This window comes from Myroides sp. LJL115, from assembly GCF_054871665.1.
The window spans coordinates 1-94,051 of record NZ_JBTXLS010000005.1 but is presented as its reverse complement, the minus strand read 5'-3'; the positions used below and the strand labels follow the sequence as shown (position 1 = coordinate 94,051).

General features: G+C 32.9%; 77 protein-coding genes, 8 tRNA genes and 1 pseudogene. 53 read left to right on the top strand and 33 right to left on the bottom strand.

Annotated elements, in window-relative coordinates; translation table 11 throughout:
* The first annotated feature begins 644 nt into the window (after positions 1-644).
* Together ACYSNX_RS02560 and ACYSNX_RS02555 are read left to right on the top strand one after the other, a co-directional pair.
* Positions 645-1,277 (top strand): SatD family protein, encoded by a 633-nt coding sequence (locus ACYSNX_RS02560; protein ID WP_461753119.1) that lies wholly within the window; start codon positions 645-647, stop codon positions 1,275-1,277.
* On the top strand, positions 1,274-1,654 hold the full coding sequence (locus ACYSNX_RS02555) for a hypothetical protein (RefSeq protein WP_461753118.1): 381 nt from the start codon (positions 1,274-1,276) through the stop codon (positions 1,652-1,654). Before ACYSNX_RS02560 ends, ACYSNX_RS02555 begins: the two co-directional genes overlap by 4 nt.
* Positions 1,655-1,730: 76 nt before the next feature.
* Here ACYSNX_RS02555 and ACYSNX_RS02550 read toward each other — a convergent pair whose 3' ends face one another.
* The gene (locus ACYSNX_RS02550; protein WP_461753117.1) at positions 1,731-2,249 is read right to left on the bottom strand and encodes a DUF4252 domain-containing protein; all 519 of its coding nucleotides are present in this window, start codon (positions 2,247-2,249) and stop codon (positions 1,731-1,733) included.
* Between the two features lie 282 nt (positions 2,250-2,531).
* Here ACYSNX_RS02550 and ACYSNX_RS02545 point away from each other — a divergent pair, with 282 nt between their 5' ends.
* The 7 genes from ACYSNX_RS02545 (at position 2,532) to dnaB (ending at position 10,591) form a co-directional block, all read left to right on the top strand.
* Entirely contained in the window at positions 2,532-3,689 is a 1,158-nt protein-coding gene (locus tag ACYSNX_RS02545; protein WP_461753116.1) for an ABC transporter substrate-binding protein, read from the top strand.
* Positions 3,682-4,707: an iron chelate uptake ABC transporter family permease subunit gene (locus tag ACYSNX_RS02540; protein ID WP_461753115.1), complete on the top strand. Its 1,026-nt coding sequence runs from the start codon at positions 3,682-3,684 to the stop codon at positions 4,705-4,707. Before ACYSNX_RS02545 ends, ACYSNX_RS02540 begins: the two co-directional genes overlap by 8 nt.
* 85 nt (positions 4,708-4,792) lie before the next feature.
* A complete protein-coding gene (tgt, locus tag ACYSNX_RS02535; protein WP_461753114.1) occupies positions 4,793-5,923 on the top strand; it encodes a tRNA guanosine(34) transglycosylase Tgt in 1,131 nt (376 codons plus the stop codon).
* Positions 5,924-5,952: 29 nt separating this feature from the next.
* Positions 5,953-7,032, top strand: a complete 1,080-nt coding sequence (locus ACYSNX_RS02530; protein WP_461753113.1) for an LptF/LptG family permease — start codon at positions 5,953-5,955, stop codon at positions 7,030-7,032.
* Entirely contained in the window at positions 7,019-7,912 is an 894-nt protein-coding gene (locus ACYSNX_RS02525; RefSeq protein ID WP_461753112.1) for a DMT family transporter, read from the top strand. The genes ACYSNX_RS02530 and ACYSNX_RS02525 overlap by 14 nt, the downstream gene beginning before the upstream one ends.
* A gap of 63 nt (positions 7,913-7,975) precedes the next feature.
* Positions 7,976-8,929 (top strand): acetyl-CoA carboxylase carboxyltransferase subunit alpha, encoded by a 954-nt coding sequence (locus ACYSNX_RS02520; RefSeq protein ID WP_461753111.1) that lies wholly within the window; start codon positions 7,976-7,978, stop codon positions 8,927-8,929.
* A 114-nt stretch (positions 8,930-9,043) separates the two neighbouring features.
* The gene (dnaB, locus tag ACYSNX_RS02515) at positions 9,044-10,591 is read left to right on the top strand and encodes a replicative DNA helicase (RefSeq protein ID WP_461753110.1); all 1,548 of its coding nucleotides are present in this window, start codon (positions 9,044-9,046) and stop codon (positions 10,589-10,591) included.
* Positions 10,592-10,634: 43 nt separating this feature from the next.
* Here the strand turns inward: dnaB and ACYSNX_RS02510 are convergent, their stop codons facing one another.
* The 7 genes from ACYSNX_RS02510 to rsfS all read right to left on the bottom strand — a co-directional run bounded on the left by ACYSNX_RS02510 (position 10,635) and on the right by rsfS (position 16,273).
* Entirely contained in the window at positions 10,635-11,390 is a 756-nt protein-coding gene (locus tag ACYSNX_RS02510) for a superoxide dismutase (protein WP_461753109.1), read from the bottom strand.
* Positions 11,383-11,661, bottom strand: a complete 279-nt coding sequence (locus ACYSNX_RS02505; protein WP_461753108.1) for an acyl-CoA-binding protein — start codon at positions 11,659-11,661, stop codon at positions 11,383-11,385. The genes ACYSNX_RS02510 and ACYSNX_RS02505 overlap by 8 nt, the downstream gene beginning before the upstream one ends.
* Before the next feature lie 3 nt (positions 11,662-11,664).
* Positions 11,665-12,315, bottom strand: a complete 651-nt coding sequence (locus tag ACYSNX_RS02500) for a phosphatidylserine decarboxylase family protein (RefSeq protein ID WP_461753107.1) — start codon at positions 12,313-12,315, stop codon at positions 11,665-11,667.
* A 2-nt stretch (positions 12,316-12,317) separates the two neighbouring features.
* A complete protein-coding gene (locus ACYSNX_RS02495; protein WP_461753106.1) occupies positions 12,318-13,106 on the bottom strand; it encodes a phosphatidate cytidylyltransferase in 789 nt (262 codons plus the stop codon).
* A 1-nt stretch (position 13,107) separates the two neighbouring features.
* Positions 13,108-13,719 (bottom strand): LUD domain-containing protein, encoded by a 612-nt coding sequence (locus tag ACYSNX_RS02490; RefSeq protein WP_461753105.1) that lies wholly within the window; start codon positions 13,717-13,719, stop codon positions 13,108-13,110.
* Between the two features lie 118 nt (positions 13,720-13,837).
* Positions 13,838-15,886 carry an ATP-dependent zinc metalloprotease FtsH gene (ftsH, locus tag ACYSNX_RS02485; RefSeq protein WP_461753104.1) on the bottom strand — a complete coding sequence of 683 codons (2,049 nt, stop codon included), beginning with the start codon at positions 15,884-15,886 and terminating at the stop codon, positions 13,838-13,840.
* Between the two features lie 15 nt (positions 15,887-15,901).
* Positions 15,902-16,273, bottom strand: coding sequence for a ribosome silencing factor (gene rsfS, locus ACYSNX_RS02480; RefSeq protein ID WP_461753103.1), 372 nt, complete (start codon positions 16,271-16,273; stop codon positions 15,902-15,904).
* Between the two features lie 100 nt (positions 16,274-16,373).
* On the opposite strand from rsfS, the gene ACYSNX_RS02475 reads away from it, so the two are divergent.
* Positions 16,374-17,105, top strand: coding sequence for a biotin--[acetyl-CoA-carboxylase] ligase (locus ACYSNX_RS02475; protein ID WP_461753102.1), 732 nt, complete (start codon positions 16,374-16,376; stop codon positions 17,103-17,105).
* A gap of 42 nt (positions 17,106-17,147) precedes the next feature.
* Here ACYSNX_RS02475 and msrB read toward each other — a convergent pair whose 3' ends face one another.
* Together msrB and ACYSNX_RS02465 are read right to left on the bottom strand one after the other, a co-directional pair.
* Positions 17,148-17,648, bottom strand: coding sequence for a peptide-methionine (R)-S-oxide reductase MsrB (gene msrB, locus ACYSNX_RS02470; protein ID WP_461753101.1), 501 nt, complete (start codon positions 17,646-17,648; stop codon positions 17,148-17,150).
* A complete protein-coding gene (locus ACYSNX_RS02465) occupies positions 17,641-18,510 on the bottom strand; it encodes an alpha/beta hydrolase (protein WP_461753100.1) in 870 nt (289 codons plus the stop codon). Before ACYSNX_RS02465 ends, msrB begins: the two co-directional genes overlap by 8 nt.
* 330 nt (positions 18,511-18,840) lie before the next feature.
* Here ACYSNX_RS02465 and ACYSNX_RS02460 point away from each other — a divergent pair, with 330 nt between their 5' ends.
* From ACYSNX_RS02460 to ACYSNX_RS02435, 6 genes are all read left to right on the top strand, one after another.
* Positions 18,841-19,656, top strand: a complete 816-nt coding sequence (locus ACYSNX_RS02460; protein ID WP_461753099.1) for a M48 family metallopeptidase — start codon at positions 18,841-18,843, stop codon at positions 19,654-19,656.
* A 30-nt stretch (positions 19,657-19,686) separates the two neighbouring features.
* Entirely contained in the window at positions 19,687-20,997 is a 1,311-nt protein-coding gene (locus ACYSNX_RS02455; RefSeq protein WP_461753098.1) for an MFS transporter, read from the top strand.
* A 65-nt stretch (positions 20,998-21,062) separates the two neighbouring features.
* Entirely contained in the window at positions 21,063-22,028 is a 966-nt protein-coding gene (locus ACYSNX_RS02450) for a hypothetical protein (RefSeq protein WP_461753097.1), read from the top strand.
* Positions 22,029-22,226: 198 nt separating this feature from the next.
* Complete coding sequence (gene lon / locus ACYSNX_RS02445) at positions 22,227-24,716, top strand: endopeptidase La (protein ID WP_461753096.1); 2,490 nt, start codon at positions 22,227-22,229, stop codon at positions 24,714-24,716.
* 507 nt (positions 24,717-25,223) lie between these two features.
* The gene (gene cmk, locus ACYSNX_RS02440; RefSeq protein ID WP_461753095.1) at positions 25,224-25,913 is read left to right on the top strand and encodes a (d)CMP kinase; all 690 of its coding nucleotides are present in this window, start codon (positions 25,224-25,226) and stop codon (positions 25,911-25,913) included.
* 44 nt (positions 25,914-25,957) lie between these two features.
* Positions 25,958-27,337, top strand: coding sequence for a nucleoside permease (locus ACYSNX_RS02435; protein ID WP_461753094.1), 1,380 nt, complete (start codon positions 25,958-25,960; stop codon positions 27,335-27,337).
* 124 nt (positions 27,338-27,461) lie between these two features.
* Here the strand turns inward: ACYSNX_RS02435 and ACYSNX_RS02430 are convergent, their stop codons facing one another.
* The 3 genes from ACYSNX_RS02430 to ACYSNX_RS02420 form a co-directional block, all read right to left on the bottom strand.
* Entirely contained in the window at positions 27,462-28,814 is a 1,353-nt protein-coding gene (locus tag ACYSNX_RS02430; RefSeq protein WP_461753093.1) for a DEAD/DEAH box helicase, read from the bottom strand.
* A 123-nt stretch (positions 28,815-28,937) separates the two neighbouring features.
* Complete coding sequence (locus ACYSNX_RS02425; RefSeq protein ID WP_461753092.1) at positions 28,938-29,699, bottom strand: C40 family peptidase; 762 nt, start codon at positions 29,697-29,699, stop codon at positions 28,938-28,940.
* 87 nt (positions 29,700-29,786) lie between these two features.
* On the bottom strand, positions 29,787-30,965 hold the full coding sequence (locus ACYSNX_RS02420; protein ID WP_461753091.1) for an acetyl-CoA C-acyltransferase: 1,179 nt from the start codon (positions 30,963-30,965) through the stop codon (positions 29,787-29,789).
* A gap of 278 nt (positions 30,966-31,243) precedes the next feature.
* Here ACYSNX_RS02420 and ACYSNX_RS02415 point away from each other — a divergent pair.
* The 4 genes from ACYSNX_RS02415 to ACYSNX_RS02400 all read left to right on the top strand — a co-directional run bounded on the left by ACYSNX_RS02415 (position 31,244) and on the right by ACYSNX_RS02400 (position 32,886).
* Positions 31,244-31,327, top strand: a tRNA-Ser gene (locus ACYSNX_RS02415).
* Between the two features lie 5 nt (positions 31,328-31,332).
* A tRNA-Pro gene (locus tag ACYSNX_RS02410) sits at positions 31,333-31,407 on the top strand.
* 29 nt (positions 31,408-31,436) lie between these two features.
* Positions 31,437-31,510 (top strand) — tRNA-Arg (locus ACYSNX_RS02405).
* Positions 31,511-32,094: 584 nt separating this feature from the next.
* A complete protein-coding gene (locus tag ACYSNX_RS02400) occupies positions 32,095-32,886 on the top strand; it encodes an alpha/beta fold hydrolase (protein ID WP_461753090.1) in 792 nt (263 codons plus the stop codon).
* 8 nt (positions 32,887-32,894) lie between these two features.
* On the opposite strand, the gene ACYSNX_RS02395 is transcribed toward ACYSNX_RS02400, so the two are convergent.
* The 3 genes from ACYSNX_RS02395 to ACYSNX_RS02385 form a co-directional block, all read right to left on the bottom strand.
* A complete protein-coding gene (locus ACYSNX_RS02395) occupies positions 32,895-33,098 on the bottom strand; it encodes a hypothetical protein (protein WP_461753089.1) in 204 nt (67 codons plus the stop codon).
* An 85-nt stretch (positions 33,099-33,183) separates the two neighbouring features.
* Entirely contained in the window at positions 33,184-34,098 is a 915-nt protein-coding gene (locus tag ACYSNX_RS02390; RefSeq protein WP_461753088.1) for a lytic transglycosylase domain-containing protein, read from the bottom strand.
* A complete protein-coding gene (locus tag ACYSNX_RS02385) occupies positions 34,082-34,759 on the bottom strand; it encodes an alpha/beta hydrolase family protein (RefSeq protein WP_461753087.1) in 678 nt (225 codons plus the stop codon). Before ACYSNX_RS02385 ends, ACYSNX_RS02390 begins: the two co-directional genes overlap by 17 nt.
* 184 nt (positions 34,760-34,943) lie before the next feature.
* Here ACYSNX_RS02385 and ACYSNX_RS02380 point away from each other — a divergent pair, with 184 nt between their 5' ends.
* Complete coding sequence (locus ACYSNX_RS02380) at positions 34,944-35,225, top strand: GNAT family N-acetyltransferase (protein ID WP_461753086.1); 282 nt, start codon at positions 34,944-34,946, stop codon at positions 35,223-35,225.
* Positions 35,226-35,396: 171 nt separating this feature from the next.
* On the opposite strand, the gene mtaB is transcribed toward ACYSNX_RS02380, so the two are convergent.
* Positions 35,397-36,713: a tRNA (N(6)-L-threonylcarbamoyladenosine(37)-C(2))-methylthiotransferase MtaB gene (gene mtaB, locus ACYSNX_RS02375; protein ID WP_461753085.1), complete on the bottom strand. Its 1,317-nt coding sequence runs from the start codon at positions 36,711-36,713 to the stop codon at positions 35,397-35,399.
* A gap of 87 nt (positions 36,714-36,800) precedes the next feature.
* Here mtaB and ACYSNX_RS02370 point away from each other — a divergent pair, with 87 nt between their 5' ends.
* The 7 genes from ACYSNX_RS02370 (at position 36,801) to trpB (ending at position 48,106) form a co-directional block, all read left to right on the top strand.
* On the top strand, positions 36,801-38,420 hold the full coding sequence (locus ACYSNX_RS02370; protein ID WP_461753084.1) for an ABC transporter substrate-binding protein: 1,620 nt from the start codon (positions 36,801-36,803) through the stop codon (positions 38,418-38,420).
* Between the two features lie 140 nt (positions 38,421-38,560).
* Complete coding sequence (locus ACYSNX_RS02365) at positions 38,561-39,283, top strand: LytR/AlgR family response regulator transcription factor (protein ID WP_461753083.1); 723 nt, start codon at positions 38,561-38,563, stop codon at positions 39,281-39,283.
* 11 nt (positions 39,284-39,294) lie between these two features.
* Positions 39,295-42,252: a sensor histidine kinase gene (locus tag ACYSNX_RS02360; RefSeq protein ID WP_461753082.1), complete on the top strand. Its 2,958-nt coding sequence runs from the start codon at positions 39,295-39,297 to the stop codon at positions 42,250-42,252.
* Positions 42,252-43,391, top strand: a complete 1,140-nt coding sequence (locus tag ACYSNX_RS02355) for a metallophosphoesterase (protein WP_461753081.1) — start codon at positions 42,252-42,254, stop codon at positions 43,389-43,391. The genes ACYSNX_RS02360 and ACYSNX_RS02355 overlap by 1 nt, the downstream gene beginning before the upstream one ends.
* A gap of 50 nt (positions 43,392-43,441) precedes the next feature.
* Positions 43,442-45,298, top strand: a complete 1,857-nt coding sequence (locus ACYSNX_RS02350; RefSeq protein ID WP_461753080.1) for an ABC-F family ATP-binding cassette domain-containing protein — start codon at positions 43,442-43,444, stop codon at positions 45,296-45,298.
* A 468-nt stretch (positions 45,299-45,766) separates the two neighbouring features.
* The gene (locus ACYSNX_RS02345; RefSeq protein ID WP_461753079.1) at positions 45,767-46,411 is read left to right on the top strand and encodes a peptidoglycan-binding protein LysM; all 645 of its coding nucleotides are present in this window, start codon (positions 45,767-45,769) and stop codon (positions 46,409-46,411) included.
* 513 nt (positions 46,412-46,924) lie between these two features.
* Positions 46,925-48,106, top strand: a complete 1,182-nt coding sequence (gene trpB / locus ACYSNX_RS02340; RefSeq protein ID WP_461753078.1) for a tryptophan synthase subunit beta — start codon at positions 46,925-46,927, stop codon at positions 48,104-48,106.
* A gap of 188 nt (positions 48,107-48,294) precedes the next feature.
* Here the strand turns inward: trpB and fumC are convergent, their stop codons facing one another.
* Positions 48,295-49,698 carry a class II fumarate hydratase gene (fumC, locus tag ACYSNX_RS02335; protein ID WP_461753077.1) on the bottom strand — a complete coding sequence of 468 codons (1,404 nt, stop codon included), beginning with the start codon at positions 49,696-49,698 and terminating at the stop codon, positions 48,295-48,297.
* A gap of 145 nt (positions 49,699-49,843) precedes the next feature.
* Here fumC and ACYSNX_RS02330 point away from each other — a divergent pair, with 145 nt between their 5' ends.
* Positions 49,844-50,020 carry a hypothetical protein gene (locus tag ACYSNX_RS02330; RefSeq protein WP_461753076.1) on the top strand — a complete coding sequence of 59 codons (177 nt, stop codon included), beginning with the start codon at positions 49,844-49,846 and terminating at the stop codon, positions 50,018-50,020.
* 237 nt (positions 50,021-50,257) lie between these two features.
* Here the strand turns inward: ACYSNX_RS02330 and ACYSNX_RS02325 are convergent, their stop codons facing one another.
* Both ACYSNX_RS02325 and arsC read right to left on the bottom strand, forming a co-directional pair.
* On the bottom strand, positions 50,258-52,735 hold the full coding sequence (locus ACYSNX_RS02325; protein WP_461753075.1) for a TonB-dependent receptor: 2,478 nt from the start codon (positions 52,733-52,735) through the stop codon (positions 50,258-50,260).
* 90 nt (positions 52,736-52,825) lie between these two features.
* Positions 52,826-53,167 (bottom strand): arsenate reductase (glutaredoxin), encoded by a 342-nt coding sequence (gene arsC, locus ACYSNX_RS02320; RefSeq protein ID WP_461753074.1) that lies wholly within the window; start codon positions 53,165-53,167, stop codon positions 52,826-52,828.
* Positions 53,168-53,209: 42 nt separating this feature from the next.
* On the opposite strand from arsC, the gene ACYSNX_RS02315 reads away from it, so the two are divergent.
* Genes ACYSNX_RS02315 through glsA form a run of 3 tightly spaced genes read left to right on the top strand, consistent with a single transcriptional unit; the run spans position 53,210 to position 56,214 of the window.
* Positions 53,210-54,115 carry a lysostaphin resistance A-like protein gene (locus tag ACYSNX_RS02315; RefSeq protein WP_461753073.1) on the top strand — a complete coding sequence of 302 codons (906 nt, stop codon included), beginning with the start codon at positions 53,210-53,212 and terminating at the stop codon, positions 54,113-54,115.
* 10 nt (positions 54,116-54,125) lie between these two features.
* Positions 54,126-55,169, top strand: coding sequence for an AMP-binding protein (locus tag ACYSNX_RS02310; protein ID WP_461753072.1), 1,044 nt, complete (start codon positions 54,126-54,128; stop codon positions 55,167-55,169).
* Positions 55,170-55,179: 10 nt separating this feature from the next.
* On the top strand, positions 55,180-56,214 hold the full coding sequence (gene glsA / locus ACYSNX_RS02305) for a glutaminase A (protein WP_461753071.1): 1,035 nt from the start codon (positions 55,180-55,182) through the stop codon (positions 56,212-56,214).
* A gap of 81 nt (positions 56,215-56,295) precedes the next feature.
* Here glsA and ACYSNX_RS02300 read toward each other — a convergent pair whose 3' ends face one another.
* The 8 genes from ACYSNX_RS02300 to ACYSNX_RS02265 form a co-directional block, all read right to left on the bottom strand.
* Entirely contained in the window at positions 56,296-57,468 is a 1,173-nt protein-coding gene (locus tag ACYSNX_RS02300; protein WP_461753070.1) for a calcium:cation antiporter, read from the bottom strand.
* Positions 57,469-57,649: 181 nt separating this feature from the next.
* On the bottom strand, positions 57,650-58,069 hold the full coding sequence (locus tag ACYSNX_RS02295; RefSeq protein WP_461753069.1) for a nucleoside-diphosphate kinase: 420 nt from the start codon (positions 58,067-58,069) through the stop codon (positions 57,650-57,652).
* A gap of 82 nt (positions 58,070-58,151) precedes the next feature.
* Complete coding sequence (pncB, locus tag ACYSNX_RS02290) at positions 58,152-59,348, bottom strand: nicotinate phosphoribosyltransferase (RefSeq protein ID WP_461753068.1); 1,197 nt, start codon at positions 59,346-59,348, stop codon at positions 58,152-58,154.
* 158 nt (positions 59,349-59,506) lie between these two features.
* Positions 59,507-61,336: an ABC transporter ATP-binding protein gene (locus tag ACYSNX_RS02285; RefSeq protein ID WP_461753067.1), complete on the bottom strand. Its 1,830-nt coding sequence runs from the start codon at positions 61,334-61,336 to the stop codon at positions 59,507-59,509.
* Between the two features lie 64 nt (positions 61,337-61,400).
* Positions 61,401-63,128: a phospho-sugar mutase gene (locus ACYSNX_RS02280; protein WP_461753066.1), complete on the bottom strand. Its 1,728-nt coding sequence runs from the start codon at positions 63,126-63,128 to the stop codon at positions 61,401-61,403.
* 2 nt (positions 63,129-63,130) lie between these two features.
* On the bottom strand, positions 63,131-64,096 hold the full coding sequence (locus tag ACYSNX_RS02275) for a glycosyltransferase family 2 protein (protein WP_461753065.1): 966 nt from the start codon (positions 64,094-64,096) through the stop codon (positions 63,131-63,133).
* 27 nt (positions 64,097-64,123) lie between these two features.
* Positions 64,124-64,786, bottom strand: a complete 663-nt coding sequence (locus ACYSNX_RS02270; RefSeq protein ID WP_461753064.1) for a DUF4199 domain-containing protein — start codon at positions 64,784-64,786, stop codon at positions 64,124-64,126.
* A gap of 240 nt (positions 64,787-65,026) precedes the next feature.
* Positions 65,027-66,316, bottom strand: a complete 1,290-nt coding sequence (locus tag ACYSNX_RS02265) for a S28 family serine protease (protein ID WP_461753063.1) — start codon at positions 66,314-66,316, stop codon at positions 65,027-65,029.
* Between the two features lie 409 nt (positions 66,317-66,725).
* Between ACYSNX_RS02265 and ACYSNX_RS02260 the strand changes: the two genes are divergently transcribed.
* Both ACYSNX_RS02260 and ACYSNX_RS02255 read left to right on the top strand, forming a co-directional pair.
* A complete protein-coding gene (locus tag ACYSNX_RS02260) occupies positions 66,726-66,977 on the top strand; it encodes a type B 50S ribosomal protein L31 (RefSeq protein WP_155035842.1) in 252 nt (83 codons plus the stop codon).
* Positions 66,978-67,103: 126 nt separating this feature from the next.
* Entirely contained in the window at positions 67,104-68,306 is a 1,203-nt protein-coding gene (locus tag ACYSNX_RS02255) for a GlmU family protein (protein WP_461753062.1), read from the top strand.
* 49 nt (positions 68,307-68,355) lie between these two features.
* Here the strand turns inward: ACYSNX_RS02255 and ACYSNX_RS02250 are convergent, their stop codons facing one another.
* Positions 68,356-70,221: a hypothetical protein gene (locus ACYSNX_RS02250; RefSeq protein ID WP_461753061.1), complete on the bottom strand. Its 1,866-nt coding sequence runs from the start codon at positions 70,219-70,221 to the stop codon at positions 68,356-68,358.
* Between the two features lie 40 nt (positions 70,222-70,261).
* On the bottom strand, positions 70,262-70,705 hold the full coding sequence (locus ACYSNX_RS02245; RefSeq protein WP_461753060.1) for a DUF4268 domain-containing protein: 444 nt from the start codon (positions 70,703-70,705) through the stop codon (positions 70,262-70,264).
* Positions 70,706-70,754: 49 nt separating this feature from the next.
* On the opposite strand from ACYSNX_RS02245, the gene ACYSNX_RS02240 reads away from it, so the two are divergent.
* The 9 genes from ACYSNX_RS02240 (at position 70,755) to fabV (ending at position 84,688) form a co-directional block, all read left to right on the top strand.
* On the top strand, positions 70,755-71,402 hold the full coding sequence (locus tag ACYSNX_RS02240) for an NUDIX hydrolase (protein ID WP_461753059.1): 648 nt from the start codon (positions 70,755-70,757) through the stop codon (positions 71,400-71,402).
* 149 nt (positions 71,403-71,551) lie between these two features.
* Positions 71,552-72,382 carry a lysophospholipid acyltransferase family protein gene (locus ACYSNX_RS02235; protein WP_461753058.1) on the top strand — a complete coding sequence of 277 codons (831 nt, stop codon included), beginning with the start codon at positions 71,552-71,554 and terminating at the stop codon, positions 72,380-72,382.
* Between the two features lie 313 nt (positions 72,383-72,695).
* Positions 72,696-75,065 (top strand): tetratricopeptide repeat protein, encoded by a 2,370-nt coding sequence (locus tag ACYSNX_RS02230; RefSeq protein WP_461753057.1) that lies wholly within the window; start codon positions 72,696-72,698, stop codon positions 75,063-75,065.
* Positions 75,066-75,741: 676 nt separating this feature from the next.
* Complete coding sequence (locus ACYSNX_RS02225) at positions 75,742-76,701, top strand: helix-turn-helix domain-containing protein (protein ID WP_461753056.1); 960 nt, start codon at positions 75,742-75,744, stop codon at positions 76,699-76,701.
* Positions 76,702-76,875: 174 nt separating this feature from the next.
* Positions 76,876-77,871: a helix-turn-helix domain-containing protein gene (locus ACYSNX_RS02220; protein WP_461753055.1), complete on the top strand. Its 996-nt coding sequence runs from the start codon at positions 76,876-76,878 to the stop codon at positions 77,869-77,871.
* A gap of 1,134 nt (positions 77,872-79,005) precedes the next feature.
* A complete protein-coding gene (locus ACYSNX_RS02215; RefSeq protein WP_461753054.1) occupies positions 79,006-80,304 on the top strand; it encodes a gliding motility-associated C-terminal domain-containing protein in 1,299 nt (432 codons plus the stop codon).
* 7 nt (positions 80,305-80,311) lie between these two features.
* Complete coding sequence (locus tag ACYSNX_RS02210) at positions 80,312-81,259, top strand: PorP/SprF family type IX secretion system membrane protein (RefSeq protein ID WP_461753053.1); 948 nt, start codon at positions 80,312-80,314, stop codon at positions 81,257-81,259.
* Positions 81,260-81,272: 13 nt separating this feature from the next.
* Positions 81,273-83,234: an OmpA family protein gene (locus ACYSNX_RS02205; protein WP_461753052.1), complete on the top strand. Its 1,962-nt coding sequence runs from the start codon at positions 81,273-81,275 to the stop codon at positions 83,232-83,234.
* Between the two features lie 260 nt (positions 83,235-83,494).
* Positions 83,495-84,688 carry an enoyl-ACP reductase FabV gene (gene fabV / locus ACYSNX_RS02200; RefSeq protein ID WP_461753051.1) on the top strand — a complete coding sequence of 398 codons (1,194 nt, stop codon included), beginning with the start codon at positions 83,495-83,497 and terminating at the stop codon, positions 84,686-84,688.
* Between the two features lie 100 nt (positions 84,689-84,788).
* Here fabV and ACYSNX_RS02195 read toward each other — a convergent pair whose 3' ends face one another.
* Together ACYSNX_RS02195 and ACYSNX_RS02190 are read right to left on the bottom strand one after the other, a co-directional pair.
* Positions 84,789-87,227, bottom strand: coding sequence for an ATP-binding protein (locus ACYSNX_RS02195; RefSeq protein WP_461753050.1), 2,439 nt, complete (start codon positions 87,225-87,227; stop codon positions 84,789-84,791).
* Between the two features lie 174 nt (positions 87,228-87,401).
* Positions 87,402-88,541, bottom strand: a complete 1,140-nt coding sequence (locus ACYSNX_RS02190; protein ID WP_461753049.1) for an acyl-CoA dehydrogenase family protein — start codon at positions 88,539-88,541, stop codon at positions 87,402-87,404.
* Positions 88,542-88,638: 97 nt separating this feature from the next.
* Between ACYSNX_RS02190 and ACYSNX_RS02185 the strand changes: the two genes are divergently transcribed.
* The 10 genes from ACYSNX_RS02185 (at position 88,639) to ACYSNX_RS02140 (ending at position 93,844) form a co-directional block, all read left to right on the top strand.
* Positions 88,639-89,736 (top strand): anhydro-N-acetylmuramic acid kinase, encoded by a 1,098-nt coding sequence (locus ACYSNX_RS02185; RefSeq protein WP_461753048.1) that lies wholly within the window; start codon positions 88,639-88,641, stop codon positions 89,734-89,736.
* Between the two features lie 296 nt (positions 89,737-90,032).
* Positions 90,033-90,752, top strand: coding sequence for a MotA/TolQ/ExbB proton channel family protein (locus tag ACYSNX_RS02180; RefSeq protein ID WP_461753047.1), 720 nt, complete (start codon positions 90,033-90,035; stop codon positions 90,750-90,752).
* Positions 90,752-91,147 (top strand): ExbD/TolR family protein, encoded by a 396-nt coding sequence (locus tag ACYSNX_RS02175; protein ID WP_461753046.1) that lies wholly within the window; start codon positions 90,752-90,754, stop codon positions 91,145-91,147. Before ACYSNX_RS02180 ends, ACYSNX_RS02175 begins: the two co-directional genes overlap by 1 nt.
* Position 91,148: 1 nt before the next feature.
* Positions 91,149-91,967, top strand: a complete 819-nt coding sequence (locus tag ACYSNX_RS02170; RefSeq protein ID WP_461753045.1) for an energy transducer TonB — start codon at positions 91,149-91,151, stop codon at positions 91,965-91,967.
* A gap of 18 nt (positions 91,968-91,985) precedes the next feature.
* Positions 91,986-93,203 (top strand): bifunctional folylpolyglutamate synthase/dihydrofolate synthase, encoded by a 1,218-nt coding sequence (locus ACYSNX_RS02165; protein ID WP_461753120.1) that lies wholly within the window; start codon positions 91,986-91,988, stop codon positions 93,201-93,203.
* A 92-nt stretch (positions 93,204-93,295) separates the two neighbouring features.
* A tRNA-Val gene (locus ACYSNX_RS02160) sits at positions 93,296-93,373 on the top strand.
* Positions 93,374-93,418: 45 nt separating this feature from the next.
* Positions 93,419-93,493: transfer RNA gene (locus ACYSNX_RS02155), tRNA-Val, on the top strand.
* 42 nt (positions 93,494-93,535) lie between these two features.
* Positions 93,536-93,610 (top strand) — tRNA-Val (locus ACYSNX_RS02150).
* A 42-nt stretch (positions 93,611-93,652) separates the two neighbouring features.
* A tRNA-Val gene (locus tag ACYSNX_RS02145) sits at positions 93,653-93,727 on the top strand.
* Positions 93,728-93,769: 42 nt separating this feature from the next.
* Positions 93,770-93,844 (top strand) — tRNA-Val (locus ACYSNX_RS02140).
* Positions 93,845-93,947: 103 nt separating this feature from the next.
* Here ACYSNX_RS02140 and ACYSNX_RS02135 read toward each other — a convergent pair.
* Positions 93,948-94,051: pseudogene (locus tag ACYSNX_RS02135) on the bottom strand (ISAon1 family transposase); the annotation flags it as partial.

Here is a 94,051-nt window from a genome sequence, read left to right as displayed (position 1 = left end):
AGTTTTGTCCTCCATACTACATTAAATAAGCAAGTACTAAGACGAGCAGGTTATCCATCTCTAAATGACATCTACTTAAAAGTATCGTAAAGTTAAGAACCGCCTTGGTACGGAACCGTATGCCGGGTGGTGTGAAAGGTCGGCTGAAGAAATAATCTTCAGCCTCCTATTCTATTTTACTACCTTCTGTTTGCTTTGTATTGTCTTTTTACCAAAATGCATCTAGAAAATATACCCTTCTTTAATTTAAAATTCTATTGTTTAGATCCTAGTTTTGTAGTGTTGGAGTCGGAATAACATACTAATTAGCTTATAGTGCAATAAATGTATTTTTGTACATATAGTGCAAAAGTTGTATTTTTGTACATATAGCGCAATAAATATGTTTTTGCATATATAGCGCAATAAATGTGTTTTTGCATATATAGCGCAATAAATGTGTTTTTGCACATATAGTGCAATAAATGTGTTTTTGCAGATATAGTGCAATAAATGTGTTTTTGCAGATATAGTGCAATAAATGCGTTTTTGTACATATAGCGCAATAAATGTGTTTTTGCATTTATAGTGCAAAAGCTGTATTGTTGAAAATAGAATACATTTTATATAATGATTATAAATTAAGCATGCCTAATAAAAGCATTATGAAGTATACTATATTGATGGCTGATATTATTGATAGCCGTAGGGTAGATCAAGCTTTACTAATTACTGAATTTACAGACCTAGTTGAGTATATCAATGAAAAATACAAAATGGAGATATTATCGCCATTAACGATCACTTTAGGAGATGAGTTTCAAGGTGTGATTGGGGATATGGTATCTTGTTTCAAGATAATTTTCTCTTTAGAAGAGTTTATACTGGAGCATTCTTTAAGTCTTAAATTGAGATATGTAGTGAATTTTGGAGATATTGATACTGAAATTAATCCCCAGGTGGCGTATGGAATGTTAGGTAAAGGTTTAAGTGATACAAGAGAACTCCTCAATAGTTTAAAAACAAGTTCAAATCGCTTTAAGCTTTTGTCTTATAAAGATATAATTTCTACTAAAATTATAAACGATTTATTTTTCTTGTATGAAAGTTATATCGATTCTTGGAAGCCTAAAGATTATAAAATGGTCTCTGAATTCTTAAGAGGACAAAATTATAAAGAAGTAGCCCATTCGCTACAAATAGACAATTCAAGCGCCTGGAGACGATATAAAAGTCTAAATATCGAAGAATATAAAACAGCAAAAGAACTTATCTTAAGTTATACTTTAAAACTATGATATTAAAATATATACTATTTATAGTAATTTGTGTATTAGGGGAGTGTTTTGTTGCACTGCATTGGTTTAAATATTTGAAAAGAAAGTTTGCTCCCAAAGAGGGCTCAAATAAGCAGGATGTAAATTCTCCTGATACTCTCTTATGTTTAAATATTTCAACATTTAAGGGTGTAATGGAGCGACTTATAATTGCAATATGTTTAGCTATTGGAGTCACTCCAATTTTGATTGTATTTGGAGCGTTGAAAATTGGGACAAGGTTAAAGTCCCCTGATGATAAAATTCAAAATGACTATTTTTTAGTTGGTAATTTAAGCTCTATATTTATTGCAGTAGTTTACGTGTACATTTTTAATAAAAGTATACTTTTGCTATAAGTTTTAAATAACAGCTTAATGGCTTTTTTTGGTCATTTATCCATCGATTTTTCTAGATGTCGATATGTAGTTTCTTTTATTGGATTAAATCTTTGATTGGTAAATCCATTTTTTGAATTAAGGTAGAAATATCACTATTGTTTAATTTTCCCTGTATAACAAAAATAATATGTTCTTTGTTAGGCAGGGTTGACTCACTAAATAATAGGTAGTCAGAAAATTGTTTATCATTTCCATCTTGGTTTAGGTAAATCGTGATGATTGCCTGTTCACTTTTTTTACTGCTGTGTAGTTTTAGATTTTGTTTTGAAACATATTGCTTTACAGCATCTTTCATTTGAGATTTTACATCATTGTCTTTGGTGGAATATACTCTTAGATTATTGAGGTTTTTAACAACATCATAATAGGCCTTTTCTTTAGTATTAGAGGGGTCAATTTGAACATTCGACATCATATCGAACATTTTTTTGTTTACCAGGTAGCTATTGACTTGCTTACTATTATCGAATTTAGTGAAACTATCTTGAGCCCAACTATCTTGGATAAACAATAAAATAACCAGTAGTTTTATATATGCTATAATTTTCTTCATATTTTTTATATAAATGGTTTAAAATGCTTCCTCTGTTTTTTCTTTGTGTAATTAGAATCTAGCTTATGCGATATGCTATTTGACCTTGCACAAGGAATTATTTATATAATGATTTAATACTACTATATAAGGTACAAAAGCTTATTTAATAAAGTAAAAGTAATAAGTTTTTTTTAGATAAGCTATTAATTAACATAGTGGTAGGGTAGAGCCAAGTAGTAAGGATTTTAGTAGAGTATTTGTAAATAAAGGTTATTTTTGTTTTTTAATTAATTCGACCTTATGAAATTTTTACACTATACGCTTGTTGTAAGTGCTCTTGCGTTATTTTTTGTTTCTTGTGAAAACAAAATTACTGTGCCAACACAGGATAACCATAGCCATGAACAGTTTGAAAACCAAGTACTTTATGCAAAGGGTTTTTCATTGCGTAATTATCCAGAGTTTTCTATTTTAAATGTATCTCAACCATGGCAAGGAGCGGACCAAGATTTTACCTATGTCCTATATAAAGATATTACCAAGATACCAGACTCACTAAAGTCATATGCAGGTATTCAAATTCCTATTAAAAATATTGTAGCTACCTCGACTACTCATTTACCAGGTATTGAACTTTTAGGTCAAAGTTCTTCTTTAGTGGGATTTCCAGGATTAGATTATATCTCTTCTGAGAATTTCAGGACCTTAATAGATAACAATAAAATAAAGGAGTTAGGTGCTAATGAAAGTTTAAATACAGAATTGGTTTTAGATTTAAGCCCAGATGTTTTAGTAGCCTTTACTATGGATTCAAGTAATAAAGTTTTACAAACGATAGAACAAAGTGGTATTCCTGTATTATATAATGGGGATTGGGTAGAACAACAAGCTTTAGGGAAAGCAGAATGGATAAAAGTATTTGGTGCCTTATATGATCAACAAGATAAGGCTAGTAGATTATTTAATCAAATAGAAGCTGATTACAAAGAGGTGTTAGCCACTTTAAAGGAGGTATCTTCTTATCCAAGTGTATTAAGTGGTGCCATGTATCAAGATGTATGGTATTTGCCACAAGGACAAAGTTGGGCTGCTGAGTTTTTTAAGGATGCTAAGGCAGATTATTTATGGAAAGACTCTGTAGGTAGTGGTAGCTTAGCTTTGGGCTTTGAAGCAGTATTAGATAAAGGTAAGGATGCTGAATTTTGGATTAATCCAGGTGCCTTTGAGACATTAAAGCAAATGCAAGAGGCAAATGGGCATTATGCTAATTTTGCAGCATTTAAAAACGAGAAAGTATATTCTTTTGCTTTAACTAAAGGTAAAAATGGTGGAACCGTTTTTTATGAATTAGGACCAGCTCGTCCAGATTTAGTTTTAAAAGATCTAGCGGCAATTTTCCACCCTGAGTTATTCCCTGACTATACTCCTATTTTTTATAAACAACTTCCTTATGAGTAGAAAGAGCGCAAGCATATTATTGGCTTTATTGGTGGTGCTGATATTATGCTTTATTATAAATATTTCTATTGGTGGAGTGAATATTCCCTTTAAAAGTATCTTTCAAGTTTTTGTTGGAGATCTTAATGTGAAGTCTACCTGGAAATATATTATTTTAAATTACCGTTTGCCAAAGGCATTTGCAGCAATACTAGTTGGAGTAGCTCTATCTATTAGTGGACTTTTAATGCAAACTTTGTTTCGAAATCCCGTTGCAGAACCCTATATATTGGGGGTAAGTTCTGGAGCAAGCTTAGGAGTGGCTTTTTTATTTTTAGGAGCATCCTTTTTGCCAAGTGGTTTACTTGCAATTTTCACCTCTAGTTATGGGGTAGCTTTTATAAGTATACTGGGAAGCTTTCTACTTTTATTATTGGTTTTAATGGTGAGTGCTAAAGTAAAAAATACAGTTACTATTTTAATTGTAGGTTTGATGTTTGGTAGCTTCACCAATGCAATAATAAGTATACTTAGTTATTTCAGTAATGCAGAGGATTTAAAGCGCTTTAGCTTTTGGTCTATGGGAAGCTTAGGAAATCTATCCTATAGTGTGTTGGGTATTTTTTTTGCTATTGTCTGCATAGGCTTTTTTAGTGCTTTTGGACTTATTCGAAGTTTAGATGCAATTTTACTTGGCGATAATTATGCAAGCTCCATGGGAATACCCGTTAAAAAACTAAGAAATAGCATTATAATAATCACTGCGCTTTTAGCTGGGGCATCTACTGCTTTTGTAGGACCGATTGCCTTTATTGGGTTAGCAGTACCTCATATGGGAAGATTAATTTTTAAGACAAGTAGCCATAAGGTTTTACTATTATCTTGTCTTTTATTAGGACCTGTTATCCTATTGATTTGTGATAGCCTTACCCAAATTAATAGTGATCGTTTTTCCTTACCTATAAATGCTATTACTTCTTTATTTGGGGCTCCAATTGTAGTTTGGCTTTTATTAGGTAAATCATCTAGAAGATTTTAATAAAGTAGTTTAAAACAATAAAATAAAATAAAAAACTTATGCATCGATAGTTTTGCTTTATCTTTGCTGGTTGTAAATAGTTAATATGAAGTTCGATTTATTACATACCGATGCACAATCTAATGCACGTGCCGGTAAAATTACCTTAGATCATGGTGTAATTGAAACACCTATTTTTATGCCCGTAGGTACAGTAGCTACTGTAAAAGGGGTTCATCAAAAAGAATTAAAAGAAGAAGTAAATCCTGATATTATTTTAGGTAATACCTACCACTTGTATTTACGTCCAAAAATGGAAATTTTAAAACAAGCTGGAGGATTACATAAATTCATGAACTGGGATAGAAATATTCTAACAGATAGTGGAGGGTTCCAAGTGTATTCTCTATCGGCTAATCGTAAGATTAAAGAAGAAGGGGTGAAGTTCAAATCTCATATTGATGGTTCTTACCATTTCTTTTCTCCAGAAAGTGTAATGGAAGTACAAAGAACCATTGGTGCAGATATTATTATGGCATTCGATGAGTGTACACCATATCCATGTGACTATCATTACGCAAGAAGATCAATGCATCGTACTCACCGTTGGTTAGATAGATGTATTAATCATTTAGAGAAAGTACCAGAGCACTACGGTTATTCTCAGACTTTTTTCCCAATTGTTCAGGGAAGTACATATAAAGATTTAAGAAAGCAGTCTGCTGAATACATAGCAAATGCAGGAGCATTAGGAAATGCTATTGGAGGTTTATCTGTAGGAGAACCTGCAGAGGAAATGTACGCAATGACAGAAATTGTTTGTGATATATTACCAAAAGAAAAACCTAGATACTTAATGGGAGTAGGTACTCCTATAAATATCTTAGAAAACATTGCCTTAGGTGTAGATATGTTTGACTGTGTAATGCCAACTCGTAACGCAAGAAACGGAATGCTTTTCACTGCTGAAGGAACAATCAATATTAAAAACAAGAAATGGGCAGATGATTTTTCTCCTATTGATGCTAATGGTTATACTTGGGTAGATACAGAATACTCTAAAGCATATTTACGTCACTTATTTGCTGCGGATGAATCTTTAGGTAAACAAATCGCAACTATCCATAATTTAGGATTCTACATGTGGTTAGTTAGAGAAGCACGTCGCCAGATCATCGCTGGAACTTTCACTATGTGGAAAAATGCAATGGTCCAAAAAATGGGTAGACGTTTATAATATAAAAAAGAAGATCAAAAGAGTAAGTTATGAAGATTATCGATTGGTATATTCTTAAACGATACTTGGTAAACTTTACAGTAATGCTAATGCTATTTGTACCCATCGGAATTGTGGTGGATGTCTCAGATAGGATTAATAAAATAATCAACAATAACGTACCTCTTGAGGCGGTATTGTTGTATTATTTAAACTTTACTATCTATTTTGCCAATATGTTATTTCCAATTTTCTTATTTATTTCCATTATTTGGTTTACATCCAAGTTGGCGAATAATTATGAGATTATTGCTATTTTGAGTTCGGGGATATCGTTTAATCGTTTTTTACGCCCTTACTTTATTGGCGCAACCATTGTATCTGTATTTGCTTTAATCATGTCGATTTTTATCGTACCCAAGGCAAGTGCAGGTTATAACGATTTTCGCTATAAATATCTTACTCGTAGTGAAGTAAGGGAATCTCAAAATGTCTACAGACAAATTAGTGAGAATGAGATTATCTATGTGAGTAGTTTTTCTTTCGCAAGTAAAACAGGCTATGATTTTCTTTTAGAAGAAATGGATGGCAATACTTTAAAGAGTAAAGTTACCGCTAGTAGAATTGTATGGGACCCTGAAACGGGTAGCTATATTCTACATGATTACTTCAAAAGAACTGTAGGTAGTGGTAGCCAAGACGATATTTTAGAAAAAGCTCATAAAAAGGAAATAGCTTTAGATTTTGACTTAGATGACTTAACTCCTGTTGTATATGCAGCAGAGACAATGTCTTTAAAGAATTTAAAGGCCTTTATAAAAAAGGAACAATTAAGAGGATCTTCTAACATCAATACTTATTTGATTGTTTTATATAAAAAATACAGTATTCCTGTATCGGCTTTTATTTTAACCATTATTGCTGTTTCTGTTTCCTCTATGCAAAGAAGAGGAGGTATGGGAGCGAATTTAGCAATCGGTATAGCCTTAGCCTTTATCTATGTCTTTTTTGACAAAGTATTTAGTGTACTAGGAGAGGCTTCTAGTATTCCGCCATTATTGGCTGTTTGGATTCCAAATATAGTATTTGGACTTTTGGGTATTTATCTATTAAATAATGCGCGCAGATAAGATAAAAAGTTATATGTATCTCCATATGATCGTTTTTATATGGGGATTTACAGCTATTTTAGGCCACTTAATCAGTTTAAGTGCTTTGCCTTTGGTTTGGTATAGAATTGCTATTGCTATCATTACCCTAGTATTGGTTTTTGTTTTAGGTAAGCGTAGTTTTCTATTACCTAAAAAACGCCTATTACAAATTTTAGCCGCTGGTGGGGTTATTGCGCTACATTGGCTGACTTTCTTCTGGGCCATTAAAGTATCTAATATTTCCGTAACTTTAGCCTGTTTATCTACAGGAGCTTTTTTTGCCTCTATCCTTGAACCTATATTTTATAAACGAAAGATAGTTTATTATGAGGTTTTTTTAGGACTTGTAGTTATGGCAGCTCTAGGGCTTATATTTAGCGTTAGTGGACATTTCGTAGGGGGAATTGTATTAGCATTATGTGCTGCTTTTCTTTCTGCATTATTTTCAATTATTAATGCGAAACTAGTAGAACATAGTCCTGCCTATTTAATAACCTTTTATGAAATGGTAGGTGGATTTATTATTTTATCCTTAGTTTTACTTTTTAGCGGAGGTTTTACTTTAGAGTTTTTTGATGTGAATTACCAAGATTGGTTTTGGTTATTTATATTAGGAGTCTTTTGTACAGCTTTTGCATTTTTGGGATCTGTTTATATACTGAAGGACTTAAGTCCATATACAGTAATGTTAACTATAAACTTAGAACCAATTTATGGTATTTTATTAGCACTGATATTATTTAAGGATTCTGAGTCGATGAACTCCACTTTTTATTTTGGAGCAGCTTTAATTCTTAGTACTGTTATAGCTAATGGAATTTTAAAAAATAGAAAAAAGAGAAAACTTGCTGTTAAATAGCTTATCTATTAGCGGAAACTTTTATCTTTGTAAATTGTAATTGAAACTAAAACCTATTCGTAAATGGAATATTTAGATTTTGAACTTCCTATTAAAGAACTTGAGGAGCAGTTAAAAAAATGTACTTTGATTGGTGAAGAGTCTGATGTTGATGTAACAACGACTTGTAAACAAATCGAAACAAAACTTGAAGAAACAAAAAAGAGCATATACAAAAACTTAAGCGCTTGGCAGCGTGTTCAATTGTCTAGACATCCTAATAGACCTTATACAATTGATTATATTAAAGCTTTATGCGGAAATACTTTTTTAGAGTTATTCGGGGATAGAAACGTAAAAGACGATAAAGCAATGATTGGTGGTCTTGGTAAGATCGGAGATCAAAGTTTTATGTTTATTGGACAACAAAAAGGATATAATACCAAAACAAGACAATATCGTAATTTTGGTATGGCTAATCCAGAAGGCTATAGAAAAGCATTGCGTTTAATGCAAATGGCTGAAAAATATAATGTGCCAATTGTTACTTTAATAGATACTCCTGGAGCTTACCCTGGTTTAGAAGCAGAAGAAAGAGGACAAGGAGAAGCTATTGCTCGTAATATCTATGAGATGTTCCGTATTAAAGTGCCTATCATCTGTATTATTATAGGAGAAGGTGCCTCAGGTGGAGCATTGGGAATTGGTGTAGGAGATAGAGTTACTATGTTAGAAAACACTTGGTATTCTGTAATTTCTCCCGAGTCATGTTCTTCTATTTTATGGAGAAGCTGGGAATACAAAGAAACAGCTGCAGACGCTTTAAAACTAACTTCTTATGATATGAAGAAAAATAAGTTAGTAGATGCTATTATTGCTGAGCCTCTTGGTGGAGCACATTCAGACAGAGAAGCAACATTCTTAGCTGTTAAAAATTATATAGTAGACACATATGCTGACCTTAAGAAATTACCTACAGAAAAGCTTTTAGATAAGCGTATGGAGAAATACTTCGATATGGGAGAATATAAAGAATAAGTACTTATTCTTACTAATGAATAAGAATCCGAGATCTAATCTCGGATTTTTTTTGCTCTAAGTATTTTTATTTTTTACAGTGAATAAAATTAAAAAAAGGCTTATTTTCGCATTATGGAACACGCAAATGAAATACGCCCAATGAAGTCTTTTTCAAAAGAAGTTATTTCTTTTGAAAAAGGAAAACTACCACCTCAAGTTATTGATTTAGAGGAGGCAGTGCTGGGTGCAATGATGATTGACAAAAAAGGAATTGATGAGGTAATAGATATCTTACAACCTGAGGCTTTCTATAAAGAATCCCATAAATATATTTTTGAAGCTATTGATCAGTTATTTGTTGGTAACCAACCAATTGATCTTTTAACAGTATCTTCTCAACTACGTACTAACGGTAAATTAGAGGCTGTAGGAGGTGAGTATTATTTAGTGGGATTAACACAAAAGATAACCTCTTCTGCTCATATTGAATTCCACTCCCGTATTATTTTACAGAAATTTATTCAACGTAGTTTAATTAGAATTTCTAATGAAATAATTGAAGAAGCATACGATGAAACTAGTGATGTTTTTAATCTTTTAGATAAAGCCGAAGCTAAGTTATATGAAGTTACTCAAGGAAATATTAAGAAGAGTTCGGAAACAGCTCAATCCTTAGTAGCTCAAGCAAAGAAGCGTATTGAAGAAATTAGTACCAAAGAAGGGTTGAGTGGTTTACCTACAGGCTTTCATAAGTTAGATGAATTAACCTCGGGATGGCAGCCAAGTGATTTAATTATTATCGCCGCACGTCCAGGTATGGGTAAGACAGCTTTTGTTTTATCAATGGCTAGAAATATTGCCATTGATGCTGGGCAAGGTGTAGCAGTGTTTTCTTTAGAGATGTCCTCTGTACAGTTAATTACCCGATTAATATCTTCTGAAACAGGGCTTAGCTCTGAAAAACTACGTACTGGTAAATTAGAGAAACACGAATGGGAACAACTTAACGTTAAAGTAAAAGACTTAGAACGCGCTCCTTTGTATATTGACGATACGCCATCTTTGTCCATTTTTGATTTACGTGCTAAAGCAAGACGTTTAGCTTCTCAACACGGCATTAAGCTAATTGTTATTGACTACTTGCAATTAATGACAGCTGGGGGTAATCAAAAAGGAGGGGGAAATCGTGAGCAAGAAATATCTACTATTTCACGTAACCTTAAAGCATTAGCTAAGGAATTAAATATCCCTGTTATTGCCTTATCTCAGTTATCTCGTGCAGTGGAGACTCGTGGTACTTCTAAAAGGCCGTTATTATCGGATTTAAGGGAGTCTGGAGCAATTGAGCAAGATGCGGATATCGTTTCCTTTATCTATCGTCCAGAGTATTATAAAATTGATGAATGGGATGATGAGGAACGTACTCCAACTCAAGGTCAAGCAGAATTTATTATTGCTAAGCACAGAAACGGTGGATTGGATAATATTCGTTTAAAATTCTTAGGTCAATTTGGTAAGTTCGACAACTTGGAAGATGATATGTTATCCGATGGAGGAATGTATTTTTCTGCAATGAATGAAGAGTCAAGAACTCAAGGAGGATACAATAATCTTACAAATAATTTACCTCCAGCCAATCAGGTGTTTAATAATGCAAATGACGACGATGTTCCTTTTTAAAAGAAAATAAAATAAAAAAATAAGCTAATGAGAAATCATTAGCTTATTTTTTTATGTATTGTAAGTTGGCATATTGCCAATTTAAATGCTTTAAGCATTTTTCTATGTATGCTTTACTATCATTAGGGTAGGTCGCGATATAGGCATGTTCCCATAGATCTATTCCTAAGAGTATTTTTGCTCCACTTATAGTACTTAGTGGATTTTCATTATTAGGGGTCCAAAGGATCTCTAAAGTGTTATTAGGTCTTTTAATCAACCAAACCCAACCAGAACCTACTTGAGAAAGAGCTGTTTGTTTAAATAGAATATTAAACTGATCAATAGAACCAAAATTGTCATTTATGGCCATTAGAATCTCTTCTTTAGGAGTAGTTTGGTGTATAGGATCAATACTTAACCAGTAAATATTATGATTGTAATAGGCCCCGCTTAGATTTTTAACTTCTGGGTTATCCTGTTTTACTTTTTTTAGAATATCCACAATACTATCTTTTTCATAAATAGTATTGTGAATAGCTGTATTTAACGCATTTGCATATGCTAAATGATAGTTCTGATAATGTGTAAAGGCAGTCTTTGAATCTACAATCCTAAACTCCTCGAAATCATAGCTTAGTCCAGGCATATCAAATGGACCTTGATTGGTTTTGATATTTGCAGGGTCTGTGAATTCAGATTTCTTAATAACAAAGGATTCTCTTTCAGGGATTTCAATCTCTGTTGAGGTTTCTTTGGTATCACAGTTTATTGCAAGCCCACTTAATAATAATAAAACAAAAAAATGTTTTCTATTCATTACCTTGGTTTGGATCTAAGATTTGTTTTGCTAGTTTAATATATTCCTCTTTAGCCTGAGCTGTTGTTAAATGACTTACTTGAGTCCAAGCGTTGAATTTAAAAGCTTTTTTCAGATTACCTGACATGTCTTCAAAATCTCTATGACTTAAACCGTTTGTAGCTTGTTTATAAAAAGCATAAATTCTTAACATTACATCTGGAGCAAGATTTACTGCTTCGTTAGAAATGCGAATATATGCTTCATGGAATTCTTTATCTAAAGTGTTCATCACTTATTTATGTACTATTTGTGTTATATTACCAATTGCTTTTTGATTCAATACGACTTCTACATTAGTACCTAAAGGTAAATATAGGTCGACTCTTGATCCAAATTTAATAAAACCTGCATCTTGGCCTTGTTCAACTTGTTGTCCTACTTTTGCATAGTTTACAATCCTCCTTGCTAATGCTCCTGCTATTTGACGATACATTACTTCTCCAAATACAGGGTTATCTATTACAACGGTAGTTCTTTCATTTTCTTCACTTGCTTTTGGATGCCAAGCTACTAAGTATTTACCTGGATGGTACTTACTATATTTTACCTCTCCGCTTAAAGCGTATCTAGTAACGTGAACGTTAACAGGAGACATAAAAATAGAAACCATTAATCGCTTATCCTTAAAGTACTCTGGTTCGAAAACTTCCTCAATAACTACTACCTTTCCATCTACAGGAGCTAATATAGTATTGTTATTAGGTTGTATGGATCTGTTTGGATTTCTAAAAAACTGTAAGACTAAGCATAAGAATACTAATACTATGGATTGAATAGTCATTCTTAGCCAAGGCATATTTATTAAAAAATCTGCTGCAATTATCAATACAACTGCTACTACTAAAGAGTAAAAAATAATTTTAGTTCCTTCTTTGTGAAACATGATTATAATATTTGAAAAATTATATACAAAAATGGGGCTACAAATATAACACTATCTAGACGATCTAAAATACCTCCGTGACCTGGCATAATATTACCACTGTCTTTTACTTTAGCCATTCTTTTAAAGTGTGATTCCACTAAGTCTCCAATTGTGCCAAAAATTCCCACAAAAATAGCACTACTTATCCATATTGTAATAGAAAAAAAGCTAAAAAATTGACTAAGTATAATTGCGGCTATAATACTGAAGAAAATACCACCTAAAAAGCCCTCAATTGTCTTTTTAGGAGAAATTCTTTCTAGTAGTTTTCTTTTTCCAAAATTCTTACCTACGATATATGCAAAAGTATCATTTGTCCAAATTAGGATAAAGATCCCTATAATGACCTGTGGAGTATATCCCTCTTGGGTAAAAGGTAGGAAAAGTAAACATAGAAAAGGAGCTATAATATAGCCCAGAAGAATAATAAGTTTAATAGGAAAAGATCTATTAGGAGTAGCCTTTGAAAATAACTCAGCTACTAAAGCTAGAAGTATTAAGATAGAAACACTTGCTATGGTAAATATGGGTAAAATGGTTTTATCAAAAAAGTAAAGCCCAAGGCTTGCTAGAGTTAATCCTAGGGAAATAACTTTAGAGAAATTTATTAGCTTTGAAAATTCATATGCTGCTACTAGCATAAAAAAACTAAAAAGTATTTCAAAAGAAATACTTGAAAATAAAGTGGCCCCAATAAGTAATGCTATATATATAACACCTGAAATGGCCCGTGTAAGAGTTTCTGACATTTTATAAATCTTCTAATAGTAATAAGTATAGATTTTTTGGAGTTCTACCGTAACTCAAAAAATCACTCTCTACAGCTGAAGGTTTAAAGCAATTAAAAGCGGTTATATTGCTAGGTAAGCAACTTCCATACTTCTTTTTAATTTCTCTTAAACCATCGCTTTTTGATCTAGTGATTTGACTTGTTTTTGCAATGACCACAATATTGCTAGGTAAGTGATTTGCTTTATTATCTTTTAACTGTCTATCGGAAAATAGAATTGCTCCATCATCTGCAATTAAGCTTTCACAGGAAGCAATAAAAAAGCTAGGTTGATTAACATCTTGGAAATTAATGTTGTTATCCTTTAGTAAGGAAAAAATATTATTCTCATAGGTTAATGCCTCTTTTTCAAACCAGTCGTTTTCTACAAGAATGTTAATAAAAGTTTCTTCCAATTCATCGTTGGAGTCACAATACAAGAATTTTCCACCATTACTTTTGAAGTTAATAGTGAAGAGTTCATCTACAGGTGTTTCTTTCGGAGGGAGGTATTGTCCTCTTTTCTCTTTTTCTGTTTCTGTATCAGATGGTGTATTTTGAAAAACTTTTAATAGCTTCTTAAAAAAACTCATACGAATATGATAGAGATATTTAAATAAAATTCATTTGGTAGTCAAAGATAAAAAAAAACTTAACTTAAAGCATTGTTTTAAGTTAAGTTTTTTCGTTTATCGATTAGCGCGTGAATGTTTATTCCTGCACTGGAGTATCGCCTTGAGGTGTAATAGGTTTATCTGTTGGATTTTGTATTACTTCCTGTTCTTGATTCTGAGTTTGTTCAACCTGTTCTTGGTGAACAATGTCTTGAACATTACTAATTTCTTGTTCTACTTCTTTATCAAAAGGTCTTTTTCCAAATATACTTTCTAAATCTTTTTGGAAGATTACTTCTTTTTCACAAAGTAAATCGGCAAGCTCAATTAACTTATCGCGATGAGTAGTTAAGATTTCCTGTGCTCTTTGGTATTGACCTTCAATTAATTTAGAAATCTCTTGATCAATTAATAAAGCCGTGTTTTCAGAATATGGTTTTGCAAAATTATATTCACTCTGCCCAGAAGAATCGTAATAAGTAATATTTCCTAACTTTTCATTCAAACCATAAATGGTAACCATTGCTTTGGCTTGTTTAGTTACTTTTTCTAAATCGCTTAAGGCGCCAGTTGAAATTTTATCAAAGACAATTTTTTCTGCTGCACGACCTCCCATAGTTGCACACATTTCGTCCAACATTTGTTCTGTACGAACAATTTGTCGTTCTGCAGGTAAATACCAAGCAGCTCCTAAACTTTGTCCTCTAGGTACAATGGTAACCTTTACTAAAGGTGCAGCATGTTCACACATCCAACTCACCGTAGCATGTCCAGCTTCATGAATAGCAATTGCATACTTTTCCTCTGGAGTAATGATTTTGTTTTTCTTCTCTAAACCTCCGATAATTCTATCTACAGCGTCTAAGAAGTCTTGCATATCTACTTGAGTCTTGTTCTTTCTAGCTGCTGTTAAAGCTGCTTCGTTACAAACATTAGCAATATCTGCTCCAGAGAATCCTGGAGTTTGTTTGGCTAAAAAGTCAATATCAAGGTTATCTACTTTTTTAATTTTTCTTAAGTGAACATTAAAAATAGCTTCTCTTTCTTTAACATCTGGTAAGTCCACATAAATTTGACGGTCGAATCTTCCAGCACGTAAAAGGGCTTTATCTAAAATTTCAGCTCTATTGGTTGCAGCAAGTACGATAACGTTAGTGTGAGAACCAAAACCATCCATTTCTGTTAATAGTTGATTTAATGTATTTTCTCTTTCGTCATTCGAACCAGAGAAGTTACTCTTTCCTCTTGCTCTACCAACAGCATCAATTTCATCAATGAAAATAATAGCAGGTGATTTTTCCTTAGCTTGTTTGAATAAGTCTCTTACTCTTGAAGCTCCAACTCCTACAAACATTTCTACAAAGTCTGAACCTGATAATGAAAAGAAAGGAACTTTAGCTTCTCCAGCAACTGCTTTAGCTAATAAAGTTTTACCTGTTCCAGGAGGACCAACTAAAAGTGCTCCTTTAGGAATCTTTCCTCCAATGTTAGTATATTTTTCCGGGTTTTTTAAGAATTCAACGATTTCGACGATTTCTTCTTTTGCACCTTCTAATCCAGCTACATCTTTAAAAGTAACTTTTACATCGTTTTTTTCATCGAAAAGTTTAGCTTTGGATTTTCCAATGGAGAAAATCTGGCCACCTCCGCCACCGGCACCTCCTCCAGACATACGTCTCATCATAAATAGCCAAAAACCTATTAAGATTACAATTGGTAGGAAGCTAAATAGGATGTCACCCCAATTACTTTCAGGTTCAGAGTTGAATTCTGCCAGTTTGTCATCATTAACTGCTTGATCTAGCTTTTCTTGTAGGATTTTTGGATCTCCAATGTCAGTAATGAATTGAGGACCATTATTATCTCTACCTAGCATAGATTTCTTTTGAAGATTTTCAAATTCAGGTAATTGTAAAGCTTCTTTGTTTACATATACCTTAGCTACACTTCTATTAAAGTCTACTTTCTCTATATATCCTTTTTCAAGGTATTCATATAATTTAGACAAGCTTAATTGACGTGAATCGCCTAAGCCACTGCCGTTCGTTAAAAGTTGTATAACCAAAATAATCACAATTACACTTCCGTATAATACCCAAGGATTAAATTTTGACTTATTTGGTTTTGGTTTCATATTTCCTGCCATGAAAAATAGTTTTAATTAGTATTGGCTATCAATTCTGGTGATTTTAGCATCTCCCCATAAGTTTTCTATTTGATAATAATCACGAATATGCTTTTGAAAAATATGAACAACTACATTCACATAATCCATCAGTACCCATTCAGAAATTACCTCTCCTTCAACATGCCATGGTTTGTCATGTAATTCCTTCGAAACTACTCTTTGGATAGAATTAGAAATAGAATTTACTTGTGTACTAGAGTTACCTTCACAGATAATAAAATAATCGCAAGGGGTATTATCAATATCTTTTAAATCAATAATTGTAATATTCTCTCCTTTCACTGCTTCAATACCTTTTATAATATTAGCAATTAATTCGTCGTTGTTGATTTGTTTGTCTGCCATCTATTTTTTTTCTGCGATTTTACGCGATTAATTATATTAGTTGTCTAATTTTGGCCTCAAATATAGTGAATCGCTTTAGATTTGTCTATAATAATTTTATATGAATATAATCAAACTCGATGCCATAGGTTCAACAAATACTTATTTGAAAGAACTTTCGATGGCCAGTAATTTATCGAATCTCACCGTAGTGACAGCCCATAGGCAGCTAGAAGGTCGTGGTCAAAGAGGAACAAAATGGGTTTCTCAAGAAGGTAGTAGTCTAAGTTTTAGTGTATTAGTAAAAGATTCATTAAGCGATGTTAGCCAAATATTTGACTTAAATATTCTGGTAGCATTAAGTGTTTTACAAGGTATAAAGAAATGCTCTAATTTTTCTTTAGCTATTAAATGGCCTAACGACATTTTGGCAGATAATAAAAAAGTGGCTGGTATTTTAATCGAAAACAGTATAAAATCCTCTACAGAAATAGTCAGTATTGTAGGAATTGGTATAAATGTTAATCAGCAAAACTTAGATGATTTACCTCAGGCTAGTTCTTTGCAACTACTTTGTGGAAATCCTTTTGATAAAGAAATAGTGCTCAAGAGTGTATTAGAATGCTTGAGTGAGAATTTAGAGCAACTAAAAATTGGTAATGCTACAGATCTATGGAAGTTATACCATGATTATTTATATCAAAAGGACAAATTAGCCCATTTTGAACTACCGGATAAAACCTTGATTCAAGGTTATATTCAAGGTGTTAGTCCAAATGGGTTATTGATAGTGCAATTAAAACAAGGTAATGTTGAGCACTTTGGATTAAAGGAAATAAAAATGATTTATTAAAAAAAGGGCTGTCTTCAATTGTGAGTAGACAGCCCTTTTTTTTTATTTTTCACCTGGTTGAAATTTTAAAGAAACAGAGTTCATACAATATCGATTACCTGTTGTTTCTATGGGGCCATCTTCAAAGACATGCCCTAAGTGTCCCTTGCAATTAGCACAAATTACCTCTACACGATTCATGCCATGACTGAAGTCTTCTATATATTCTACAGAACCCTCTATTGCTTTATCAAAGGATGGCCAACCACAATGTGCATCAAATTTAGTTTCAGAGTCAAAAAGTAGTGTATTACATCCTGCACAATGATAAGTACCTTTTTCATATAAATTATTATACTTTCCCGAAAAAGGTGGTTCTGTTCCTTTTTGTCTTAATACGTAAAATTGCTCTGGTGAGAGATCTTTCTTCCATTGCTCTTCTGAAGTGTTTTTATCTTTTTTCATTTGCTGTGAATTTTGAGTAGTATCTTTTTGTTGACATGCTAAACAAGATAATCCAATTAACAGAAATAGTAAAAGTATTTTGCCTGTTTGACTATTCATCTTTTATAAAATCCATTATTTTTTCAATCACTTTTCTGTCCCCAAGTATTTTGCGGTGGCCAAGCCCTTCTGTGATTAAAAGTTTGGCGTCTGGCTTTTGTTTCTTAATTTGATAAGCAGCCTTTACTGGAACATCATAGTCTTCTGTATCATGAACGATAAGTAAAGGGATGTCGATTTCTTTGGCTTTTAAGTGTACACAATAATCTTGCATTTTTTGATTGAATTGTTTTTCGAATTTATCTTTGATCAATTGTGCAATTTCTGGTTTTAATTCTACTTGTTTGACAAAGTCATCTATTACATCTTCTACTACATCTCCACTTCCAATGATAACGGCTTTTTTAGCCTTTAAGCCTCTTGCTAATGCATTAACAGTTGTCATTCCTCCTAAAGAATGTCCTACTACTAAATCAAAAGGGCCGAATTGTTCTTGAACTTCTAAAGCACTAGCGATAAATTCTGCTAGATTTGTTTTGGTATTAGGGCTTTTTCCGTGACCAGGTGCATCGAAAGCTACCACGTCATAGCCTTGTTTGGTTAGCATATTAGCGATGGTAACCATTTGAGTTGCTCGGCCATTCCACCCATGTATCAGTAATGCTTTTTTATTAGCCTTTACATTACTACCATATTGGTAAACATATATATCTTTAGCTATTGCCAATACACTAATACGAGAAATGATACTTTTTTCAAGCATTTCTTTTTCTCTTTTTGGTGCTTTGAATTTAATAGGGGTAATAAAAAGATTTTGCGCAAATTTTGACGCTAATTTTTTAGAGAAAAACTGAATAATCTTTCCTGTCACTATTATGGTCTTAGGAACTTCTAAAGATTGCTTTGGTTTTTGGTTGTTCATTAGTTAATTGATGTTTGATGTAAAATTACAAAATTTTATTGCGATGTAGCATTTAATTTTGCTAAAGTGGCTTTTAAGTGCTGTAGATACTGAGTTATGAGCTACTTTATAGAGTAATTCACAGAGGTTAGTAGATAGATAGAAAGCTAGGCTAAATGTAAAGGTGTATTTTAAATATAAAGTAGAAACTCTTTTTACTCATAGTTAAAAAAATGGGATAAGGGTGATATTTGATGTTCAAATTACTGGGATATCAGGCAGTGGAAAAATTGCAACTACTAAAGAGAGAAAACAATAAAAAAATGTTATAATTTTGAAAAAAAAGACACAATGAAGAAAATAAGTATTTTACTAGGAAGTATGTTTTTACTAATAGGATGCGCAACTAATCCATTTACAGGGAAGAAAACTATGGCTTTGACGCCGAATTCTTCTTTATTTCCAATGTCTTTCCAACAATACGACGACTTTTTAAAGGAACATAAAACTATAAGCGGTACTAAAGATGCTCAAAGAGTAGAACAGGTCGGAAAGCGACTAAGTCAAGCAGCAGCTTTATGGTTAGATGCAAACGGATATAAAGATTACTTAAAGGATTATCGTTGGGAATATAAATTAGTACAGGATGATCAAATTAATGCTTGGTGTATGCCAGGAGGGAAAATAGTTTTTTTTACTGGTATTTTACCAGTTTGCCAAGATGATGCAGGTATTGCTACTGTAATGGGGCATGAGATTGCCCACGCACTAGCCAATCATGGGCAACAAAGGATGAGCGCGGCAATGCTTCAGCAAGGAGGTGCAGCTGCAGTTGGTTTGTTAACGCAAAACTCTAGTCCCTTGGCTCAACAAGTTTGGTCTACTGTATATGGAACGGGTACACAAGTTGGAGCAATGCTACCTTTTTCAAGAGCAAACGAGACTCAAGCAGATGAAATCGGTCTAACTCTAATGGCTATAGCAGGATATAATCCAAGTGAAGCAGTAGATTTTTGGGCTAGAATGGCAGAAAAAACAGGAGGAGATTCGGGTAGTTCATTTATGAGTACTCACCCAGGAAATCAACAAAGAATAGAAAACTTAAAGCGTCTTGTGCCAAAAGCAAAAGAACAAGCAGCTAAATTTGGAGTGTATTATACTAAGTAGTTCTCTATCTTAGGTCTTAAAAATGTTTTTATGAAATTGAACTTTATCAAAGGGGATAAGCGTTTATTGAAAGCTTGGGCTTTTTATGATTGGGCAAATTCTGTTTATTCTTTAGTTATTTCGTCCTCTATTTTTCCCTTGTTTTATGGAGTTTTGTTCAGAGAAATAAACCAGGATAGCCTAACTATATTGGGATATAGTATCAAAAGTGAGTCTGTAATTGGCTATACCACTGCTTTTGGGTTTTTAATCATTGCGATATTATCTCCTATACTATCGGGAATTGCCGATTACTTAGGCAGAAAGAAATTCTTTATGAAATTTTTTTGCTACTTAGGTAGCATAAGTTGTATGTCTTTATACTTTTTCAATCTAAGTGATGTTCTACTAAGTCTTTTAGTTTACTTATTAGGGTTAGTAGGTTTTTGGGGGAGTTTGGTTTTTTATAATTCCTATTTACCAGAAATAGCCTTTAAAAAACAGCAAGATAGTGTAAGTGCACTTGGGTTTGCTTATGGGTATATTGGAAGCGTTGTTTTACTGCTAATAAATTTGGCGTTAATAATGAATTCTGATGCTTTAGGTATTTTAAGTCCTATCCAAGCAATGCGATATAGTTTTGTATTAACTGGACTTTGGTGGCTGGGCTTTAGCTTTTATACTTTTAGGGTTTTACCCGATTTTAAAAACAATAATAAACTTTCATCTAAGATTGTTTTTAATGGTATTTCTGAATTAAAAAACGTTTGGAGACAGTTCTCTAATCAAATTGCGATAAAGAGATTCTTAGTGGCTTTTTTCGTTTATAGTATGGCAGTGCAGACTGTGATGATTATAGCAGCTTATTTTGGAGAAAAGGAAATTGCATGGCAAAGTGAATCCCAAAGAACAAGTGGTTTAATTGTAAGTATTTTAGTTATTCAACTTGTGGCTATTGCTGGAGCGTTTGTAACTAGTAAAATTTCAACGAAAATTGGCAATATATATACGCTTTGTATTTTAAATGCGTTATGGATAATAGTATGTGGCTATGCTTATATGATAAAGACGCCTGATCAGTTTTATATTGCAGCAGCAAGTGTTGGATTAATTATGGGTGGTATTCAAGCCTTATCTAGGTCTACTTATTCAAAATTGCTTCCAACTACTAGTGATACTACTTCTTATTTTAGTTTTTACGATGTAACTGAAAAAATAGGTATTGTAATAGGTATGTTAATGTTTGCACTGATTAGTGACTTGACTGGAAAGATGCAAAATGCTATCCTTTTTTTAATTCTGTTTTTCGCTTTAGGGCTTGTTCTACTGTGGAGGGTTCCGGGTAAATCTAAGATAATTTAAAAGGAAATAATTAGTAAATTATAATAATAAAAGATAACTTTAATAAAGTTTAGTAAACAAAAAATATGAACAAAATATATTCCATAGCTAAAGCTTTTGTCTTTGCTCTTGTAGCAATAGGGGTCAATGCTTGTCAAGATGAACCTGTAGATCCTTATTTAAAAGATAGTGATGTAGTAGGTAAGCCTGTTGTTAAAGTAGTTATAGAAGATACTGAAGAGATATTTCGCGAGGATATATTTGCTACAGTTAATAAAAAAGGAGAGTTTAAGTTAATCGTAAATGATTTAATGCAAAGACAAGATTCTTTGCAATTATTTACAAGACTTTTTCAAGTTGGAATCTTTCCTGGAGCAAGTAACCCGTCGCTTTATTGGAACCAAGAATTGGACTTAACTTATAGTTCGGTTGATCCTAAACGTCCTGGTTATGTTACTGGTTTTGTCAAAATGGAGTACATCAATAAGCGCTCTCATGTAGTTAATGGTAATTTTGATTTAATGATGATTCCGATGGGTAATGAAAATGATTCTATTAATGGTGGAGCAAACCCTTCCATACAAAGCTTCAAAATATCTGGAAGTTTTGTAGATCTGCCTTATAAAAGGGCTGAGCCTTATTATTTAGAGGCAGAAATTAGTGAGGAGATTTTCAGAAATAATAATGCCAATCTAATTTTGAGCGAAAATAGCTTTATAATAAAAGCTATTGGAGTGGATAATCCCGAAATGGAAATTGAGATTACCCTACCATCGGACCAGATTAAACAAGGCCAAATATATGATTTTTCCCAACCAGGCTTTTCTGCGGTGTATTTCTCTGAAAATGGAGTAGGATATGATTTAGGAAAGACCAATGGCACATTTACTGCTAACTCTAAGATTAGTATAGATTTATTAGAAAATACCCAAGAGGGTAATGGATTTTTAATGGAAGGTAAATTTACTTTAGAACTTCACCCTATAGAACAAGGTAAGGATCCTTTGTTAATAGAGTTTGGGAGATTTAAATTAAGTACGCAAGAACAATAGTTTCTTGTATGTATTGCATTATAGAAAATCCCTAAAGAAATTATAGGGATTTTTTTGTGGCATAAAGATTGACTTATTACTAAGTGAATAAGAATGGAATAAATGTATAATATTGTCTTTCAGTACTTTGTATAAATACAACACATGAGTTGTTTCGATAATACAAGATAAGACTGACAAAATGACGCTAAAATAATTATGGGGAATCAAAAAATAATAACATTGGACAATTTGTCGTTGCAAGATATGGTTGAGGGAGATTCTGAATTTATTCCTCTTTTAAGCCATGAAGATGAACAGGAGATGAGTATGGAGAAATTACCAAAAGAGTTACCTATTTTACCTTTGAGAAACATGGTTTTGTTTCCGGGGGTTGTTATACCTATTACTGCTGGTAGAGATAAATCTATTGAATTGTTACATGCTGCCAATAAAGGAGATAAAACTATTGGAGTTGTAGCTCAAAAGAATGAAGATACAGAAGACCCTTCGATGGATGATATTTATCACGAAGGTACTGTTGCAAAGATATTAAAGCTATTAAAATTACCTGATGGAAACATTACAGTAATCTTACAAGGTAAAAAGAGATTTAACTTAGAGCAATTAGTTCAAGAAGAGCCTTATTTAAAAGCGACTGTTTCTGAACGAACAGAAGTTAGACCAGAAAAAGAAGAAAAGGAATTTTTAGCTATAGTTGATTCTATTAAAGAAGTAGCTATTGAAATTATCAAGGAAAATCCAAATCTTCCTTCTGAGGCTAGCTTTGCAATAAAAAATATAGAGAGTAATTCTTTTTTAATCAATTTTGTTTCTTCTAATATGAACTTAACGGTAGAGGAAAAGCAAAATTTATTGAGAATTAATGACTTGAAGCAACGAGCTTATGAGACTTTAAAACTAATGAATTTAGAGCTTCAAAAGCTAGAGTTAAAAAATACAATTCAAAATAAGGTACGTTTTGATTTAGACCAACAGCAAAAAGAATATTTTCTTCATCAACAAATGAGAACCATCCAAGAAGAATTAGGTGGATTTTCTAATGAAGAGGAGTTCGAGGAAATGAAAGCTAAGGCTAAGAAAAAGAAGTGGAACAAGCAAGTACAGGAAAGGTTTGACAAGGAGATGTTGAAGTTCCAACGTATGAATCCACAAGTAGCTGAGTTTGGTATTCAACGTAATTATTTAGAATTAATGTTGGAGCTTCCTTGGGGAGAATACTCTAAGGATAACTTTGATTTAAAACATGCTCAAAAGATTCTTGATAAGGAGCACTATGGGATAGAAGATGTGAAAAAACGTGTTCTAGAACATATGGCTGTTCTAAAATTAAGAAACGATTTAAAATCGCCTATTTTATGTTTATATGGACCTCCGGGGGTTGGTAAAACTTCTATTGGAAAGTCCATTGCAAATGCTTTAGGAAGAGAATATGTTAGAATCTCTTTGGGAGGATTAAGAGACGAGGCAGAAATTAGGGGACATAGGAAAACTTATATTGGGGCAATGCCAGGGCGTATTATCCAAAGTATAAAGAAGGCAAAAACTTCTAATCCAGTTTTCTTATTAGATGAAATCGATAAGTTATCTACGAGCCATAATGGCGATCCATCTTCTGCTTTATTAGAAGTATTAGATCCAGAGCAAAATTCAGATTTCTATGATAACTTTTTAGAAATGGGATATGACTTATCTAAAGTTATGTTCATAGCCACTTCTAATAGTTTATCTACTATACAGCCTGCATTAAGAGACCGTATGGAGATTATTGAGATGAATGGGTATACTATAGAGGAAAAAGTAGAAATTGGTAAACAGCATTTGCTTCCAAAACAAATTGGCTTACATGGTTTAACTACTAAAGAGCTCCAAGTTGGAAAAAAACAAATGGAGTTTATTATCAGTAATTATACTAGAGAATCTGGGGTACGCGGTTTAGATAAGCAATTGGCACATGTTGCTAGAGGTATTGCAAAACGTATTGTTATGGAAGAACCATACAATGTTAAGGTAACCGAGCAAGACATCACGGATATTTTAGGTACTCCTCGTTTTGATCGTGATAAATACGAAAATAACGATGTAGCCGGTGTGGTAACTGGACTTGCTTGGACAAGTGTAGGAGGTGATATTTTATATATTGAATCTCTTGTAAGTAAAGGTAAGAGTGGATTATCCATTACAGGTAACTTAGGTAATGTGATGAAAGAGTCAGCTACTATCGCTTTAGAGTACATCAAAGCACATGCAAAGGAGTTGAAAATTTCTCAAGATGTCTTAGATAATTATAAGATACACATTCACGTTCCTGAAGGAGCAACACCTAAAGATGGGCCTAGCGCAGGAATTACTATGTTAACCTCGATGGTTTCTTCTTTTACTCAACGAAAAGTTAGAAAGAACCTTGCAATGACAGGGGAGATTACTTTAAGAGGAAAGGTTTTACCTGTAGGAGGAATAAAAGAAAAGATACTTGCAGCTAAGAGAGCTAATATAAAAGAGATTATTCTTTGCAAGGACAATAAAAAAGATATCGATGAAATCAAAGAAGACTATTTAAAAGGACTTACTTTTCACTTTGTTGAAAAGATGCAAGAAGTTTTAGATATTGCATTACTGGATCAGAAAGTGAAAAATGCAATTGTTTTCGATATACCTAAGAAAGAACCGAATACCAAAAAAAATTAAAACCAAGGTTTTTTATAAATAACACTAAAAAAGGGATTGTCAGAAATTGACAGTCCCTTTTTTAATTTACTACTTTTAAAATAGAAAACCGCACCCGAATTTAGTTCTGAGCTATTTTTAGCCGAAATAAGTATAATGGATTCTTTTTTTAAGTACATATTAGTCTAAAAGTATTCTTAAAAAAGCTTCTTTTATTTGTAAAATCATCCTCTAAATAATTAGTAGGTAAGTAGTTAGTTAAAAGTGTATATTAGTTGATTTAATTTTGTAGCAAAAGAATTAGAAAATGTACCTTTGCTAGGTTGTAGACTTTATAGTGAAAAGTAGTTATAGTGTAAGATATCTTGTTTTGTAAAGCAATCAACAAGATTCAAATTCTAAATTGCTACAAAGTAAAAATCGTTTTTAAAAAGATTATTTTCACTTGGTTTATCCTCTACAAGGAACAATTTTCTTTCTTTAATTGGAAAGAGAATTATTTTTTTAACTTTTTAAAATCAATTAGTTTTGAAAAAGATTACAATAGCAATTGATGGATTTTCATCTACTGGAAAAAGTACTCTAGCTAAGTCCCTTGCTAAAACATTAGGGTATGTATATATTGATACAGGTGCCATGTATAGAGCGGTAACTTTATTCGCCATGCGAAAAGGCTTTATTGATACAAATGGATTTGACCAAGGTAAATTAATAGATGCTTTAGATCAAGTAGAACTTCACTTTGAATACAATCCTGAAAAAGGTTTTGCTGAAATCTATTTAAATAACCAAAACGTAGAGCAAATAATTCGATCATTAGAAGTATCTGGCTTTGTGAGTCAAATTGCTGCAGTTAGTCAGGTTAGAAAAAAACTAGTAGAACAACAACAGAATTTCGGTACTTCAAAAGGAGTAGTGATGGATGGAAGAGATATAGGAACAGTTGTGTTTCCAGATGCTGAGCTTAAAATATTCATGACTGCCTCACCGGAGATTCGTGCCAAACGTCGCTTTGATGAGTTGATTGAAAAAGACCCTTCTATTACTTATAAACAAGTTTATAATAATGTAGTACAAAGGGATCAAATCGATACAAGTAGAGAGGATTCTCCCTTAGTAAAAGCCAAGGATGCTATTGAAGTAGATAACTCTAATTTGAGTATAGAAGAACAATTTAACTTAATACTAGATCTTGTAGCTAAATGCCAACAAGATTAAAAAATAACTTTTAAAATTTTATAAACGATATAGTGTAGAAATTTATGGGATCAAGTAAAAATGTAAAAACCAGATTAACTATCATGAGTTTTATGCAGTTTTTTGTATGGGGCGCCTGGTTGATAACAATAGCAAACTATTGGTTCAATACTAAAGGATGGAGTGGAAGCCAGTTTGGATTAATCTTTGCTACTATGGGGATTGCCTCTGTGTTTATGCCTACTATCGCAGGAATTATTGCGGATAAGTGGATTAATACAGAACGGCTATATGGAATATTACACATTCTTTATGGTTGTAGTTTATTTTATTTAAGTAGTGTAACTACTCCTGATCAATTTTTCTGGGTAATGCTTTTTGCAATGTTTTGTTATATGCCTACTATCGCTTTGAGTAACTCTATTTCCTATGATATTTTAAAAAGTAACAATTATGATGTTGTAAAAGATTTTCCTCCAATTAGAGTTTTTGGAACTATTGGTTTTATTGTAGCTATGATTGTTACCAATTTAAGTGGTAATAAAGCAACCGATATTCAGTTTCTTATTGCAGGAGTTGGGGCTATTTTATTAGGAATTTATTCCTTTACTATGCCTGCTTGTAAACCAAAAGGAGAAAGAAAAGGAAATACTTGGTTAGAAATACTTGGACTAGATGCTTTTAAGCTTTTTGCTAATTACAAAATGGCTTTGTTTTTTGGTTTCTCTATGTGTCTTGGTGCAGCTTTACAATTAACTAATGCATATGGTGATGTATTTTTAGATGAGTTTAAATTCTTTCCTAAATATGCGGATTCTTTAATAGTAAAATACTCTACTATTATCCTTGCAGTTTCTCAAGTTTCTGAAACATTATTTATCCTAGCTATTCCTTATTTCTTAAAACGCTTTGGGATAAAAACTGTAATGCTTATTTCTATGCTTGCATGGGTACTTCGTTTTGCTTTCTTAGGACTAGGTGACCCTGGAACTGGACTTTGGATGATAATCGTTTCTTGTATTGTATACGGAATGGCTTTTGATTTCTTCAATGTCTCTGGATCCTTATTTGTGGAAACATCCACAGAACCTTCTATGCGTTCTTCTGCCCAAGGATTGTTTATGATGATGACAAATGGTTTTGGAGCAATTTTAGGTAATTTAATCGCAGGTAATCTAATTGATGTATATTTTACCAAGAGCTTTACAAAAATTGGAGATTTAGCCACTTATTTAGATACTACGGCAGATAATCCTACTTTACTTGGAATGATCAGTAGTAAAGGCTCTGAATTGCTTGATAATGGTGTTTTAAGTATTCCTATTAATATAAAAGAATGGAATTTTATATGGATGACATTCGCAGGGTATGCTTTAGTGGTAGCAATCTTATTTGCAATTTTCTTTAAGCATAAGCACAAACCAGGTGATGATATTAATCTATAAGATATAATAAATAAAAAATGGGTTTCAATTAATTGAAACCCATTTTTTATTATTCCTACATTACCATAGGATAGTTGCTGTAGGCAAAAAGGCTTAGAAGTTATCCTAAGCCTTTTTGTATGTGTTATCTTTCTCCTCTACGCTTTGCAGCTCTTTTTGCTTCTACTGCTCTGTTACGAGGTTTATTCTTACGAGGTGTTCTCTTTCCAGGTCCTCCTAAGTTAACTTTTTTGTTTTTATCTTTTTTCTCGTGGAATGCTTCTCCTTTTTCGATTGGCTTTTTAACCTTGGTAAGTTGTTTTGACTTAAGTTTTGACTTCTCAAATTCCATTAAAGATTCAGAGATTACCACCTCAGAAGGTATTTCAATTACTCTTAGTTCTTTTTCCATTAAAGTCTCCGCATTAAGCAGTAGTTCTTCTTCTTTAGGGTCAATTAAAGAGATAGCTATACCTTCTTTATCTTGGCGACCAGTACGTCCAATACGGTGGATATACTGCTCTGGCTCTTCTGTAAATTGTAAGTTGATTACGTGAGAAATATCCGAGATATCTAATCCTCTTGCCATAATATCTGTGGTAAGTAACCCTCTTAGTTCACTTGCTTGGAATTCAGCCATAGATCTCATACGGAAGTTTTGGGATTTATTAGAGTGAATAACAGTAAATTCATCTGGGAATTCTTTCTCTAATTTTTCCATAACTACATCGGCTAAACGCTTACTGTTAATGAAAACAAGTACTCTGTTGAAAGTCTCTTTATCCTTTAATAAATGCATTAGAACATTCATTTTAGTATTAAAGTTCGGTACGTGATATACTTGCTGATCAATTTTCTCTAAAGGTGTACCTGAGTTAGCTAAAGAAACTTCTTCAGGAAAATCAAAGTATTCATCTAGAATTTCATCTACTTCTTCGGTCATAGTAGCACTAAACAAAATATTTTGTTTTTTGTTTTTCATCATGGCTAAGATAGAAGTAAGCTGGGTTCTAAATCCAAGATTTAGAATCTCATCAAATTCATCAATGACTAACTTTTGTAGATTATCAAAACGCAATACTCCGTCTAAAGCAAGGTCCATCATTCTTCCAGGAGTCCCTACAAGAATATCTACCCCTTGGTAAACAGCTTTACGTTGTGTATTAATATTTGTACCTCCATATACACCTAAAGTACGAATAGACATGTATTGGGTTAATTTCTCTACTTCTTCTACAACTTGCACTACAAGTTCTCTAGTTGGTACAATAATTACCACTCTTGGAGTCTCTGTATTTGCAAATTTCCATTGTTTTAAAATAGGTAGTAAGTAAGCATAGGTTTTACCAGTTCCTGTTTGAGCAATTCCCATTACGTCTCTTCCGGATAAAATCACTGGAAAAGATTTAACTTGAATTGGAGTAGGAGTAGTAATATTTAGCTCATTAAGGGCTTTATCTAAAGCTTTCGGTAGATTAAATTGCTCGAAAGTATTCATAGTATCTAGATTTTGTTCAAATATACGTTTTTATTTTTTTGCTTTTAAATAATGAAGGTAACGATTGTTAAAAAACTCTATATTTAAGAAAAATAAGTATATTTTTTCACTAGTTAATAAATTTTAAACAATTTTCTTTATAACTCTTAATTTATGGGTATGTCGCCCCGTATCTATGTTATAAATACCGAATTGGTCTAAACGGTCTATCCTAACTTTACCATGGGCATGAATAATATAGTTGTTATCCATAATGATTCCTACATGGGTAATATGACCTTCTTCGTTGTCAAAAAAAGCTAAATCTCCCACTTCACTTTCTTCTATAAAACTAAGAACTTCTCCAACTGTTGCTTGAACAGATGCATCTCTTGGTATTTGATGTCCATTTATGCGGTAGACCATTTGGGTAAATCCAGAGCAGTCTATTCCAAAAGGGGTCTTTCCTCCCCAAAGATAAGGGGCGTTTAAGTACATAAAAGCAGTCTTTAAGAAAAGGGATTTATCAAATGTACCTGTTATACAATTGCCCTTATAGCTGAAGTTCTCAGTATTAATCGAACCTATAGAAAGCCCTGTTAAACAACTACCAATAGGAATACTCATTAAATGTTTGGCATCATTGGTAATGAAGTCTACTAATTCACCAGAATAGATAGTAGATTTTGTTTCCAGCAAATTATAATCTTCTTTGGAAATAATTTGAAATTGCTTGTTATCTACCCAACCTTGGTATTTGTCAAGAGCCAATTCAACTTTAGACCATTTTGGGGTTTGTTCTAAAATTGTGAAGTGTTCTCCAAATAGGATTTGTGTTACCATTTCGCTTCTATCGCTTGGTTCAAAACGAACAGGAACTATGGGAAGATTGCAGTATGCAAACATAATGATGATTTGAATTAGGATGCAAAAATAAAGGATGAGTTTGAACTTATCAACCCCATCCTTATAAATATTTATAATTTAGCTAAATTAAGCCTTTTCTATCACTATTGCAGAAGCTCCTCCACCTCCGTTACAAATAGCTGCTGCTCCGATTTTAGAATCTGTCTGTTCTAGTACATTTAGTAATGTTACTATGATTCTAGCTCCAGAACAACCAAGAGGGTGACCTAAAGCTACAGCACCTCCATTGATATTAACTTTTTCAGGATCAATTTGAAGAAGTTTGGTATTTGCAATACCAACTACAGAGAAGGCCTCATTGAATTCAAAACAATCTACTTGGTCTAAAGCGATATTTGCTTTTTTAAGTGCTTTTGGAAGCGCTTTAGCAGGAGCTGTAGTAAACCATTCTGGCTCTTGTGCAGCATCTGCATAACCTGCAATATAAGCTAGAGGTTTAATACCTAATTCTAATGCTTTTTCTTCACTCATTAAAACTAAAGCGGCAGCTCCGTCATTAATAGTCGAAGCATTTGCAGCAGTTACACTACCTTCTTTTGTGAATGCTGGGCGCAGAGAAGGAATTCTATCCAGAGAAACATTAGTGAACTCTTGATCTTTATCTACTATAATAGGATCTCCTTTTCGTTGAGGTACGCTTACTGGAACGATTTCATTGTTGAATTTTCCTTGTTCCCAAGCTTTAGCTACTTTAGCATAAGAGTTGATAGCGAAAGCATCTTGCTCTTCTCTAGATATATTGTGAGTTGTAGCACACAAGTCCGCTGCTACTCCCATTGCATTATTGTCGTATGCATCTACAAGTCCATCTTTTTGTAGTCCATCGATTAAGGTAGCTGGTCCAAATTTAATTCCTTCTCGCATATAAACATAGTGTGGAATCTGACTCATGTTCTCCATTCCTCCAGCAACTACAATTTGAGCATCTCCAGCAAGGATAGCTTGTGCACCTAACATTACTGTTTTCATTCCTGAAGCACATACTTTATTTACTGTTGTACAAGGAACTTCTTTAGATAAACCTGCTTTTAATGCAGCTTGCCTAGCAGGAGCTTGTCCTTCGCCAGCTTGAACTACATTCCCCATATATACTTCATCTACTAAATTTGGGTCTAAATTTATCTTTTCAAGAGCACCTTTAATTGCTGTTGCTCCTAATGTTGTTGCAGGTATGCTTGATAATGCTCCTAAGAAGCTTCCGATAGGTGTTCTTGCCGCTGAGACAATAACTACTTTTTTATTCATAATTGTAACTTTAATTAAATTTGTGGTTGATTTAGTAAGATGATTACTTTTTTTAAATAACCTTACCGATGGGGAAATTACATAAAAAATCTTGATTTTACCAAAGTTAAAAATAGGATTGAAAAAAAGTTTAAAATATTATTAATACTAGGGTATTGATAATTAAGTAGTTCCTGTTTTTTACGTTTTTTTTTATTTTTTTTTGTTGTAAAAGCTTGCATAGTCTCAAAAGTAGTGCTAAGTTTGCATCGCAATACAGGGGAAATCCCTAAGCAAAAGGAGAGGTGCCGGAGTGGTAACGGAGCAGATTGCTAATCTGTCATCGGGTAACCGATGCCAGGGTTCGAGTCCCTGTCTCTCCGCAATTCGGGGTGTAGCGTAGCCCGGTCATCGCGCCTGGTTTGGGACCAGGAGGTCGCAGGTTCGAATCCTGCCACCCCGACAAAAAAGACCAAAAGTTTTTTCAGGTTAGGTCCAATAGCTCAGCTGGATAGAGCAACTGCCTTCTAAGCAGTAGGTCTCAGGTTCGAATCCTGATTGGATCACAAAAGCTTCAACATTATGTTGAAGCTTTTTTGTTTTATATAACTTTCTAGTGATGGGCTACTTAGTAAAAGTAGTAGGGATCATCTAAAAAATTTAAAGAGACTTCTATAGTTTGCTCCGCCAAACCTATGGCGAATTAAATAATTGAACTTATCTGCATGAAAACACATCTGATGTAGTTTCAATCGAAATTAAAATGCCTTGATTGTTTTCATAGGGTGTATTTTGTATAGTATTACAATTATTTCTCTTTTAAAAATCCTTTAGTAGTGTATTATAAGCTGAAATTAGCTTATATAGGTGTTGTGATTGTTGAATTATCAGTAAGGTAAGTAGTATATATCAATAGGGTAGAGTTTATCAAAAAGTAGAACATACTTCAGTCAAAGTATTCGAAACTTATATACTATAGTATTATATAAGGTATTTGAGTGGCTAAACTAGCCTAGGATAATGGATTTGCTGAACTTATTGGCTTTTATCCTTATATATAGAGTGGATCTAAAAGAAATGTAGTAACAAGGCTGTATTAAATTATGGTTTTGAATTTTGTTTTCCTAATATTGTTTTTAAATGTAGAAGTATGTTAGATATAATAGATGATAAGGTTCTTGTTGAAAATCAACAAGTGTATTATAAGCTTTTTAAACCATCAAAAGCCCTTAAAGCGGCTGAAACTATTGTTTTACTACATGATTCGTTAGGCTGTACAGCTCTGTGGAGGGATTTGCCTAAGGAATTAGCTCTAGAGTTAGAATGTAATGTTCTTGTCTATGATAGAATTGGGTATGGCCAATCTCAAGGCTTACAAAGTAGTGTTCGAACAAAGGCTTATTTACAGAATGAAGCTGTTTTTTTAAAACATCTTCTAGAGCAATTAACTATTGATAAAGTCAGTTTAGTAGGTTATAGTGACGGAGGTTCAATAGCTTTGTTATTTGCTGCGTTATTCCAAGAAAATTGTGAATCACTTGTGTGTATTGCAGGGCATATTTATGTAGAAGAGATTACCTTAGAGGGGATTGAAAAAATGAAGCAATACTTTTATAATAGTACTTTGAGTGGGCGCTTAGAAAAATACCATGGAGATAAAGTAGAAACTTTGTTTAAGGCTTGGGTAGATACTTGGACTAGTCCAGGGTATAGAGATTGGAGTATTGAGCACTTGATGCAAGGTATAGTTTGTCCAGTTCTGTTTATGCAAGGAGATAAAGACGAGTATGGGTCTCTTGAGCAATTAACTAGAACTTTGGATAAAGTAAAAGGAATTAGTCAATCAAAAATACTAAAAGGAGTGTCGCACGCAGTTTTTAAGGAAGAACCAGAACTAGCAAAAGAAAATATTGTTTCTTTTTTACAAAAATACAAGCATTAGTATAGCTATTAAAGCTGTATTAATTGCTCTATTTTATCTTTGAATAAAGTGTTTAATCTTGGGTCTTTAGTAGATAAGTATGCTTTTTCTAAGCTTCTTAGATATAGTTCTAAATCCGTTACAGTACTACCTTGATCAAGAGAGAAGGGAACTTGTAAGTTTTTATTTTTTATTTGTTCTATTGCGTTAGATATAAATAGTTGTTTTTCCATAAAAGCCAGACTTTATTTAGGTTTATTATTGAGTGAATAGTAACACAGGTGAGTTTACTAAAGCAAACTCACCTGTGTTAGTATATTATACAGGGATATTTATTTGATAGGTTTTCCCATTAGGTTTGAACGATGTGTTTACAAGCCAAGGATTGTAAAGTTTTAATAATTTATAATTAATACCTTGTTGTTTTGCCCAGTAAGCAAGGTCGTCAATTGGATAATCTACCTCTATTTGTTTTAGTTTTACAGGTTGATATTTAGAGCTATAAGGGATGGTAAAACCATATTTATCTGTGTTGCTCATAATTTCTTTTAACGCTAGAATTCTAAATACATATCTAGATGTTTCTTGATTTAAGAAAAGATCGTAATAATTATCTACTTGTTGGGCATCCATAGCTCTAGTAATTCCTGCCATTCCACGATTATAAGCTGCTGCTACAAGAGTCCATGAACCAAACTTAGCTTTAGCATCTTTAAAATATTCACAAGCCTTGTGGGTTGCTTTTTCTAAATCATAACGCTCATCTACAGTATCATCAACCACTAAGCCATAATCTTTAGCTGTACCTTTCATAAATTGCCAAAAACCACTTGCTCCAGCTGATGAAACAGCGTTGCTTAAGCTACTTTCAATTACACAAAGGTATTTGAAATCATCTGGTATACCATGCTGCTTTAATATAGGCTCAATCACTGGGAAATAGCGCTCGGCTCTTTTTATTATTAAAATAGTTGAACCATGTAAGTTGGTATTGGAAATCATTTCTCTGTCAAACCTTTCCTTTACATCTAAAATATCTAAAGGTACCTCTTCTTTTGCAAAATTAGCTGAAGTGGGTGTTGGGTGGAAGTGAGGACTCTGTTGTATTTTTAAATTCTCTAGTAATTCCGTGTCTGGATCATTGTGTAAAGGTGTACTACTTGAATAGATTAAAGTAGAAGAAATAGCTACTATAGCAATAATAGAAAGCAGAGTTTTAATATTTTGTTTCATCTTTTTTATTTGAGATTAAAAGGGGGATGTTTTTATTTAACCATTTGTACTTGGTTAAAATCATAGCATGTGTCCCACCTGGTAAAATTATAGCATTTTTTATATTTTTAATAGGGAACAGCTCGTCTTTTTCACCGTGAATATGAATTATATTTTCTAAAGTTTGTATTTGTTGCCAATTGATGATTTTATCAATCGACCAATCTAAATACAAAGGGTCTAAGATGGTTAAGTATCTTTCATATAAAATTTTTCTTTTTGCGTTTTTATTGCCTAACCAACGAGTATATGCTCCAAGTATTTTGCTAGCTAATGAAGTAGGTAGTAGTTTATATAGTTTGGTTTGTCTGGCAAACTTGTATAAATATGGATATTCCGAGGTATTCTTAACGCTAGATATGATAATAATGGTTTCTACTTTTATTTTTTTTGCTAGTTCTTGGGCAATTATTCCGCCAAAAGAAACACCTATTAATACAGGAGTAGATTTGTTTATTTGTTTTTCAAATAAATCTACATATTTATCCAAAGACATTGTTTTGTGGACTTGTGGCCATGTTAAAAAATGAGATTCATACTTAGTAGGGTCTAATTTTATATGCTCAAAAATTAGAGGGTTCGATGCCATGCCTGGAATGAAATAAACTGGTATTTTACTCATTACAAATAAATTAACTAATAAAATGATGGGATTTTGGAAAAAAATCACGAACTTTGCTAAAGTTAGCTATTTTCATGAGAAACTAAAATATTACTACGTTAAAGTTTAACTAATGTAAACCAAAGGTCAAAAACTCCCTTGATCTATTAAAAATATACCTAAACCAACAACTAAAATAAGAATAATGAAAATTAAAGACAATGAGCTACTTCGTCAGTTTGAAATAGAGACGGACAAAGGACTTCTAAGTGTGGAGTATTCTTTACAAGAAAGAAGAATCTTTTTAACGCGTTTAAACAATGAACAAGAGATTACTCAAATTGATAGTAATGATTTTATAAAGGGGATCTTAGAAATGGTTCGCGAAAGAAAATTAAGAGTCGTACCTACTCACCCTAAGATTGTTTCTTTTTTTAGAAAAAACCCTAGTTACAAAGAGATGTTACCTCCGGGAATCCGCATCTAATTGTAAAGAGCTTTACAACTTTAATTAGCTTAAAATGTAGGTGGAATTTATTCTATTGCACATTAAGCTGTAAAAAGTAAATAACGCTTGTAAATAGATTTTAAAATCTTTTACAAGCGTTATTTTTTTATAGACTTACTTTGTAAGTCCTTTTATCTTCTAGGCTTTATTTTATAAGAAATTAAAGCGAACTATGCCGTCTTGGTCAATAGTGGTTAATTCTACCTTGTGTAGTGTATTGACAAGTTCTGGGTTCCAAGGGGTTTTTACTTTAACGTAGTTTTCAGTAAATCCATGAATATACCCTTGTTTGTTTTCACTTTCAAATAAAACAGTTTTTACTTTACCAAGCTGACTTTCGTAAAAGGCTCTACGTTTTTTTACTGAAAGACCTCTTAACATTTTACTTCTTTTATTTCTAACCTCTGGAGCAACTACCATTGGCATATCTATTGCTTCTGTATTATCTCTTTCGGAGTAAGTGAAAACATGTAAATAAGAGATATCCATTTGGTTTAAAAAGTTATATGTTTCTAAGAACTTTTCATCGGTCTCTCCTGGGAATCCAACAATTACATCTACTCCAATACAACAATCAGGCATGATTGACTTAATCTTACCTACTCTCTCTGTATAAAGATCCGTTAAGTATCGACGTTTCATTTTCTTTAAAATGTCATCGCTTCCCGATTGTAGAGGAATGTGAAAGTGAGGTACAAAAGTTCTACTTTGTGCCACAAAATCAATAGTTTCATTTTTAAGTAAGTTAGGCTCAATAGAGGAAATTCGCAATCTTTCAATTCCTGGAACTTCATCTAAAGCTTTTACTAACTCTAAAAAAGTATGTTCGTGTTTTTTATTTCCAAATTCTCCCTTACCATAGTCTCCAATGTTTACCCCAGTCAGAACGATTTCTTTTATGTTTTGAGCGGATATTTCTGCTGCATTTTTCAATACATTGTCCATCGTATCACTTCTAGAGATACCACGTGCTAAAGGAATAGTACAATAGGTACACTTATAGTCACAACCATCTTGGACCTTTAAAAAAGCCCTTGTTCTATCTCCAATGGAATAACTTCCAACGTAGAAATCTGCTTCTGATATTTCGCAAGAATGCACTTGGCCCATATCATTTTTTGAAAGGTCATTGATATAATCCGTTATTTTAAACTTCTCTGTCGCTCCTAGTACTAAATCTACACCATCTACTTGTGCTAATTCCTCTGGTTTTAATTGAGCATAACATCCAACTGCAGCAACAAAAGCTTTATTATTTTTCTTTTGTGCCTTTTTTACTATTTGCTTAAACTGTTTATCGGCATTTTCTGTAACCGAACAAGTATTAATTACATAAATATCTGCTACTTCTTCAAAATCAACGCGATCAAAACCTTCTTGCTCAAAACTTCTGGCAATAGTGGAGGTCTCTGAGAAGTTAAGTTTACAACCTAAAGTATAAAAGGCTACTTTTTTTCTATTTTCCATAATGATTACCTACTATAGTAGTAACTTTGACTATATTTCTTTTTTGCTTTTAAAAAGAATGCAAATTTACGTACAAAAATCGGTTTGATGAAATCAATAATACATTATATATCAATTATTTGGGTAGTTTTAACTATACAAGGGTGCCAAAAAAAAACCAATAAAGACATTGACCACCTTGTTTTTAGATACAATGAAGCCTCTAGTGTAAGTAGTTTAGATCCTGCTTTTGCAAAGAGCATGTCTATTATTTGGCCTTGTAACCAACTTTTTAATTCTTTAGTGCAGTTAAATGATAGTCTTGTGATTGAGCCAGATATTGCTAAAGAATGGTCTATTTCACCAGATGGTATAGAATATGAATTTGTTTTACGTAAGGATGTATATTTTCATAAGCATAAAAATTTTGGACAAGACAGCACTAGAAATGTTGTAGCCTCTGATGTAGTTTACAGTTTAAATCGTCTAAGGGATCCTAATTTACTTTCTCCAGGAGTTTGGGTAATGCAAAATGTAGATCAAGTAAGGGCTATCAATGATAGTGTGTTAAATATTCGCTTACATAAAGCATTTCCTGGATTTTTGGCTTTAATGTCTACCCGTTATACTTCTATTGTACCTAAGGAAATAGTAGAAGATCCTAGCATTGACTTTAGAGTAAGTCCAATAGGAACCGGACCATTTTATTTTAAATATTGGCAGGAAAATGTAAAGCTAATATTGCGTAAAAATCCATTGTATTTTGAGAAAGATAGCTCCGGGGTGGCTTTGCCCTATTTGGAGTCTGTTGCTATTACCTTTTTACCAGATAAACAAAGTGCCTTTTTGCAATTTTTACAAGGAAACATAGATTTTGTTTCGGGAATAGACCCTTCCTATAAAGATGATATTATTGATGCCAAAGGAGAGTTGCAAGCCAAATATACTTCTAAAATATGCATGCAAAAGGGGCCCTACCTAAATACAGAATATTTAGGATTTAATCTTTCTGATACAGTTCAATCCAAGATCGATCACAATTTACGACAGGCTCTACATATAGGATTTGATCGTGAAAAGATGTTATTATATTTAAGAAATAATCTTGGGATTTATTCTATAGGAGGAGTCATTCCAAAAGGATTACAAGGCAGTTTTGTAATGCAAAATAATTATGATCCAACCCTGTCAAGACAACTAGTAGACAACTATAAACAGCAATATAATATACCTAAGGTTAGTTTAACTCTTTCTATGGATGCATCTTATGTAGATATTGGACAGTATTTACAAAGACAGTGGGCTGAAATAGGAGTAGATGTATCCATAGATATACTTCCTGCTTCAACTTTAAGACAAGGCCTTTCTAGTGGGAAATTAGATTTTTTTCGCGCAAGTTGGATTGCGGATTACCCAGATGCTCAAAATTACTTGTCCTTGTTTTATAGTAAAAATCGTGCTCCTAATGGACCTAATTATACTAGATTTTCTAATCAAGAGTACGATGAGCTTTATCTAAAGTCCTTAGAGGCTACCGATGCAAAGCTGCGAGAACAATATTATTATAAAATGGATTCTATCCTAAGAAGGCAAGTTCCAGTAATAGTACTTTATTATGATCAAGCAGTACGATTTTCCCATAAAAATGTGCATAATTTGTCCATTAATCCTATGAATAATTTATTTTTAAAGACGGTCTATAAAACAAGAGCAGAATCAAGGAACTAAAAAGGATTAAAAAGCTTAAACTAGCTTTAGGATTAGGATATTTTTACAATTAAGGTCAAGGTATTTTTTTATCTTTGTGTGGGATTTTTAGGATATAATTTTCCGCTTAACTACAACAACAACAAACAACACTTTAAATAATGATAAATGACCTAGTGGTTCTGATTGTGGATGACGAACCAAAAGTGGCCGATGTTTTAAAAACTATTATAGAAACAAAGGTTACTACGGAAGAAAAAATATTAATTACGTGTGTGCACTCTGTTAAGGACGCTGTGAAATTTATTGACAGCTACCTACCTGATCTAGTTTTTTTAGATATTCATATGCCAGAAGAAAATGGCCTTCAACTTTTAAATCAAGTAGATAGTAAGAGTTTTGAGGTAGTATTTACTACAGCTTATGACCAATATGCAGTTCAGGCCATTAATGAATACGATTGTTTAAAGTATTTATTAAAGCCTTTAAGTATAAAGGATGTTCAAAGTGTATTTGATAAATATAAAGACAAAGCCGGTTACCAATATTACTATAAGATTGTAAAGAATAATGCTAAACGCTATTTAATTAGAATTGAAGATGTAGTGTTTTGCAAGGCTGCCGATAATTATTGTGAGATTTATTTGTTGGAAAACAAACATTTGGTTTCTAGAACTTTAAAGTCTGTGACGGAACGCATTTTACATAAGAATTTTCGCAGGGTCAATCGCTCTTTTTTCGTCAATATGGATTATGTACAACATATTGATAGAGATAATCGGATTCATTTTAAATCTGTATTGAAGCACAATAATCAACCCGTAGATCCGCAAATCGTAATCGCTCAAAATACCATGAAAGATTTTAGCTCATGGATGCTATAAGGAAAATTTTTATGGCTATAGCACTTTTGGTCTGTTCTGTTTTTTATGGACAGTACCGAGTGCTCAGTAAGAAATACGACGTAACTAGTGGATTAATTGCTAATGATGTACAAGCACTATGTTTAGACTCGCAGGGTGTTTTATGGGTAGGATCGACCGTTGGGGTTTCTAAAATTATTAATGGTGTAGTGGAGTTAGATCAAGAAATTAATGAGCATAGCTTTACTAACATCACTAGTATAGTGGAAGATCCCAAACAGGGAATCTGGATATCTAGTTACGGACAAGGTGTGCTTTATAAGGTAGATGATAAAATTATCACTTTTGGTCTGCAAGAAAATTTAATTTCAGACAGGGTAAAAACCCTAGAAGTCTTTCAAGATAAACTTTATGTAGGAACTACTAATGGGATTTCTATAATTGATTTAAAAACCCATCAAGTCTACAATCCCAAAGTAGAATTACAGAAGAACTTCCCTTATGAAGTAAGTGATTTTTTTGTATATGATAACCAGATTTATGCTACTACCATAAATAATGGTGTATGTGTTATAGAAGACTCTCAAGCTAAATGTATTAATCCTCTTAAAGGAGTTTTTACTGGTATCCCATACCAAGGCATGATGTTTTATGCCACCCAAGAGGGCTTAATTGTACAGGATTTTTTAACCCAAGAAACAATTTATCAAAAAAACATTCCCAATATTAAGTCTTTTGAACTAATCAATGGAGAACTTTTTATCATTAGTTCTGGATTTTTTGACAATCAAGGAGGGGTGTACAAATGGGATAATGCTGAGGTAGAACAGATAAACCAAAGTATTAAACTTCCAACTAATAGTTTTCTATCTATGACCTATGATAATAACCATGAGTTTTTGTACATAGGAAGTACCAGTAGTGGTTTGTTTCAAATAGATATGTTTTCTGCTTTGACCTTAGATACTACTAAGGAGCATGTCATGGCTTTAGGTGGGGTCAAGGATACTGTGTTTTTATTTTCCAATAAAGGATTAGATCTCTTTAAGGAAGGAAGGCAAATCAAGCATGTAGATATACAGGTTTTTAAAGATTTTCAACAAAAAAACTTCGAACGACTTAAGGATATCACTACAAAAGAGAATTACTTCTTAGAAATAGATTACTCCATCGATGTAGATCATATCTTATTTTATAAAGCAGTAGAGCATAACAACTCCATGTGGGTGAGTAGCAATATTGGATTGTTTGAATTAGATAGCAAAGGGAAACTAATCCATTATTACAATATTTTCACTGTTCACTTTGAGTTTTACAAAGGACAATTAATTGAAGTGATGCCTTTTCAAGGAGTAAGGATTTATTCTGATTTGAAAAACTTTAAATATACTAATTACCTAAACTTTGATTCCAAGGACATTCCCACAGAAATTGTAAGTATGGTAAAAATGGAGGACACTCTTTATTTTGGAAGTGCCTTTGACGGTCTATTTTCTTATAATGACGAGCAAGGTTTTGTGAGTTTGTTTGAAAAAGGTTGGTTTAAGCCCAAGCGTATCAAACGCTTATCTGCAGGACCAAAAGGAATCCTTTATGTGGCTACTGATACCAATGAGATTTATGCCTTACAAACTAATTCCCCAATTTACTATGATCAAAAAGTAATAGATAGAGATCAAATATTGGGATCGGACATTAGCTTTATTTCTTGGAACTTGGACAAGGTAACAATTGGAACCAATAAAGGGCTTTCTGTTTTTAAAGAGGATGGCGTTTTTTATTTTGATCAAGAACAGGGTTTTGATCCCACTAAAATAACTACGTATTACAAAAAAGGGAATATACTTTATTTGGGAACTTTAAATGGGCTTTATACCATAGATACCTATTATTTTCAAACCAAGTCTAGACATTTAGAGGTGAAAATTTCTCAAATTTTGGTAAATGGTAAGAAGACCACCTTATCCCAGGAGCCCTTTAAAACACATCAAGGTTTAATCCTACCTTATAATATGAATTCTTTGCAAATCAATTTTAGTGTAGATGGGGCAAAGTTTCCTAAAAAGTTATATTATCAATACCGTCTTAAGCCAGATGGGAATTGGCGAAAGGTTAGAGAAAGTAGGGTAGAGTTACATTATTTAGAATCGGGTACTTACCCCATAGAATTGAAAATTAGAGATTATGACTCTGGCTATGAAATATTACGTCCACTTTTATTTGTAAAAATAAGGGTACCTTATTATCGCACCATTTGGTTTATTGCAGGTTGTATTATAGGAGTGAGTTTTCTGACCTTTATTTTTTATAGAAATCAAATTCTTCAATTAAAAAGAAAACAAAGCGTAAAGGCTAGAAAACTTGTTTATGATAAGAGGTTAGCTGAGGTAAAGCTTTTAGCTATTCGAAGCCAAATGAATGCCCACTTTATTTTTAATGTACTTAGTAGTATACAATTTTACATTTTAAAAGGCAGTCAGGACCAGGCTTTTGAATATTTAGGAAAGTTCGCTCATTTAATACGAGAGAGTTTGAATCTATCAACTAAAGAAAGAATAAGCTTAGCAAGAGAAATAGAGTACTTAACCCATTATGTGGAAATTGAAAACATGCGTCTTGATGGAAGAGTTGTCTTTGAGGTTAGTGTTTTAGATGATATTGATATTGAACAGATTTTTCTACCCCCAATGCTCTTACAACCCTTTGTTGAAAATGCTATGGTACATGCTTTTCCACCTAGTATTGAAAACCCTAGGTTGGAGCTTTGTATATATAAGCTTAATCAGGAAGATTTGTGTATTGTCATTCAAGACAATGGTATTGGAGGAGTGAGTAAAGTCAAGAAGAAGCACAACTATAAATCCAAAGGGATGAGTATAGTTCGTCAACGAATGTCCTTGATTCAAAAATACCTTGAGCAGGATATTAAAACTTACACCAGTGATAAAGGATCTAGGGTGGAGTTAATTTTAAAAAAGGTAATTAAATAATGAAAAAATACGTATTTACATTTGTATTTCTACTTTATCTACTAGGTAATTCCTATGTGTTCTATCGCTTTTTTGCCATCGTTTCGGGCCAAGATAATTGGTTAGTTAATTTGTTTTTGACCTTAGTTATAGCAATAAGCTCTAGTATTTTTATATTTTATGGCTTTAGAAATAAGCTATGGATACCCTTAGGTAGTGTTTTATATAAAATAGGAACCGGATGGCTGATGTTATTAATCTATGCTTTTATCCTTTGTGTAATTGCAGACATTGTTTCCTTTACTGGTATTTACCTTATGAAAGCAGACTATTCCATATTAGCTTTTGATCATCCAATAAGAGGATTTATATTAATTGTTTGCACAGTTGTTTTTGCCGCTTTAGGTTTTACTTCTTATTGGAGTAAAGCAAAAGTGCAACTCTTTATAAGCACAGATAAAAAGCTTGACAAAGATATTAAAATAGTCTTTGTGTCGGACTTACACCTTGGGTATGCTATTCAAAATAAAGAACTAGATAGCTGGGTTAAATTAATCAATGAGCAAGAAGCTGATTTGGTTTTAATTGGCGGTGACGTTATCGATTGTGATGTTAGACCTTTAGAGTACCATCAAATGGAGGATTCTTTAAAGCAAATTAAAGCCAATTACGGCACATTTACTTGCCTAGGTAATCACGAATATTTAGCTGGAGTGGACCAAAGTATTGCTTTTTTAGAAAAAGCCAATATTACTGTTTTACGCGACAAAGCTGTTTTTATTCCAGGTTTAGATCTTTACCTTGTAGGTCGAGATGATAAGACAAATACTAAAAGAGAGACTTTGTCTAGTTTGATCAAACCATTAGACCCAAGTAAAATGAGCATCTTATTAGATCATCAGCCTTACCACTTAAAACAAGCTGCTAAAGCTGGTATAGATTTACAGCTCTCTGGACATACTCATAAAGGGCAAGTATGGCCAATTTCATGGATAACTGATTATTTATTTGAAAAGAGTCATGGTTATGTAAAAAAAGACAATACACAATACTATGTAAGCTCTGGACTTGGAATTTGGGGAGGTAGATATCGAATTGGAACCACAAGTGAATATGTAGTAATTGAGCTTAGCTCTAGGAAAGAGACCTTTAAAAAGTAGAAGTTTTATTATAGCCGAATAAAAGGCTATTTTTGTAAAAAATAAGTATTGTGAATTATCTATCAGTAGAAAATATAGCCAAGTCTTTTGGTGCTCGCACCCTTTTTGAAGACATTAGTTTTGGAATAAACAAAGACCAAAAAATTGCCTTTGTTGCAAAAAATGGTACAGGTAAAACCACTATTTTAAAAATCTTGATGGGGGAGGACTACCCTGATCAAGGGCAGGTGGTTATTAGAAAAGGTATTCGAGTAGCTTTTTTAGCCCAAGAACCACTTTTACAAGACGAATTAAGCATTGAGGAAAGTATTTTTGCCTCAGATAATGATATTTTAAAAATTATCGAGCAATATGAAAAAGCTTTAGAAAATCCAGAGGATCAAGATGCTTACCAAGCAGCTTTTGAGAAAATGGATGCTTTTAATGCATGGGATTTTGAAACCCAATACAAACAAATCTTATCCAAGCTTAAATTAGATGATTTAAAAATCAAAGTAAAAAGCTTGTCTGGAGGACAAAAAAAGCGTTTGGCTTTAGCTATTATCTTAATTAATCGTCCAGATCTTCTTATTTTAGATGAGCCTACCAACCACTTAGACTTAGAAATGATTGAGTGGTTAGAGAATTACTTTGCCAAAGAGAACATAACGCTTTTTATGGTAACGCACGATCGTTTCTTTTTGGAAAGAGTATGTAATGAAATCATTGAATTAGATAATGGTAAGATTTACCAGTATAAAGGTAATTACTCCTACTACTTAGAAAAGAAAGAAGAGCGTATTGCCATGGAGAATGCTAGTATTGATAAGGCTCAAAACCTATTAGTGAAAGAGCTTTCTTGGATGCGTAGACAACCTAAGGCAAGAACTACAAAGAGTAAGAGCAGGATAGATGATTTTTACATTATAAAAGAAAAAGCGCAATCTCGACGTACCGAACATCAAGTGGAATTAGAGATCAATATGGAACGCATGGGAAGTAAGATTGTGGAGATGCATAAGCTTTATAAATCTTACCCAGATAAAACGATTTTAGACAATTTTTCTTACACCTTTAATAAAGGAGAGAGAATTGGCATTATCGGTAAAAATGGAAGTGGAAAATCTACTTTCTTAAATATCTTAACCCAAAGCGATAAACCAGATGCAGGCAAGGTTGTTGTAGGAGAAACTATCAAAATTGGTTATTATACTCAAGGTGGAATCAATATTAAACCAGAGCAAAAGGTAATTGATGTTATTAAAGAGTTTGGAGAACAAATACCTTTGGCAAAAGGACGATCCATTTCAGCAGCTCAATTATTGGAAAGGTTTTTATTTGACCGTAAAAAGCAACACGATTATGTAGAGAAATTAAGTGGAGGGGAGTTAAAACGACTGTATTTATGTACTGTTTTAATTCAAAATCCAAACTTTCTTATTTTGGATGAGCCTACCAATGATTTAGATATTGTTACATTGAATGTTTTAGAGAGCTTCTTATTGGATTTCCCTGGATGTTTAGTAGTTGTTTCCCACGACCGTTATTTCATGGATAAAATCGTAGATCACTTGTTTGTCTTTAGAGGAGAAGGGGTGATTGAAGATTTTCCTGGAAATTATTCTGATTTTAGACAATATGAAGATAGCATCGAGCCAGAGAAAGAAGAGCCAAAAGAAAAAGTAAATTGGAAACAAAAGCAAGAAAAACAAGGTTTGAACTTCCAAGAACAAAAAGAGTTTCAAAAAATAGAAAGAGACATTAATAAGCTTCAAAAAAGCAAAGAGGATATAGAAAAGATCTTTGAGGACCTTTCGTTAACAGAAGAAGAAATTCAAAAGAAATCTTTAGAGCTTGAAAAAATTCTAGAAGAATTAGATCAAAAGGAAATGCGTTGGTTTGAGCTTAGTGAAAAAATGGAGCAATAAAACTTAATAGGGAATTAAAAAGCCCTGGATAAATATAAATTTAGATCCCTACCGCCTTGACAAAGGAGTAGGGATTTTTTATTGGTATAAAAGACACTTTTACCCTAGAATATTTTAGGCTTTTTACCAGTTTTATTTTGTCTTTTCTCTCTAAAATTAAAGTGAGGAAAATGGGGATTTAATACAAGAATAGAAGTGAAATAAAAGAAGGGTAAGAGGTTGCTTTTTTGGACAAATTGAAGATATATTGTTCCTTGGCATACTTATGGATGTCTAGTAAAACTGTAAAAAGGCTTTTTTTTGACTGTTAAAAAGTTATTTTGTAACCCGCTAATAATCAATAAGTTATTGTTATTTTCTTGTTAAAGTAGGCTTTATAATGAGCTATTGTGATACGAAATTGAAAAAAGGCAGTAACTTTGCAAACAGAAATTTCAAGTGGTGACAGGGCTTGAGAAATTAAATTTAATGAGAAAAAAATGTTCTTTTTTTATCGGATCTTTACTACTTGTAGCTATGTTAATTTCGAGTTTTAAACAGTATGAATTACTAGTTACACCGGAGCTAAATATTGCTGCGCCTGAGAATCTTTTTTATGCTAATCCACAGGAGTTTAGTTTGACAGAGGCCTCTAAAAGTAGTACAATTCCGTTCACAGGAAAGACCTATATGGGCTTTAAGCAGGCCTTAGGTGTGCGAGAGTCAAATGGATTATACAACATCGTTAATTCATATGGGTACTTGGGGAAATACCAATTTGGTAAATTAGCATTGCGTTCTATTGGAATAGTAGATGCCTCCAAGTTTTTACAAAATCCATTATTGCAAGAAAAAGCATTTGATGCATTAGTATCAAAGAATAAATGGATTTTACGTAAAGAGATAAAGGAATTCCACGGTAAGCGCATCGCTGGGATACATATTACAGAATCGGGTTTAATTGCTGCAGCTCACTTAGGTGGTGCAGGTTCTGTAAAGAAATTTTTAAAAAGTAATGGTACTTATGGATTCAAAGATGGCTATGGTACTTCCATTAAATCATATTTAAAACGTTTTAGTGGATACGATATCTCTCAGATACAAGCAGATAAAAATGCTATAGTTGCCATATAAACCGGTATAATACTATCATTTAGGGCTAAAATACGCAATGTGTTTTAGCCCTTTTTGTTTTTAAAGGCATTTTAAGCTTTTAAAAGTATTTTACTATAATAAGTATTTGGATTAGATATAGGCGCTTTAAAAGGTCTTTAAAATCGATTTAAAAGCTATTTGGTTCTGGTTTTTAAATAGTTAGAAGTAAGCTATGAAAATAATAAAAATCTTAAAGAGTAAAAAAGCGGAGTTTTTTGTTTGCTATTTAGACCTAGGTTAGGGCCGTGTTTTACTTTTTTTTTACTTTTTTTTTGTTTGGTATTGCTTTTTTTATACTTTTGTCACTCAACAAAGAAAGAAAATGAATTTAATTCTTACAAATACTTGGTGGTGGAATTCTCTTACGTCGAACGTCGTGAGCGCTCCTTGCTATGTGTATATGTAATAATAAAAGTATACGAAATTAATGCAAAAAGGCTTGTCACGCGACAAGCCTTTTTTTTTGTTTAAAAATTAAAAAATATAGATAGAATGAACTTTCAAATAGACGCAAACGGATTTTATGGAAATTATGGTGGAGCTTATATACCAGAGCAGTTACAACCTGTAATTCAAGAATTACAAGAAAATTATTTACACTATTTAGAACAGGAGGATTTCAAGCAAGAAATGCAAGAATTACTTCAAGACTATGTTGGGCGTCCTACGCCACTTTATTATGCAAAGAATTTATCCCAGAAGTACGGAGCAAAAATTTATTTAAAAAGAGAGGACTTATGTCATACGGGCGCTCATAAAATCAACAACACTATTGGTCAAATTTTATTGGCTAAACGCATGGGTAAAAAGAAAATCGTTGCTGAAACTGGTGCAGGACAGCATGGTGTGGCAACTGCTACGGTTTGTGCTTTAATGGGGATGGAGTGTATTGTATATATGGGAGCTCTAGATATGGAAAGACAAGCACCCAATGTTGCTAGAATGAAAATGCTAGGTGCAACAATTGTTGCTGCAAAAAGTGGAGCGATGACCTTAAAGGAGGCAGTAGATGAGGCATTAATGTACTGGATTGATAATGCGCATGATACCTTTTACTTACTTGGATCTGTAGTAGGACCTCACCCTTATCCAGATATGGTAGCTAAATTTCAATCGGTAATTTCCAAAGAAATCAAATCTCAATTAATGGAAAAGGAGCAAAGAGAAAATCCAGATTATATCATTGCTTGTGTTGGTGGAGGTAGTAATGCTGCTGGGGCATTTTATCATTTCTTAGAGCAAGATAACGTTAAGTTACTTATTGCAGAAGGGGGAGGTAAAAATATAGATACTCTAGAAACTGCAGCTACTTCTTTTGTGGGTAAACCTGGTGTATTACACGGTAGTAAGACATTGTACATGCAGGATGAAAATGGAGAGCCTTTAGAGGCCTATTCTATTTCAGCAGGTTTAGACTATCCTGGATTTGGACCTTTATATGCACATATGAAAGAATTAAACCGCGCTGAGTTTTTTGCCATATTAGATCATCAAGCTATGCAAAGTGGTTTAGACCTATGTAAGATGGAAGGAATTATCCCAGCAATTGAGAGCTCTCATGCTTTAGCGGTTTTAGATCAAAAGAAATTTAACCCAGAGGATATTGTTGTAGTGAATCTTTCAGGAAGAGGAGACAAAGACTTAGGGAATTATCGTTCTTACTTTAATTTTTAAATATTAGAAAGATAGGTTATAAAATAAAAAGGGACTGTATTACAATAGAATACAGCCCCTTTTTTGTCTAATGAATATTCCTTTTTACTTGGTATAATTTAATTATTTAATCTAAAATATAAATTATGCTTAGTAAAATACTCTTGAATACTAGCATAGTAACCTTTATGAGACAACCCCTTTTTATTTTATTTTTCTGGCGAATTCCCAACCATTTTACTAGGTACTACTAATTGATCAAACTCCTGTTCACTGACATGACCTAAATCTAGAGCAGCTTGTTTTAGAGTTACATTGTTAGCATGTGCATATTGAGCAATTTCTGCGGACTTATAGTATCCAATATGAGGATTTAAGGCAGTAACCAGCATAAGAGAGTTTTGTACTAATTCTTCTATTTTGTTCAAGTTAGGTTGCATTTCTTTTATGGCGTGTATATCAAAAGAAACACAAGCCTGTCCTAGCAAAGTAGCAGATTCTAAGAAATTAGCAGCCATTACTGGCTTAAAGACATTTAATTCAAATTGGCCTTGGGTACCACTAAAGGTGATAGTTACATCATTGCCTATAACCTGGGCAGCTACCATAGTTAAAGCCTCACATTGAGTAGGATTCACTTTTCCAGGCATAATGGAAGAACCAGGTTCATTTGCTGGTAGTATAATTTCTCCTATTCCAGACCTTGGTCCAGAGGCTAATAAACGTATGTCGTTGGCAATCTTGTATAATGAAACGGCTAATTGTTTTAATGCTCCATGAGATTCTACTATGGCATCGTGAGCTGCTAGAGCTTCAAATTTATTTTTAGCAGTAACAAAAGGGTATCCTGTAAAACTAGCAATGTATTTAGCTACTAACTTATCATACCCCTTTGGAGTATTTAAACCTGTACCCACTGCAGTACCTCCAAGGGCTAATTCTGCTAGATGAGGTAAAGTATTTTTTAAAGCTGCCAATCCATGATCTAATTGGGCAACATATCCAGAAATTTCTTGACCTAGTGTTAAAGGAGTGGCATCCATTAAATGGGTTCTACCTATTTTAACGATGTCTTTATATTCATGGGCCTTATGGTCCAAGGTATCTCTTAATTGTGTGATACCTGGTATGGTGATATCCATGATTGTTTTATAGGCAGCTATATGCATAGCTGTAGGAAATGTGTCATTTGAGGATTGGGATTTATTGACATCGTCATTGGCTAGTAATACTAAAGGCTCTTGACCAATTTGTCTGTTAGCAAGGACTTGTGCCCTATTGGCAATAACTTCGTTAACATTCATATTGGATTGTGTCCCTGATCCTGTTTGCCAAATTACAAGTGGAAATTGATCCCCTAATTTGTTATTTAAAATTTCATCACATACTTGAGCAATGGCTTGTTTTTTCTCTAGAGAGAGTACACCAAGGTCATAATTGGCATATGCAGCAGCTTTTTTTAAGTAAGCAAAAGCTTGAATGATTTCCTTGGGCATAGAGCCACTAGGACCAATTTTGAAATTATGGATAGAGCGTTGCGTTTGGGCTCCCCAATATTTGTCTGCGGGTACCTCCACTTTACCTAAAGTGTCCTTTTCAATTCTATAGTTCATAATAGTAATGTTTTGGTTGATACTTCTAAAGTTACTCAAAATTATCTAGTTTGATTCTAAATGAATTGAAAATTTATTTAGGTTCTTAGGTTAGAAAAAATAAAGTTCTTATATTTGGCAGGTATATACAAAAATTCCGGAAAAAATGTTTGAATTTCAACAGTATTTAGCTTTTATCGTTGGCATGACCGTTATTACAATGGCATTTTGGCTTTTGATATTCTTGGTAGGTTTTGCTTGTTATTGGGCAACTGGAGGAGCTATCGAATTGCTTAAAGAGAAAAAAGCTAAAAAACAGCAATTAGAAGAAAGTCGAGTATAATTTTATACTTGGACAAAAAATAAAAGAGCCATATACTAAGTATCTGGCTCTTTTTTTATGGACTAAAGTTTCCTTTAGCTTTTAAACGATCTGCTTTTTTTTAAAAGAAGTAATTTACTACTTGGTATCTTAGATAGTAGCATTGTTAGTATTAGGTAAGGTAGGGGTGGTATTACTACCAATAAAAAATCCCTATACTTTTAAAGTATAGGGATTTTTTATTAAGAATCGTATTTATTAGATTAACTCCATATCTGAATCATCTGATGATCTTTCAGAAGGAGATTTTTGTCTGTCATTTTTCTTTTGGTTGAAACGGTAAGTAAAGGAAACATTCATTTGTCTACCTCTCCATTGCATTTCACTAAAAGAGTGAGATTGCGCTAAGAAAGTATCCATCTTTCTTTTTCTACTATTGAATAAGTCACTAATATTAACTGTAATAGTAGCTTGGTCTTTTAATACATCTTTACTTAAAGAGATATTAGCAGATAAAGAAGATTTAATTTTTCCTTGAGCCGTTGTAGTAGGAGCCATGTACATTCCATTTAATTGCCAATCAATTTTGTACGGCAAAGTAATTTTAGAAGAAATTCTAGTAAACCAAGCGTAGGCATTATTGTCAAAATTTTGGGTTTGTTTACTTCCGTCTATATCAATAAAGGTATAATCTCCTTTTGTTTGATTTTTGAAGAAGTTAAAGTTTCCATTTAATCTCCACCATTTAAATGGGTTATAGTTAAGAGTAAGATCTAATCCATAACGGTATTCTGTAGCTAAGTTGATAGGAGAACTTACCGTAATAGGCGTACCATCTGATGTTTGTCCAGCGATATATCTTACAAATTGGAAGGTATCTTCTGTTTTGTTTAAATATACTGACCCTGTGAAAGTAAAGGTTGTCCATCTTTTCATAAAGCCTAAATCAAATGCATTAGTTTTTGCAGGATTTAAATCTGGGTTACCTTTAAAGTAGTTAATATCACTTGTGTAATTAGAGAAAGGATTTAAAAATCTTCCTCTAGGACGCATGATTCTTCTACTATAACTTACCGATAAGTTAGTAGATTCGTTTAATTCGTAATTTAAGAAAGCACTTGGAAAAAAGTCATTATACTTTTTATTGTTGTAATCGTCTGTTCTTAATTGGTTTACGTCAATGTTGCTAGTTTCCCATCTTAAACCTAACATATAGTTCAATTTATCGGTAATCTTACTTCCAAATTGAGCGTATAATGCATTTACACTTTCTTTGTATTCTAATGTATTAGAAATAGCTGGGTCACTGATCCACTGTTGTTGGTTATTTTGGTTATATAAATCATAATCATTAGTGGTTTTCTTGAAAGTACCTAAGTAACCTGCTTCAAAATTAGAAGATTCCCCAATAGGTAATGTATAATCTAGCTTCACCAATCCACTTAAATAATCATTATCCGAGGTGTTCTTTTGATAACCAATTGTAGTTACCTTTTGATTGATATCTGTTACATAAGTAGTATCATCATTGGTATCTTGAGATATAGATGCTTCTAAGTTTAATTTGTGATCCGAGTTATCTTTGAAAACTTTTTCAAAAGAAGTAGTATAGTCTACACTATTCCAAGTACTCTTAGCGTCTTCTTGTCTTTGTCTATTATGAGAAAAATCTCCTTGCGCATTAAAATAGCTATAGTCTACATTATTAGGAGCAGTTCTATTATTTCTTCTAACACTAACGACATTAGACCAAGTTAAGCTTGGGGTTAAGAAATAATCTAAACCAAACATAGCATTATATCCCTCTCTTTTATTATCATTAGTTTTGTACTCATTGATAAATTGAGTAGTGTTTCCAACGGCATCAAAGTACTGACTATCGTTTTTGCTATATCCTTTGGATTTGCTATCTCTATAACCAATTGTAGTGTAAAAGTTGAAATTTTCACTTCTTAGGTTGAAGTTTCCGCTAAGATTATAGTTCTCTGGATTTCCAATAGTTCCAGAAATATTACCATTAATACCTTGGGATTTACCTTTCTTTAAGATTATGTTGATAATACCAGCTCCTCCTTCTGCTTCATAACGAGCAGATGGGTTGGTAATTACTTCTATTTTTTCAATGGATTCAGCAGATAAAATACGCATAGCCTCTTCAATGTTACTAGCTAAACCATTTGGCTTTCCATCGATTAATACCTTTACGTTTTCACTTCCTCTTAAACTAACTGTTCCTTCGCTATCTACTGTAACAGAAGGTACATTATCAAGTACATCAGCAGCAGTTCCGCCTTTAACAAGCATATCTTGGCCAACACTATATACTTTTTTATCCAGTTTAATTTCTACACTAGAGGATTGTGCAATAACTACCACGTCATCTAAAAGCTGGGAATCGTCCTCTACTTTTAAAGTTCCAACGTTAGTGTTTTGATCTACGAGAATATCTCTTTTTTCTAAAGGAGTGAATCCTAAGAAATCGATACGTATAAAGTAAGTTCCAGGGGGTACTTGAAAAGAGAAGTTTCCTTTTTCATCGGTCATACCGCCTGAAATAATATTTTCTCTGTCTTGATTTTGAGCATAAATACTAGCAAACTCTAAGGGTTGACTAGTACTATTTTCAATTACTTTTCCACTCAGGGTAAAGAGTTTTGGATTTTGAGCTAATGCTGTAACACTATAACATATAGTCAACAGCATTAGTAGAATGGTGTAAACCTGCTTATTTTTCATTGTAATCGTTAGTTTTTATATAAGTTTAGACGCTAAAGATTTACAATGGTTTAATATAAGGAGTGTTAATAAAATGTTAAAATTATTTATCTACAATATTTCATGTATTTTTTCAGTGGGTCTTGCAATTACTGCGCGAGGTCCATTGACAACAATTGGTCTTTCTATGAATTTAGGATTTTCCACCATTGCTTGAATTATTTGTTCGTCTGTTAACTCTTTTTGTCCAAAAGTTTCCTGCCAAAGATTATCTTTGGTACGAACAAGCTGAATAGGGGAGTAATTCAATTTCTGTAAAATTGTTTTAACATCCGTTTCAGTAAGTTCGGCATCTAAATATTTTATAATTTTGTAAGCAACGCCTTGTTGCTCCATAAATGCGATACTCTCTCGAGATTTACTGCAACGAGGATTGTGATAAATTGTGATCATAATTAGGTGATTTTCTATCAAATATAGTACATTTTTTGAAATATGAAATATATTGAACAGTTATTAAAGAAAAAGCATAAAGTCAACTTATGGCTTTATTTGCCATTTTCTCTACTTTTTTTTGGCATAATGGCCTTGAATGCAGTTGTCTTAAAGCTCACTGATGCCTCTACAAATGACATTATACGCCAAAATATTGCCTTGTATGGAAAGAATATAAATTTTCTACTGACCATAGGACCTTTAGTAGGATTACTCTTTGTACTGCTACTTTGGGTAAAGCTTATACAAAAACAAAGTATTTTGTCCTTGACTACTTCTAGGGATAAAATAGATTGGAAACGAGTAGGTTTTGCCTTTATATTGTGGTCAGCAATATGTATATTTCTATTTATAATTTCTTATATAGCCAACCCTCAAGATTTTCAATGGAATTTTAAGTCAGCTAGCTTTTTTACTTTTCTTATTTTGGCTATAGTTCTAGTGCCATTACAAACTAGTTTTGAAGAATATTTTTTAAGAGGGTATTTATTACAAGGACTTGGATTAGCTACTAAAAGTAGAGGTGTTGCTTTTATCTTGACTTCCTTTATTTTTGGATTGATGCACTTTGCTAATCCTGAGGTAGATCAAAATGGTATGTCTATTATGATTTACTATATAGGTACAGGAGTATTTTTGGGTATGATTACTTTAATAGATGAGGGGTTAGAACTTGCCTTAGGTTTTCATGCTGCCAACAATTTAGTGGGGGTATTATTAGTAACCTCTAGCTGGACAGCTTTTCAGACGGATTCTCTTTTTATTAATACAGATAACGATTCGGTTGTAGGAGTATGGGAGTACTTGGCTCAAGTAGGTATAATCCTACCTTTAGTCTTTTTTATTTTTGCCAAAAAATACAAATGGCGTAATTATTCCAAACATTTATTTGGAGCGGTTAAATAGAATGTAATTTATGAAACAATATACTAATGATTTTGTCCATGAGGATTTTTGCTTGAACGCAATCCCCTATACAAAAGAGGAGCTTATGGATTTTGCACAGCATTCATTAAGAGTTAGTGGGCAAAAACACCTCGTAGAATTAGGGGATTTTATAGTTGAGTGGTTGGATGATAACCCTTACATTGTGGTACAAACCTCTGGTACTACTGGACCTCCAAAGCAAATATACTTGACTAAGCAAGCAGTGATTTATTCGGCCAGAGCTACAGGGGAATTTTTTAATATTCACAATAAAAGTAAAGCCCTTTTGTGTATGTCTACCAACTTTATAGCCGGTAAGCTTATGCTAGTAAGAGCCCTAATATTAGGTTGGGATTTACACCATGTTGCCCCAAGTTCAAATGTAATGCAACAAGTGGAAGGAGATTTTGATTTTGTAGCTATGGTACCTATGCAGGTGCAGGCTAGTTTTCAGGAATTAAATAGGATAAAATGTTTAATTATTGGCGGGGCAAAAGTTTCGGCTTCTTTAAGTGAACGATTACTATCCCTTGATACAAGAGTATATGAAACCTATGGGATGAGTGAAACCATTACTCATATTGCAGCAAAGCGGATCTGTGAGCAGTACTTTACCATTCTACCTCATGTTAGTATTGAACAAGATAACCGAGGCTGCTTGGTTATTAATGCTCCAAATATTACAAGTGAGCCAATTATTACCAATGATGTAGTCACTTTGCTTAATGAAAAAGACTTTATTTGGAAAGGTAGAATAGACAATGTGATAAATAGTGGTGGGATTAAGTTATATCCAGAAGAAATAGAACAACTTCTTAGCCCTAAAATACCTTATCCTTTTTTTATTGGTAGTAAAAATGATCCTATTTTAGGAAACAAGGTAGTTTTAGTGATACAAGCCAAGGCTTATATGCTAGAAGATACTATCTTTGAGACCTTACACAGGTACCAAAGACCTAAAGAGATTCAGTTCTGCGATACCTTTATTACCACCGAGTCTGGCAAGGTGATAAGAAGTAAAAATATTAAATAAAAAACTAATTATGATTAAAAGAACATTTGGGCAGTTAGCTTTAGCTCTTTTTGCCTTACATAGCATGTCTATTTTTGCTACTACTAATGAAGTAATTGTTGAAACAAAGAAAAATAGAGATCCTGTTTTAAATACAAAAGTAGCTCAGGCTATTTTAGATAAAAATAGAGATTTCGCTGAGCAAGGTGCTGTAGCAGATTATATTCCAGAGCTTGCAAAAATGCGTAAGAATGCTATTGCTTTGAGTGTAGTTAAGCCAAATGGAGAAATTGTTAGTGTTGGAGATGTAAATCAAAAATTTACTATTCAAAGTGTATCTAAGATTATTTCTTTATTTATTGCTGTTCAAGAATTAGGAGAAGAAGCGGTTTTTAGTAAGGTAGGTTATTATGGAACTAATATGCCTTTTAATTATTCAGCTAATTTAGATTTTAATGGAAAGCCATTAAATCCAATGATGAACGCAGGAGCTATTTTAACCACCTCGTTGATCCCTGGAGATAAAGATGTAGCTTACCAAAAGATTTTGGAGATGATTCGCTTTATTACCAACAATCCTAGTATTGATATTAATCAAGCGGTTTATCTATCAGAGAAAGAAACAGGGCATAGAAATAGAGCAATGTTCTATATGATGGTTAACAGCGGATTTATCGACTATTCTCAAGAAAATGAAGATAAGTTAGATAATTACTTTAAGCAGTGTTCTATTGAAATCACAGCTGAGGACTTGGCTAAAATGGGATATTTTTTTGCTAATGACTGTGTACGTTACGATGGAAATACAAAATACCAAAGTACAGATATGGCAAGATTAATTCAATCGGTTATGTTCACTGGTGGTATGTATGAGTTTAGTGGAGAGTATGCTAGAAAAGTTGGTTTACCTAGTAAATCTGGTGTAGGAGGTGGTATCTTAGTTAGTGCTAACAAAGGATATGGTTTAGGTGTATTTAGCCCTAGTTTAGATAAACAAGGTAACTCTATTGCAGGTTATCATATGATTAAAGACATTGCAGACTTATTGGATTTAAATATATTCTAATAAGAAAAGAATAATGCTAAAATAATAAAAGCCTCAAAGTTAACTTTGAGGCTTTTATTATTTTTTATTCATCCCAGTTTTTTACGGAGCTATGGTAGTAAATAAATAGGTTGCAAATAAGACTAATAGTACAATTCCCTGTTGAATATTTGTTCTACCTGATGAAATAGAAAGATAAACAGTGGCAATACTTGTTAATAGTAGTACAGTTGATTTAGCGTCTATTCCTAAAGCAACAGTTAATCCTGTAAAGTAAGAAACAATTGCTACTGCAGGAATAGTAAGTCCGATGGAAGCTAGAGCAGAACCAATAGCTAGGTTTAAGCTGGTTTGTAATCTATCTTGTCTAGCTGCTTTATAGGCAGCCAAGCCTTCTGGAAGTAAAATAACCGTTGCAATGATAATACCAACCAAAGATTTAGGTGCTCCAGCTTGAGCAACTGCACTTTCAATGGTAGGGGATAATAACTTAGATAATAATACAACAGCTGCCAAAGCTACAAGTAGCATAACAAAGGCTACAATGGTAGTAGGAATATTCACAGTTGTATGATCTATGTTATCCTCTGAATCCTGATCCACGTTATTCTCTACATCTTGATCCATAGTCTGCTTAGTAGCTTTAGTTTTGCTATTTGGCGTTTTTAGGTCTTCTTCTAACACAAAGTAATTACGGTGACGAATGGTTTGTACCGATAAAAACCCTCCATAAAGAATTAAAGAAACAATGGCTACAAAGAATAATTGATTACTTGTATAACTATTACCCAACTGACTAGTAGTGTGATTTGGTAGTATTAAAGTTAAGGTTGCAATAGCTAGTAGGGTAATTAATCCAGTACTAATACCTTGTTTTATAAAGTTTTGTTCTTTAAAGCGATATCCACCACTTAGAAAGCAGATTCCGATTATTCCCGTAAGAATAATCATTATTGCGGCAAATACAGTATCTCTTGCTAAGAAAGAAGGTTCTGAGTTACCTTCACTTAGCATTATAGAGACAATTAAAGAAACTTCAATTACCGTTATTGCCAAGGCAAGGATAATAGTTCCATAAGGTTCTCCAACGCGATGTGCAACAGTTTCAGCATGGCTAACCGATGCTAGTACTGATCCAATTAGAAAAGCTCCTAAAAGCAAATCAGTATATAAATTATTAGGTAGAGAGCCTTGTACAAATAAAAGTAGTACGGATACTAAAGGGATAAGAATAGACCAAATAGGTACTTTTATTGATTTTAATGCTTCTTTCATGAGCTTTATATCGAATTTATTTATTTTGTGTGAAAATAATATTTTTTTCGATAAAAAAAGCATATAAAAGTAATAATATAGAATTATTTATATTAATTGTTAAAATAGCACCATAATTAAAATAAAATGGCCATTTTTATATGTAAAAATGGCCATTGATATGAAAAAGAAGGGTTTCTTCTTAGAATTGTTCTCTTCCTGCGAAATGGAAAGCTGATTCAATAGCAGCGTTTTCGTCGCTATCTGATCCGTGAACTGCATTTTCTCCAATAGATTTAGCATATTTCTTACGGATAGTTCCCTCTGCCGCGTCCGCTGGATTTGTAGCTCCAATTAATGTTCTGAAGTCTTCCACTGCGTTATCTTTTTCTAAGATAGCTGCAACGATTGGACCTCTAGACATAAATTCAACTAATTCACCGTAAAAAGGTCTTTCACTGTGTACTTCGTAGAATTTTTGAGCATCTCTAACTGTTAATTGAGTTAACTTCATAGAAACAATTTTAAATCCTGCCTCTGTAATCATGTTGATGATACCACCGATGTCACCTGCCTCAACAGCATCCGGCTTAATCATTGTAAAAGTTCTGTTAGTTGCCATTATATTGTATTTAAATTTTACACAAAAGTAAACTATTAAAGCTTAATTTTCCAATTTGTTAATAAAAAAAAAGCTGCTTTCTTTATTTTATAAGCGGAATATCTAATAAGCGTTGTGCTAGTTCGATCATTTCTGGTGTACCAGTATGCTTTTTAGGCTCATCCGATAGTTTTACCACATCTGTCCAATTACCCTTTTCAGGTAATGCTTGTGACATTTTTATCACAATATTCATTGCAGGTAAACCTACATCATTAGTGAAATCAGTCCCAATTCCAAAGGACATTCCAATTTTACCTCTACAAAAATGGGTGATATGTTGTACTTTTTCAGGATTCAAACCATCGCTAAAAATAATTGTTTTAGAACGTGGGTCAATATTTAAACTCTTATAGTGATTAATGGTCATTTGAGCGAATTCAATTGGATCCCCACTATCATGTCTAACACCATCGAATAGTTTAGCAAATTTTTTATCAAAGTGTTCAAAGAAGACTTCACTTGTGTAAGTATCTGTTAAGGCTATACCTAAATCTCCTCTATAGGTATCCACCCAATGTTCTAAGCCCATAGAGTTGGCCATTTTGAAACCGTATTTGGCTGCATGAAACATAAACCATTCATGGGCATGGGTTCCGATTGGTTTAATATTATAGATCATTGCCAGGTGTACGTTACTTGTTCCAATAAAGCAAGAAGCACCGTATTTTTTAAGGGTTTCTACTACAATGCTATGTACTTTGTAAGAGTATCTTCTTCTTGTACCAAATTCAGCTATGGTAATACCTAGTTTTTTATAGTTTTCAATCTTGTTTTTGGTAGTTTCTATAATTTGCTGCTCTACCATAGGTTGAGCTCCCGTTAGTATGTAATACAACTCGCAAATCAGAGACATTAAGGGTACTTCCCATAAGATAGATCGATACCAGTAACCTTGGATATTTACCGTTAACTGGTCTTTATCTTGGCTTATTTCTACCTCATTAGGATTGTAACTATATCCTTCTAAAAAGTCTAAGTAAGTTGGGTCTAAATAAGGGCAAGTTTTTGCTAAAAAGTCTTTCTCAGCCTTAGTTAAACGTAAATCTGCCATCTTATTTACCTGATCCTGCAAGGCCTTTGCAAATCCATCGGGATATTTATGGTCTCCTCTGTTGATAAATACGTAAGATGCCTTTGCGTAGGGAAATTGTTTAATGGCAGCGTGTTGCATCGTAAATTTATAAAAATCGTTATCTAAAATAGAAGTGATTATGGGGTGTTGTATATTACTTTGCATAAATGTTAATTTTAAAAGTATAGGATATCTTTAGTCCAATAAGTTAAAGCTGAGTGGATTTAGCTAAAGATACTAAAAAGGTTAAATTTTTTGCTGTGTTTTTTATAGAGGTAATAAAAAAATCCAGATAGGCATAAGTAATGCATCTGGATTTAATATTATTCTAAGGATTGTAGGGTTACTAATTTGGAATAAGCTCCATTTTTAAGTAATAGTTGCTCGTGAGATCCTTGTTCGATTATCTTACCTTTTTGCATTACTACAATTAAATCTGCGTTTTGAATAGTAGATAAACGGTGAGCAATTACAATAGAAGTTCGATTTTTCATCATATTCTCCAAAGCTTGTTGAACGATTTGTTCGCTTTCTGTATCAAGTGCTGAGGTAGCCTCGTCTAAAATCATTATAGGAGGGTTCTTTAAAACTGCTCTAGCTATAGATAGACGTTGTTTTTGTCCACCAGAAAGTTTATTACCTGAATCTCCAATATTGGTATCTAAGCCCTGAGGTAAATCTTTCACAAACTCATAGGCATTAGCAATTTTTAAAGCATTGATAATTTCCTGATCACTAGCATTTGGGTTACCTAATTTTAGGTTGTTTTTAATGGAGTCATTAAATAAAATACTGTCTTGGCTAACTAGACCAATAAGATCTCTTAAATCATCTAATTTGATATCTCTAATATCCACATTGTCGATAAGTATCTTACCTTTATTGATATCCCAGAATCTTGTAAGAAGGTTGGATATAGTACTTTTTCCACTTCCACTCTGTCCTACTAAAGCTATCGTTTTTCCCTTTGGAACCTCTAAGTTAAAGTCTTTAAGTACTTCTTCTGTATCATATTTAAAGCCAACGTGCTCTAAGGTGATAGCTGTGGTAAAGTCTTTTTTATCAATAGCGTTCTCTTTACTTGTTATACTATTTTCTTGTTCTAATATATCTAAGACTCTTTCTGCTGCTGCATATCCTCTTTTTAAACTATAAGAGGCTTTACTCATGGCTTTTGCAGGAGTTAAGATATTATAGGCCATACCGATATACGCAATAAAGGAAGCTCCTGATAAGCTATGTTCAGTTAAAACCATATGTCCCCCAAAAACTAATAAAACAGCAATAGTTACAATACCTAAAAACTCACTTAAAGGAGAGGAAAGGTTTTGACGATTTAAAATTTTATTGTTTAGCTCATAAAAACTTTGGGTAGATTCTTGGAAGCGAGCATTAAAATTAGCTTCTGAATTAAAACTTTTTATAATGCGCATACCCTGTAAAGACTCTTCAATCAAAGAAAGAAAATAACCTTGTTCCTGGGATGCTTTTTGAGAACTTTTCTTTAGGGACTTACCAACCTTAGAGATTATTACCCCTGCAATAGGAATGAAAATAAATACAAACAAAGTAAGTTTAACACTTATTCCAAACATCGCAATAATGGTAAATACAATGGTTAGAGGTTCTCTAACAATAACTTCTAAAATTGATAAGAAGGAATGTTGTATCTCAAGAACATCGGCTGTAATTCTAGAAATTACATCTCCTTTTCTTTTCTCAGAAAAGAAAGATAGAGGTAGTTCTAACGATTTTTTGTACATGGCATTACGCAAATCCTTTAAAACACCGTTACGTAAGAAAGTACCAAAATACATTCCCCAATAATTGAAAAGGTTCTTTAGTAAAAACAAGGTAATAATAACCCCTGCCATTACCATTAAAGTCTTTTCTGCACCATGTGCTTGAGAGAAAGAATTAATAAAGTAAGACATATAGTCTTCTAAGTAATTCTTTAAACTACCGATACCTTGATAAACTGGTTTTTGTGCTATAGGTTTGGCTTCATCAAATAATACTGTCATCATTGGGATCAAAGCCACAAAAGACAAAGCACTAAATAGGGCATATAGTATATTAAAAAATACGTTTAAATAGGCGTATTTTTTATAAGGAAAGGCATACCGAATAATTTTTTTAAAGTATTCGTTCATAGGTAAAATATATGGTTTTTAGTAAAATCAAAGTAGACTAGTATTTATACTAGTCTACTTTATATTAGTTTAGATTCATTTCTTGGATGATACTTTGAATTTTATCCTCTAACTGCTGCTCTACTTCTTTTATTTGTGATAAATCATCTACTGGATGGTTTACGCTAAAATAGAATTTAATTTTAGGTTCAGTACCACTTGGACGTGCAGCAATCTTACTTCCGTCTTCTAGGTAATAAATTAATACATTCGAACTTGGAACTTGGATTTCTTCCACTTCGTTTGTAATTAAGTTAAGGGCTTTTTGGGTTTTGTAATCCTCTACGCAAACCACTCTTTGTCCAATAATATGAGAAAGAGGATTTTGTCTTAAATCAGACATAATTTGGTTGATTTGAGCAGCTCCATCCATTCCTTTTTTAACCAAAGAGATAAGGTGCTCTTTGTAATAACTATGGTCAATGTATAGATTTAAAAGTTCTGTGTAAAAAGAACTTTTTCCAGCTTTTGCTAATGCAGCAATTTCACATACTAAAAGGGCAGAAGCAACAGCATCTTTATCTCTTACTTGATCGCCAATCATATAACCGAAGCTTTCTTCTCCACCTCCGATGAATTTTTGATTCGGACAATCATTGATGAATTTAGCAATCCATTTGAATCCAGTTAATCCAACTTTACACTCTACACCATAACTTTGAGCTAAATCTAACATCATTGGTGTAGATACAATTGTAGAGCCAATGAATTCATTACCTTTAAAACCTTGGCTTCTCTTGTATTGTTCTAATAAGAAAGCAGTCATAACTACCATGGCTTGGTTACCATTTAAAAGAGTCATTTTTCCTTCTAAATCACGTACTGCAATTCCAATTCTATCTGAGTCAGGATCCGTACCAATAACAATATCAGCACCAACTTTTTCAGCTAGTTCCATCGCCATTTCTAGAGCTTCTGGCTCCTCAGGGTTAGGGGATTTTACTGTAGGGAAGTCTCCATTAGGCTCCTCTTGCTCTTTTACAATGAAGACATTTTTATAACCAGCCTTTTCTAAAGTTTGAGGGATTAACTTAATAGAAGTTCCATGTAAAGGAGTAAAAACAATTTTCAGATTATCTTTAGCCCAAGCTGGAGTATTAAAGCTCGCATGCTCTATAGTAGAATTAATAAAGGCTTGGTCTAAATCCTTACCTACATAAGTAATTAGGTCATCTTGACCTTTAAAGTTAATATCTTGGTAGTTTAAGCTATTAATAATATCAATTACTGCTTGGTCATTTGGAGGAACAATTTGGCCCCCATCTTGCCAATATACTTTATAACCGTTGTATTCCGGTGGATTATGTGAAGCAGTTAAAACAATACCTGCTTGACAGTTGTAATATTTTACTGCAAAGGAAAGCTCAGGAGTAGGACGCATATCTTCAAATAAGTATACTTTGATACCATTTGCAGTAAATACATCTGCTACCACTTTAGCTAATTCTTTACTATTATGTCTACAGTCATAGTTAATTGCAACACTAGATTGTTTGTTTGGAAAACACTCTTTAATGTATTGAGATAATCCTTGGGTATTTTTTCCTAAAGTGTATTTGTTGATTCGGTTTGTACCAATTCCCATTACACCACGCATACCTCCAGTTCCAAACTCTAAGTTTTTATAAAAACTATCCTTCAGTAAATCGCTGTCCTCTTGGATCATTCTCTCTACTTCTTGTTTAGTTTCTGTATCAAAAGGATCTTGTAACCACTGGTTAGCTATTTGTAAAATATCTTGTTCTGTTTGCATAATTATATTTTTTTAAAACCGACTTTTTGGGCGATTTTGTATCTCTTATTTTTTGTATTTGTCTTTAGTATTATTTCCCCTATAAAGCCTGCTAAAAACAATTGGCTACCTATGATCATTGTAGTTAAAGCAATGTAAAACCACGGATCTCTAGTGACCAATATAGAGGGCAGATCATAGTAAATTTTGTATAGTTTGCTACCTCCTATAAATAAGGAAGCGCAGAACCCTATACAAAGCATTAATAGGCCAAGAGCACCAAAGAAGTGCATTGGACGTTTACCAAATTTAGTTAAAAACCAAATGGTGATTAAATCTAAAAATCCATTTATAAATCGATTCATCCCAAATTTAGTAACTCCGTATTTTCTGGCTTGGTGGATTACTACCTTTTCTCCAATTTTAGAAAACCCTTCGTTTTTGGCTAAAACTGGTATGTATCGGTGCATCTCTCCTGAAACCTCTATGTTTTTCACCACCTCTAGACGATAAGCTTTTAGTCCGCAATTAAAATCATTAAGCTGTACTCCTGAAGTTTTTCTTGCAGCCCAATTAAATAGTTTGGAGGGGATGTTTTTAGCCCATAGAGAATCGTATCTTTTCTTTTTCCAACCAGAGACTAAATCAAAATTTTGCTTTGTGATCATTTTATATAGGCTTGGAATTTCCTCTGGACTGTCTTGTAAGTCTGCATCCATGGTAATAACCACTTGTCCTAGGGCTCTTTTAAAACCTGCATGTAAAGCCTGAGACTTACCAAAGTTTCTGGCAAAACGGATTGCTTTACAAGCTGGATTTTGTGCGATTAAACCTTGGATAATATCCCATGAATCATCTGAACTACCATCATCAATAAAAATAATTTCATAACTAAAATTATTTTCCTGCATAACTTTAGAGATCCATTGGTGTAATTCGGGTAAAGATTCTGCCTCGTTTAATAAAGGTATAACAATAGAAAGATTCATGAAAAAAGCTTTAGTTGAGTCGAATGATTATTTCTTCGACGGTTGTTCTTTATTTTTCTTAGGCTGTTTTTTAGACACAGAAGATTGATTGTCCTCGGATAAATCTTTCGCTTGTAGGTCGTTAGTGTGCTTACCTGTGCTATCTTGTGTTGATTTTTCTACAGGTGTAAATTCTGATTTATTTCTAAAAATAGCCGCTAATAAGAAACCTAGGATACAGTATTTTAATATACTTCCAGCCCATGCAAATACTTGGGTTTGGAAGGTAAAAGGATTGCTTTCTTCGGCTTGTTTTATTTTAGCTAACCTATCAGCTTCAGGCATACCAAGGGCATTGATTTTGTCAATAGCCATTTGGTAAAGGGTGTCTCTAAGGGGCTCTTGTGCATTTGGATTAACAAAGTTAAATAAGATATAGTATACTACCATATTAACCGTTACACCTATTAATACATAAAGGAGGTAAGGAGTAAAGGCTTCTTTAAAAGTAATATAGCCTCCTATTTGTTTCTTAGCCATTAATATACAACCTATAGCTAGAGCTATAGTTACAAAAATATTCAAAAACCCTAAAGGGATGTTTGTGAATAAATTTTGGTCAGTAAAAAAAACTATACAATCAAAAAGGGTATAGTAGGCAGCTAGAATTAAACCAAATTTAATTCCAATTTTATTAATTGGGTCTTTCATTATTTGCTAGTAAGTAAACTTTAAAAAAACAAATATACTAAAATAACCCTTTACCTTAATTGCGAATTGTGATATATATAGGTTTTGTAGTAGACAAACCAGCTTAGCTTTCTAGCTTAGAAGCATGCTTTTACTTAGCAAGCTATTGATTTTTATAAGGCAAAAAAAAAGCAAGTACTTCATCATATAAGATAAAGTACTTGCTTTAAAACCAGTAAGGGATAAACTACTAAGTGAAAGTTAATCCAAGATTGGTTTTAATTGAGTGAATTTTTCAAATGTGTCGAAAAAATCTTGTTGCATTTGCGGATTCATATTACCAACTCTAGCCTTATAATGATCAGCATCTTCTACCATATAAGCCTTAGAGTTAACTTTGTCACTTGGAATTACTCTTGTAGCACTCCAAGTATCAATATCTCCATAAACATATAGGATTCCATTAGCATCATTATCCAGCCAATTTTGAACCTTAATTATAAGGCTATTGTCAAAACTATCCGTTGATGTACCTTCTGGCATGTGAATAGCAGATGGATTTTCTTTGAAAGAAACGTATTTTTTAAATGGAGTAATGTCGTATCCATAATATCCCATTTGACTTCCTGCTTGATAGTAGTGTGAAGCAAATTTTTTAATCATTGCATCACTAAAAAAGTCAATATTACTGATTTTTAGAAAATCATCTGTTAATTGGTCAATATTTTTGATGTTAGGTAAAGTAGCGCAATCATTTCCTCCTTGCCAAAAAGCAAAGTCATATTCTAATACAGCTAAATCATAAGCAGTATCTAAACCACCAATATAATCGAATTTTAATCGTGCTCCTTTAGCATACCAACGCAATTTTTCTATAATCTGTTTTTTATTCTCAAATAAAGCTGTTTGTACTTTTTGAATAGCATCGCGACATTTCTTTGAACCAACTGTATCTAAAAAAGTATAGATTCTTTGGTCTTCTAGAGATTTATTAAATGGAGCAACATAAGGTACTGCTACATCTACATCCTCTGGGTAGAAATATTTGTAAAAGATAGTAGTTTGACCTCCTTTACTAATTCCTGTTGAAATCCATTTACCTTTGTATAATTCTCTAAATAATTGATTTACTTGGTGAAGGTCAGCTGTGGCTTGTTCTAAAGTTAAGTATTCATAAGGAGTATCTTTAGGGGTAGAATCTCCAAAATAGCGATGTTCTACACTAAGGTAGTTAGTTTGAAAATACTTAGGCAATTCAGTTTGTCCATGTGACAAAGTATAACCATTAGTTTCCATTACTGTTGGACGATCAAATCCTCTATGTATATAATATACACTTTGATCAAAGTAACCTTTTGACTCATCATTATGATCGATTGGTTGTCTGACTTTAAGCTTGTACTTTAAAACAGAGTCATCATCAGAATCTAGCTGTGTAAAGGTTACATTCTTTAGATTGTATAAAGCCTTTTCTACTTGTTTTTGGTCGGGATGTGCCCAGATAGCAACAAAAAATAGTAAAAATAGGAAGGTGATAATGTTTTTTTTCATTTGAATTGGTTTGTTTAGGTCAGTTATATGTTATGTGAAATTTTATTTAAAATAAAATATGTGTCAAATATGATAAAACTTTTATTACAAACAAAGACGTGTATGTAAACATTTTATTTGTATATATATGTTTTTTAGTAATTAAAATGTAATAGCGGTAGGGGGCTAGAAGAAATAAAGGTGTAATTGGTTTATAGAATCCTAGACTTGGGTTTGGATATAAATTTGTTTTTGTAACAAAAAAAACAAATAAAAGTCCATTAGTTATTTGTTATTTCAATTTTAGTTGTAAATTTGCGGTCTGAAAAGTAAATAAATGTAACAAAAAAGTTATTGGACGTTTACACCTTTCTTGAAAAACAGAAAGCTTCGGGACGAAAAGTAACTCATAATTTAAAACAGATTTATCATGAAAAAAGGTATTCACCCAGAAAATTACAGATTAGTAGCGTTTAAAGATATGTCAAATGATGACGTATTCATCACAAAATCAACAGTAGATACAAAAGAAACTATCGAAGTTGATGGTGTAGAGTACCCAGTGTTTAAAATGGAGATTTCTCGTACATCTCACCCATTCTATACAGGTAAATCTAAACTTATCGATACTGCAGGACGTATTGATAAATTCAAAACTAAATATGCTAAATTCAAAAAATAATTTGAATTTTAAATTATACGAAAGAGCTTCTAATTTTATTAGAGGCTCTTTTTTTTTGTCATATAGGCGGTACTTGTTACAACTTTAGTTAACTTTGATAAAATGTTATACTAAAGAACAAGTGCTATGAATTATATATTATTTGATGGGGATTTAAGGGATAATTTTTTACCTTTTACCTCTACTCGTCCAGTTGCAGATATGCGAATTGGTATATTAACTATTCGCGAAAAATGGGAGAAATACTTAGGTTACACAACTACTACTTTGACCCAAGAGTATTTGTCTTTAAAATACCCTATGGTGGAGCTTGAAAACAATGTAATGATCAACTCTTGTTTTCTTCCTACCCAAGGCTTAGTAGATAAGATTAAAGCTCTTCAAGTGAATCAAGCTATCGTTTATAATGACGATATTATTGCCTTTTTCACCCAAGATAATCAAGAGGAGGTAGATTTTGATTCTTATCAAATTATTCCCTATTATGGAGCATTGGAAAAACTGGAAAATAAATGGGATATTTTTCAGAAAAACCATTTAGCTATAGAGCAAGATTTCGCTTTACTAACCGAAGGTGAAATTTCAGAACCTATTTCCAAAACAGTTAATATTATTGGTCCTAGAGAAAATGTTTTCTTAGAGCAAGGAGCAATAGTAGAGTGTGTTACTTTGAATACAACACAAGGACCTATATACATTGGTAGGGATGCTGTGATTATGGAAGGATCTTTAATTAGAGGGCCTTTTGCACTTTGTCAGAGAGCCCAAGTAAAGATGGGAGCTAAAATATATGGTGCAACCACTATTGGACCGGAGTCTCGTGTAGGCGGAGAAGTTAGCAATAGTGTCATCTTCGGTTACTCTAACAAAGGACATGATGGATTTTTAGGTAATGCAGTACTTGGGGAGTGGTGTAATATCGGTGCCGACTCTAATAACTCCAACTTAAAGAATAACTATGCTAATGTGAAGGTATGGAATATGGCACAGCAAAAGTATGAAGATACTAAGTTACAATTTTGTGGATTGTTAATGGGAGACCATAGTAAATGTGGAATCAATACTATGTTCAATACTGGAAGTGTAGTTGGGGTTAGTTGTAGTATTTATGGAGGAGGATTTCCTAAAACTTTTTTAAACAACTTCACATGGGGTGGTGTTGATCAAGAGGAGTTATATGACTTTAAGAAAGCAGTGCAAACCATGAAGGTGGTGATGCAAAGAAGAAATGTAGAATTAACTCAACTTGACATAGATATCTTGGAATATATTTATGAGCAAACTAATTTAGAGCGCTATGAATTGTCTTTAAAGCAATCTGAATTATAACAATATAGAATTTAAAAAAGCTATTATATTTAAAAGATAATAGCTTTTTTTAATAGTAATTCACTGTTTGTGGTTTACCATAATTAAAGTCAGGTAATTCCATATCGTATTTTCTACCATTGGCATAGAATACTGCTCTTTGAGAATCTGGCATAGTAGGGTAGTAAACTAAAGAAATAGCTATACTACTAAAAACCAAATATTCATTACTTGCTACAAAGCCTATACTTAAACGAGAATATAATTTACCGTCCAAAAAGGCATGGTTTTTATATCCTACAAAAGCCCCTTCTATATTTACATAGGGACTAATATGAAAGCCCTTCCAACTATAAGGCGCATAAGCTTGCCATTGATAGGACAGAGAAACTCTTCTTGCTGCTCTAATTTTGGAGGCTCGTATTCCGGCAATTACCTGTTCTAAACGCAATTGATCCTCCATGTGACCATAGCGATTATAGCCCATTATAAAACTAGGATTTATGAAGTGTCTAAATTTCCAATTGCCACGCAAAAGTAATTTAGTAAAGTAAGTGACATCTAGGCGCAAGGCTCCTTGTTCTGATTTTTTCCCTAAAAAATAGCTACCCCATTCTATATTAGAGGCTAAATAACCAAAATTGGTGTATTTTCCCATGGCAAATTTTGCTCCAAAATAACTTCTAGTTTTATTGAATTGGTTATTAAAACCACCTGTAATAGAGAAGATTTTCCCAACAGCTACATCTTCAATTCTATCATGAGTGAAGATATAATGGTCTTGTATATAATTAATAGAGCTAATTCCAAGTGTTGCTAAATAGGTTTTAGAGTTGGAAAAATAGCCTATTGTATCATATTTATGATCTGGTCTATCAATGTAATCTCTTTGGTAATAACGAACAGCAGCTCTTAAGTTAGTGATTACTGTGTTGTCTTTGATTCTTTGGTAAAGAGGGATAGAGTGGCCCACCCAAGTATCATATTGATTATATTTTCTAGCCTCAAAGCTATATTTTTCATCTACACCAATTAAAGAGTCTCTAGAGAATCTTTGGGTGTAATTAAAACCTCCTGCCCATTTTGTATAAGGAGAGTAGAAAGGACGATCTATTAAGGCGAATTTTCGATAATTTCCCCATACATCAGAGTCATATAATAATTCACTTCTTATAAATGTTCTTTGAATATTATTGATTCTATAGTTGAAATAGTAACCTTGCTTATCTTGATCTATACGCCTTCTGTATTGCATACTTAATTCATGACCTAAGCCGGCAAAGTTCTTATCGGTAAGGCGAATTCGCATCGAGCTCGTGGAGATAGATCCACTTGGATAGATGGTCCAATAATCAAGCTCTCTTACCATAATATCAACAGAATCTGGGGAAGAAGTAGGAATAGGGTAAATAAGTACTCTTTTTACATAGCGTTGAGAACGGATTAAACGCTCACTTTCTTTAATCATTAAGGAATCAAAAGGCTTGCCTTTTTCAAACAGTAAAAAATTGCGGATTGTAAATTTTTTGGTTTTCAAATGTAGGCGATTTCCCAAGTTTTCTGCTTTAGTAGTGGGAACTTGCAAAGTATCTAATTCAGAAAATCCAAAAGGATCAAGGGTTACAATGTCTATATTTCGTATGATTTTACCTTCTCCAAGAGCCAAATCTCTATCAAAACTAATATTTGGAGCTTTTCCTTGACTAGAACTTTTACTCTTGACAAACATTCTTTTGATTAACTTACCTACTTGTGTCTTTGGTTGGTCTGTCACAATGGTATGATTATGAATAGTGTCAGTAAGAAAATCAAAATCAGGGGAGGCACCTTGCATTTGGCTTCTTAGGGTATCTAGTTCTATGCTTTTTTGTGTAGATTGACTATAGGTTAAAGAGCAAAAGAAAAAGATAAGTAATAAAGAAAGTTTAAAATGCATGGGTGTGTATTATATTAAGTAACTGAAATATACAACTAAATTAGGTGTTTATTTCTAAATCTCTTAAATAGTCTTCGTACTCGTAAAAAAATAATTCAAAAGCTGCCATGTTTTTCTCAAAGAAATCGAAAATCTCAGGCCATGAATTTCTATTGTTAATGGATATACCTGTTAATTCTACCCATACTCTTGAAATTAGTTTACCATTTTCTAAATAGAACTCTCTTTCAAAAATAGCCTCTGGAATATAATCCTCTGTAAGGATTGTTTTTAAAGATTCCATTTTTTCGAAATAGATTTTTCTTTTCTCTGCATCTCTAGGTTCTATATCTAATAGAACAAAAGCTTTTTTGTTATCGCAATAAAATTTAAAGGCAAAATCTTTTATTTTAGTTTTGTGCAGTAGCCATTTTCTGGGATAAGCCTGGGCAAATTCTATCCAAAACTCTTTTTTAATTCTTTGTGCTTCTTCTTTGCTAAACATGGATTTAAAGTTGTATTTTTAATTAAGTGAAATTATAATGTACAAACTTATGACATTTGATTCTTTTTTGCATAAGATCCCTGAAATTAAACGTCTAAAACCTCTGGGATTTCCCGCACAAGCTATAATGATGCCTGCAAATCGTCAAAAACTATCTTATATAGACGAACAATTGCATAGAAATGCTAAGCAATCTGCTGTAATGATGTTATTGTATCCTAAAGACAAACAGATGTCTATCTTACTAATACAAAGAGCACTTTCTACAGGAGTACATTCTGGTCAAATAGGATTTCCTGGTGGGGCTATGGATAAAGGAGATAAGGATTTACAGTATACAGCATTAAGAGAAACTTATGAAGAAATAGGGGTACATCCCACTAGTATACAGGATATAAAAGCTTTTACAAAGCTATATATTCCTGCGAGTAACTATATAGTACAGCCTTATTTAGGAGTTTTAACTCAAACTCCTAATATTGCATGTAATTATGATGAAGTAGCAGGGGTTATAGAATTGCCAGTAAAAGATTTATTATCCTCTAGTATTATTCAACATGTGGGTCGTACAACAAGTTATGGAACCTATTTAGATGTGCCTGCTTTTGTATACAAAGATTTTATTATATGGGGCGCTACTGCTATGATGTTAAGTGAATTAAGAGAAGCCTTGAAAAGCCTTTATGGTTTAAGTTGATTGTATAGGTTTACCTAAATAAAGAATAAGGTTAGTTAAGGGATTTATATTAAAGGAATTAGCATATAAAGTGATAAATATTTATTAAACAAACGAATATAACTCTAGTAATGTAGTAAATTTGCTTTTTGTATTAATCTACATCTATTATGGGATTGTTTAAAAGAAATCCGTTTGGTCATTTGCTTTTTATAAAGCGTTGGATTATAAGGATATTCGGTTTTGCTACGCATCAACGCTTTAGAGGCTTCAATGACTTACAAATTGAAGGATCGGAAATTCTTAGAAATTTACCCGATAAGAATGTTTTGTTTATATCCAATCACCAAACCTATTTTGCAGATGTTGTTGCTATGTTTCACGTTTTTAATGCTAGTTTAAAAGGAAGAAGCGACACCATTAAGAATGTGATGTACATTTGGAATCCTAAATTAAATATTTATTACGTAGCAGCTAAAGAGACGATGAATTCTGGTATCTTACCTAGGATCTTATCTTATGTAGGAGCTATTACTGTGGACCGTACATGGAGAAGTAAAGGACAGGAATTAACAACGAAAAAAAAGGTAAATAAAGCTCAAGTAGAAAATATCAAAATTGCTCTGCAAGATGGATGGGTAATTACTTTTCCGCAAGGGACAACCAAGAGTTTTAAACCAATTCGAAAAGGGACAGCACATATAATTAAAGATTATAAACCTATTGTTGTACCTATTGTTATTGATGGATTTAGACGTTCTTTTGATAAAAAAGGACTTCATTTAAAGAAAAAGGGTATACTACAATCCTTTGTGGTAAAACCTCCATTGGATATCGATTATCAAAACGATACTATTGAACAAATTGTGGAAAATGTCGAACTTGCAATAGAGCAACATCCTTCTTTTTTGAAAGTTATACCACAGGAATTTTTGCAAGAAGAAAAGTTACTCAATGAAAAGAGAACATATGATTATATTGAAAAGGAAAAAAAGCATTAATCCCTAATTTAGTGTTTTTGTCAATAGTTGTTTCTCTTACCTTATACTAGTCAAGTAAATTTTATTTACTTGGCTTTTTTTATAAGAAGAACAATAGCGCCATTCAGGACTACTTTAGCCTATTTTTTTTTGTTTTAGGTTAGGTTATAACTTTAAAACAAGTCATTTTAGTTTATTAACGCAATAAATAATACTAACTTTACTTTTGAAATAGAAAACTTCTAGTTCTTTAGAAGATAGCCTAGGTATTTATATGGCTAAATAGAAAAGCAGTAAAGAAAAAATAGGAGTTAGGTATAGTATTTATAAGAAAATGAACGATAATCAAGCGCTATTAGAGCAAATTAAAGACCTTTATAATCAAATAGATTTTAACCTAATTGCCATAGGTTCTGGACAAGAACAAGATCCTCAAGGCTATGTAAGGAACAAAGAATTATCACAAGAGATTATTGGCTTGATTCAACAAGTATTACAAAGTGATCCATATAATAAAGAAGCTTTGTTTTGGAAGATAAAGATATATGACGGCCCAGTTTTATTTGATACTTCTATAATGTTAGAAACAGCTAATTTTATTATCGAGAACTTTAAAGAAGATTTACAAACTGTCTTACAAGCATACCATTATCAGGCTTGGATTTATGAGCACAAGCTACACTTGCCTCAGAAAGCTATTCAAAGTCTAGAAGATCGCTTGATAGTATTATCCTTAGCCCAGGAAAACTATAGTTTGGTGGATCATAAGTTTGCCGAAACCTATTATATGCTGGCTCTTTTGTATAAAGATATGGATAAGATAGATAACTCAATGGATTATTATTCCTTGTGTTTGGAACATTATCCAGACCATAACTTGGCTCTTTATGAAGCTGGCCTCTTATACTTAGAACAAAGAAATTATCCCAAAGCATATGATTATTTGGAACGTTTTTGTACTTATTTCTCTGAAGATCGCAATGTGGAGATTGGTAGAGAATTAGAAAAACATTTTCACAAGAAGGATTTGGACCTAAGTGTAGATTTAATTGGTTTATTATACCGCATAGAAATAAGAAATTATAAATATTTTAAGGCAGTCACTAGTAAACAAATTTCCAATCGTTTTTCAAAATGGTTGAAATTGGATGCTAAAACTAGTTCTGAGGCTGTTTTGCGTATGCAAATAGAACACTTTATCTCATGTGAAAAAAACTATCTAAAACTATGGAGTCTTCTAGAGATCTATTTTCAAAATCATCCTGTGGTTCAAAATGAGTATTACTTTTACTATTTTGAAACTTGTCTTGCCTTAGAGATAACACCAAAGCACTTTAGCTTTCAGTTAGATGGTTTTTCAGGATGTATGCTAGCTCTAGCTTTTATAGAAAGAGCCGAATATTTTTTGAATAATGATCAAAGGGACTTAGCCTTATCTTACTTTAAAGAAACCTTGAAAATATCCCAACATACTTTAGAAGTGATTCACACTTATTTTGAATTTGGTACAGGAAGTAAAGTAAGTAATAATAAAAAGGGTTATTCTTGGGTATGTAATGCTTTTGGAACTTGTGTTTATAATATTGCTCTATTAGAAGAACAAACAAATAAAGAAGAACCTATTTTTAATAAAGCCGTTGAGCTGCACAAAAAAGGATTTGAGCTTGAACCTCTAAGAGAAAATCTTCACAACGGGTTTTTGTTGAGTTCTTTTATAGGTGATACGGCCTCTTGTGAGTGGTTCTTAAAAGAATTATTAGACTATTATCCTACCTTTACTTTAGAATGGCTAAGAGTACAATCTAGTATTGTAAATTGCTATATTGAAATGGACGACCAAGAAAAGGTACTTAGTCATTTCCAGCTACTTACAAAAGATTTCTTAGACCAAGAGATACAAGACCAAGATCTTGTAGAGCAAATGATCTATATAGCAGCTGAGGTCTTTTCCTATATAAGGTATCAAAAGCACCAATATGAATTGTGTATTACACTGACTAATAATTTTTTCGAGTACGATACTTTTTTAGAAAACGCACCTATTGTGGGTAAAGTAAATTATTGGTTTTCTCTTGGATGGAGTTATCATGGCTTAAAGAAGGAAGTATTGGCACTACAGTATTTTAGTTTAATTCGAGAGAACTTTGCCGATAATGCTCATTATGCTTCCACGATAGAGGATATACCTAAAGAGTACGTAGTTGGAGTTATGGAAAGACAAGCAATGCACCGCTTAAAAGATTGGATGGATCACAAGGAGCCACATAAGCAGAAAGAATATAGTCTTTTTGACCAGCGAATAGACCATAGTCTTTATTTGGAGCATAGTTTGGCATTGGTTTTAAGGGACTGGAAACATCCTTTAAGCATGTGGATAGATGATCAAATACATATTAGTGTATCGCCAAGGCATTTAGTAAGTGAACAAACCAATAGCAGTTATCAAACTTATATCTCAGTCTATTTGAATGATCAGCAAATTACAATTCAGTTTCTTATTGAAGAAATTTCCTACAATAAGAAGAGCTTTTTTGGTTTGCTTAACTCTCCTGGATGGCATAAAAGTTTTAGCGTATGGATTTATCACCATCAAAATGATGAAACACAAGCTAGTCATTTTACTAGTTTTAAGGATAGTAATACACAAATACAACAAACAGTTCAAAAGATTTGGAATACTTGGCTTACTAAAAGTATTATTTAGTAATAAAAGCAATAATGTTTTGTAACATTAATTAAAAAATGTAGTGGTGTAAGTACCTTGTTTTTAACTCTATAGAGATTTATTTAGGGCGAAGTGTGCTTTTTTTAGTTTTAATTTTGAAATAATTGTGACTTTTTGTGAATTATTTGTCTTAATAGAGAAGTAATTTTCAAAAAGGTGCCTGTTGTGCGATTTTAGAAATAAAGAACGGTTCATTTTATTAAGACTTTTGGCAAGCGTTTTTTTGTATGTAGAGGAATATCTCTTTAATATTTATTTATGTTAAATGATTTTAAGATTTTTTATTCCTTTTATATACCTATATCTGCTTTGTTTATGTTAATGTAGTGGAAAATCATTTGAAAAATTTAGTGTTTTTGGCAAATGATTTGTATTAATTACTTAATATATCTAAAAATAAAAGGAAAGTGATGTCTTCTTTATTTAAAGATTTGCTTTTTTATAAATCGAATTTAACAAATCGTCAATCGCGTACTTTTTAAAATATAAATAATAATTTTGTACAACTTTAGAAAAACATCTCACTATATAAGTTTCTTAGTGTAATGTTTGTCCCCACTTTAAAGTGTTTTATTGATTTATAATACTCTCCTTTTGAAAAAGATAGGAGTAAAAAAAGTGTGTTCTAAAGTGAGTTTAACAAACCTTACTTACCATGAATGCGATTAATTATTTAAAAACAAAACAACAAACCCACAAGGGCTTTCCCTTGTTGCTTTGCATTGTAATTTTGAGCTGTAGCTTGCAATGTGTTTTAAGTTTATTACACAGCTCTATTACTGTTATTTACTTAGCAGTTCCAGTAGTATATCTTTACTCTGAATCTGTTATTAAATCTAAAAGATTATCTAATATTCTGGTTTTAGCCCATTTTTTAGGTGCTGCTGTTCTAATTACAGCCCAGTTCTTCTATCATCAACTAAGTTTTTTACTTGTTCAGATTTGCTATTTAATGGCTTATTGTTTTTTAATTTCTGCCAAGAGTCTACTAGTTAATAAGGATAGTAAGAAAACTTCCCATGTTAACCTGATTATTATTTACAGTAATTTTATGGGAGCTTTCGCTATTGTGCAAGGACTTTACTTTTTGTTGTATTATTTTGAGGTCCCACATGTAATAGAGAATGCTTTTATGAGTTTTATCCTTTCTTTGATTTGCCTGTTATTTTTGGTTATTACTTCCTACTGCATGGGTAAATTTACTTTAGTAAATCCTTTAGAAAAAGAAGTTGTAGAACAAGAGCCTAATTGGCAAACAGCCCAGAAAAAGATTGAATTATCTCCTGAAGCATCTATTATTCTTGCTTTTTTACAAACCAATAAGCAAGTTCTACACCCTAGTTTTAACTTGGAAGATTTAGCTTTTTTCGTTCAATTAACCAAAATGCAAGTCTCTGAGGTTATTCATAAGGAGTTGGCCATTAACTTTAGTCAACTAATAGCAAAGTATCGTATTGACTATGCGAAGGTACTTCTACAAGAGAATCAAAATTTAACCATCGAGGCAATCATGGAGGAGTCCGGATTTAACTCTAAGAGTACATTTAATAAGTATTTTAAATTATTTGTTGGACTAACCCCTTCAGTTTATAGAAGTAATGCTTTAGTAATTTAATGTAGTATGATGGAAAACTATATTTTTATAATTATTCTAAGCTTAACGATTATCTTCGGTGCTATATCATATTTTATTAATAGCTATTTAGTTCGTTCTAGTTTTGCACAAAAAGCTTTAAAACATTTTTTAATTTTCTTTATCGTTGACTGTTGTTTTTTAATAATAAGTAAAGTGTTTTTCAAGTCTATTGTTTTTCTAGGGCTTGGCGCTCCTTTTATTATTTACTACGGTCCTTTCTTTTTTTATTTTATAACGGGCTTATGTAAAGACACTCAAGGGTGTAATCCTGCTAATAACAGGATACGTTATCACTTTATCTTGCCGGTATTAGTAAGTGTTTTATATATAGGTGCACTTTTCTTTGTAGATAGTTTAAGTGTGAAGTTTTTAGTATACTATTATTTATGGCTATATCTTCTAACAGGTTTTTTGTTGATCGGTTACGGTATATATGGGTATGTGTTTTTAATGCAAGCTACTTTTAAAATTAAATTTAGATTGTTTTTATTAGGAATCATATGGTTTATGCTTTTTATGGCTATTATTATTATAGCCATTGGGGTATATAATGCAATTCCTAATAATGATATGGATAAGGTGATTTATGGTATGTTAATATTATCCTTCTTAATTTTTAATTATTGTCGTCAAAAGATCAGTATTCCTTCTTCCAAAGAAGAGCAAAATGAAATAAAACAAGTAGACGATTATCAGAGCAAAGCAGGTAACAATGTAGGTAATACTCTGCAAGAGAATACAACGGAGGCTCAAGTAGCTACAAAATATATTAAAAGCCAGCTTTCTCAGGAATACCTTCAAGCTTGCCAAAGTAAAATTGAATATTATACCATTGAGAAGCAATATTACAAACAAGTGGATTTTAATGTAGAGATGTTACGTTCTTTATCAGGTATTCCAAAATACCACATTGCTCAAGCCTTTAGTGTATTGTATGGGATGAACTTCAATAGTTTTGTAAATGAGAAGCGTATAGAGTATGCCCTTTTGATCATGGACCAGGAAAACTACACTATTCCTATTTCGGAGTTAACCGAGCGATGTGGATTTAATTCAAGAACTTCCTTTTTTAGAGCATTTAAAAAGTATACGAATCTGTCTCCTTCCCAATATATGGATGAACAAAGATCTTCTCATTATAAATCTTAGTTGTATTTTATTAATAGTTTAAAAATAGGTTTTTCTTTTTGTACTGTAAATGTCAGCAAACTTCCATATGGTTTCAGTTTTTAGGGAAAGACGTGCAGACTAAAGATTTGCACCATGATTTTAACATGGTACTAGGATATTTGTAGATAGATAATACAGTGAAAGTTTATTTAAAAGCAAAGGAATTAATTATTAAGTGGTATTTCTAAAAGATAATATAGATCGGCAAAAAATATTTTATTAGTTAATTTTCTTTTACGATAACCTTGAGCAACTATAAAATTTAAGGCATTTTGTGCTTTCTAAACTTTATAAGAGGTTAAGTATAAACAGGAAATATAATAATGTTTTAATAACTTAAAAGGTGTCCACCTTTATTTTATAGCTTATACTTCATTTTTTTCCAGGAGGTATAAATCTGCTCGCTTTCAAAGTACTATTTGTAGTCTTTTAGACAGTGAATAGTAAGAGCAACAATCTTTTTTTTTTCAAATATCTTTCTGTTAGATGTAAAATAACTCAGAAACTAGCTTTAATAGAGGCTCTTTTTTTTAAGGGCCTCTATTTTTTTTATTTGTTTTTTAAGTAAAAAAGACAATAGCTATAAATAGCTTTCGATTGATTTTTTTACTTTTTATTCATGAGAGTACTATTGCATTCTTGTTATTCCATAAAAGAGGATTCTTCATAAATCCCGACTTTAAACCTGTTTATTGTTATGGCAATGTGCCATCTTATGTAGGCATAGTATAATTCGAAGGAGATTGATAAAGGTACTTATCAGGAGGTATTATCTGATAATTCAAAGTATACTTATTGTACGATTTTATAGGTAGAATGTCAAAATGAGTAAAAAAGTAAAATTGAATTATTTTCCTATTTTTAAATTGTTTTAACTTTTTTAATAAACTGATTGTCAGTAATATACGTTTAATTTCGCTTCTATTATAGAGGTTTAATGGGCTTAATTGAATGAATTTTATTAATATATGTTAAAATTTATTTTTAAGTTTGTTTTAATTTGTTAATTTTACATTTAAAAGTGATTTATTCTTAATTGTAGTTAGTTTAAGTGTATAAATAAGAAAGCTTTTAAATGTTTAGTGAGTTTAGAAATCATAAGAAAAATGCAATATGAAAATTGAACGTGTCTTTAGTGGTTTGGTTTTATTAACAGTGAGCTTGTTGGCAATAAGTAGTTTTGCACAAGAAACCAATAGTAATGTTTTTTCCAATAGTGGAGTCTTTTATATTAGTCCAGGGACAGAAGTAGGGGTGGAGTCTGATTTCTTTAATGAAGCAGTCAAACCTGGCGATATGTTTATAAATAATGGGTCGATTCATTTTTTTAATGATTTTGAAAATCTAGGGATCTTTGATTTTGATTCTAGTTTGAAATTAGGTAAGGTTAGTTTTGCTAAGACTGGAGATCGACAACTTATTTTAGGAGGGGTCAATCCTACTTCTTTCAATGAGGTTTACTTTAACTCTGACAGTGGGATTTCTGTTCAAAATGCTTTAAGTGTTGCTTCTAAAGCTTATTTTGTAAATGGTATCTTATATGTTCATCCAAACGAGGGAAGTCTTACTTTTTTAGAAAACTCTTCTCATGAAGGGGCAAGAGATGAGGCACATGTTTCAGGGAAGGTAGAGAAAGAAGGTAAATTCTTTTTTGAAATGCCCGTAGGAGATTCCCAATACTATAGAGGAATGGCTTTAGGAGAAAGCGGTACTAGTAAGGATATTTATACAGTTCAGTATGTAAGAGAAAATCCAGTAAACGCTTCCCGACCTTTTGATGCAAAAGAGGATGAGCAAATTGATATTATTAACGATAAAGAATATTGGGAAATAGATACCAGTGCTGTGGATGGAAGGGTGATTGTTTCTTTGAGTTGGAATGAGGCTACAACACCAAGAGAAATTATAGCTAGAGGTGGTGAGAATAAGCTTAGAATAATGTGGTGGGATGAGGTGCTAGATAAGTGGGTAAATGAATCTGGAGTTTCCGATGTTCAAACTAAAACTGTAACTACAACAACAGAAGTTCGCGCTAAGGGGATTTTCACCTTAGGGGTTGCTTCTGAGAAAGAGACCGATACTGATACCGATGTTATTATTTACAATGGGGTTAGTCCGAATGGGGATGGAATTAATGATTATTTTACTATTAAAAATATTAGTAAATATCCCAACAATAGTGTTGAGGTGATTAACAGATGGGGTAATACTGTGTTTAGTACAACCAATTATGACAAAAATGGAGATGGAAGTGAAAATGTGTTCACTGGAATGGCAGAAGGTCGTGGAGTTAGGTCAAGTGGAAAATTGCCTTCGGGTACCTACTTCTATGTCGTAAAATATGAATTTACTGATGCTAATGGAACAAGATGGATTAAGAAAGCAGGTTATTTGAACTTAGAAAACAACTAAATGCGTGATGAAAGAAAAAATTACTATTAAAAAGATAAAGGGACTAGTACTACTATGTTTCTTCATGTGTATATCAATACAGGGCTTGGCCCAACAAGACCCACAGTATACACAGTACATGTATAATACAACCAATATTAACCCTGCTTACACAGGATCTAGAGGACATCTAAGTGTCTTTGGACTCTATAGGACCCAATGGGTTGGAATGGATGGTGCTCCAAAAACAGTAAATGCATCGGTTGATTCTCCAATTGGAGATACTAATTTATCGGTTGGGGTAAACTTTATCAATGATAAGATTGGTGTAACCACCGAGAATACTTTTTCGGTAAACCTTGCTTATACTGTGTCTTTAAACTATGATTTAAAACTTGCTTTTGGTTTAAAGGGAACTGGTAATTTATTTAGTATAGAGTATTCTCGATTAAATCTAGAGAACCCAGATGACCCAAATATGAATGGGGGACAAGATTTAAAAAATAAGTTTAATCCAAACATTGGAGCTGGTTTATTCTTGTATTCTGAAAAAGGATATGTAGGGTTCTCCATTCCTCATCTTCTAGATACAGATGTTAAGGGAGAGGAAGGTACAAAGCTTATAAAGCAAAGAGCACATTACTATTTAACAGCAGGTTATGTATTTGATGTATCTCCAACAGTGAAATTTAAACCTGCTTTATTAGCAAAAGCCGTTAGTGGTGCCCCTGTACAGGTGGATATTACAGCTAATGCTATGTTTGTAGAAAAGTTCACTTTAGGAGTGGCTTACAGATGGGATGCTTCTGTTAGCGCTTTAGCTGGATTTCAGGTAAATGATAATGTGTTTATAGGTTATTCTTATGATGCGGATACATCTAAGCTTAAGAACTATAACAGTGGTTCACATGAAATTTTCTTGAGGTTTGATTTATTTAATCGTTACAATAGGGTGAGTAGTTCTCGCTTCTTCTAAATGAAATTATCTTATGAAAAAATATTTACACAAAGGTTTAGTTGTTATTGGTTTGCTATGTCTTCCTCTTACAGGAGTGGCTCAAAACAAGGCTACTACCAAAGGGGATAGAGAGTTTAATCAAATGGGATTTGCCGAGGCAATTTTAGACTATGAAAGAGCTATTTCCAAAGGAGATAGGTCCATAGGAGTATTAAGTAATTTAGCGGAGTCTTATTTCGTAAATGGTCAATATGCAGATGCAAAAAAATGGTATGATGAGTTATTTATAACAGGTGGATTCAACCCAACGGCCGATCAATATTACAATTATGTTCAAACTCTGAAGAATGCTGGTGATTATCAAAAGGCAGATGCTCTATTGGATAGAATGAGTCAAGTTTACCCAAGTGATAATAGGGTTATTCTTTACAATAAGGATAAATATTATATGAAGACTTTAAGGAGTAATCCTTATGCTTATGGGGTTAGACACATGCCAAGTGTAAATACTCCTTACGCTGAATTTGGTTCTGCAATGTATAAAGGAAGTATGATTTTTTCTTCCTCTCAAGAGCGTACCAATTACTACCAAAGAATACATTCTTGGACTAATGATCCTTTTACGAAAATATATTCCGTTGAGGTATTTATAGATGGAAGAATTGGAAAAACAAAACCTTTCTCCAAGCAAATTGAGAGTAAATTTAACCAATCTACCCCTGCTTTTACTAAGGATGAAAAAACCATGTATTTTTCTAGTAATGACAGAGATCAAAAGCCTGGTTCCTCTACCAATTATATGAATCTTTATAAAGCTACTTATAATGGCAAAGTGTGGACCAATATTGTCAAATTGCCCTTTAATGTAGAGGGAGCAAGTACTGCACATCCTGCTCTAACTAATGATGAAAATTGGCTTTATTTTGTATCTGATAGAGATGGCGGATTTGGTAATAGTGACTTATATAGAGTGGAGATTTTACCTTCAGGTGTTTACGGGCCGCCTCAAAATTTAGGCTCTCAAATTAATACAGAATCAAGGGAGAGCTTTCCATATATAAGCAAAGAGAATGTATTGTATTTTGCCTCAGATGGTCAGCCAGGAATGGGTGGTTTAGATGTATATGGTGTACAACTTTACCCTGATGGAAGTTTTGGATCTGTTGTGAATTTAGGTCCATCTGTAAATACAGCTTACGATGACTTCGCTTTTTATTTAGATAGTGAAGGAAAGTATGGTTTTATGAGTTCGAATCGCCCTGGAGGTTTAGGTAAAGATGATTTGTATTTCGTTAGAGAGGCCGAGGGCATTGATTTAAGTCAACACCAAACTATTTATGGTAGAGTGTATGATTTAGCTACTTTAGAGCCTATTGTCAATGCTCAAGTTTCTTTGCACGATTCCAATAATAATATTGTAGGTAGTGTGATAAGCAATCCAAACGGAGATTACACAATGGAGGGGGTTACTACTTTTATTGGATACTCTATTAGTGTTCAAGCTCCAGATTATAATTATATTCAAATAGGTTTTGATCCTTTTCAACAAGGAAATAAATTCTTCTTTGATTTTGGATTGCAACGCAGTGTACCTGTAGCTCCTGCTTTACAGATTGAGGAAGGACAAGATTTAATGAAGGTACTTAACTTAGAGCCTATTTATTTTGAGTTCGATAGTGCTACGATAACTAGTAGAGCCGAAATAGAGTTACAATATATTTATAAGATTATGGTGGAAAACCCTACCATGACTATTTTAGTTCGATCTCATACAGATAATAGAGGAGCTGCGACATATAACCTTGTTTTATCTCAAAGAAGAGCAGACTCAACCAAGGAGTGGTTGGTTAAACAGGGAATAAGCCCAAGTAGAATTAAAACTATTGGGGTGGGATCTACAGAGCCAATTAATGAATGTAGTAAAGTTCAACCATGTACAGAGTTACAATATTTAGAGAATAGAAGAAGTGAGTTTATTATAACTAAATTATAGATAGTAAAATTGTTTTAAATTCAGTATTTTACTCATTAAGAGCATCCTTTTATACTTGTATACTGGGGTGCTTTTAGTTTTTTTTAGTCTATTTATTCTAAATAATTTTATAAATGTTTCTTTTATTAGCCTTTAAAATGCTTTGTTTTACTTCCAATAATGAAGCTAAATCAAAAATATAAATTAGAGCGATGGTTTGTTGAGAGAAAATGCTTAATTTGCACGATAGAATTAATTTCAAAAGTAGAAAATTATTTATAATGATAATACAACCTAGAACAAGAGGATTTATTTGCTTAACTTCTCATCCAGAAGGATGTGCGAAAAATGTTGAAACGCAAATTGAGTATGTAAAATCAAAAGGACTTATTGAAAATGGTCCTAAAAAAGTATTGGTAATTGGAGCTTCTACCGGTTTTGGTTTAGCTTCTCGTATTTCTGCTGCCTTTGGATCCAATGCAGCTACAATAGGAGTGTTTTTTGAGAAACCAGCTGCTCCTGGCAAACCAGGTACAGCAGGTTGGTATAATTCTGCTGCATTTGAGACATTTGCGCATGAGCAAGGGTTATATGCAAAGAGTATCAATGGAGATGCTTTTTCTGATGATATTAAAAAACAAACTATTGATTTAATTAAACAAGATTTAGGACAAGTAGATCTTGTGGTATATAGTTTAGCTTCTCCTAGAAGAACCCATCCTAAAACAGGAGTGGCACATGCTTCGGTTTTAAAGCCAATAGGACAGCCTTTTACTAACAAAACTGTTGATTTCCATACAGGAGCTGTTTCTCAGATCAGTATTGATCCAATCCAAAATGAGGAGGATATCGATAACACTATTGCTGTTATGGGTGGAGAAGACTGGAAATTTTGGATGGAAGAATTAAAGCAAGCTGGAGTACTAGCTCAAGGATGTAAAACAGTTGCTTATTCTTATATTGGGCCTGAGTTAACTTTCCCTATTTACCGTAATGGTACAATTGGTATGGCTAAGAATGACTTAGAGAAAACTGTAGAATACTTAAATGATTATTTAAAAGATCTAAATGGAGTTTCTTATGTTTCTGTAAATAAAGCTTTAGTTACTCAATCTAGTTCTGCTATTCCAGTAGTTCCTTTATATATTTCTTTACTATATAAAGTAATGAAAGAAAAAGGAATTCACGAGGGATGTATTGAACAAATGCAACGTTTATTTGCTGAGAGACTTTATAGCTCAACTACACAATTAGATGAGCAAGGAAGAATCCGTGTGGATGATTTAGAAATGAGAGAAGATGTTCAACAAGAAGTAGCTAAGTTATGGGATGAGGTAACAAGTGAAAATATTGCTGAAATTTCTGATATTGAAGGATACAGAAAAGATTTCTTTAATTTATTTGGTTTCGAATTTGACACTATAGATTATGACAAAGACACAAATGAGCTTGTCATGGTTGAAAGTATTGGGTAATTTATCTTAGATACATATAAAAAGGGGGCTGTCTCACAATTGAAGACAGCCCCCTTTTTTATATCTGCTAGTTTAAATAGTAAGCAATAGGCTCCTTATTTTAAAAGTAATCTGTTTTGATTTGCTTTATCAACAAAGCTATGCTCTTATTGAGATGTTGTATATGGGATTGTAGTTTGTTTTGCTTTTCAAGATCGCCAGGACGCTGCTCTAAATCCTCTAAGTATGGTATAACTTCTATGACTTTAAGTTGTTTAAACATGGGTAGCATTTTATGGGCAATATTGGAAACCATTGTCAGGTCCAATTCTTGTTCGGCATAACTTAAATCCAATAAATTCTCACTAGTACTTTCCATAAAAATAAGAAGTATTTTTTGTATTGCCTCTAGATCTTGACCTATGAATTTTTGTAAATCTTCTATTCTATACATGGTAGAAGATGTGCTATTAGGTAGTATTTGTGTTTCTTTTTTATCCTCTATTTCCTGTAGTTGAGCCTCTATTTTTAAAGCTTTTGCAATAATAATTAGCAAAATATTTAGATGCAGAGGTTTATTGTGGGAGGCAGTAAAGCCAGCTGAAGTAAAGTCCAAAGGATTTAAATCTCTCTTGCCTGAAAGTGCAATAATGGGTATGTCACAAAAAGTCGTAGTGGATTTTATTTTTTGTACAAGTTCAAAACCATCTAATTGCGGCATTTGTATATCACTTAGAATAATATCTACTTTTTGTTTTTCTAAAGCAGGAATCACCTTTGTAGAGTCATTTATTAATATGGTCTCTTTAAATAATGGAGTGAAGATTTCCTGCATTAATTGTAGTTGTATTTTATCATCATCTACAATTAGTACTCGGTGATTTTTAAACAGATTTTTAGCTAAAAGATTTAATTCAAGATCTTTTGGTTTAGCATCTATTTTTTCTTGTAAAGGTAAACTTATTGTAAAGGTAGATCCTTTAGAAAGGGTACTTTCTACTTTGATGCTTCCTTTTAGAAGTTCTACTAAACGTTTAGAAATATTTAAACCTAATCCTGTACCACCAAATTTCTTTTCAATACCTGCATTGGCTTGGGTGAATTCTTTGAAAATTTGATCTAACTGATCTTGTTCAATACCTATTCCTGTATCCTTTACTTTAATGATTAGATCCATATCTTTCTTACTTGCCTTGATTTGCACAGATCCCTGTTGGGTAAATTTTACAGCATTGGAGATAAGATTGGTAAGTATTTGTTTAATACGGTAGCCATCTACATAGAATTCTTGATCTAAGTCTGGCTCAATATCCCAAGTTAATTCTATGCTTTTGTTATTAGCCATTACTAATAAAGGAAAGCAAGAGCTTTGTAAAAGATCCTTTATATTGGTATTGGTGTAGCTAATGGTGATTTTATTGTTTTCTAATTTAGAAAAGTCTGTTAAGTCTTGAATTAAGTTTGCAATGTATTTTCCCGAAGATTTTATGTTCGCGATATATTGGTTTTGCTTTTGATTTAAAAGACTTTGCTCTAGTAGATCACTAAAGCCTAGTAAGCTTCCTAAAGGAGTCTGTAAATCATGGGTCACTGTTGCAAATAACATTGTTTTACTTCTTAAAAGTTCTTCTTTTTCAATGTTTAATCTTTCTAGGGCTAGACGATTTTCTTGGGTTTGATTAATGTCTTTTATAATAATAAAGCCAAGTATGATAATAACAAATAAGGCAGATCCACCTATATATGCAATGTTTGTTGAAGCTGTGCTTATATGGGATTTTGATTCATTTATTTTTTGGTAAGAAAGGGAAATAATATTTTTTTCTACTCCTAATAGAATGTCATTTAATTGATCGGTTATGATTTTATTTTGATCAATTAGCTGTAGTTCTCTTTGGTATAAAATATTTTGTTGACCTTTGATTTTATCCTGTGTACTTAGGATAATTTTTTGCATAGATGAAATTAAAGAGTCTGCTATACTAGGATAATTTACTGTTGTTTTTATAGTATCGGTATGATCTCCTTTAAATAGTCGTGCAAGCGCACCTCTTTTTTCTTTTTGTGTGGTTTGTACAATGATAGGTTCGATGTTCTTTTCTATTTCCTGTCTAATGTCATAGATTTCTAAGAATGCTGCATCGTAATTATTTTGATCCTCAATAGCTGCTCTAGCAACTAATAATTCCTGAAAGCTTGTTTTCTTTTTTAGAAGTAAATCTTTTACTGTATCGAGTTTATTTAGTACTACTTTATCGGAAATTCCTTGTTGTAAAAGTTCAATTTGTCCAACAATAGTATCCAGCTCTGCATAATAAAGACGAATGTCTTTTTTATTATTAGTAAGGATGGCATTTCTGGCGTAAGACTCCGAATTGAATATATTATTCATCATAGTACTTACAAGAAAAGCTTTGTTGTTTTCCTGTTGAATTGCTGTCTCTGGCTCAGTAAAAGTTTTAGCTTCTCTATATATATATGCACCCGATAAAATAACGGTGGTCAATAGGATGAGATATAAGGTAAATATTTTGAGTTTAATGGATAAACTATTCTTCATTATAAGGGACTTGATAAGTTAGTCAACTGCAAAAATACAAAACAACTTCATAGCTTATACTCCTATAGTAAAGATTCTTATCCTAGTGTAAGGCAAAATCTAAGAATATATTGGAAAGGAAAAAAAATGGAGATACATTACATATCTCCATTTTACTTTATTTTTTTAGAGGGATTATTTTGCAATACCTCTTGAAATAACGATTTTTTGGATCTCAGAAGTACCTTCATAGATTTGAGTGATCTTAGCATCTCTCATCATTCTCTCTACGTGGTATTCTCTTACATATCCATTTCCACCGTGGATTTGTACTGCTTCTATAGTGGTGTCCATTGCTGTTTTTGAGGCAAATAGCTTAGCCATAGCACCGGAGATAGAGATATCTTGTCCTTGGTCTTTTTCTGCAGCTGCTTTCATACATAATAAACGTGCAGCAGAGATATTAGTAGCCATATCTGCTAATTTAAATGCAATAGCTTGGTGGTTGATAATCTCAGTTCCGAAAGCTTTACGCTCCTTGGCATATTGTAAAGAAAGCTCATAAGCTCCTTGTGCAATACCTAATGCTTGAGATGCAATACCAATTCTTCCTCCGTTTAAAACATTCATTGCAAATGCAAAACCAAAACCATCTTCTCCAATTCTGTTAGCTTTAGGAACTTTCACATCTGTGAACATTAAAGAGTGTGTGTCAGAACCTCTAATTCCCATTTTTTGTTCTTTTGCACCAATCTCAAATCCAGGAGTACCTTTTTCAATAATTAAGGCATTGATTCCTTTGTGTTTTTTATCTGCATCGGTTTGAGCAATTACGATAAAAGTATCTGCTGTTCCTCCGTTTGTAATCCAGTTTTTTGTACCATTAACAAGGTAATAATCTCCCATGTCAATTGCTGTAGTTTTTTGAGAAGTAGCATCTGAACCTGCTTCAGGCTCTGATAAACAAAATGCTCCGATTACTTGACCAGAAGCTAGTGGAACTAAGAATTTTTCTTTTTGTTCTTCACTTGCATACTTTTCAAGCCCTGCACAAACTAAAGAGTTGTTTACAGACATAACCACTGCAGCAGAAGCATCTACTTTAGCGATTTCTTCCATAGCTAATACATAAGATACGCTATCTAAACCACTACCTCCATATTTTGGATCTACCATCATTCCTAAAAATCCTAGCTCTCCAAGTTTTTTAACTTGTTCTGTAGGGAAGATTGAATGTTCATCTCTTTCTATAACCCCAGGTAATAGCTCTGTTTGAGCAAAATCGCGCGCAGCTTGTTGAATCATCAACTGCTCTTCCGTTAAATTGAAATCCATTTGTTTTTCTTAATTTATATTTATTTAGTTTTTTGTAGTGCTCAAATATATATGATTTTAATTAATAATTCAACCAAGTTTCTGTATTTTTATAGCCATGGGAAGATATTGTTATAGTATTGTCGGTGTCATGAGCGGTACCTCTTTGGATGGAATTGATTTAGCATATGTTAAATTTAACTATGATTCAGACAAAGAAAAGGGTTGGAGTTTTTCACTTAAAGAGGCTCAAACGGTACCCTATCAACAAAAGTGGCGAACTACCTTACAACAAGCTCTACATTATAGCAAAGAAGAGCTTGAGCAGTTAAATCACGATTTTACTGTCTATTTAGCAGGAGTAATTCAGGATTTTATTACGCAGAACAATCTAGAGAATATTGATGCTGTTTGCTCTCATGGGCATACCATTTTACATAAGCCAGATTTAGGATATACCTTGCAAATTGGCAATTTGCCAATTTTAGCGGATCTTATTAATCATAAGGTGGTATGTGATTTTCGTACCCAAGATGTAGCCTTAAAAGGACAAGGTGCTCCACTAGTGCCATTAGGGGATGCTTTACTTTTTTCAAAATACCAGGCTTGTGTGAATTTGGGAGGTTTTGCTAACATTTCCTTTACTGATGCACACAACAAACGCATTGCTTTTGATATTTGTCCAGTGAACATTGTTCTAAATGCTTTTGTAGCCAAGCAAGGATTATTGTATGATAGGGATGGAGGTCTGAGTAAACAAGGTAAGGTCAATGTTAATTTGTTAGAGGAGTTAAATTCCTTAGATTACTACAAAGTACAAGGACCAAAGTCTTTAGGTGTAGAATTTGTGCAGGAGTATATACAACCTGTTTTACAGAAGTATACTTTATCTACGTCTGATTTTTTATGTACTTATACGGCTCATATTGTGAGGCAAATAAAGTTGGTTTTAGAGCATAATGCCTTGCAAGATGTTCTCTTAAGTGGTGGTGGAAGTCACAATGCTTTTTTAGTAGAACAATTAAGATCTTCGAGTGATAAATTCGCCCTAGTGGTGCCAACGAAAGATATCGTGGATTTTAAAGAAGCTATTATTTTTGGTTTTTTAGGAGTTTTACGGCTTTTAGGGCAAAATAATATTTTAAGCAGTGTTACAGGAGCAAGCAAAGATCATTGTGGTGGAATGGTTTATCAACCCTTTACCCAATTCAAATAAGGGTTGTTTCTTTGTATAGCTTCAGATTTTGTGGACAGTTGTTTTTATAGCTGAGGAAATCTTATATTTAGCTTACTATTTGGAAGATAAAAAAACGTGTATTTGATTCGTTTGTGACTAAAAACATTTTATATTTGACTAATAATAACTATAGGATAAAATTTCTAGGTTTTTAAAAGGGGAATACCTCTTAATTTGACTAAAAAGCAAAGTAATAGAGTAACTTATCGGCATGACTCTTGCAGTTGTTGTGTCAAGCAAAAAAAAATACGTACAAAATTTAAACAAAATTATTTATGATTCATTTCTTACAAGTGGATACAGTTGGAGTTGCAAATGCTGCTTTGCAGGGTATAGAACAAGGTGAACAAGCCATTAAAAAGGAGCTTGCTATTAGTGAAATAATTTTTAGCGGTGGAATAATTGGTCAGACTATTATGGCTATTTTATTTATAATGCTTTTTATGACAATCTACCTTTACTTTGAACGTTTTTTTGCTATTAAAAAAGCAGCTCAAATTGATCAAAATTTCATGACGCAGATCAAAGTATTCTTAGCTCAAGGTAAAATTGATAAAGCAAAAGAACTTTGTGCCTCTACTGATGCCCCTGTTGCTCGATTAATTAATAAAGGTATCTCTAGAATTGGTAAACCACTTCAAGATATTAATACAGCTATAGAGAATACAGGTAAAATTGAAATTTACAAATTAGAAAAAAACTTAAACTTATTAGCAACTCTTTCAGGTGCTGGTCCTATGACTGGATTTTTAGGAACGGTTGTGGGAATGGTAATGGCCTTTCATGAAATGTCTTCTCAAAGTTCAGCTAGAATTGATATGAGTGTTTTAGCCGAGGGTATTTATACTGCGATGATGACAACTGTTGCTGGTTTAATTGTTGGAATTATTGCCTATGTAGGTTATAACCACTTGGTTTCTAAAATTGATAAAGTAATACATCATTTAGAGGCAAGTGCTATCGAATTTTTAGATCTTTTAAATGAGCCTGCATAATGAATATTAGAGGAAGAAATAAAGTATCAGCAGAATTCAATATGTCTTCAATGACAGATATTGTTTTTTTACTATTGATTTTCTTTATGGTAGCCATTACAACGATGACAACTACTAATGCTTTAGATTTGGTTTTGCCTAATTCAGAGGGTAAAAGCGATGCGGTGGAAAGCCTTGCAGTTAGTATTGATCCTCAAAGTAATTATTTTGTCAACCAAAAGAAAGTAGATCCATCTGTTTTGGAAGTAGAATTACAAGAGGCTTTGAAGGACGAACAAGAACCTAACCTTGTTTTACACGTATCTAAAGGTGTTCCTGTGGAAGATGCAGTGCTTGTTATGGATATAGCTTATAGAAATAATTATAAAATTGTATTGGCCGTGCAGCCAAAATAATATGAAGATACTCCAAGAAGATAGCCAAAGACGATCCTTTGCGATAACCTCTACTATTTTTGTAGTTTTATTGCTTTTGATTTTTTTCTGGAAGTTACCCAAGGTAGAAGAACAACCTATTTTAACAGGAGGGGAGATAGCTATTAGTTTTGGTAATAGTAAAACAGGAAGTGGAAAGGTACAGCCTAAGGAAATTATAGAAACAACTCCTGAGGTTGCTAAACCAGAACCTAAGAAAACCCAAGAAGTACAAGAGGTTGTAACACAAAATACAGTGGAGACTCCTGTGGTGAAGACACCTACAACTAAACCTGTAGAGAAAGTAGTACAGCCGGAACCAGTAGTTAAGCCAGAACCCAAGCCTGATCCAAAACCAAGCCAAAGTACTACGGATGCTTTAGCCTCACTTATCAATGGACCTAAGCAAACTGGAAAGCCTGAACAAGGTCAAGGGCAAAGTAATACTACAGGAGATCAAGGTGCTTTGCATGGAGATATGTATTCCAATTCTACCTATGGTAGTGGACAAGGCCAAACAAGTGGAGGAGGAGCTAGTTGGGGATTAAATGGACGTTCTTTATCTAGTAGAGGGCAAGTAATCCCAGATTGTAATGAAGTGGGGACTGTAGTGGTGGAAATTCGAGTAGATCAGTCAGGAAGGGTAATTTCTGCTCAACACACTAAAGGAACTACTAATTCAGCTAAATGTTTAACTGATGCTGCTATTGCTACAGCTAAGACTTTTAGATGGAAACCAGATCAAAAAGCTCCAAGTACACAAATTGGCTTTATAGTAATTAATTTTAGAGTGGGGGCTTAAGGCCTTTATTGTATGAAAATGACTTATCAACAAACTTTACAATGGATGTTTGCTCAATTACCTATGTACCAAATACAAGGTGCAGTAGCTTATAAAGCAGATTTATCTAATATTTATAAACTATGTGATTACTTAGGTAATCCACAAAAAGATTTTAAGACCATACATATAGCGGGAACCAATGGTAAAGGGTCTACCTCTAGTATGCTTAGTTCTATTTTACAACAAGCAGGTTATAAAGTAGGATTATACACCTCTCCACATTTAAAAGACTTTCGCGAGCGAATTAAAATAAGTGGTCAGGAAATATCCCAGGATTTTGTAGTAGAGTTTATACACAATAACAAATCTTTTTTTGAACAAAATGATTTGAGCTTCTTTGAGATGACTGTAGCGATGGCTTTTGCTTATTTTAAGGAGCAGCAAGTAGATGTAGCAGTTATTGAAGTAGGAATGGGGGGACGATTAGATGCCACCAATATTATTAATCCACTTTTAAGTATAATTACTAATATTGGATTAGACCATACCGCTTTTTTAGGAAATACCTTAGCTAAGGTTGCTTTGGAGAAAGCCGGTATCATTAAGGAGAACACTCCAGTGGTAATCGGTGAATATACCCATGAAACCAAAGAAGTTTTTTTAGAAGTAGCTAAGCAAAAAAATGCACCTATATATTTTTCCCAAGACCTTTATAATAAAGAACTACCTCAAAGTGATTTAAAAGGATCTTATCAAAAGAATAATATTAGATGTGTTTGTCAGGCCATGGAGGTATTAAAACATGATTTTAATATTTCTTCTGATGCTATAAAGCAAGGCCTTTTACATGTAGTAGAGAATACCCATTTTCTAGGACGTTGGCAAAAATTAGGTCACAGTCCAACTATTATTGCGGACACTGCACATAATGCTCATGGATTAGAAATAGTGATGCAACAATTAAAAGAGCAGACTTATGACAAACTTTGGATTGTTTTTGGAGTGGTAAATGATAAGGATTTAGACAGTATTTTAGGATTCTTACCTAAAGAGGCTAATTATTTATTTTCAAAACCAGATAATTCAAGAGCAATGGATCCTTTTGTTTTACAGGAAAAAGCTAAACAATATGGGTTAATTGGCGAGGTTTGTGATTCAATACCAGAGGCTTATGTTAAGGCAAAGGCTTTAGCAGCAGCAGAAGACTTTATTTATATAGGTGGAAGTACTTTTGTAGTTGCAGAAATTTTATAAAAAAAGTGACAAAATGCTTGCAGAGTTAAAATGAGGTTGTATATTTGCACCCGTAATAACAACAGTATTATACGTTCTTTTAAAAGAAAAATGGGCGATTAGCTCAGTTGGTTCAGAGCACCTCGTTTACACCGAGGGGGTCGGGGGTTCGAATCCCTCATCGCCCACCATTTTTCTAAAATAGCGTAATCCAAACTTGTATTAAAGACATTTTTGGGCGATTAGCTCAGTTGGTTCAGAGCACCTCGTTTACACCGAGGGGGTCGGGGGTTCGAATCCCTCATCGCCCACAAGAATTTAAGTTTATCCAAAACTTGTTTAAAGACAGTTTCGGGCGATTAGCTCAGTTGGTTCAGAGCACCTCGTTTACACCGAGGGGGTCGGGGGTTCGAATCCCTCATCGCCCACAAGAATTTAAGTTTATCCAAAACTTGTTTAAAGACAGTTTTGGGCGATTAGCTCAGTTGGTTCAGAGCACCTCGTTTACACCGAGGGGGTCGGGGGTTCGAATCCCTCATCGCCCACAAGAATTTAAGTTTATCCAAAACTTGTTTGAAGACAGTTTTGGGCGATTAGCTCAGTTGGTTCAGAGCACCTCGTTTACACCGAGGGGGTCGGGGGTTCGAATCCCTCATCGCCCACAGATTAAGCCTTACATAGCTCTATGTAAGGCTTTTTTATTTGTAGTTTATCCTTATGTTTAGTTTGTTTAGGGATCAATGGATCAAGTGCAAAAGTTGGGGACTACGCAAAAAGTTGCGTTAATCTAAATAAGAAAAAAGCTTTATCTCTAACACCTCTATACATCGTTCTGAAGTGTTTTATTTTAGCATTGAAGGATTCCGCAG

Excerpts from the sequence above, each read along its gene's own strand:
- ACYSNX_RS02530 (WP_461753113.1), top strand. The coding sequence starts at position 5,953 with ATGAAGATTATCGATTGGTATATTCTTAAACGATACTTGGTAAACTTT.
- pncB (WP_461753068.1), bottom strand. The coding sequence starts at position 59,348 with ATGCAAAGTAATATACAACACCCCATAATCACTTCTATTTTAGATAAC.
- ACYSNX_RS02195 (WP_461753050.1), bottom strand. The coding sequence starts at position 87,227 with ATGAAGAATAGTTTATCCATTAAACTCAAAATATTTACCTTATATCTC.
- ACYSNX_RS02210 (WP_461753053.1), top strand. The coding sequence starts at position 80,312 with ATGAAAGAAAAAATTACTATTAAAAAGATAAAGGGACTAGTACTACTA.
- ACYSNX_RS02170 (WP_461753045.1), top strand. The coding sequence starts at position 91,149 with ATGAAGATACTCCAAGAAGATAGCCAAAGACGATCCTTTGCGATAACC.
- ACYSNX_RS02430 (WP_461753093.1), bottom strand. The coding sequence starts at position 28,814 with ATGAATACTTTCGAGCAATTTAATCTACCGAAAGCTTTAGATAAAGCC.
- glsA (WP_461753071.1), top strand. The coding sequence starts at position 55,180 with ATGATTAAAAGAACATTTGGGCAGTTAGCTTTAGCTCTTTTTGCCTTA.
- ACYSNX_RS02510 (WP_461753109.1), bottom strand. The coding sequence starts at position 11,390 with ATGAATAGAAAACATTTTTTTGTTTTATTATTATTAAGTGGGCTTGCA.
- ACYSNX_RS02175 (WP_461753046.1), top strand. The coding sequence starts at position 90,752 with ATGAATATTAGAGGAAGAAATAAAGTATCAGCAGAATTCAATATGTCT.
- ACYSNX_RS02365 (WP_461753083.1), top strand. The coding sequence starts at position 38,561 with ATGATAAATGACCTAGTGGTTCTGATTGTGGATGACGAACCAAAAGTG.
- ACYSNX_RS02315 (WP_461753073.1), top strand. The coding sequence starts at position 53,210 with ATGAAATATATTGAACAGTTATTAAAGAAAAAGCATAAAGTCAACTTA.
- ACYSNX_RS02550 (WP_461753117.1), bottom strand. The coding sequence starts at position 2,249 with ATGAAGAAAATTATAGCATATATAAAACTACTGGTTATTTTATTGTTT.
- ACYSNX_RS02180 (WP_461753047.1), top strand. The coding sequence starts at position 90,033 with ATGATTCATTTCTTACAAGTGGATACAGTTGGAGTTGCAAATGCTGCT.
- ACYSNX_RS02215 (WP_461753054.1), top strand. The coding sequence starts at position 79,006 with ATGAAAATTGAACGTGTCTTTAGTGGTTTGGTTTTATTAACAGTGAGC.
- ACYSNX_RS02360 (WP_461753082.1), top strand. The coding sequence starts at position 39,295 with ATGGCTATAGCACTTTTGGTCTGTTCTGTTTTTTATGGACAGTACCGA.
- ACYSNX_RS02230 (WP_461753057.1), top strand. The coding sequence starts at position 72,696 with ATGAACGATAATCAAGCGCTATTAGAGCAAATTAAAGACCTTTATAAT.
- ACYSNX_RS02450 (WP_461753097.1), top strand. The coding sequence starts at position 21,063 with ATGAACAAAATATATTCCATAGCTAAAGCTTTTGTCTTTGCTCTTGTA.
- ACYSNX_RS02300 (WP_461753070.1), bottom strand. The coding sequence starts at position 57,468 with ATGAAAGAAGCATTAAAATCAATAAAAGTACCTATTTGGTCTATTCTT.
- fumC (WP_461753077.1), bottom strand. The coding sequence starts at position 49,698 with ATGAACTATAGAATTGAAAAGGACACTTTAGGTAAAGTGGAGGTACCC.
- ACYSNX_RS02240 (WP_461753059.1), top strand. The coding sequence starts at position 70,755 with ATGACATTTGATTCTTTTTTGCATAAGATCCCTGAAATTAAACGTCTA.
- dnaB (WP_461753110.1), top strand. The coding sequence starts at position 9,044 with ATGGAACACGCAAATGAAATACGCCCAATGAAGTCTTTTTCAAAAGAA.
- ACYSNX_RS02275 (WP_461753065.1), bottom strand. The coding sequence starts at position 64,096 with ATGAATCTTTCTATTGTTATACCTTTATTAAACGAGGCAGAATCTTTA.
- msrB (WP_461753101.1), bottom strand. The coding sequence starts at position 17,648 with ATGAATAGTCAAACAGGCAAAATACTTTTACTATTTCTGTTAATTGGA.
- ACYSNX_RS02465 (WP_461753100.1), bottom strand. The coding sequence starts at position 18,510 with ATGAACAACCAAAAACCAAAGCAATCTTTAGAAGTTCCTAAGACCATA.
- ACYSNX_RS02225 (WP_461753056.1), top strand. The coding sequence starts at position 75,742 with ATGAATGCGATTAATTATTTAAAAACAAAACAACAAACCCACAAGGGC.
- ACYSNX_RS02355 (WP_461753081.1), top strand. The coding sequence starts at position 42,252 with ATGAAAAAATACGTATTTACATTTGTATTTCTACTTTATCTACTAGGT.
- ACYSNX_RS02525 (WP_461753112.1), top strand. The coding sequence starts at position 7,019 with ATGCGCGCAGATAAGATAAAAAGTTATATGTATCTCCATATGATCGTT.
- ACYSNX_RS02425 (WP_461753092.1), bottom strand. The coding sequence starts at position 29,699 with ATGTTTGCATACTGCAATCTTCCCATAGTTCCTGTTCGTTTTGAACCA.
- ACYSNX_RS02295 (WP_461753069.1), bottom strand. The coding sequence starts at position 58,069 with ATGGCAACTAACAGAACTTTTACAATGATTAAGCCGGATGCTGTTGAG.
- ACYSNX_RS02545 (WP_461753116.1), top strand. The coding sequence starts at position 2,532 with ATGAAATTTTTACACTATACGCTTGTTGTAAGTGCTCTTGCGTTATTT.
- ACYSNX_RS02165 (WP_461753120.1), top strand. The coding sequence starts at position 91,986 with ATGACTTATCAACAAACTTTACAATGGATGTTTGCTCAATTACCTATG.
- ACYSNX_RS02280 (WP_461753066.1), bottom strand. The coding sequence starts at position 63,128 with ATGCAAACAGAACAAGATATTTTACAAATAGCTAACCAGTGGTTACAA.
- ACYSNX_RS02370 (WP_461753084.1), top strand. The coding sequence starts at position 36,801 with ATGAAATCAATAATACATTATATATCAATTATTTGGGTAGTTTTAACT.
- ACYSNX_RS02235 (WP_461753058.1), top strand. The coding sequence starts at position 71,552 with ATGGGATTGTTTAAAAGAAATCCGTTTGGTCATTTGCTTTTTATAAAG.
- rsfS (WP_461753103.1), bottom strand. The coding sequence starts at position 16,273 with ATGGCAGACAAACAAATCAACAACGACGAATTAATTGCTAATATTATA.
- ACYSNX_RS02420 (WP_461753091.1), bottom strand. The coding sequence starts at position 30,965 with ATGAATAAAAAAGTAGTTATTGTCTCAGCGGCAAGAACACCTATCGGA.
- ACYSNX_RS02560 (WP_461753119.1), top strand. The coding sequence starts at position 645 with ATGAAGTATACTATATTGATGGCTGATATTATTGATAGCCGTAGGGTA.
- ACYSNX_RS02505 (WP_461753108.1), bottom strand. The coding sequence starts at position 11,661 with ATGAACACTTTAGATAAAGAATTCCATGAAGCATATATTCGCATTTCT.
- ACYSNX_RS02270 (WP_461753064.1), bottom strand. The coding sequence starts at position 64,786 with ATGAAAGACCCAATTAATAAAATTGGAATTAAATTTGGTTTAATTCTA.
- ACYSNX_RS02260 (WP_155035842.1), top strand. The coding sequence starts at position 66,726 with ATGAAAAAAGGTATTCACCCAGAAAATTACAGATTAGTAGCGTTTAAA.
- ACYSNX_RS02205 (WP_461753052.1), top strand. The coding sequence starts at position 81,273 with ATGAAAAAATATTTACACAAAGGTTTAGTTGTTATTGGTTTGCTATGT.
- ACYSNX_RS02385 (WP_461753087.1), bottom strand. The coding sequence starts at position 34,759 with ATGAGTAAAATACCAGTTTATTTCATTCCAGGCATGGCATCGAACCCT.
- ACYSNX_RS02185 (WP_461753048.1), top strand. The coding sequence starts at position 88,639 with ATGGGAAGATATTGTTATAGTATTGTCGGTGTCATGAGCGGTACCTCT.
- ACYSNX_RS02460 (WP_461753099.1), top strand. The coding sequence starts at position 18,841 with ATGAAGAAAATAAGTATTTTACTAGGAAGTATGTTTTTACTAATAGGA.
- ACYSNX_RS02250 (WP_461753061.1), bottom strand. The coding sequence starts at position 70,221 with ATGCATTTTAAACTTTCTTTATTACTTATCTTTTTCTTTTGCTCTTTA.
- ACYSNX_RS02395 (WP_461753089.1), bottom strand. The coding sequence starts at position 33,098 with ATGGAAAAACAACTATTTATATCTAACGCAATAGAACAAATAAAAAAT.
- lon (WP_461753096.1), top strand. The coding sequence starts at position 22,227 with ATGGGGAATCAAAAAATAATAACATTGGACAATTTGTCGTTGCAAGAT.
- ACYSNX_RS02435 (WP_461753094.1), top strand. The coding sequence starts at position 25,958 with ATGGGATCAAGTAAAAATGTAAAAACCAGATTAACTATCATGAGTTTT.
- ACYSNX_RS02310 (WP_461753072.1), top strand. The coding sequence starts at position 54,126 with ATGAAACAATATACTAATGATTTTGTCCATGAGGATTTTTGCTTGAAC.
- ACYSNX_RS02455 (WP_461753098.1), top strand. The coding sequence starts at position 19,687 with ATGAAATTGAACTTTATCAAAGGGGATAAGCGTTTATTGAAAGCTTGG.
- ACYSNX_RS02245 (WP_461753060.1), bottom strand. The coding sequence starts at position 70,705 with ATGTTTAGCAAAGAAGAAGCACAAAGAATTAAAAAAGAGTTTTGGATA.
- ftsH (WP_461753104.1), bottom strand. The coding sequence starts at position 15,886 with ATGGCAGGAAATATGAAACCAAAACCAAATAAGTCAAAATTTAATCCT.
- ACYSNX_RS02330 (WP_461753076.1), top strand. The coding sequence starts at position 49,844 with ATGTTTGAATTTCAACAGTATTTAGCTTTTATCGTTGGCATGACCGTT.
- ACYSNX_RS02255 (WP_461753062.1), top strand. The coding sequence starts at position 67,104 with ATGAATTATATATTATTTGATGGGGATTTAAGGGATAATTTTTTACCT.
- ACYSNX_RS02285 (WP_461753067.1), bottom strand. The coding sequence starts at position 61,336 with ATGAACGAATACTTTAAAAAAATTATTCGGTATGCCTTTCCTTATAAA.
- arsC (WP_461753074.1), bottom strand. The coding sequence starts at position 53,167 with ATGATCACAATTTATCACAATCCTCGTTGCAGTAAATCTCGAGAGAGT.
- ACYSNX_RS02490 (WP_461753105.1), bottom strand. The coding sequence starts at position 13,719 with ATGAGTTTTTTTAAGAAGCTATTAAAAGTTTTTCAAAATACACCATCT.
- ACYSNX_RS02555 (WP_461753118.1), top strand. The coding sequence starts at position 1,274 with ATGATATTAAAATATATACTATTTATAGTAATTTGTGTATTAGGGGAG.
- fabV (WP_461753051.1), top strand. The coding sequence starts at position 83,495 with ATGATAATACAACCTAGAACAAGAGGATTTATTTGCTTAACTTCTCAT.
- ACYSNX_RS02540 (WP_461753115.1), top strand. The coding sequence starts at position 3,682 with ATGAGTAGAAAGAGCGCAAGCATATTATTGGCTTTATTGGTGGTGCTG.
- ACYSNX_RS02520 (WP_461753111.1), top strand. The coding sequence starts at position 7,976 with ATGGAATATTTAGATTTTGAACTTCCTATTAAAGAACTTGAGGAGCAG.
- ACYSNX_RS02345 (WP_461753079.1), top strand. The coding sequence starts at position 45,767 with ATGAGAAAAAAATGTTCTTTTTTTATCGGATCTTTACTACTTGTAGCT.
- mtaB (WP_461753085.1), bottom strand. The coding sequence starts at position 36,713 with ATGGAAAATAGAAAAAAAGTAGCCTTTTATACTTTAGGTTGTAAACTT.
- trpB (WP_461753078.1), top strand. The coding sequence starts at position 46,925 with ATGAACTTTCAAATAGACGCAAACGGATTTTATGGAAATTATGGTGGA.
- ACYSNX_RS02400 (WP_461753090.1), top strand. The coding sequence starts at position 32,095 with ATGTTAGATATAATAGATGATAAGGTTCTTGTTGAAAATCAACAAGTG.
- ACYSNX_RS02265 (WP_461753063.1), bottom strand. The coding sequence starts at position 66,316 with ATGAAAAAAAACATTATCACCTTCCTATTTTTACTATTTTTTGTTGCT.
- ACYSNX_RS02190 (WP_461753049.1), bottom strand. The coding sequence starts at position 88,541 with ATGGATTTCAATTTAACGGAAGAGCAGTTGATGATTCAACAAGCTGCG.
- tgt (WP_461753114.1), top strand. The coding sequence starts at position 4,793 with ATGAAGTTCGATTTATTACATACCGATGCACAATCTAATGCACGTGCC.
- ACYSNX_RS02390 (WP_461753088.1), bottom strand. The coding sequence starts at position 34,098 with ATGAAACAAAATATTAAAACTCTGCTTTCTATTATTGCTATAGTAGCT.
- ACYSNX_RS02495 (WP_461753106.1), bottom strand. The coding sequence starts at position 13,106 with ATGTCAGAAACTCTTACACGGGCCATTTCAGGTGTTATATATATAGCA.
- ACYSNX_RS02475 (WP_461753102.1), top strand. The coding sequence starts at position 16,374 with ATGAATATAATCAAACTCGATGCCATAGGTTCAACAAATACTTATTTG.
- ACYSNX_RS02380 (WP_461753086.1), top strand. The coding sequence starts at position 34,944 with ATGAAAATTAAAGACAATGAGCTACTTCGTCAGTTTGAAATAGAGACG.
- ACYSNX_RS02325 (WP_461753075.1), bottom strand. The coding sequence starts at position 52,735 with ATGAAAAATAAGCAGGTTTACACCATTCTACTAATGCTGTTGACTATA.
- ACYSNX_RS02500 (WP_461753107.1), bottom strand. The coding sequence starts at position 12,315 with ATGTTTCACAAAGAAGGAACTAAAATTATTTTTTACTCTTTAGTAGTA.